We start from the raw sequence: 115343 nt of genomic DNA, 5'->3' as shown, positions 1-115343 counted from the left end.
GCCTGATCGGTCATCAGGCGTGCCGCCTGACGAAGGATCTCCACCCGCTTCGCCGGCTGCAACCAAGCGCTCCGGTCCCGGAACAGACGGTAGGCGGTTTCCAGCGCCGCTTCGACAGCTTCGGCGCCGCTGGTCTCGACGGTGTCGATCAGCCGGCTGTCGAAAGGGGCACGCACTTCGATGGTCATGTCGGTCAGCCTTCCGGTTCGGATCAGCCTTGCGCTGACGGCGCCTGATCCCGGTTGCGCAGTTCGTCTACCAGGACGCGGGTGTTCTCGGAGTAGTCCACCGGAACGGTGACGAGATGGACGCCGCCGGCGCTGAAGGCCTTTTCCAGCGTCGGGGCGAGCCCGTCGGCCGTTTCGACCCGCCATCCTGTCGCGCCATAGGCGTCGGCGTATTTCACGAAATCGGGATTCCCGAAGGTCAGGCCCCAGTCGGCGAAGTCGTCCACCGCCTGCTTCCAGCGGATCATGCCGTAAGCCTTGTCCTCCAGGATCAGCACGACGAGGTTCTGCTTGAGCCGGACGGCGGTTTCCATTTCCTGCGAGTTCATCATGAAGCCGCCATCGCCGCACACCGCCAGGACGCGCCGCTCGGGGTGCAGCAGGGCCGCCATCATGGCCGAGGGCAATCCGGCGCCCATGGTCGCCAGCGCGTTGTCGAGCAGCAGCGTATTGGCGACATGGGTGCGGTAGTTGCGGGCGAACCAGATCTTGTACATGCCGTTGTCGAGCGCCACGATGCCGTCCTCGGGGATGACCTGCCGGACGTCGTGGACGATGCGCTGCGGCGTCAGCGGGAAGCGGCTTTCGGTCGCCCGGTCGAGGATGCGGTCGAGGATCTGCTTCCGCAACGGCGCCAGCGCCGACGCCGTCTTGAGCTTGCCCTCGAGCCGGTCGGCCAGCAAGGCGAGGCTGGGACCGACGTCGCCGACGACCTCGGCGTGGGGGAAGAATACCTGCTCGACATTGGCGGGCGTATAGCCGACATGGATCACCTTCGGTCCGCGCTCGCCCATGATGAAGGGCGGCTTCTCGACCGTGTCGTGACCGATGGCGAGGATCAGGTCTGCCCTGTCGATCGCGTCGTGGACGTAGTCGCGTTCGGAGAGCGCCGCCGTGCCCATGTAGAGGTTGGAGCCGGCCCCGACCGATCCCTTGCCGGTCTGGGTCGTGAAGAACGGGATCTGGGTGCGGCGGACGAAGTCCGACAATCCGGCGGCGAGACGCGGGCGGCTGGCAACCGCCCCCATCATGACCAGCGGACGTTCGGCCGACAGGATCATGGCAGCCGCGCGGTCGAGCGCCGCCGATGGTGCCACCGGAAGTTCGATCGGGTGCGGCGGCACCATCGCGAGATCGGGCACCTCTTCTCCGGCGATATCCTCGGGCAGTTCCAGATGGACGGGACCGGGACGTTCCTCCATCGCGACGCGGAAGGCATCGCGCACCAGCGTCGGGATGACGGAACCGCTGACGATCTGGCGCGACATCTTGGTCAGCGGCTTCATGGCGGCGACCACGTCCACGACCTGGAAACGCGCCTGCCGGCTGGACAGGATCGGCTTCTGGCCGGTGATCAGGATCATCGGCATGGCGCCCAGATGGGCATAGGCGGCGCCGGTCGCGAGGTTGAGCGCTCCCGGACCGAGCGTGCTGATACAGACGCCGGGGCGGCCGGTCAGCCGTCCGTGGGTGGCGGCCATGAAGGCGGCGGACTGTTCGTGCCGGGTCAGCACAAGCTCGATGGAGGAGCGGCGGAGAGCTTCGACGACATCGAGGTTCTCCTCACCGGGGATGCCGAATATCCGGTCTACCCCTTCGTTTTCGAGACAGCGTACCAGCAGCTCTGCGGCGTTCATGGCCGGGACTCCCTTGGAAAGATCGCTGAGGGTCACGCCGCCCTGGAAAGGCCGGCGGTGACGTCGGCAGGCAGGTCGAGCGGCGCATTGGCGCTGTCCAGGAACTCGACCGTCGTGAACACCATGTCAGTATCGCCGATATTTTCAAGGTCGTGGATCATGAACTCGCCGGCGGCATAGGTATGGTGCCGGGTGTCGCCGGGTTGGTAGGTCATCTCCGAGACGCGACCGTCTGCGAAGTGGGAGCGGCCCCGACCCGCTGTCACCGCCGTCCAGAAGTAGTCGAGCACATGGGTATGGAAGGCGATGCGCTCGCCGGGCTTGAGGCTGAGGGACCAGACGCGGACCCGGTCGGATTGGGAAACCAGTCGGTTGCCGACTTGACCATTGCCGGCCCTGGCCGCGAATTCCTCGCGGCGCTGGGCGGACCAGTCGGCGGGGGCGCTCGGCCATTGGGTGATGACGGGCTTTTCCATGATGTGGCTCCTTGGATAAGGCTTGGGCTCAGGTGAGGCTGAGGCCGGTCTGGGCCTTGACGTGCTGGGCGGCGAAAGCCTGTTTGACGATAGTGGCGGCTTCGGTCCGGTCGAGCCTGGAGACGATCCATGAGGTCAGGAACGCCAGCGGCACGGAGAAGAGCGCCGGGTTGTCGTAGGGGAAGGGTGCTGCGCCGAGCTTGAGGGTGACGGTCCAGACGCTGGGGCCGAGAGCCACCAGGATCAGGGCGCTCGACAACCCGATCAGGGAGCCGGCGACGGCGCCCCGCGTCGTCAATCCTTTCCATGCGACCGACAGGAAGATGATCGGGAAGTTGGCGCTGGCCGCGATGGCGAAGACCAGACCGACCATGACGGCGATGTTCTGGTTCTCGAACAGGATGCCGAGGCCCATGGCGACGACGCTGATCGCGATGGCGGCAAGCTTGGAAACGCGGACTTCCTGAGTTTCGCTGACGCGGCCCCGGCGGAGGACGCGGGCATAGAGGTCGTGGCTGGCGGCCGAGGCTCCGGCGATGGTCAGGCCCGACACGACGGCCAGGATGGTGGCGAAGGCTACCGCCGAGATGAAGCCGAGCAGGACCGAGCCGCCGAGCGCATTGGCCAGATGAAGGGCCACCATGTTCGTCCCGCCGACAAGGTTCCCGGCGGCATCCTTGAAGGACGGATCCCCCAGCACGAGGGCAATGGCGCCGAAGCCGATCACGAAGAGCAGCGTATAGAAGACGGTGATGAAGCCGGTCGCGACCAGGACGGACATGCGGGCCTGCCGGGCGTCGGCGACGGTGAAGAAGCGCATCAGGATATGCGGCAGACCGGCGGTGCCGAAGATCAGGGCGACACCCAGCGACATGGCGGAAATGGGGTCCTTGACCAGCCCGCCCGGCGCCATGATCGCGACGCTCTTGGGATGCAGGGTAATGGCCTGGGTGAACAGCGCCTCCAGGCTGAAGCCGAAGCGGCTGAGGATCAGCACAGACATCAGTGCGGCACCGGAGAGCAGCAGAACCGCCTTGATGATCTGGACCCAGGTGGTGGCCAGCATGCCGCCGAAGGTCACGTATAGCATCATCAGGACCCCGACCATCCCGACCGCCATGTAATAGGGCAGCCCGAACAGCAGCTCGATTAGCTTGCCGGCGCCGACCAATTGGGCGATCAGGTAGAACAGGACGATGACCAGCGTATTGATGCCGGCGACCGTCCGGATCGGAACCTCCGACAGGCGATAGGCCGCGACGTCGGCGAAGGTGTAGCGGCCGAGGTTGCGGAGCGGTTCGGCGATCAGGAACAGGATCATCGGGAACCCGACCAGGAAGCCGATCGCGTAGATCATGCCGTCGTAGCCCGACGTGTAGACCAGCGCGGTGACGCCGAGGAAGGTCGCCGCCGAGGTATAGTCGCCGGCAATCGCCAGCCCGTTCTTGAAGCCGCTCAGGCCCCCGCCGGCGGCGTAGTAGTCGCTGGCCGTCCGGGTGCCGCGCCGGGCCGCCCAGAAGGTGATCCCGAGCGTGACCACCACGAAGGCGAGGAACATGGAGATGGCGATCGGATTGAGGCTCTGGCGCGTCGTCGATCCGGTCAGGCCGTCGGCCCAGGCGGGACCGGCGGCCATGATGGCTCCCAGACCTGCGAGAAGCGCTGCGGGGAAACGGGAGGAAACGGGAAACGCAACGGTCATCGCAGGTCCTCCTGAAGGCGCCGGCTCAGCTCGTCGAGGCGGCTGTTGGCGAAAGCGACATAGATGGCGGTGAGGACGAAGCCCAAGCCGAGCAGGCCGACGCCCAGCACCAGCCCCCAGGTGATGACGGTTCCGTCATGGAGCGGAACCCCGAGCGTCGATGGCCTGAACGCGACCGTGAGGATGTAGCTGAAGTAGGTTACGGCCAGGATCGTGGCGAGCGCCGTTCCGAGACGGGACCTCTCCTGCGCCAGCTGCCGAAAGATGGGATGCGAGACCACTTGATCGAGCTTTGACATGCTCTTTCCTCCCTTGTTTCCGATGTTTCGTATTGTTCGATCAGGCCATGATTCCGGTGGCACAGGCGGTTTCCGCCATCACCGCTTCCGGACGGCGGTGACGCTCCGCCATCGCGCGTTCCTCAGCGTCGAGGATCTGGGCCTGCATGTAGGCGCCGAGCTGACGGGCGCGGCGGATCACGGCGGAGCCGAAAGCCAGCCGTTTCGCTTCGAAAGCGGCGAGAGCGCTTGAGAGATCGCCGGGATGGTCGATGATCGCCCGGACCAGTGCGTCGGCGTCGCCGGCGGCCTTGGTGACGCCCATGCCGACATGGGGCCGTGCGACGAAGGCGGCGTCGCCGATGATTACGGACCGCCGGCCCAGCACCATTCGCGGGGATTCGAGATCCTGGATCGCCTGGATGAAGGGCTGTGCCGTCCTGTCCACCACTTCGGCGAACTGGGGCGACAGCAGGTTCCGCGCATCGCGGCGGAGTGCCGCGGTGACCTCGGGCCGTATCCTGTTGGGCGGGATCGACAAGGGTTGCGATACGCCGTCGACGTCGGTCAGCAGGTCGCGCAGGACACCGCCGGCCTCGGCCGGACGGTACCAGACGAAGTTGAACCGGCGGCGGCCGCGCTCCATCGCCTCGTCCAGGCCGGCCACGGGGTAGCCCAGCATCTGCTCGCCGTGCGGCAGCGAAAAGGCGAAATGGTCGCCGAGCGCATCCTGCGTATCAGGCGACAGCTCGGACTCGTCCACCAGTCCCCGCCACGCGATATAGCCGACATAGGACGGCTGCACGTCGGGAGCGAACCGGGAGCGGACGGTCGAGAAGATGCCGTCGGCGCCGATCAGCAGGTCGCCCTCTTCCGACGTGCCGTCGCTGAAATGGGCCGTGACCGAGGTGTCGGTTTCCTCGATGCGGTCGAGGTTCCGGCCCTGATGGTAGCAGGCATCCGGCAATCCTGCGCGGAGCAGGCCGTAGAGGTGACCCCAGGAAGTTAGGATCTGCCGGAACGGCAGTTCGCCGACGATCGAGCCGTCGCGGCCGAAGACGCGCCGGCCCGAAACCGAAACGCCGACCTGCGCCGCCTGACTGTCGATACCGGCGCGCTTCAGCACGTCGAACAGTTCCGAATGGGTCACGATGCCGGCGCCCCGGCCGGACAGCTCGGCCCCTACCCGCTCGAAGACGTCGGCCTGCCAGCCGGCGCGGCGGAGCAGGAGTGCGGCGAAGAGGCCGGCCATGGAGCCGCCGACGATGATGGCTCTCGGTTTGTGGCCGGGTCGTGACTCGGGAGTGCTCGAGCGGGTCGTCGACATGGTGCGTCCTCCGTTTGGGTCCGCCGCCGGTGGTCGGCGGGCGGACCGATCCTGCGCATTCCGGAGGGGGAAGAACGGCGTCCGCTTCGACGCATCCCAGCCAACCCACGATCCCCGGCGCAATGTTTATCGTTCGATAAACAAACAATGCGCCCAGCCAACTGATCGTGTCAACAACTATTTATCAGGTGATAAATTCAGCCGGCCCGACGCGCTTGGCCGGCGCCTTCCTGGTGGATCAGGTCTCCGACCGCCGCAGGCATGCCGCGCAGAAACGCTCGAACACGGAGCGCCAGATCGGCGTCGAGATCGTCCGGAACCGGCATGCCGTAGATGAACTGGCGGACCCCCAGATAGAAGATCGCCGCATGAAGGCCCCAGATCAGTTCGGCCTCCTCGTTCAGGATCGGGCCGTCGGTCGGCATGCCGTGTTCCAGACGGATTTCACGGGCGATCAGGTCGAAGGCGGAGGACCTAAGAAACGCCAGATAGCGGGCATTGAAATCCAGCCCCTTCAGTCCGGCGAACATGAACAGCCGGACCCATTCGTAATTGAGGATGACCTTGGCGTAGCCCCGGTAGAAGCGGACCAACCGGTCCTCCAGCGGGACCGCCCGGTCCCGGAGCTGGGTTTCCCACTCCTTGTTCCAGCGGTTGACGTAGACTTCCTCGTAGACCCGGTCGAGCAGGGCCTCCTTGCTTGGAAAGTACCGGTAGAGCAGCGGCTGGGTGATGCCGAGGCGTGCCGCCAACTCCCTGGTGGAGCCGTCGAAGCCGAATTCGGCGAAGAAGGCCACGGCGCCCCGGACGATTTCCAGCTCCCGTTCCTTGGGTTCCAGCCGGCGCTTGTCGGCTGTTTTGACTGTCGGGATGCGAGACATGGACCGGACCTCCTTTATCATTCGATAAACAGATTAGCATGCGCAACGCCGAAAAGGCAGCGATTGACGCATGCGCACCTGCGGAGGCAACCTGGGACGCCGCGACGCCGGATCCACATTCAGATCAGGATGCTGCTAAGCGGCATGTGGTAGTCGACGCCGGCTAGCGTCACCGACGCCGTTCCATGCTGGATCACCATGTCATCCGTCGCCGTCCTGGCGACCGTGACGCCGGCCGCGTCCATGTCGATGAAGTCGACGCCGACCTTGAACCCCCGGATCAGGTCGTGACCGGATTTGGAGATGAACGTGTCGGCTCCGGCGCCAGCCGTGAAGACGTTGTCCAGGGCGTTGTCGGTCACCGTAGCACCACCCGACGTCACGATGACGAGGTTCTCGACGTTGTTGGCAAGTGTATATTCATTGGTCCACAGCAGGACGGTGTCGCGTCCGCCTCCCGCCGCTTCGACGACGATGTCGTATTTGGAACCGACCACATAGTAGTCGTCGCCGCCGAGGCCGGTCATCCGGTCGATGCCGCTGCCGCCGTCGATGTGGTCGTTGCCCGAGGTGCCGGTCAGCGTGTCGGCGGCACCGGTGCCGCCGATGCTCCTGGTCGCCTGCGCGCCGTCTTTCCAGTCATGGACGGCAGTGTCGGTCTTGACGCCGGTCGTGGGCGTCGATCCCGATGCCGCCGCATACATCTTCAATGCGTTGGGTCCGAGAGTCGAAGCGTCGAAGGGCGCGGTCATGCTGTTTCCGCTGTTGACGCTGACCGATCCCGATGCCGCATACAGCCATTTGACCTGGGAAACGTCGTTGTTCACGATCTGGAAGTTCTTGGACGCGTAGCCGAGGTTGTCGGTTCCGACATGCACGTTCCAGAGCGTGCCCGTGCCGCTCAGCGCGTTCTCCTTGACCATGCTGTCGACCGCGCCATAGGCATTGATCGCCTGCTTGGCGGCGGAAACCTTGTTGTCCTGGACGGTCACGCCCTTAGCCTGGTAGTTGAGGCCGATCGGAAAGATCGAGCCCGGCCTGTCGCTGAAACCGCCGACCAGGATGCCGTCGGGCACGTGATGGACGAAGTTGTTCAGGATCTTGACGTTCTGGGTCCCGGCCTTGACGACGATGCCCGACAGGCCGCGCACGTCGTAGACCTCGTTGTTGGCGATGACGCCGGTCCGCATGTAGACGTTGTCGATGCCTTCCTGGGTGGCGATGTTATGGATCGTGTTGCCGGTGATCGCGATGCCGACCGTCTGCGCCGTCTTGATACCGTCGTATTTCTGGCCATAGACGTGATTTTCCTCGATGACGATGTTGGTCGCCATGTTGGTCAGGTTGGTGCCGCCCTGGGTGAACTTGATGCCCTCGGTGCCGCCCGAAAGCTGGAAACCCTTGACCACCACATTGTCCATGCCATAGCCGTAGACCACCGCGAGCCCGGCATTCGCCGCCTTTATCGTGGCGGAGCCTTCGCCGTCCGCCGACACCAGCCAGATCGGCTTGTCGGTCGTGCCGCTTTTCGTGATCTTGACGTTCTCAGTGTAGGTGCCGGCCTTGACCATGATGGCGGTGCCCGGCGCCGACGCGTTCACGGCCGCCTGGATGGTCTTGTAGGGAGAGGATGCCGAACCGGTCGCCGTCGCATTGTTGCCGGTCGGAGAAACCCACTTGATGGCGATTGGCTTGGCGTTTTCGTAGGGAACTACAGTTGCCGCCAAAGCAGAAATGCCGAGTGGTAGATATGCCATTTCACAAGCCCTATAACTCCAATTTGGAGGTAAAGGCTCGCAAAATTTATTACCTAATTAGTTTATGTGCAAAAGTGGTAGGCAGGAAAGCTCAAAATTAACACAGTTACATGGCATCTTCTTCTACCGGTTCACCATGCGGTAGGGCCGGTCACTGTCCGGCGCTTTCCTTCAACGCCAGGGTGCGGATGTCGGCCAGCACCAGCCGGGGATCGAGGAAGTCCAGGCTGTAGATGTTGCGGATCTTGCCGCTCCGGTCGATCAGGTAGACCCGGAGCTGATGGGCCAGGGGACCGCCGGTATCGTCGGGCGCCGGGTTGGCGAGCACCCGCTGGCCGTAGGCGGCCAGGATTTCCCCTAGCGAACCCTTGTCGCGGGCGGTCAGGAACGACCAGTCCGCCTCGTCGCCGGTCCTCAGCGACTGCGCCTGGAGCGCCATGACCTCGGGGGTGTCGTGGTCCGGATCGAAGCTCATGGTGATGAGGCGCAGGATCGGGGTGAGCGCCGGGTCGGCGGCGGCCGCCTCGTGCAGGTCGCGCATCAGCGCGGTGCCGAGCGGGCAAATGTCGGTGCAGCGTGTGTAGATGAAGCTGAGGACGGCGATCCTTCCCGCCATCAACCCGTGAAGCCGGCGCTCCGCGCCGGTTTCATCCAATGCTTCGCCGTCCGCCGCCTCACCGAGCGGCGGCAAACGGTAGCTTCCCGGTTCGGGCGGATCGTAGTCGAAGCCGGGGGGCCGCGCCGATTGTGCGGGCGGACTGCCATGGCCGTGGTCGTGCGCTGGGCCGGCGACGGCGCCCTGCCCGCCCGCCAGGAACGCCATCGCCGCGCCGAACAGCAGCGGCAGCACCACGTCAGGATGCCTCGGCACGGCCGGCCCTCCCGATTCAGTTGGTGTAGAGGCTGTCGGCGCCCAGACGCATGATATGCGCCCGGCCCAATTGCCGTTCCTTGAAGTCGATGGTGAAGCGGTGGTGAAGCTCCCGCCCGTCCCAGTCGTAGCCCTTGATGAACTGCTCGTCGTCGGCGCCCTTCTTGTCCCAGTTAGCCAGCAGCGACGTGGTGAAGTAGACGCGTTTGCCGTCCCAGCTTTGGGAGACCATGTTGACCTGGGCGCCGATCTTCTGTTCATGGATCTGCTTCGGCGCATGGGGGTCGGCGACGTCGAAGACCCTGACCTTGCCGTCCATGAAGGTATCGACGAACAGGGTCTTGTCGTCGGCGCTGAGGCTGATGTCGACCGGCAACGGGATGTCCGCCGGGTTGCCGATATCGGCGACCGGATCGGCGTGCCACTCGCCGCCGGCATCCTCATGGATCAGCCAGATCTTCGAGGTCAGCGCCGTCGTCGTGAAGGCGTAGTTGTGGTCCGGACCCCAGGCCCATCGGATCTCCAGGGGCGCTCCCGGAACATGGAACACCTTGCGCGGCTGGCGTTCGTGGAAGTTCCACAGTACGACGGTCTGACCGAAGCGCTTCATCGCTTCCGGGTCCTGCACCAGCTTGCCGAAATCCATCATGTAGTTGGCCTTGCCGGTAAAGGACGAGGTCAGCATGACGTTCTTGCGCGGCAAGACTCGCTGGTCATAGCCATAGCCATCGGCGACCTGTTCGATCTGCGCGCCGCGCGGGTCCTCGGCGGTCGGCATCCAGTGGGTCGCGAGGAACTTGCCGTCGTTGGTGTATTCCACCAGGGCTGTGCGCCCGCCTTCGTCCTTGACGTTTGACAGGCCGGACATCAGCATTCGGCCCGGCAGGGCATAGGCTCCGTGGGGACCGACGACACCACCGGTCGCCTGGACGAAGTCGTCGATCGTCCGCTCCAGCCTCGGTTTGCCCGGATCGGTGTGGATGTCGAAGATGAAGATCCTGCTGGTATCCAGGCCGCTGGCCCAGAAATAGCGCCGGTCGTCGGTGAACCCGCCATGGTGCGCCTCGTTGCGGCCGCCGACCGATACGCTGGAAATCACCTGGCCGTAGGTCGGGGAACCCGGCCGGACATCGACCGTCACCAGCTTGTCGAAGCCGTCGCCCAGGCCCTCGACGCCGAGGGTCCAGACATAGACGTAGTCTTCCTGGCCGGTGATCTTGGGCATGAAGGGCGACATGCAGGTCTCGTCCGCTCGGACGGGTACCGGGGACAGGACGGAGGCGGCGGCCAGAAGAACGCCGGCCGGAATGACCGTCGTGGCCAGACGGCCCGCGCCAGCCATCCGACGCCGGATGAGATCGGCAAGAGATCGTATCGAGGAGTCCATGGTTCCCGTCCCCGGATCTTGTTTCATCGCTGCCGCGACCGAAAAGGTGAATTTTAATATGATGTGAGTTGCGCGTCGATTTATCTTAAGGTTCCTGCCGGGATACGCCGCGCTGCTAATACTTCATTTCCCGAAAGGCCGGAGCGAACGGAGTGGCATGCGCATGGCTGGCATTGCGCAGATAAGTATCGCTTCGGCGGCGTCGGCACGGCATTTATTGCGGTGATGACATCGCCCGGCATATTGAAAGCATTGGAGACAGGCCCGCGAAAGCCTACAAGGACGTGGACATGTTCGCTTTGAAGCCAGATCGCGATAGTGGTTCAAGAGGAGAGGATTTTGGATAACAAACCGGAGTTTCGTGTCGTCCCCAGCCCGAACAGCGTGCCGGGAGCCGAACGCGCGCGGATTCTGGAAAATCCGGGGTTTGGCAAGGTCTTTACCGACCATATGGTCACGGTATCCTGGGATCTCGACAAGGGCTGGCATGACGCCTCCGTGCGGCAGCGCGCGCCTTTCCAGCTCGATCCCGCCAGTGCCGTCCTGCATTACGCCCAGGAAATTTTCGAAGGGATGAAGGCCTACCGGACCGGCCACGGGACGATCACCCTGTTCAGGCCCGAGGAAAACGCCCGCCGGTTCCAGGCCTCGGCCAAGCGCATGGCGATGCCGGAAATCCCGGAAGAGCTGTTCCTGGAGTCGATCGAACAGCTGGTCCGCATCGACCGCGACTGGGTGCCGTCCGGCGACGGCAGCAGCCTCTACATCCGCCCTTTCATGTTCGCGAGCGAAGCCTTCCTTGGCGTGCGCCCGGCGCACAGCTACATCTACTGCGTCATCGCAAGCCCGGTCGGCGCCTATTTCAAGGGCGGCGAAAAGCCGATCTCGGTCTGGATCTCCGACGCCTTCAGCCGGGCGGCCCATGGCGGCACCGGTGCCGCGAAATGCGGCGGCAACTATGCCGGCAGCCTGCTGGCCCAGGCCGAAGCGGCGCAGCACGGCTGCGATCAGGTCGTGTTCCTGGACGCGGCGGAGCACCGCTGGGTCGAGGAACTCGGCGGCATGAACATCTTCTTCGTGATGGACGACGGCAGCATCGTGACGCCGCCACTCGGAACGATCCTGCCGGGCATCACCCGCGCCTCGCTGATCCGCATCGCGCGCGACTCCGGCATCACCGTCGAGGAGAAGGCCTACTCGTTCGACCAGTGGCAGCAGGACGCCGCCAGCGGCCGCCTGAAGGAGGCCTTCGCCTGCGGCACCGCCGCGGTCGTCGCCCCGATCGGCAGCGTCCGCCATGCCGGAGGAGAGTTCTCCATCGGCGGCGGCGGGGTCGGCACGGTGACCCACGACCTGCGCCAGAGGCTGGTCGGGATGCAGCGGGGATCGCGCGAGGACGTCTACGGCTGGCTGCACTCGATCTCCTAAGCAGGAGCGGGCATCGGCAGTCGACAGTCGGAATGGAAACGGCCGCGTCATGGCATGACGCGGCCGTTTTCGTTTCCGAGGTTTCGGTATGTGCGGCGGCGTTATAACAAGGGCCGAAGACATCGACCTGTGTGGACAGTGTTTGTTGGGCCACGGCCCAACCTACAGGCTCCTGCTTCGTAAGTTGGGCCGTGGCCCAACATTTGCCGACCGCCGGTCGAACTCTTCGGCTCGTGGCGTTACTTCGCCGCGCGCACCTTCTGGATTTCGGCGTTCAGCTCTTCCACCAGCGCCGTGTTGATCGTCTTCTCGTGCTTCTCGATGACGGGCTTCAGCTTGTCGCGCATGCGCGACCGTTCTTCCGGCGAGACGTCCGTGATCGTCATGCCGTGGGTCTTCAAGGTCTCCGCCGCCTCGGCGTCCATCTTGCGCGACACGTCGCGCTGGTATGGCTTCGCTTCGTTGGCAGCGTCCATCAGGATGGCGCGCTCGTCGTTGGAGAGCTGGTCCCAGAACTTCTTACCGGCCAGCACCAGCAGCGGCGAATAGGCGTGGCGGGTGTTGGATGCGTATTTCTGGACGTCGTAGAACTTGTTGGTATCGACCGAGATGAACGGGTTCTCCTGACCGTCCACAGCGCCAGTCTCGAGTGCCGTATAAAGCTCCGGGAACGGCATCGGGATCGGATTGGCGCCGAAGGCCGAGAAGGCGTCGATGAAGACCGGGATCTGCTGTACGCGGATCTTCAATCCTTGGATGTCGTCTCCCTTGGAGATCGGCCGCTTGCTGTTGGTGAGGATGCGGAAGCCGTGGTCCCAATAGGACAGGCCGATCAGTCCCTTGCCCGGAAGCTTCTCGATCAGCTTCGTCCCAACGGGACCGTCGAGCACGACGTCCACTTCCCTGGCGTCGTCGAACAGGAACGGCGTGTCGAAGATGCCGAAGTCCTTGTCCATGCCGGTCAGTAAGCCGGTTCCCATCATCGACATCTCGATGGTGCCGCCTTGCAGCGACGAGGCCACGGCCGCCTCGCCGCCCAGCACGCCGCCCGGATAGAGCTTGACGTTCAGCTTGCCGCCGCTCTTCTGGCTGGCGAGTTCGGAGAACCGCTTAGCGCCCAGGTCATGGGCTGACCCCGCCGGATTGACGAAGGCGAGCTTGATGGTGCGGCTCTTGATCTCCTGCGCCGATGCCACCGAGGCCGGCAGGACCGAACAGGCTACCAGGGCAGCCACGAGGCCCGATTTCAATAAGCTTTTCATACTTTCCCCCCTTGTACCGGTGCTTCCCGAATGGAGCCGGCCGGTCATTCGTTTCGTTGGTTTTGACGGCGTTTCCCAGCGCTGGTCAGAACGCCAGTTGCACCTTCATCGCGCGCGACCGGTCGGACGCCAGTTCGAAGGCTTCGACCGCCTGCTGAAACGGCACCGTCTGGCTTACCAGCGGCTTCACGTCGATCAAGCCGCTGCCCATCAGGTCGACCGCAAGCTGGAACTCCTCGTCGAAGCGGAAGGTCCCGCGCAACTGGATCTCCTTGGCCACGATCAGGTTGATCGGCAGCTTCATGTCGCCGCCGAGGCCAAGCTGGACGACGATCCCGCCGGGGCGCACCGCGTCGAGCGCGCCGCGCAGGGCCGCCTCGTTGCCGGAAGCCTCGAACAGCACGTCGAAGCTCCCCTTGTCCTGCGCGTAGGGAGCGAGGGCGTCAGGGTCCGCCGCGATGTCGATCGCGCGGGTCGCACCGACCTTTTCGACCAGCGACAGCGGGAAGGCGCTGACGTCGGTCGCGACGATCTCCGCCGCACCGGCGAAGCGCGCCGCCACGACCGAAAGCGCGCCGATCGGGCCGCAGCCCGTCACCAGCACCCGCTTGCCCATCAGCGAACCTGCCCGACTGGCGGCGTGCAGGCAGACGGCCAGCGGCTCCGCCATCGCCGCTTCGGCCATGGTCATGCCGGATGCGATCGGGATCGCCTGCTTCTCATCGACCGTCAGGTTCTGGCGGAAACCGCCCTGGACATGGGGAAAGCGCATGGCGCTGCCGATGAAGCGCATGTCCAGGCACTGGTTATGCTGGCCGGCGCGGCAGTAGCGGCACTGGTCGCAAGGCCGGCTGGGGTTGACGGCGACCCGCACGCCCGGCGCGACGCGCGAGACTTCGTCCCCGACCTTCTCGACCGTGCCGGCGATCTCGTGGCCCAGCGCCATCGGTTCCCGTATCCGCACCGTGCCGAAGCCGCCGTGGTGGTAGTAATGCAGGTCGGAGCCGCAGATGCCGCCGGACTCGATCCGGACCTGGACGTCGCGCGGACCCAGTTCGGTTGCCGCGATTTCCTCGACCCGAAGGTCCTTGGGAGCATGGATGACAACGCCGAGCATGGAAATTTCCTCCGGTAGCCGGGCTTCAGAGCACCGCCAGCATGCCGCCGTCGACATAGACGATCTGGCCGTTGACGTAGTTGGACGCGGGTGACGCCAGATAGACGACGGTGCCGATCAGTTCGTCCGGCTTGCCCCAGCGCCTGGACGGCGTCCGGCCCTTGACCCAGGCGTCGAAAGTCGGATTGTCGACCAGCGCCTGGTTCATGTCGGTCAGCATGTAGCCCGGCCCGATGGCGTTGGCCTGGATGCCGTGCCCCGCCCATTCCGCCGTCATGGCGCGCGTCAGCATCTTGATGCCGCCCTTGGCGACGGTATAGGGCGCGACCGTGGCGCGGGCGAGTTCGCTGGTCAGGGAGCCGATGTTGACGATCTTGCCGCGACCGCGCGGGATCATCCGCTTTGCCGCTTCGCGTCCGATCACGAAGGCGCTGGTCAGGTTCGCCTCGATCACCTTGCGCCACTCGTCGGTGGCAAGCTCGACCATCGGCTTCCGCAACTGGATGCCGGCGTTGTTGACAAGGATGTCGATCTCGATGCCTTCGGCGTCGAACCGCTCGAAGGCGGCGACCACCGCCGTCTCGTCGGTCACGTCGAAGCGGGCTTCATGGACCGAGTACCCGGCCGCCCGCATCTCCGCGACGGCGGCCGACAGGCGGCCCTGGTCGGAGCCGTTGAGCACGACGGCGGCACCGGCGGCGGCCAGCCCTTCGGCCATCGCGCGGCCCAATCCGCGCGACGAGCCGGTGACGAGGGCCGTGCGGCCCTCTAATGAAAACAGGTTGGTGGACATCGTATATTCCTCAGGCTGCCGCCGAACGGCGCACGGTGAGATCGGAACGCTCGAACACGGCCGGCAGCAGTTCGGTGCCGAGGCCGGGGCCTTCCATCGGGTAGACGTAGCCGTTCTCGATGGCCGGCACTTCGGTAACGAGTTCCTTATACCAGCCGGTATAGAAGGCGCGGACCGATTCCTGGATCAGCGTGTTCGGCTGGCTGAACGAGGCATGGACGGCGGCGGCGAAGCCGACCGGTCCGATGCAGTCATGCGGCGCGAAAGGGCGGTGGTAGGTTTCGGCCATGGCCGCGATCTTGCGCCCTTCGGTCAGGCCGCCGGTCCAGCATAGATCGACCATGACGACATGCGCGGCATCCCGGTCAAGCATTTCCTTATAGGGGTAGCGCGAGCCTAGCGTCTCGCTGGCGCAGACCCAGACATCGGTCGAGCGGGCGTATTCCGCCAGCGCCTGCGGCGAGTTCATCCGGATCGGGTCTTCGAACCATGTGGGCGAATAGGGTTCCAGCGCCTTGGCGATCTTCTTGGCGGTCGGCAGGTTCCACAGCGAGTGGAACTCGACCATGATCTCCATCTTGTCGCCGACCGCCTTGCGGATCTTCTCGAACGGTTCGACCGCCTTCTTCATCTGCTCGGCGGTGATGAAAAGCCCGTGGTTCTCGATGGCGGCGGGATCGAACGGCCAGATCTTCATCGCCGTGATGCCGCTCTCCAGCAGGTTTTCCGCCAGGGCGTCGGCCCGGTTCATGAAGCCGTCAAGATCCTCGAACGGGCCGCCGGCCTCGCCCAGGTTCCAGTTCGACACCGGCTTGATGTTGGTGGAGCGCACGTATTTGTAGCCGGCGCAGGTGTTGTAGATTCGCGTCCGGTCGCGGCACAGGCCGCCCAGCATCTGGTGGACCGGCTGGCCGCAGACCTTGCCGAAGACGTCCCACAGCGCGATGTCCACGGCGGAGGCCGCCCGGTACTCGGCACCGGTGGACGACTGCGCCATCGGCAGGTTGACCATGTCGCGGTGGATGGCCTCGATATGCAGCGGGTTGCGGCCCAGCAGGCGCCCGGCCAGCGTATCGTGGATATGCGCCTCGACCGCGCCAGCGCCGTAGAACGTCTCGCCAAGTCCGATGATGCCGCTGTCGGTATGGACCCGGACCCAGAGGACGTTGGAGAACTCCTCGGTCCTGAGAGTCTCGATGGACGTGATCTTCATCGTTGTTTTCCTCCCCACACGATCCGGTGGAGCCTTGCAGCAGCGGTTACCACCGTATGGCGCGGGACTATATGCGCGCTGGTAAAATATCACAACATGTTTTAAAAGGTCTGCCAGACTGGTGTCGTGGTCCCGATGCGGGGATCAGGGTCCCGCTTCGCAGGCATTTCAAAGGAGGCATGCATGGCCGGACGTAAACGGGCGCTGCCGAAACTGGTCGCGGCCGGTCAGGACGAAGCGGCGGCACCGCGCCGCCAGAACCGCGTGAACCTGGTCGAACTTGCCTATGAGCGCATCGAGGATCTTATCGTCAATTGCGAGCTGAAGCCCGGCCGGTTCCTGGCGATCCAGGACCTCCAGGAGATGACGGGGTTCAGCCGGACTCCTGTCCATCAGGCCGTGACCCGGCTGGCCAACGATACGCTTATCCTGGTCCGGCCCCGCCACGGCGTCCAGATCGCCCCGATCGACCTTGCCCGCGAACGGATGCTGTTGCAGTTGCGGCGCGACCTGGAGCGCTTCGTCATCCGTCTCGCCGCGGAAAAGTCGAGCCCGACCTATCGCAACCAGCTTCTCCACGTGGCGCGCGTCCTGCGGGAGCGACGCGACGGCATGACCGCCGGCGAGTTCAACGTGCTGGACCGCAGGATCGACCGGCTGATACTGACGGCGGCCGCCGAGCCGTTCCTCGAACACACCATGCGCCCCCTACACACGATCTTTCGCCGGATCGGCTGGATCCACCACACCCACATCAAGGGCGACGCCAACGTCCACACGACGATCGACTGTCACCTCGCCATATTGGACGCCGTCGCCAACCGCCACGTCGCCCAGGCGATGACCGCGTCGGATGCGCTGATCGACTTCGTGGACAGCATGTTCGACACGATGGAGCGCGAGGTCGATCCCTCGCTGCTCGATTGCAGCCTCGAACCCCTTATTCCCAATCCCCGCAAGGACACATGATGCTGATCGTCTTCCACGGTGAAAACGCCTCCTCGTTCAGCCCGGGCTTCGCCGGCCTTCTCGATGTCGATGCCAAGATCGCCGTGCTGCCGGACGAGCTTTCGAGCGAAGCCGACCGGCGGACCTATGCCGCCGCCGACGTGATCGTCGGGACGAAGTACAGCGGCACGCTGCCCACGCCGGCCAAGCTGAGCCTGTTCCACGTTCCCGGCGCCGGTTACGACGCCGTCGATCTGGAGGCGCTTCCGGCCTCCGCCGCTGTCTGCAACTGCTTCGGACACGAGCAGGCCATCGCCGAATACGTCATGGCGGCGCTACTGGCGCGGCACGTCCCACTCGCCGATGCCGACAGCCGCCTGCGCCAGGGCGACTGGCGATACTGGGCGGGTGCAGCTGAGCGCGTTCATGACGAGCTGGCGGGGAGGACCATCGGCCTGCTGGGGTTCGGGCATATCGGCAAGGCCATCGCCACCCGCGCCAAGGCGTTCGAAATGACGGTCCACGTCGCCAACCGCAGTCCGGTGGTGGCATCCCCCCTGCTCGACCGGTCCTTCCTGCTGAACGACCTCGGCGGTTTCTGGGAGAGCGCCGACTTCATCGTCGTTTCGGTTCCGCTGACGGACGGCACCGCCGGCATCGTCGGGGCTGAGGCCTTCAAGGCGATGAAGCCGTCCGCCGTCGTGTTCAACGTCGGGCGCGGGCCGACGATCGACGAAGCGGCGCTTTACGAAGCGCTGACGGCAGGACGGATCGCGGGTGCCGTGATCGACACCTGGTACCAGTACCCGAAACCGGGCGAGAACGGCGTCTTGCCGTCAAGACTGCCGTTTCACGAGCTTACCAACGTGGTCATGACCCCGCACATGTCGGGTTGGACCCATGGCACGATCCGCCGCCGCCAGAAGACGATCGCGGACAACATCCTGCGCGGCGTCCGAGGGGAACCCCTCGTCAACGTCGTCAGGCAGCGGGCCTGATATCAAGGGCCGAAGAGTTTGACCGGTCTGGAGCATTAGATGTCGGGCTGAAGAGGCCCGACCTACGCCAGCGTGCTTTTGCCCGCGCTTGGTTTTGTAGGTCGGGCCTCTTCAGCCCGACATCTTTGCCGGAACTCACCGGTCAATCTTAAGTTTCGAGGTCTCAGGATGCGAGGCGTAGCGGATAGCCCGGGAACATCCCCTCGAACGCGGCGGCGCGCACCAGCAGGGTGATTTCGCGGATGGAGTCGACCATCTGCCGGGCCTCCGGGTTGGTGGCAATGAGGCGCTCGACCGCAGCGGCTTGCTCGGCGCTCAGTTCGCCATCCACATAGGCACCCAGGACGGCGTCGTCGAACAGATCGGACATGGCGGCTCTCCCTCGTTGTTCTCGCGGGCCGCGGGTCCGCCGCGGTTCGGATGATTCGCCGGGCGGCATTTTGCCGTCCAGCGAATCATCCTGGCGGATTTATGGTTAACAAAAAGTTAACCATAAATTATCTTTGCAACCCCTGAACGACGGAACTCAGGGCAGGTGACCGGTCAACTCTCCGCCAGCCAGACGCCCTGATCGATGAAGGGCGCGCGGATGCCGATATACTCCAGGGATTCCGAGAACCCGGTGACGACTTCGGACCTCGTCATGCCGGCCGCCAGTGCGTTGGTCCAGGCGCTCAGCCCCTCCGGATCGGGAGCGCGGTCCAGGACGTTGTCATAGAGCAAGTCGACGAAGGCCGCATCACCCAGGTTGCCGTAGCGGGCCTGGAACTCGGCCGAGCCGACGAAGCCGTCGGCGACCTGCTGGAGCGGCGTGCCGGTCCTGATCGCGTCGGTCCAGTTCGCCAGCCCATCCTGATCTGGGAGCCGGTCCAGCGTCGCGCTGTAGAGCCGTGCGACCGACGCGGCATCGTCGTCGCGCAGCCACAGGCCTTCCTCCACGGCCGGGCGGGTATTCTCGACGTATTCGGTGGATTCCGAGAACCCCAGCACCACCTGGGCACGGGTCGTCCCGGTCCCGATCGCATCGACCCAGCCCTGCACCTCGGCGCCGCCCGGTTCCCGGTCCAGGACGTTGCGGTAAAGCTGCGACACGAAGTCGGAATCGTTCAGGTTGCCGTAGCGCGACTGGAACTCGGGCGATCCGATGAAGCCTTCGACCGCTTGCTCCAGGGTCACGCCATTATCGCGCAGTGCGGAGGTCCAGCCCTTCAGGCCGCCCGGATCGGGCTCGCGGTCAAGCGTGGCGCCGTAGAGGCGATAGGCCTGCGCCGCTTCGTCGCCGGTCCCCGTCACGAATTCGCCGTCGGTGAACACGAGGCGTTCGGTCCGCTCGATCCGGTCGACGCCAAAGGAGCCGGAGACGGTGTCGGCGCCGTCGGCGACCAGCGTGATCGTATTGGCCAGACGGGCAGACGCCCAGATGGCGGTATCGCCACCGCCTCCGCCGTCGAACATGTCGTTGCCGGCGCCGCCGATCATCAGGTCGTCGTCCAAGCCGCCGAACAGCCAGTCGGCGCCGTCGTTGCCGGACAGCGTGTCGTTCTCGACGCCGCCGGCCAGGATATCGTCACCGGCGCCGCCGCCGAGGTCATCGGCGCCGTTGTAGCCGAAGACCAGATCGTTCCGCGCCGTCCCGCTATGGGCGTTGGCAAAACTGAAGTCTTCGTAGACTGCCTGTGCGGTCGGCATGATGCGGTCGTGGACCGGCCAGAAGTTCGGCTCCAGCACGATGTAGAAGTCGCCGCCCTGTATGGCGCCGCCGCCGACATCGATCTCGTGGTACTGGTGGATCCCGATGTTCTGCCAGTTCTGGGTCGCCCCGTCATCGACCGAGCCGCTATAGGTCCACAGCTCGTCGGCGCCGTTGATGCCGCCGAAGGACGTATTGTTGGTCAGGGACGCCTTGCCGGTGTTCATGCCCAGGAAGGTTGTGAAGTTCATGCCGCTGGGGCTGGTCCAGCCCGGAATGTTCGCGTCATGGAAATGCGAGAAGACCGGGTGTACCTGCAAGTCCCCGGCCTGCGCCGCCGGATAGTTCTCGGATACCAGGCTGGTCCTGAAGGTGTTCCAGTCGATGCCGGAGTTGTTGGTGATCGTCGGGTCCAGGTAGAATTTCAGCTCCGACGTCGCCGACCCCATGTCGACCTTGATCGCGACCGGCGACAAGTCGTCGAAGGTGGCGGTATACGCCACCTTCTTCCTGCCATCCAGTGTCCCGCCTTCAAGTGCGAGACCGGTAACTTCCGGCGAATTGTCGAGGAACTCCCAGCCGTCGATGGTCGCCGCAGTCGCCCCCGTAAGATCATGAGACATCGCACTCTCCCGCCGGAACATTTTCCAAGCTATTTTAAGCGAAATCCATGCGACCTCTCATAGGCTCCATAGGCAGTGGGCGGATGGCTACGGCGCCCTGAACCCGATGAGCCGGCTTTGCCGGCACCCGGCCGCTGCCGATTGTCGGTTCTGGGACACGACATACCTGCATATGGCTGATAGGTTGTCGGGCACAAACAAAACGAGCTGGGATGGAATGCCATGACACATACTGGAAGCTGCTTCTGCGGCGCGGTCGAACTGGAAGTCACCGGATCGCCGGAAGCCATGGGATATTGTCACTGCCGGTCCTGCCGGTCCTGGTCGGCCGGACCGGTCAATGCGTTCAGCCTTTGGAGACCGGAAGCCGTCCGGGTGACGTCGGGGGCCGAGCATGTCGCGACGTTCCAGAAGACGGAACTCAGCCAGCGCCAGTATTGCTCCAAGTGCGGCGGCCACCTGATGACCAACCACCCGCCGCTGGGTCTGGTGGACGTCTACGCCGCGACGATCCCGACCCTGGCCTTCGCCCCCGCGGTCCACGTCAACTATGCGGAAACCGTGCTCCCGATGAAGGACGGGCTGCCCAAGCTCAAGGACTTTCCGGCCGAGTTCGGCGGATCGGGAGAGATGGTGCCGGAGTAAACAGACATGTCGGGCTGAAGCGGCCCGACATCTGATTTCAGGGGCCGAAGAGATTGACCTGTTAGGACAGTGTTTGTTGGGCCACGGCCCAACCTACAGGCTCCTGCTTCGTAGGTTGGGCCGTGGCCCAACACTTGCCGACCGCCGGTCAGCCTCTTGGGCTCTTGGTATAACGTTCCAGACCCAACGCGATCCGCTCCCTGAGCGCACCGCGATCGGCTTTTCCGGTGCGGCCCGCCGGAAGCTCGGCGGCGAAGTGGATGACGTCGGGCAGCTTGAACTTCTCGATCTTGTCGGACGCCCAGGCCAGCAGCGCCGGTTGATCGAGGAGGGCGCCCGGCTGCGGCACGATCAGGAGATGGATGCGCTCGCCGAGCAGCGGGTCCGGAACGCCCGTCGTCAAGGCGGCGGCCACGTCGGGATGCGACGCGAAGAGACGGTCGATCTCCAGCGGGACGATCTTGTTGCCGCCGCGCGAGATGACGTCCTTGGAGCGTCCGGCCAGTTCCACGAACCCATCGGCGCGCCGACGCGCGAGGTCGCCGGTCCGGAAGAAGCCGTCCTGGAAGGATGCCTGCGTCAGGTCCTCCTGGTCCAGGTATCCAACCATGCCGAACGGCGTCCGTATGCGGAGTTCGCCGACGCTGTCCGCCGAGGGATCGGCGATGCGGAACTCGACGCCCGGCGTCGGGCGGCCGATGGAACCGATGCCGCGCTCCAGGTCCTCCGGGCGAAGACAGAAGTCGCACGATCCCGTTTCGGTCAGTCCGTAAAGATCGTAGATGCCGGCACCGGGCCAAGCCGTCGCGATCCGCTGGCCCAGACCACTGCCGAGCGGTTCGCCGCCGGTAAGGACCTGCGCCAGCGCCGGAGCGCTGCCGGCGCCCTGGGCGTCCGCGAACAGCGCCCTCAGCATCGTCGGGACGAGGGCGGCACTGGTGATGCCGTCGTCGAGGGCGGCACGCGCGGCACCCGGCGTGAAGCGCGACATCAGCCGAAGATGCGCGCCGCTGAGGATGGACAGCAACCCGACCCAGATGCCGAAGATGAAGGTCACCTGCAAGGGCAGCAGGGTCCGCGTGTCCGGCGAGAACCGCAGGATTTCCTGCAAGGCGCGCATCTTGCCGGCGAAGCGCTCATGCTCCAGGACGACGCCCTTGGGCGTGCCGGTCGAGCCCGAGGTGAAGATGACCAGGGCGGCGCCGCGCAGCAGCGGGCGGTCCGGCGGGGTCAGGCCGGTCTCGCCGATGACGCCGCTCTCCCCCTCGACCACGATGCGGGCGGCCGTCCTCTCGACGAGCCCGCGCAGGACGGCATCGGGGACTCCGGCATGGACGGGGACGACGACCCCTCCGGCCATCCAGACCGCCAGGAACGTGGCGAAATCGGCCGGATGGTTCCGCACGCGGACCACGACCGGTTCATCCTGACGCAGCCCATGCCGGAGGAGGCCGTCGTGGACGGCGCTCGCATGATCCAGCAGGCCTGACGCGTCGAACGACGTTTCTCCCTCCTGGACGACAGGCGCACGCCCGTCCCGCAGGGCATCCAGCATGAGCGAGGCCAGCGCCGAGGTCATGCGCCCTGTTCCTTCGGAAAGCGCGCGTCGCGCCATGCCAGCGCCGCCCTCAACCCGTCGCGGCGGGCGATCTCCATGAACTGGATCTTGTCCGGAGACCCCTCCCCCTCGATCTGGAGGTCGATGTCCAATGCTGCTTCCAGCGCTTCGCCCATGCCCATGATCTCGAAGCTGCGGTTGAGCGCCCGCTTGGTCTGCCGCATCAGGCTGGGATCGACGGCGGCCAGATGCAGCGCCAGGGTCGTCGCGGCGGCTTCCAGATCGGCGGCGGGGACGATCCGGTTGACGACGCCGATCCGGTGAGCCTCGGCGGCCGATATCCGGTCGGCGCCTGTCATGATGATCTCCTTGGCGATCTTCGGCCCGACGATCCAGGGCAGCAGCATCACGACGATTCCGGCGCCGAACTTCAGTTCGGGTTCGCCGAACACCGCCGTATCCGCCGCCAGGGTCATGTCGCAGGCAAGCGCCAGTTCGAAGGCTCCGGCCAGGCAGTGGCCGTTGACGGCGGCGATGGTCGGTTTCGGAAAGTGCCAGAAGCGCAGGACGGTGTCGAAGTCCTTACGCAGGATGCCGCGCCACTGGCCGATGCCCTGGGGCCGCTTCTCCATCTGCTCCTTGAGGTCGAAGCCGGAGGAGAACGCGGTGCCGGCGCCGGTCACGACCACCGCCCTGATCGCCTCATCGGCCTCGGCGTCGTCGAGCGCCGCGTTTATCTCGCCGAGCATCGTTTGGTTGAGGGCATTCAGCCGTTCGGGCCGGTTGAGGACCAGCCACGCCACGCCGCCGCGTTTCTCGAGCTTGATCGTCGTGTAATCCATGGGTGGACTGCCTTTCCAGCTATGATATTGGCGTCGGCGATATCGGCGTCAGCGGCATCCGGCCGCGATCCGGTATGCCGCCGGGTCCCCGCGGAGACGGAGCATGGCGACGATGCCCAGGAACGGACCGACCGCGAGGATCGCGAAAGCATAGCGCCAACCGACGAGATCGACGACGAAGGGAATGAGGTGGATGCTGACCAGCGTCAGCAGGAAGCCGACGCAGGTCTGGATCGTGAGCATGGTGCCGATCAGGGATCGGTCGCTCAGCTCGGTCACGGTGGCGGAAAACTGGGCGGAGTCCGCGATGATGCTGATGCCCCAGACCAGGCCGACGGCGACGATCAGGGCCGGGGGGCCGCCGAAGAAAAAGCCGATGACCAGGGCACAGCTTCCGCTGACCGCCATCGACAGCGACGTCACCAGCGTCCGACCCCAACGGTCGGCAAGCCACCCTCCGCCCAGCGCACCGACTGCGCCCGCCCCGACGATGGCGAAGGTCGCCAGCTTGGCATAGAAGCCGGCATCCTCCCCCAGGGTGAGCGTAAAGCTCTCGTTGATGAACAGGGCGATCCAGGCCCACATGGCGTAGAGTTCCCACATGTGGCCCAGATAGCCGAGATTGGCCAGCCGCAGCGGGTAGTTGCGCCACGCCTCCAGAGCGTTCGCCAGCTTCAGCGGCGGCGCCTTGGCGACGTTGGGTCCGATGGCGACGAGCAGCACCAGCCCCCCTGCCAGCAGCGCGCCGGCGGATGCCGTCAGATAAGGGATGCGCCAGTCCACCCCGCCGAAAGCCGACAGGAGATGGGGCGACGCGGAGCCGAGCGTCAGCGCCGCGATCAGCAGGCCGATCAGCAATCCCATATCGCCCTTGACCCCGGCTTTGGTCCCGTTCCTGGCCCAGGTGGAGGCGATCTTCATGCCGACCGGATAGACGCCGGCCATGCACATCCCGGTGACGAAACGCAGGACCGGGATCATGACGCTGGTCGGTTCGAACGCCAGAACCGTCAGGTTGGCCGCCGCCGCGATAAGGGCGGAAACGCTGAACAGCCGGCGCAGATCCTTCCGGTCCGACAGGCTGAGCAGCGCGCTCAGCAGTGTCCCCGCGACGAAGCCCGCCTGGACGCTGCTGGTCAGCAAGGCTTCATGGAAGGCTCCCAGCTGCCAGTGGGCCTTGATGTCGGCCAGCGACGCCGTGGTCGCGAACCACACCGACATTGCGGCCACTTCGCTGATCAGCAGAAGGATCAGCGAAGCGGCTTTGCCGGTGCCGGGCGCCGCTGTAGTCACTTCGCCGCGGTCGCTTTGATCAGCGGGCATTCCGACGACGCCAGCGGGCGGAAGGCTTCGTCACCTGGAATGGTGTTGACCAGCTTGTAGTAGTCGTACGGCCCCTTGGACTCCGACGGCTTCTTGACTTCGAACAGGTACATGTCGTGGAGGGTACGGCCATCGGCGCGGATCGTGCTCTTGCCGAACAGCGGATCTTCGGCGGGCATGGTCTTCATCCGCTCGACCACCGCCTTGCCGCTGCGCGCTGCATCCTTGTCCGGCATCGCCGCCACCGCCTTCATCCAGTGGAGGATGGACGCGTAGGTCCCGGCCTGGTTCATGGTCGGATACTTGCCGCCGTTCCGCTGGACGAACCGCTTGGTCCAGGCCCGCGTACCGTCGTTGAGGTCCCAGTAGAAGGCCTCCGTCAGCAGCAGTCCCTGCGCGGTTTCCAGGCCGATCGAGTGGACGTCGGTCAGGAAGACCAGCAGGCCGGCCAGCTTCTGGCCGCCGCTGGTGATGCCGAACTCGGACGCCTGCTTGACCGTGGTGATGGTATCGCCGCCGGAACTGGCGAGCGCGACGATCTTTGCCCCGCTGCCCTGCGCCTGGAGCAGGAAGGAGGAGAAATCGTTGGTCTGGAACGGCGTCCGGACCCCGCCCAGGACCTTGCCGCCATTGGCGTCGATGATGCCGGTCGCATCGCGCTCCAGGGAATGGCCGAAGGCGTAGTCGGCCGTCAGGAAGTACCACGTGTCGCCGCCGGTCCCGATCACGGCCTTGGCCGTGCCGTTGGCGAGCGACCAGGTGTCGTAAGTCCAGTGGACGGTGTTTGGCGTGCAGCTCTTGCCCGTCAGGTCGGACGTGCCGGCGCTGGCGACCAGGAACACCTTGTCCATGTTCTTCGCGATCTCGGCGACGGCCAGCGCTATCGAGGAAGTCGGAACGTCGGCCACGACATCGACCTTTTCGCGGTCGAACCACTGCCGGGTGACGTTGGAGCCGATATCGGTCTTGTTCTGGTGGTCGGCGGCGATGATCTCGACCCGGAAGCCCTTTTCCTCGGGCTTGAAGTCCTCGACCGCCATCCTGGCCGCCTCGACCGAACCCAGCCCGGCGATGTCCGAATAGAGTCCGGACTGATCGTTGAGAACCCCGACCTTGAATACAGGAAGCTCCTGACCGGCGCTTGGAAGAGCCAGACATGTCAGGATCGCCGCCACGGCGGTAGCTGCCGGAAAACGCATCTCATTCCTCCCCGATTTATCGGGACCTGCGCCGTGGAACTCTGCGCAAGTGGAGCAGGCCCGCTATTCTTTCATGCGGTTCGTCGTCCGCGCGGAGCGCATCTGGAGCCCCGTGGCCCTGGTTCGTTTCGACACCGGACCAGTTCAGTTCACCGGACATACCGCTATTTGTCAAACAAATAATGGCATAACCTGAAATGGCCGGTTTCATGGGCCGGGCGCCAAGAACCGGCGGCTTGCGCCGCCCGGTCTTTGTGTCATTCGGGGAATGAACGGAGGGAAAAGCCGATGCTTAGGCGACGACCGGAGGACCATGACCAACCGGCCGGACGCCTGGTCGATCCAGCGGTCCGCTACGACCATAATGGCGTCGGTCGCAGGCTGGAAGGTGCCGGCCTTCACCAGAGGGCGACCGACCCGCCAGACGCAACGAACAGCTTCCGGTATCGCCAGCGAGCGCCGGGACGCCGGTCCCGCGTCGACCGCTTCAACCCGGTGCGTACCGGCTCAAAGCCTTCGGTTGCTTGCAGCGGGCTATCCCTTCGATCCGGAAGACCGTGCCCTTGCCGGGCGAGGACGAGATTTCGATCCGGTGGCCGAGAAGGGCCGTCAGGCGGTCGACGATCGCCAGTCCGATGCCGAAGCCCTCGATGGCCCTGTGGGACTTCTTATGGCTCCGATGAAACTCCCGGAATATCTCACCGAACTGATCGGCCGGTATGCCGATCCCGGTGTCCCACACCTCGATACTCATCTCCTCTCCCTGCCTGCGGCATCCGATCAGGACCCGCCCTCGCTCCGTATAGCGGATGGCATTGGAGATGAGGTTACGCAGGATCCGCTCCAGGAGAAGCGGATCGCTGCGCACTTCCAAGCCGGACCGGACGACGATGATTCCCAGATTCTTCTCGGCAGCCTGGGGAGAGAACTCGTCGCCGAGCCTTTCGAGCAGTTCGCCCACCGCTGTCCGGCGGATGTCCGGTTCGATCACCCCGGCATCCAGCTTCGAGAGGTGGATGACCGCTTCCAGGAGATTTGCCAGCGACAGAACAGATTGCTGGATCAGCTTGACCAGGTTCTTCGCTCCGGGATCGTCCACGCGGTTGCCCAGGAGCTTGGCGAACAGTGCCAGCGCCTGAACGGGCTGGCGAAGATCGTGGCTGGCGGCGGCAAAGAGGCTGGTCTTCGCCCGGCTTGCCTGCTCGGCCGCCAACTTGTCCGAAAGCAGTCGTGCTTCGGCCCGTTTCTGTTCGGTGACGTCCCTGGCAACGCACAGAATACCGATCGTTTCGCCGCTCTCCGAGCACAGCGGAACCTTGAGCTTCTCGATGACCGCTCCACCGTTTGCCAGCCTGAGCGGTTGCTCGACGCTGAGCAGTACCTTGCCGGTCGTCATGACATGCTCGTCCTCGCGGCGGACGGCCTCGGCATCCGACTTCTCCATGATATCGTAGTCGGTGATGCCCGGGACCGCTTGAAACGACGCAAGTCCGACAACCTCGGCGAAAATCCTGTTTCCACCCAGGTATCGGGAGTGCCGGTCCTTCCAGTAGACGGCGTGAGGGAGTTGATTGAGGATCAGCCAGAGACGGTCGCCGGCCGGCCCGAATGCCGATCCTTCGAGTGGCAGCATGGACCTTTGGGTGACGTGGATCACGGCTCCGGTCGCCTCATCCACATCGCTCGTCCTTACCGGTTCGATCATGACGTCGAACGAACGGCCGCGGATATGGAGCTCGGTGGTATGCGGCGCACCGGAGGCTAACGCCGAGGTCACCGCGTCGTGCAGCAAGGTGCCGTGAGATCCGGCGACTTCACCGATGCTCATGCCGCGGATGGCCCCGGGCAAGACGTCAAGAAGGTCGGCGGCGGCATGACTGGCCATTTCGACCCTGCCCTTTCCGTCGACCAGAACCAGAGGGTATCGAACCGTCTTCAGTACGCCGCCAAGGAATGACCCGTTTCGCTTCATCTTCAACCTTCAAGCGACCTTCGGGCAACAAGCGGGAGAGACCGGGGAATTGACGTGGCCGTCGAACAGGTTCTTAGGATTCTTCCTGTTCAAAACTGATTTTGGGCATCTTCTGACGAGTTTCCGGATCATGCCTGCCATTATCCTCATCTATGGGATCGCCTGAACCAGTTGCCGTCGATGGGGAGGCAAGACCGCAAGGTCCGCCGGGCCGTCACAACCCGGCACCCCGACTAGGTCTTCCACAGTCGAGAACTTGGTATTCAAGATATCGAACGCGATGGTTTTGCGGCGCGGCAGCGTCCGGCAAGGCAAAATGGAATAGGTCAAGGACTGTGGTCGATACGGACGCAACGTTTCCTCCGCAAGAAACTCGGCAATCTCCAGGTCGAATCTTCTGGTCTCGCCCTAATTTTTAAACAATCCGCATATCATATACCAACGGCAAACCCCCATCCCGCAAGAATCTTTAGGCAGGGGGAATAGGACCTTGTGGAATTCGCAATCCTTGCGCCTGTGCTGTCGGGATATGCACAGTCGAGACGGCTATAAATTCTCTCTGCTTATATGTTACGAGTAACCCCTACGGCTTTATTTCAACGTTTGAATAAGCCGATAAGGGATCAGAAGTATCGATAGGGCAGCTTCTGCGGCCCTATCGCCTCACGGCCACCTAGAGAACGAGTGAATTTCACCAGGCACCGTACCCCAGACAACCCACCAGGGCATGAATGACGTCAAGGACCTTACGCCACGTGATCAGGGAGCTGAAAGCGGACGAAAATGGGTAATCGTCAGCTACAATCCCCCGATTGCGTACCCGAAGGTTTCACCGGACCGCCGTGCCCGGTCGATGAGCCGCAGCGACTGATCGCCCTGAAGCGTTATGCCTTGCTCGACACGCCGCCCGAAGATGCATTCGACCGCATCACCCGGCTGGCGGCAAGGGTCTTCGGGATGCCGATCTCGCTGATCTCGCTGATCGACGAGACCCGCCAATGGTTCAAGTCCCGCCATGGATTCGAAGATCCCTGGACTCGGCGCGAGGTTGCATTCTGCTCCTACACGATCCTCGACACCAAAACCCTGGTGGTTGGCGATGCGTCGAAGGACGATCGGTTCAGCACCAATCCGCTCGTGACCGGCGATCCGAACATCAGGTTCTATGCCGGGGCCCCGCTGGTGACACCGGAGGGGCATGTCCTCGGCACCCTATGCGTGATCGACAGTCAGCCGCACACTGATTTCAGCGCAGAGCAGCAGCAGCTTCTTCAGGACCTCGCCGATCTCGTGATGACCGAACTCGAGGGCCGCTCGAGCCTACTGGCGCTGAGGCAGGAAATCCGCGAGCACAAGAAAACGGAAAGGCGGCTGCACAAGTCCCTGGCCGAGACGGAAAGCTTGCTGCGGGAAGTACACCATCGGGTCCGAAACAATCTTCAGGTCGTGGACACCTTGCTGGCGCTTCAAATCCGGCAAACTCCCGCCTTGACCGAAGATTTGAAGGAACTGCGGCACAGGCTTCATTGCCTGGGCATGATCCACCATAAGCTCATGCGATCGCCTGACTTGCAGACGATCAATCTAAACGAACTCATCCAGGACCTTTGTCAATCCCTGGCGCACCTGTACCGTTCGCGGCAAGGTGAAATAACTTTGAATGTCGCCGTCGAACCCCGCGACGCCGCGGTCAGGATAGACTTCGCGATATCGCTTGGATTGCTGACGACGGAGCTGGTAACCAACGCCTACAAACATGCCTTCCCGCCGCAACGGCACGGCACCATCGATGTGGCGCTGATCGTCATGGCCGATTGTCAGGCCCGTCTTACCGTGACCGACGACGGTATCGGCAAGGCCGCCGGCTCCCCGCCCGCCAGGATAGGGCAGCAGATCATCTCCGAACTGGTTGATCAGCTGGGTGGCGTGATGACCTTGGACCGGACCCGCGGCACCGAAGTTTCCGTGACGTTTCCCTGCCCGACAGAACTGCCATGCTGACCGGCGATACACCCATCCTGGTCGTGGACGATGACAACCTCGTTCGTCTCGGGATCCGGATGACCTTGGAGGATGCGGGATTCAGGAACATCCAGGTCGCCAAGACGGGTGCTGCGGCTGTCGAGATGGCGGTCCGGCACCAGCCCCGGCTGATCCTGATGGATGTCCGCCTGGGAACCGGCATCGACGGGGTGGAGGCCGTTCGGCAGATCCGGAAGGTCCATACCTGCGACGTCATCTTCCTGACCGGATCGAACGAAACCGCCACGCGCATCCGGGTCGATGCCACGGTACCCAGCGGCGTGCTGGTCAAGCCGATCCTGCCCGAGCACCTGATCGAAGCCCTCGAAGCCTTGTAGGCTGTTCGCGGCCGGAGGATTGCCGGCGGCGCATGCACATCAGCCGCCCCGCACCCGGGCCGGATTGCCGACCACCGTGGCGCCGGGCGGGACGTTGCGGGTGACGACGCTGCCCGCGCCGATGATCGCGTCGTCACCGACATCGACGCCGGGCAGGATGATGGCGCCGCCGCCGATCCACACGTTGCGGCCGATCCGGATCGGGCGGCCGAACTCCAGTCCCGATTCCCGTTCGGCGCCGCCGCGCGGGTGGTCGGCGGTCAGTATCTGCACGCCCGGCCCGATCTGCGTCTTGTCGCCGATGGTGACCGCGACGACGTCCAGGATCACGCAGTTGAAGTTCAGGAAGACGCCGGTGCCTAAGCTGATGTTGTAGCCGTAGTCGCAGTGGAACGGCGGACGTATGGTGGAACCGTCTCCGACGGCGGCGAACCGCTCCCGCAGCAGTTCCCTCCGTTCCGTGACCGGCATGGCGAGCGCCGCGTTGTACCGGACCATCCAGTCCTTGGCAGCGGCGAGATCGGCCTGAAGTTCGGGGTCGCCCGCATCGTACAGGTCGCCGGCCAGCATCTTTTCCTTTTCGCTGCGCCCATCGGTTTGCCCCATAGGTCGTCCCCCCTTCATTTTGCCTGATCCTTGAACAACCGGCCCCGCCGAACGGCCTCAAACCCGACTTCGTTCTTGACGCCGCCCGGCAGCGTGTCAGCCTGTCGTCCACGGCCCCGTCCGACACTCAATCCCGCCAGCCCATCCCGCCAGTTGAACAGTGATCCCGATGAAGTCAAACTCCGAAATCACGCGTCTCGGCGCAACCGAACTTCAGCACAGGCTGCACCGCGGCGACCTGCTGGCAGCCGATGTCGCGGCGGCGCACCTCGAGGCCATTGCGGAACGGGACGGCGATGTCCTGGCCTGGACCTTTCTCGACCCGGACCACGTCATGCGCCAGGCCCGGACGCTCGACGAACTCCGCGCCGGCGGGAAGCCGGTCGGGCCGCTCCACGGCATTCCCGTCGGGCTGAAGGACATCATAGACACCGGCGATATGCCGACCTGCAACGGCACGCCGCTGGACGCCGGCCGGCGGCCTAGGGACGACGCCTTCGTCGCGGCGCTGCTGCGGGAGGCGGGTGCCATCGTCATGGGCAAGACGGCGACGACCGAACTCGCCGTCATGAACCCCTGCGCCACCCGCAATCCCCACGATTTGGGACGAACGCCGGGCGGCTCGTCTTCCGGCTCGGCGGCGGCTGTCGCGTCTTTCATGATACCGCTGGCGCTCGGCACCCAGACCAACGGCTCAGTGATCCGCCCGGCATCGTTCTGCGGCGTCGTGGGCTACAAGCCAAGCCGCGGCATGGTCTCGCGGCGCGGCGTGCTCACCCAGTCGCCGACGCTCGACTCCGTCGGCGTCTTCGCCCGCAGCGTCGACGACGCGGCCCTTATTGCCGATGTGCTGGCCGTCTACGACGGCGGGGACAAGGCGATGCGGTTGCAGGCCAAGCCCCGCCTGCTCGACGCCGCGACATCCGCGCCACCCCGCAAGCCGGCACTGGCGTTCGTCCGGACGCCGGTCTGGGACCGGGCGGAACCGGCGGCTCAGGCGGCATTCGCCCGCCTCGGCGAATTGCTCGGCGCCGTCGTCGAGGAGGTGGAGCTCCCCCGCGATTTCGACGATGCGCACCGGCTGCACCGCACGATCATGCTTGCCGACATCGCCCGCAACTTCGGCCGCTACGAGGTAAAGGGCCGCGACCGGCTGAGTGCTGTGCTCAGCGGCATGATCGACGAAGGCCGCACGGTGCCGGCGATCGATTACATCCTGGCCCAGGACCGCGTCGAAGTCCTGAACGACGCGCTGGACAGCATATTCGACCGGTACGACGCGATCCTGACGCCCGCCACGACCGGCGAAGCGCCGCTCGGCCTGACCGCGACGGGCGATCCTACTTTCTGCACCATCTGGACCTATTGCGGTGTTCCTGCGGTCACCCTGCCCCTGCTGCGGGGAGAGAACGGGATGCCGGTCGGCGTCCAGCTGGTCGGCCGCCGGGGCGACGACGCCCGGCTGCTGCGGACCGCGAACTGGCTGACGCGGCACTTGACGCAAAGCGGGACGGCGCCGGCAAGGTGATGCGGCTGACAAACCTCATGGTTTTACTAAAAATCCCCCGGAACACAGGAGGGCACCGGGAGCACGTAGTTTATGGAAATTCCTGACGGTATGACATTCGTAACCGTCAGGCCGGTCTCGATACCTTCACTTGCATAACTACATATGACGGCTACACTTTCCCGCACGGCCTTACAGCAGAGAGGCGGCCATCCGGCCGAACAGATATGCGTCGTTACCGCCGAGCCAAGATCGTCGCCACCGTAGGTCCCGCAAGCTCTTCGCCCGAGATGCTGAAGAAGCTCAACGAGGCAGGTGTCGACACATTCCGGCTTAACTTCAGCCATGGCACCCACGACGACCACGCCAGGGTCCATGCCGCCATCCGGGCGCTGGAACGGGAGGTCGGGCGTCCCATCGGCATTCTCCAAGACCTTCAGGGTCCCAAGATCCGCGTCGGCACCATCCGCGACGGCAGGATCGAGGTCGAAACCGGCGAGACGATCCGCTTCGTGCGCTCCGGCAACGACGGCGACCGGAACTCCATCCCGCTTCCCCATCCCGAAATCTTCGCCGCCGTAATGCCCGGGCACGACCTGCTGATCGACGACGGCCGCGTGCGCGTCCGCGTCTCTGGCCTCGGCGACGACTGGATCGAGGCGCGCGTCGTCGTCGGCGGCGCCATCTCCAACCGCAAGGGCATCAACCTGCCCAGTACGGTGCTGGACCTGTCGCCACTTACCGCCAAGGACCGCGCCGACCTCGCCTTCGGCCTGGATCTCGGCGTCGACTGGGTGGCATTGTCCTTCGTGCAGAAGCCTGGCGACCTTCTGGAGGCACGCGGCTTGGTCGGCGACCGCGCCGGACTGATGTCGAAGATCGAGAAGCCGTCCGCCCTCGACCATATCGAGGACATCATCCGCCTGTCCGACGCCGTGATGGTCGCGCGCGGCGACCTTGGCGTCGAGATCCCGCACGAGGAAGTCCCCGGCCGCCAGAAGGAACTGGTCCGCGCCTGCCGCCTTGCGGTCAAGCCGGTGATCGTCGCGACCCAGATGCTCGACAGCATGGTCGCGGCGCCGACGCCGACACGGGCCGAAGCGTCCGACGTGGCGACCGCGATCTACGACGGCGCCGACGCCGTCATGCTGTCGGCCGAATCCGCGACCGGACGCTACCCGATCGAAGCCGTTGGCATGATGGACCGGATCATCCGCAGCACCGAACAGCACAAGCTCTACCGCTCGATCATCGACGCCACCAAGCCCGGCGAGGAACAGACCGCCCCCCATGCGGTCGCCGCCGCCGCCGCCGATCTGGCTGAGGCGATCCACGCCCCCGCCATCGTCGCCTTCACGTCCAGCGGCACGACTGCCGCCCGCATCGCGCGCAAGCGCCCGGCCGTGCCGATCGTGGCCCTGACCCCCGATGAGAGGGTATCCCGGCAGCTCTGCCTGCTGTGGGGCGCCCACAGCATCCTGTCGGAAGACATCAAGACCTACGAGGAGATGGTCCAGCGCGCAGCGGCGACCGCCCACTCGGAAGGCTTCGCCAAGCCGACCGACAACATCGTCGTCGTCGCCGGCATCCCGTTCGCCCAGGCCGGCACCACCAACAACCTCCGGGTGGTGCAGGTGGACAGGGGTTCTTGAACTCCGCTCTCCCCGTGCGGCCATGACGCAGGATAAAACCAATCGCATATGTCTAAAATTGCTTCCTTCCGGTGACGCGTACCACCATACAGGGTCCGCGTTACCGGAAGTGGGGAAACGACATGCGCGAGAACGACAGGATGACGGATGCGACGGCGGACGCTGAATTCTTCAGCATCGACGGGGATGTAACGCAACGTCTGAAGGTCATGGCTCCCGCCATCATGGCGGCACTGGACCGCGCCCTGGACGGTTTCTACGACAAGCTTGAACAGGACCCTGCCATGTCGGCGCTGGTCTCCGAAGCGGGCGGACACCAGCGGCTGAAGAAGGCGCAGGCCGAACATTGGCGCGGCCTCCTGACGGCCGGGTTCGGTGAAGCCTACCGCGAGCGGACCGTCCGGATCGGAGCGGCGCACGAGCGCATCGGGCTCGATCCCACACGCTATCTGGGCGGCTACCTGTTCCTGGCGGAACGCATGCTCGACGCCGTGCTGGCGCGCCATCCCTTCGCCTCACGCGCCTCCGCCGACGCCAAGGCGGTGCTGCGGGCGCTTCTCTACGATGTCAGCCTGTCGATCTCGGCCTATGTCCAACGGGGAGCGGCGGAAGCCTTCAAGAGCGAGATCCTGACGCTCTCCGACATGGTGGAGCGCGAGGCGATGCACACGATAGGCGAAGTCGCCCACAAGGCCGCACGCTTCTCGCAGGTCGCCCGGCTGGTCGCGTCCAACAGCCGGGTGCTGGAAGAGGCCGTGACCGAAATGGCGAACGCCGCCGAATCCGTCTCGGCCGAAGTGTCTTCGGCAGCCAAGGCGGCCCATCGGCTGCTCACCCTGGGCGACACGATCGGCAGCCGGGCGGTCGAGGCGTCGGGCGTCACGGGGGATGCCGCCGTGCGCACGCGCGAGGCGACCGTTTCCGTCGAGTCCCTGACCCAGTCCGCCGACAAGATCAACGAAGTCGTCGTACTGATCCGCAACATCGCCAGCCAGACCAGGCTGCTGGCGCTCAACGCCACCATCGAGGCGGCACGGGCCGGCGAGGCTGGCAGAGGTTTCGCCATCGTCGCCGACGAGGTGAAGAGCCTTGCCGGCCAGACGGAGTCCAGTCTGGCCGGCGTCGCCGCCCAGGCCGACGGCATCCGCGACGGCACCGCCGCGACCGCAGCCACCATGGCGGGCGTGGCCGCGGCCATCGGCCGGGCGAACGAGGCGGCGCAGGCGGTTTCGGCATCGACCCACGAACAGCGCGACGCGGCCGCCGTGATCGAGGAACGCATGTCGTCGGTAGCAGGCGCCGCGACGCAGGTCGCCGGTCGGCTCCAGGACGTCGCTCGCAACGCCGAGAGCAACCGCCAGTCGGCCCTGGCCCTGGCCTCGATGTCCAGCCTGCTGAACACCGACATGACTGCGATGAGGGAGCGCATCGTGCGGATCGTCGCGACCTCGACCGTCAAGGACGACCATGTCCGCGTCCCGGTCGCCCTGCCGGCCATGATGACTCCGGAGAACGCCGTCGCCATCCCGTCCGTCGTCGTCGACCTATCGACGGTCGGAGCGCTGGTCCGCCCGCGCAACGGCGCGCCCCCGCCCGACCTGACGCTCGGCAGCATCATCTCGGTCGCCATCGACGGCGTGGGCGTCTTCCAGGCACGCGCCCTGATGCCCGCCGCCGGCGCCCTGCACGTCCAGTTCGTCAAGCTGACCGACGCGCTGAGGACGGCGATAGTCGCCGTGGTCGAGCGCACGGCCGAACGCGACCGCCGCATGGTGGCCATCTGCTCGGCCGCCGCCGCCAAGGCGTCCCATGCCTTCGACGAGGCGTTCCGCTCCGGCCGCATCGACGAAGATTCCCTGTTCGACGAGGACTACCGGGAAATTCCCGGCACGGATCCGGTCCAGCACTCCTCCCGCTTCCTGGCCCTGGCGGACGAGATCCTGCCGGGCTTGCAGGAACCGGTCCTGGCGCAGGCGCCCGGCATCGTCTTCTGCGCAGCGGTCGACCGGAACGGCTACATCCCGACGCACAACAAGTCCTGCTCCCTGCCGCAGCGTCCCGGCGACGCCGACTGGAATACCGCCAACTCCCGCAACCGCCGCATTTTCGATGACCGCGCCGGCCTGCTCGCCGCCCACAACCGCTCGCCCAGCTTCTGCCAGACCTACGACCGCGACATGGGCGGCGGGCAGGTGGTCTTCCTCAAGGAAGCCGACTGCCCGATCATGGTGGACGATATGCACTGGGGGAACATGAGGCTGGCCTACGAGGCTTGAGCCTTCAACTCATATGATGACTGCTTGCACCAATCTCATCATAGGAGTAGTGGTTTACCAAAGGACCGCGCGACAGCGGCCGATAAGGACATGTGCGGGGAGCCTGGGGAATGGCGATCGTAGAACGGAGCGGAGCGCGCAGGACCCTTAGCTCCAAGGTGGTCGAGATACTTCGGCGCGAGATCGAGGACGGCGATTACGCGGTAGGCGACAAGCTGCCGGCGGAGCCGGTGCTGGTGGAGCGGTTCGGCTTCAGCCGCACGGTGATCCGGGAAGCGATCGCGGCGCTTCGGGCCGACGGGCTGGTCGAATCCCGGCACGGCGTCGGCGTTTTCGTGCTGGGACCACGACAGGTCCCGGAAAGCCTGGAGCTGTTCACCCAGGCGACGGACAAGATATCGGACATCATCGAGGAACTGGAACTCCGGATCGGCATCGAGGTCGAGGCCGCAGGGCTGGCCGCACTCCGCAGTTCACCGGCCCAGGAGGCGGAGATCCAGTCCCGGCTCGAAGCCTTCGGCGAGTTGGTGGCCAAGGGCCTGCCGACCGATCAGGCCGATTTCGACTTCCACATGGCGATAGCGCAGGCCACCAACAACGGCCGGTTCAAGTCCTTCCTGGAGCAGATCGGCCGCCGGATCATCCCGCGCGTAAAGTTCCGCACCGCCATGGGCGGCGTCGATCCGCTGCCGAACCGCGACAAGATCCTGCTGGCGGAGCACAGCGACATCGCCGAGGCGATCTGGGCGCGCGACCCGGAGCACGCGCGCGAAGCGATGCGCCGCCATTTGCTGGGCGGCATCAAGCGCTACCGGGCGCTGACCCGTCCGAAACGGCCGGAAGCCGCGACCGATAATGATTGACAGACCTTCCTTTCTCATCATATGAGTCTAATAACAGTCATATGATGAGAAGGACGAAGCATGTCCCCCGATGAAATCAAAACAGCGCTGTCTTCCGGCCTGCTGTCGTTCCCGGTCACACATTTCGATGCCGATCTGCGGCTCAACCTGGAAAGCTACCGCAGCCATGTCGAATGGCTGTCGGGCTTCGGCGCCGCGGCGCTGTTCGCCGCCGGCGGGACGGGCGAGTTCTTCTCACTGACCCCGCGCGAGATCGGGCAGGTCACAAAGGCCGCCAAGGAATCCTCCGGCAACGTGCCGATCATCGCCGGCTGCGGCTATGGCACCGCCTTGGCGCAGGAGATCGCGGCCGAGGCCGAGCAGGCTCATGCCGACGGCCTGCTGCTGCTGCCCCACTACCTGATCGGAGCGCCGCAGGAAGGCATCTACCAGCACGTCAAGGCGGTCTGCCAGTCCACCGGCCTCGGCGTCATCATCTATAATCGGGCCAATTCCGTCGTAAAAGCCGACACCCTGTCCCGGCTGGCGGACGAGTGCCCCAATCTCATCGGCTTCAAGGACGGCACTGGCCAGATCGACGTGGTCCGCGAGATTACCGCCAAGCTCGGTGACCGCCTCTGCTATATCGGCGGCATGCCCACGCATGAACTCTATGCGGAAGCATTCAACGCGGTCGGCGTCACGACCTACTCGTCGGCGGTGTTCAATTTCGTACCGGAACTCGCCCAGCGGTTCTACCGCGCCATGCGCGCTGGCGACAGCGCCACGATGACCGAGATCCTGACAAACTTCTTCTTCCCGTTCGCGAAGCTCCGCGACCGTCAGGTCGGCTATCCCGTTTCGATCATCAAGGCCGGCGTCGAGCTTATCGGCCGCAATCCGGGACCGGTCCGTCCGCCGCTCACCAACCTGACGGGCGAGGAAAAGGAAATGCTCCGGGGCCTGCTCGCCCAGGCTGGTTGAGTCACCCTGTCCGGCCCCATCGGCGCTAACTTAGGTCGTCCACTCCCTTTCCGTCATACCAAGACTTGATCTTGGTACCTCCTTTCAGGAACGGAGCGGGTGACATCCGGACTTCAAATTGAAGTCCTCACGTCAGCTTCTGCCGGGAGATGCCAAGATCAAGTCTTGGCATGACGATAAGGTGGAGCGTAATGCCCGCTTGACGCGCAGGAACGTATCGCGTCAGCGCCTATTTGGCCCGCGCAGAGCGGGATTTAATAAGATAAAGCGGAGGAAACCATGAGAAACAAAGGTGCGCTTTCCAAGATCGCCCTCGCAGTTCTGCTTGCGTCGACCGCATCGCCGGCGCTGGCCCAGGGCGGAGCCAACAACATCACCATCGTCCTGCCGGAGCAGCCCAGCAACCTTGAGCCGTGCGGCAGCATCCTGACCGATGTCGGGCAGGTCCTCAGCCAGAACATCACGGAGCCGCTGACCGTCATCGACCCGAAGGACGGCACGCCGCAGCCCAAGCTGGCGACCAAGTGGGAGCGGGTCAACGACACGACATGGCGCTTCCATCTGCGCGACGGCGTCAAGTTCCAGGACGGCAAGGAGTTCAACGCCGAGGCCGTGGCCTTCACGCTCAAGCGGATGACCGGCGGCGCCTTCACCTGCAACAACCTCGCGAAGTTCGGCAGCGCCAAGCTTTCAGTGACGCCGGTCGATAAACTGACCGTCGATATCAAGACCGAGAAGCCGGAACCGATCCTGCCGGCGCTGCTGAGCGTCGCCATGATGGTCTCGCCCGCCACTCCCGCCGACAAGGCGGTCAACGATCCCGTCGGCACCGGCCCCTACAAGCTCAACACCTTCACTCCGCAGACCGTGGTGCTCGACCGGTTCGACGGCTATTGGGGCAAGACGCCGGATATCGCCAAAGCAACCTATGTCTGGCGCGGCGAATCCTCCCTGCGCGCGGCGATGGTCCAGACCGGCGAGGCCCAGTTGACCCCCACCATCGCAATCCAGGATGCGACCAATCCGAAAACCGACTTTTCCTACCTGAACTCGGAAACCACGGCGATCCGCATCGATACGGAGCAGCCTCCGCTCAACGACGTCCGCGTCCGCAAGGCCCTCAACCTCGCCATCGACTGGCAGGGCATGGCCGAACTGTTCGGCACCGACGTGCTGCGCGCCTCGCAGATGGTGGTGCCGGGCATCAACGGCCACAACCCCGACCTCAAGCCCTGGGGCTACGATCCGGATCAGGCCGCCAAGCTGCTGGCCGAGGCCAAGGCAGACGGCGTTCCGGTCGGGACGACGATCAAGCTGATCGGCCGCAACGGCATCTACCCGAACGGCAACGAAGGGCTGGAAGCGATGATGACGATGTGGGAAGCAGTCGGCTTCGACATCGACCTGACGATGCTGGACGTTGCGGACTGGACGCGGTACCTGCAAAAGCCCTTTCCGCAGGAGCGCGGCCCCAACCTGCTCCAGATCATGCACGACAACAACAAGGGCGACGCCGCCTTCACCGTGCCGATCTTCTACCACTCCAGCGGCCAGTACGCGACGTTCTCCGACCCCAAGGTCGACACCCTGATCGGCGAGGCGCTGAACGCCACCGACACCGGACGGACCAAAGCGTTTCAGGAGATCTTCTCCGAGGTGCATGACAGGATCGCGGTCGATATCCCGATGTTCCACATGATCGGCTACACCCGCGTCGGCGAGAGCCTGGACTGGCGTCCGAACCTGACGACCAACAGCGAAATCCCGCTTGCCGAGATCCGTCTGAAGAAGTGAGCCCCGGCACTGACAACGCCCATTTCCGAGCTTGTTTCTGAAAGGGAAAACGGATGTTCGGCTATCTGGGAAAACGCGCCCTCCACAGCGTCGTTTCCGTCCTGGGATTGCTGGTCCTCGTCTTCTTCCTGACGCGGCTGACCGGCGACCCCTCGTATCTCTTCCTGCCTCTCGACGCCACACCCCAGGCGCGGGAGGCCTTCTCGGCACTTCACGGCTTCGACCAGCCTCTCTACATCCAGTTCTTCAACTATCTGGGCGATCTCCTGCACCTGGATTTCGGGGAGTCGCTGCGCCAGAACCGCTCGGCGATGGAAGTGGCGCTGGAAGCGTTTCCACAGACGCTGAAGCTTGCCGTGATGGCGATCTTCCTGGCGGGAGCGCTGGCGCTGGTGGTCGGATCGCTGGCAGCCGCCAAGCCGGGCAGCCTGTTCGACCGCTTCGCCAGCCTCGTGTCGCTGGCGGGCGCCAGCGCCCCGGATTTCTGGGTCGCCATCGTCGGCATCCTCGTCTTCGCGGTCAGCCTGGACCTGCTGCCGACATCGGGCACCGGCTCCGCCGCCCACTGGATCATGCCGATCGGCGTCCTGATGCTGCGGCCGTTCGGGCTGCTGGTCCAGGTGGTGCGCGGCACGATGATCGGCGCGCTGTCGTCGCCCTACGTCAAGACGGCGCGAGCCAAGGGCGTACGGCGGCAGAAGATCATCTTCAGCCACGCGCTCCGCAACTCGCTGCTGCCGGTCATCACGGTCGCGGGCGACCTTGCCACCAGCCTGGTCAACGGCGCCGTGGTGGTCGAATCCGTCTTCGGCTGGCCCGGCATCGGCAAGCTGATGATAGACGCCATCATCCAGCGCGATTTCGCGGTGGTGCAATCGACCGTGCTGGTCACGGCCTGCGCCATCTTCATCCTGAACATCGCGATCGACATCCTCTATGCCGTGCTCGATCCGCGCATTCGGTATCAGACGTCATGACAGTGATCCCGACAGACCTGAAGGCGGCCCAGAAGCCATCCGGGCGTGAGCCCGGCAAAGCCCGCGTGCTGCTCGGCTACCTCGTCCACGACAAGCTGGCGCTGATTTCCGCCATCTACCTGCTGATCCTGATCTTCGCCGCGATCTTCGGCCCGATGCTGGTCGGCGACATGGCGACCAAGCTGGGCTTGCGCCAGCGCAACATGGCGCCGTTCTCGCTCGAACAGGGCTGGCTCTATGTGCTGGGGGCCGACACGCTCGGCCGCAGCATCCTGGCCCGCCTGGTGGTCGGCGCGCAGAACACGCTGGGCATCGCGGCGGCGGCCGTCGTCACGTCGATGCTGATCGGCGGCGCGCTGGGACTGATCGCCGGCTACTCCAACCGCTGGTACTCCCAGGTGATCCTGCGGCTGGCTGACATCATCATGAGCTTCCCGTCGCTGCTGCTGGCGCTGATCGTCCTCTACACGCTGGGTCCCAGCATCCCCAACCTGATCATCGTGCTGGCGATCACCCGCATCCCCATATATCTGCGCACCACCCGCGCCGAGGTGCTGGAACTGCGCGAGCGGATGTTCGTCAGCGCCGCCAAGGCGATGGGCGCCGGGTCGCTCCGCATCGTGCTCAGCCATATCGCACCGCTGGTGGCGCCGACTCTGATCACCATCGCGGCCATCGACTTCGCCTCGGTCATCCTCGCCGAATCGGCGCTCAGCTTCCTCGGCCTCGGCATCCAGCCGCCGCAGTTCACCTGGGGCGCCATGGTCGCGACCGGCCGCGGGTATCTGGCGAACGCGTGGTGGGTCGCTTTCTGGCCCGGACTTGCTATCCTGCTGACGACGCTTTCCCTGAACCTCTTGTCGAGCTGGGCAAGGACGGTTGCCGATCCGCAGCAGCGGTGGCGCCTCCAGACCCTGCGGAGGGCTCCGCGATGACCGGCCCCATCCTGGAAGTACGCGGCCTGACGGTGGACTTCCTGTCCGACCGCGATCCGGTCCGCGCCGTCAGCGCCGTCGATTTCCACGTCTCCCATGCGGAAACCCTCTGCATCCTGGGCGAAAGCGGCTCGGGCAAGAGCGTCAGCACCAGCGCCATCATGGGGCTGATCGACACCCCGCCGGGCGATATCGTCGCCGGCCGCATGTTCTTTGAGGGCCGCGACCTTGCGACCATGACGGAGGAGGAACGGCGCGACATCAACGGCCGGAAGATCGCGATGATCTTCCAGGACCCGCTCGCCTACCTGAACCCGGTCCACTCGATCGGCCGTCAGATCGCGGAAGTGTTCGAGACCCACGGCGTCGCGTCAGGCGCCGACGCCAAGCGCCGCGTCGTCGATCTGCTCCGCCGGGTCGGCATTCCTGATCCGGAGAACAGGGTGGACCAGTATCCGCACCAGTTCTCCGGCGGCCAGCGGCAGCGCGTGATGATCGCGATGGCAATCGCCTTGCAGCCTTCGGTCATCATCGCCGACGAACCGACGACCGCCCTGGACGTCAGCGTCCAGGCTCAGATCCTCGACTTGCTGCGCGACCTCCAGGCCGAATACGGCATGGCGCTGATCCTGATCACCCACGACCTGGAAGTCGCGGCCTCCATGGCCGATCGCGTCATGGTGATGAAGGGCGGCCAGATCGTGGAGGAGGGGGAGGCCAGGACCGTCTTCACCCGCCCGCAGCACGAATACACCCAAAAGCTTCTGTCGGCCCTGCCCCACGCCGACGACACCGACCGGCACAGGCGCTCCGCCACCGTGGCCGGCGAACCGATCCTGAAGGTCGAGAACATCGTCAAGCGCTACACGATGAGCACCGGCCTGTTCGGCGCCGCCAAGCACGTCCACGCCGTCAACGACATCAGCTTCCAGGTCAACCGGGGGGAAACCGTCGGCATCGTCGGCGAGTCCGGTTCCGGCAAGTCCAGCGTCGCCCGCATCCTGCTCCGCCTGAACGAGCCGACATCGGGCCGGGCGCTCTACAAGGGCGACGACATCTTCCGCATGAACGAGCGGGAATTGCTGAAGCTCCGCCGCAAGATGCAGATGGTGTTCCAGGATCCCTACGGGTCGATGAACCCCCGGATGGACGTCCGCTCGATCATCTCGGAACCGCTCCGCATCCACCGCGACATCCTGCCGAAAGCGCAATGGAACGACCGTGTGGTCGAACTACTCGAACTGGTAGGGTTGAAAGCCGAGCATGCCAACCGCCATATACACCAATTCTCCGGCGGTCAGCGCCAGAGGATCGCCATAGCGCGGGCGCTTGCCAGCGATCCGGAACTGATCGTCTGCGACGAAGCGGTGTCGGCGCTAGATGTTTCCATCCAGGCGCAGGTAATCGACCTGCTCGCCGATCTCAGGACCCGATTGGGATTGTCTTATATCTTCATCACCCACGACCTGCCGATCGTCCGTCATTTCGCCGACCGGATAATTGTGATGAAGCAGGGCGAGATCGTAGAACAGGGCACGACCCAGGCACTCTTCGCCAACCCGCAGCACAGTTACACGCGTTCGCTGTTGAATGCGACACCGCATCCCAAATGGGAGACGGGCGCCGCGAGCCAGTTGAGCGTTCGCGTTTCATGAAACAGATTCAGGGAGATCCCCCATGCCGCTCACCGGTGAACTTCTGATCGGCCATTCGACCCGCCGCGGTACCAACGGTGAAGTCTTCGGTCTCGACGCCGCGACCGGCGAAAAGCTGCAACCCGGTTTCGGCGGCGCCACGCTCGACGACCTCGAACAAGCAGCATCCCTTGCGGCCGCCGCCTTCCGCCCCTATCGGGAAACCAGCCTTGAAGCCCGCGCGAAGTTCCTCGAGGCCATTGCCCAGAACATCCTCGACATCGGCGACGAGCTGATCGAGCGCTGCGTCAAGGAAAGCGGCCTGCCGCGCGGCCGGATCGAGGGCGAGCGCGGCCGCACCGTCGGCCAGCTGCGGCTGTTCGCCAATGTCGTTCGCGACGGCGGCTTCATCGGCGCCCGGATCGACCCGGCGATGCCGGACCGCACGCCCCTGCCACGCCCCGACCTCCGTCTCCGCCAGATCGGCGTCGGCCCGGTCGCGGTGTTTGGTGCTTCCAACTTCCCGCTGGCCTTCTCGGTCGCCGGCGGCGACACCGCCTCCGCTTTGGCTGCCGGCTGCCCGGTGATCGTCAAGGCGCACTCGGCCCATCCCGGCACGTCCGAACTGGTCGGCCGCGCTGTCCAGCGCGCCGTCAAGGAAAGCGAGATGCCCGAGGGCACCTTCTCGCTGCTGTTCGACAGCGGGCGGTCGATCGGTCAGGGCCTCGTCGCCGACCACCGCATCAAGGCGGCCGGCTTCACCGGCTCGCGGGCCGGCGGCACTGCGCTGATGAAGATCGCGGCGTCCCGTCCGGAACCGATCCCGGTCTATGCCGAGATGAGCTCGATCAACCCTGTCCTGCTGTTCCCCGGTGCGCTGGCCGCCCGTGGCGAAGCCATCGGCAAGGCCTTTGTCGGTGCTCTGACGATGGGCGCTGGGCAGTTCTGCACCAATCCGGGCCTGATCCTGGCGGTGGACGGCGACAGCCTCAACGGCTTCGTAGAGGGCGCCAAGGCGGCCTTGGCCTCGGCTCCCGCCGCGACCATGCTGACCCCCGGCATCCACAAGGCCTATTGTGAGGGCGTTTCCCGCCTGAAGTCGCACTCGCAGGTGAAGATGCTTGGAGAAGGCACCGTCGGCGAGCGGTTCCAGGGGCAGGCAGCCCTGTTCAGCACGACCTCGGAAGACTTCCTGAAGCACCCCGAACTCCAGGAAGAGGTCTTCGGTTCGTCCTCCCTGATCGTGCGCTGCAAGGACAACGACGACCTGGGACGGGTGCTCGACAAGCTGGAAGGCCAGCTGACCATCGCCCTTCATCTGGAAGCTTCGGACCATGACGCCGCCCGCCGGTTCATGCCGGTGCTTGAGGAAAAGGCAGGCCGCGTCCTGGTCAACGGCTTCGGCACCGGCGTCGAGGTCGGTCACGCCATGGTCCATGGTGGTCCTTATCCGGCGACCTCCGACGGCCGCACGACCTCGGTCGGCAGTCTGGCGATCGCCCGCTTCCTGCGTCCGGTCTCGTACCAGGACGTACCGGGCGATCTGCTGCCGCCGGCTCTTTCGGATGAGAACCCGTTCGGCATCCAGCGGAAGACGGACGGCAAGTGAGCCTGCGCAAGCATGACCTGAAGCAGGCGCTGACGGGGATCTCCGGGATCCTCGTCACGCCGTTCGACCGCGACGACGAGCTGGCGCCTGGGCTTCAAGCGCCGATCGTCGACCGCGCCATCGAGGCCGGCGTCCAGATCCTGGTCGCCAACGGCAATACCGGCGAGTTCTACGCCCTGACCTCGGACGAGGCGGAGACGATGGTGCATGCCAGCGCCCGCCACATCGACGGGCGCGTGCCGCTGATCGCGGGCGTCGGCCGGGGCATCCGGGACGCCTGCCGTCTCGCCAAGGCGTCGGCGGAAGCCGGCGCCGACGCGCTGATGATCCACCAGCCGCCCGATCCCTTCGTGGCTCCGCGCGGCGTGGTCGAATACGTCAGGCGCGTCTCGGATGCGTCCGGCGGCCTGCCGCTGGTGATCTACCTGCGGAATGACGCCATCGGCGTCAAGAGCATCGCGGATCTCTGCGCGGTCGACGGCGTCGTCGGCGTCAAATGGGCGACGCCGAACCCGCTGAAGCTGGCCGAGGCAATGGCGGCCTGCGACCCGGATATCGTCTGGGTCGGCGGTCTGGCGGAGGTCTGGGCGCCGCCGCTCTACGCCGTCGGCGCAAGAGGCTTCACGTCGGGCCTGATCAACGTCTGGCCCGAACGGTCGGTGGCGATCCACGCGGCGCTTGAACGCGGCGACTATGCCGAGGCACGGCGCCTGATCGCCGGCATGCGGGCGTTCGAGGACATCCGCGCGCAGGAGATGAACGGGACCAACGTGACGGGCGTCAAGGCCGCCCTGCGTCTGCTCGGCCACGACTGCGGCCAGACCCGTCCGCCGTCGGCTTGGCCGCTGACGGACACCCAGTCGAAGATGCTGGCCGAGTTCGTCGAGGCGAACGGGCTGAAGCGGCTCGGGTCCTCCGGGGCTCGTTGAACTCTCTCCCCTGCCGTCCCATCGGGACGGCAGGGGAAACGGCAAAAAAGAAAGGGAGGAAAAATGACCAACAAGGCACTTACCGGCATCACCGGATTGGTAGCGCTGTCACTTATGGCGACCGTCTCCGGCACGGCGCTTGCCGCCAACAAGGGCGAGATTACCGTCGTCCTGCCGGAGCAGCCGGCGAACCTTGAGCCCTGCCGGTCGATCCGCAACGACATCGGCCGCATCATCAACATGAACATCACCGAGACGCTGACCGACATCCAGGCGGAGGAAGGCACCGTAACACCCTATCTGGCGACGAGCTGGGAGCAGGTGGACGACCTGACATGGCGGTTCAAGCTGCGCGACGGCGTCAAGTTCCAGGACGGCTCAGACTTCAACGCCGACGCCGTGGTCCACACGGTCAACCGGCTGATGAACAGGAACATGACCTGCGACAGCCGATCCAAGTTCGGCGACATCAAGCTGACGCCGAAAACCGTCGATGCACACACGGTCGAGATCAAGTCCGACATCCCGATCCCGATCCTGCCGACCTTGATGGGCACCGTCCAGATCGTCTCGCCCAAGCTGCCGCTGGACAAGGAGACCAATACGCCCGTCGGCACCGGCCCCTATAAGCTCGGCAGCGCCTCGCCGGAACGGGTGGTCCTTACGTGGTTCGACGGCTACTGGGGCAAGCCGGCCGAGGTGAAGAAGACGACCTTCGTCTGGCGGCCGGAATCCGCGATCCGCGCCGCCATGGTTTCGACCGGGGAGGCCGACCTGACGCCGACCATTGCCGTTCAGGATGCGACCAACCCCGCCACCGATTTCGCCTACCTCAACTCCGAGACGACCCGGATGCGGATCGATGCGCAGATGCCGCCGCTGGACGACAAACGGGTCCGCGAAGCGCTCAACCGCGCGATCGACTGGGACGCTCTTGGCAGCGCCCTGTTCGGCGACGACGTGATCCGGGCGTCGCAGATGGTCGCTCCCGGCGTGCGCGGGCACAACCCCGACATCAAGCCCTGGACCTACGACCCGCAGCGCGCCAAGCAGCTTCTTGCCGATGCCCGCAAGGACGGGGTGCCGGTTGACAAGGAGATCAAGCTGATCGCCCGCAACGGTTTCTTCCCCAACTCCGCCGAATCGCTGGAAGCGATGATGGGCATGTGGGAGGAAGCCGGCTTCAACATGACCATGGTCCAACTGGAAGCCGCCGACTGGGTGCGCTACCTGGACAAGCCGTTCCCGGCGGAGCGCGGGCCGACGCTGTTCCAGCAGCAGCACGACAACAACACCGGCGATGCCGGATTTACGGCACCGGTGATGTACTCCAGCAACGGCCAGTACTCGACCATCGCCGACGCCGAGGTCGACAAGGTCATGAGGCAGGCGATGAGCGCCACCGGCGACGAACGGGCCAAGCTGTTTCAAACAGTCTTCGCCAAGGTCCACGACGACGTCATCGCGGATGTGCCGATGTATCACATGATCGGCTACACCCGCGTCGGCAAGCGCGTCGAAGGCTGGCGCCCGACCTTGAAGACCAACAGCGAGATCAGGCTGTCGGAAATCAACCTGACGGACTGACCCGTCAGGCCCGGAGCCTGATTCCGGCCGCCGCCGCCGTGTCGCAGACGATCGTCACGGCGGGATGGCGGCGGAGGACGGAGGCGGGGCATCGCAGTGTTTCCGGCCCGGTCAAGGCGGCGGCCAGCGCTTCCGCCTTGATGGGACCGGTCGCGACCAGCAGGATCTCGCGGGCCTCGAGGATGGTGGCGATGCCCATGGTGATCGCAAACTCCGGTACCGTCTCGCCCTCCGGAAAACTGCGCCTGTTCGCTTCTCGCGTCGCTTCCGTCAGCCGGACGGCGCGGGTGCGGGAGTCGAACGGCGAGCCCGGCTCGTTGAAGCCGATATGGCCGTTGCCGCCGATCCCCAGCACCATCAGGCCTATGCCGCCGGCCTCCGCGATGGCTTTCTCGTAGCGCCGCCCTTCCGCCGTCGCGTCGCTGGCCAGCCCGTCGGGGAGATGGGTCCGCGCCGGGTCGATATCGACGTACCGGAACAGCATCTCGCGCATATAGGCGTGGTAGGACGCCGGATGGTCGGGCGGCAGACCCTGGTATTCATCCAGGTTGAAGCTGGACGCCCGCGCGAACGAAACCTCGCCCGTGCGGTATGCTCCCGCCAGCCGAGCATAGATGCCGCGTGGCGTCTCACCCGTCGGCAGGCCCAGGACGAGGTCCGGCTTGGGCGCCAGCTTGCCCACGATATGCGCCGCCGCATGGTCCGCTACGGCATCGGCTTCGTCGAGGACGACGAGCCGGGGACCGGGGCTCATGCCTGTTCTCCGAGCCGGCGCAACGCCACGCCCAGCGCACCGACGACGGCGGCGCGGTCGCCGAGCGCGCTGATCTCGACCGGCGGCGGCATCGGCATGCAGCGCGCCAGATGCACGCGCACCCGCGCGATCAGTTCGCGCCGCGCCCCGATGCTGCCGCCGGTTATGACGACTTCGGGATCGAGCACCGATGCGACCGCCGCAACGGCTTGGGCAAGGATGGCGGCCGTCTCGTCCAAGGCGAGATCGGCGGCAGCATCGCCGTCGCGCAGGGCATCAAAGATGTTGCGCACGGTTGCGTCGGCCCTGCCGCCATGCGCGGTGAAGCGATGCACGATGGCGGCGCTGCCGATCGCGGTTTCCAGGGTGCCGAGACGGAATCCCTTCGGATCAAAGGGATCGCCGCCCAGCGGCAGATAGGCGATCTCGCCTGCCGCCCCCTTGTGGCCCCGCACGAGAGCGCCGTTGGCGACGATGCCCATGCCGATGCCGGTACCATGCGCCACGAAAACGAAGTTAGCGGATCGGCGGCCCCGCCAAAGCTCTCCCTCCGCCGCGAGGTTGACGTCGTTCTCGACGGTCATCGGCAGGCGCAGGCAGGCTTCAAGCTCGCGCAGCACGTCCATCCGGTCGAAGCCGGGGATGTTCGGCGCGACCGCGACGCTGCCGGTCTGCGGTTGCAGCACACCGGGGCAGCCCATGACGCCAAGGCGGACGGACTGAGGGGCGATGCCGGCCTCTTCCGCCAGATGCTTCAGCGCCGCATCGATCTGGGCTATGACGTCCAGCCCGCCCCTGCGGTCGGTCGGCTCGACCCTTTCCGCCAGGATGGCGCCGTCGCGGTCAGCCAGCGCGGTATGGAGCTTGGTACCGCCGAGATCGATGCCGAAGACGGCTTCGGCCTTGGGACCCGTCATCGCGAGACCAGCGCCCGTTCGGTGGCGGTGTCGAACAGGTAGAGGCTTTGCAGCGGCGCCCGCACGGAGATCCTCTCCCCTACTTTGGGGATCGCCTTGCCGCCGGTGCTGGCGACGATCTGGCTGCCGCCGGCATCGATATGGACAAGCGTTTCCGAACCGAGCGGCTCGACCACGGAGACCTCTCCGGTAAGCCGGACGGCTTCCGCCGCCGCTGCCGCCCCATCGTCCACGACAAGGTCGTGGGGCCGCCAGCCGACCATGACGGGAGCGTCCTTGGCCGTTCCCTGGACCGCTTGCAGGACCGGCACGCGCGGCCCGCCGCCGTCCAGCTCGACCGCCAGTCCGTCGCCATGGTGCGACAGCCGGCCCGGCAGCAGGTTGATCGTCGGGCTACCGATGAAGCGGGCGGTGAAGATATCCACCGGACGCTCGTAGAGGTCGAGCGGCGTGCCGACCTGGAGGATGCGGCCGTCGCGCATGACGACGATGCGGTCGGCCATGGTCATGGCTTCGATCTGATCGTGGGTCACGAACACCGTTGTCGTCCCCAGCCGCTGGTGCAGCCGTTTGATCTCCAGCCGCATCTGGGCGCGCAACTGGGCGTCCAGGTTGGACAGTGGCTCGTCGAACAGGAAGGCCGCCGGGTCGCGGACCATCGCGCGGCCGATCGCGACGCGCTGGCGCTGACCGCCGGAAAGCTGGGCCGGGCGGCGGTCCAGCAGCGGCTCCAAGCCCAGGAGGGCAGCCGTCTCGCGGATGCGCTTCTGCTTGGCCTCCTTGTCAAGGCCGGAGGCATGGAGGCCGAAGCCGATATTCTGCCCGACATTCATATGCGGGTAGATCGCGTAGTTCTGGAACACCATGGCGATGTTCCGTTCCTTCGGTTCCAACTCGTTGACGATCCGGCCGCCGATCCTGAGCGTGCCGGAGGTGATGTCCTCCAGCCCGGCGATCATCCGGAGCGTCGTCGATTTGCCGCAGCCGCTCGGGCCGACCAGCACGACGAACTCGCCGTCCGCCACCGACAGGTCGATGCCCTGGACCGTGGTCGCCGCCTTGCCGTAGCGCTTGACGATGTTCTGAAGCTCGATCGTCGCCATCACGCGTCTCCCATCAGGGACCGGAACGACCGGTCGAGTTCGGCGGCGGCGGCGACTTCGCGCGCCGCGATCCGGTAGGCTTCGGCATCGAACGCATCGAGCTGTCCGCGATAATCGGATATCGCGGCATCCATCGACGCCGGCGCGGGTCCGCCGAACCGGTTGCGGACGGCGACGAAATGCTCGGGAGACACCAGCTTGGCGAAGGTCGCGGCGTCGACCGCCGGGCTGCGGCCGACCGACCTCTGGAACGCCTCGACGAAGGGACCGTAGCCGTCGGTGCCAAGGTCGCCCTGGACTGCTACCACGCGCTTCGCCACTTCAGCCGCGATCTCGTGCGCCTGGCGGAACGACAGTCCTTCGCGCCGGACGAGGCTGTCGGCCAGTTCGGTGATCGTGATGCAGCTTCGCCGCGTATTTCGCGCCACATTGGCGGCATCGATCCGGATGCCTCCGACCAGAGAGGTTAGCAGATCGATCACGCGCAGGGCAGAATTGAAGGCTTCGTAGCCGATCTGCTGGGTTTCGCCTTCGCTGTCGTTCATGTCGGTAAAGGGAGTGTTGTGCATTACGTCCAGCATGGTTCTCGCACGGCCCACGGTCTGCGAAGCCAGATGGCGAAGATGTTCTATGGGAACGGGGTTGCGTTTCTGCGGCATGATCGAGGATATCTGCACGAAGGCGTTGGGCACATAGAGCTGGCCGACCTCGAAGCTCGACCAGACCTGGAAGTCCTGGATCGGCCGCCCGAGATGCAGGAACATCAGCTCCATGGCGCCATAGAGGCCGGTGATGTAATCGACCGAGGCGATGCAGCCGTAGGAATTGCGCAAGGGACCGGCGAACCCCAGCAGCGCCGCGACCCGTGCCCGGTCGATCGGGAAGCCCGATGTCGTGATCGCGGCGGCCCCCATCGGCGACTTGTCGATCAAGGTGCGCGCCGCCGCGATCCGCTCGATATCGCGCAGCAGCACTTCGGCCACCGCGCAGAGGTAGTGGCCGAAGGTCGTCGGCTGGGCCGGCTGGCCATGGGTATAGGCAACGATCAGCGTCGATTTTTCGCGCTCCGCCACGTCGAGCAGGGTCGCCGCCAGCTTCCGTGCACGGCTCAGCAGCACGTCGGTCCGCTGCTTCAGGGCCAGCTTGAACAGCGTGTGGTCGATGTCGTTGCGCGACCGGGCGGTGTGCAGCTTGCCCGCCAGATCGGGACCCAGCCGCCGCTTCAGCTCCGCCTCGATCAGGAAGAAGAAGTCCTCGACCTCGCCGGTATAGGTGAGCTGGGCCGGATCGATCTCGCGGTCGATCGCTTCCAGTGCCTGGGCGATCCGGGCGGCATCGTCGCGCGGCAGGATTCCGGTCTCCACCAGCATGACCAGATGGGCACGGTCGATCCGGCGGAAGCCATCGACGTGATGGGTCTTGGCGCCGTCGAACAAGGGCCGCAGCACGGTTTCTTTATAGGTCGGATCGGGGAAAACTGAACCGTCTGAAGTCACTTCGGTCATCCCTTAAGCCCTGCCTTGACAACGCCGCGCACAATGAAGCGTTGCAGTACTATGAAGATTACTAGAGTAGGAAGGGTGGCAATGCTGGCGCCGGTCATAATCAGTTCCCAGCGGATAGCCTGTTCGACCGAGAAGCTGGAGAGCCCGACCGGCAGCGTGTAAAGCTCGGCGCTGGTCGTGACGATCAGCGGCCAGATGAACGCCGTCCAGTTGCCCAGGAACGTGAAGATCGCAAGTGCCGACAGGGCCGGCGTCACCAGCGGCATCGCGATCCGCCACCAGATCTGGAACTCGTTCAATCCGTCGATCCGCGCCGCCTCCAGGAAGTCGTCGGGCACCGTCTCGAAGAACTGCTTCATCAGAAAAGTGCCGAAGGCCGTCATCATGCCGGGGAACATGATGCCCCAGTAGCTGTCCAGCCAGCCGAAGTCGCGGGCCATGATGTACCAGGGGATCACCAGCATCTCGGTCGGGATCATCAGCGTGGACAGGATCGCGATGAAGACCAGATAGCGGCCCCGGAACTTGAACTTGGCCAGCGTGTAGCCGACCAGACTGTCGAAGAACACGTTGGACAGCGTCACCACGGTCGCGATGAACAGCGAGTTCAGGATCCAGCCGGGGAAGCGTCCGTCCTCGAACACCGCCAGATAGTTTTCCAGCGTCGGACGGGCCGGGATCAGGCGCAAGTCGTAGACGTCGGATGCTGGCTTCAGCGAGGTCGAGAGCATGAACAGCAGCGGCGTCACCATCACGACGCCGCCCAGGAACAGCAGCGTCCAGGCGATCACCTTGCCGGGGCGGACATCGTTGAACCGGGCATCCTTGAAACTGGCGGCCATGTCAGCGGTCCCTCAGCACGGTAAGCTGGACCAGCGAGATCACCAGCAGCACCAGGAACAGGACGACGGTCTGGGCCGCCGCGTATCCCATGTCGAAGGAGTTGAAGGCGCTCTGGTAGATCATCAGCACCAGCGGCTTGGTCGAGTTGAGCGGCCCGCCGGGATCGTTCGTGGTCATGTTGTAGACCTGATCGAAGATCCGCAGGAAGGCGATGGAGGCGAAGACGACCAGGAAGACGAAGGTCGGCTTCAGCAGCGGCAGGGTAATGCGGGTCAGGATCGTCCAGTTGGAAACGCCGTCGATCCGCGCCGCCTCGTAATAGCTGGTCGGGATCGCCCGCAGCCCCGCCATGAAGATGACGATCTGGAAGCCCAATCCCGCCCAGACGGCGGGAGCGAGCACGGCCGGCAGCGCCTGGACGGTGGAGCGCAGGAAGGGCTGCTGCGGCAGGCCCACCATGGACAGCATGTCGTTGATCAGCCCGACCGGAGCCGGCTGGTAGAACCAGCGCCACACCCAGGCCATCACGGCGGCCGTCGTCAGATAGGGCAGGAAGTAGAGCGCCCGGATCAAGCCGTGCATGAACCGCACGCGATCCAGGTGATAGGCGATCGTGAACGACAGCAGCAGGCTGACCGGCGTGCCGATGATCAGGTAGAGGAAGGTATTGCGGAAGACCTGCCAGAACTGCGGGTCCGCGAACATCCGCCGGTAGTTGTCCAAGCCGATGAAATCGGGCGGTTGCAGCAGGTTCCACTTGGTGAAGGACAGGTAGAAGGCGTCGATGGTAGGCCAGAACCGGACCACGCTGTAGAAGACGATCGGGATTGCCAGGAACCCCCACGCCCAGATCACCTGTTTCTGGCGGAGCGTCAGCCGGCCCCACAGGCCGCGCCGGCGCGGTTCCGCCCCGATCGTCTCGTCCATGGCTCGCGGTCCTTTCTTACTTCGTTACCCGGCCTTACTTCGCTACCCGGTCGATCAGCGCCTGTTCTTCCTTGGCGGCCTGATCGACCGCTGCCTGCGGCTCCTGGCCCTGGATCAGGACGCGGTTGGTCATGTCCATGGTGATCTGGCGCTGGGCCTGCTCGTCCACGAACAGCGTGACCTTGGAATAGTCGAGCGCCTTGAGGAACGGGCCGTAGACCGGGTCATTCATGTATTGCGGCTTCTGAGCCACCTCGCGCCGGGCCGGCAACTCGCCGACCGCGTCGAGCCATAGTTCCATCGCCTTGGGGGAGCTGACGAAGGCCAGGAACTTCTTGGCCGCTTCCAGCTTCTCGCCCTTGGCCTTGGCCGTGATGGCGTTAGTCCAGTAGCTGGCATAGTTGGAACGCATGCCTTCGGCGTTGGCCGGCAGTTCGGCGACGCCCCATTCGAAGTCCTTGATGGTCTTGAACGAGCCGATGCGGAAGGTGCCGTCGATGGTCATGGCGGCCCGGCCGGCGCGGAACGCCGCCTGCCCTTCGTCCATGAAGCCCATCTGCCCGACCTTTTCGCTGGTTTGCAGGTCGGTGTAGAACTTCAGCGCGTCGGCGCCGGCCTTGTCGTTGTAGGTGACCTTGCGGTAGTCGTCGCTGTAGGGCACGCCGCCGTACTGACGCACCAGCACCTCGCGCCACCACTGATGGTCCTGGCCCGCCATGTCCATCGTGATGCCGGCGGAAACCATGTTGCCGCTTTCCATCTTCACCGTCTTCTTCGCGGCATCGAGCAACTCGGTGAGCGTCTGCGGCGGCTTGGCCGGGTCGAGGCCCGCTTCCTGGAACAGCTTCTTGTTGTAGAACAGCGCCAGCGAGCGGACGGCGGTCGGCAGGGCATAGTATTCGCCATTGCGCTTCATCGCCTGGACGATCGGGAAGAAGTCCTTCTCGATCGCTTCCGTCGGGAAGGTGTCCTTGGGCAGCGGCTGCACCAGCTTGGCGTTCACGAACAGGTCGAGCCAGCCGTAGAAAAGCTGCACGACATCAGGCCCGATCCCGGCGGAAGCCGATGCGATCACCTTGGTCTGGTAGTCGGCATATGGGAAGGTCGTGTGCTTGACGGTGATGCCCGGATTGGCCGCCTGGAACTCCTCGATCAGGCGGTTCATCGCCTTGACGCGGGTGTCGAAGACGTACTGCCAGTACTCGATCTCGACGGCCTGGGCGCTGCCCGCGCCGGAGACTGCAATTCCCAAAGCGATCAGCGAACCGCCGATGATGTCGCGCAGACGGCGCATGCTCATTGTCTCCCTGTTGGTGGGTCGTTATAGGCAGATCCACGTATGCAAGCCTGCGTTGGACCGCCCGTTCCGTCAATAACTAAATTCACTTGAGTTATTATAGGGAGGGTGAGACTGTTGAGCAGCCCTGTCGATCAAGCTTTCCGAGGGACAATGCGGATTCCAAAGGTGCGCTCGGCCTCTTCCCAGGCGACCGGCAACGCCGCGATCGGGAGCAACCCAGAACGCAACCGGACCCACAACCGACGTGTCGTGCTGGAGACGGTCTGGTTGCATGGACCCATCGGCAGGGCCGAGATCGCGCGCATGGCCCATCTGACCGCCCAGGCCGTATCCAACATCGTCGACGAATTGGCGGCCGATGGGCTGCTGATCCGCCAGGGCCGACGGCGGGCCGGACGCGGACAGCCGCCGGTCCAGTTCGCCGTCAATCCGGACGGCGGCGCCACCGTCGGGGTCGAACTGGCCGCCGACGGCCTCGTCACGGTGCTGGTCGATCTGGCCGGCCAGTTGCGGGCGCAGCGCCGGATCAAGCTGACCGACACCGCGCCCGACAGCCTCGTTCCCCTGGTCGCGGCGGAGGTCGCGCGCATCCGGGAGATGCCGGACGGCGGCGTCGCCCCGGTGCTCGGCGTCGGCGTGGTCATGCCGGGTCCGTTCGAGATCGAAGGCCTGTCATCGGTCGGCCCGACCACCCTGCCCGGCTGGAGCGGCATCGACGCGGCTACCGTGCTGACCGCCGCGACCGGCTTGCCGGTCGTGGTCGAGAACGACGCGACCGCCGCCGCCGTGGGCGAGCGGCTGCATGGCGCCGGCAAGTCGCTGCGCGACTTCTGCCTGGTTTATTTCGGCGTCGGCCTCGGCCTCGGCATCGTCAGCGAGGGCCGGCCGTTTCGAGGAGCCTTCGGCAATGCCGGGGAGGTCGGCCATGTCATGGTCGTTCCCGACGGCCTGCCGTGCCCCTGCGGCAACCGGGGCTGCCTGGAGCGCTACGCCTCCCTCCATGCGCTTGACGAAAGGCTGGCGGCGTCCGGCCTCGATGCCGGCCGGCGCGCCGACCTGGACGCACTGGTCAGGTCCGGCCATCCGGAACTGACGGCCTGGACTCGCGACGCCGCCGCGAAGCTGGCGCCGATGATCGCGATGCTGGAGAACCTGTTCGACCCGGAAAGCATCATCCTCGGCGGCTCCCTGCCGGTGGCGCTGCTCGACGCACTGATCGAGGCGATGCACCCGTTGCCGATCTCCGTCGCCAGCCGCCGCCAGCGCAGCCTGCCGCGCGTCCTGGCCGGAGCGACGGGGCGGTTGACGGCAGCCCTGGGTGCCGCCGCCCTGCCCCTGCTGGAAACCCTTGCGCCGCGCCTGGACCGCGCGCGGTTATCCGAAACCGAAGTTCCGCCTGCAATCGCGGAGAAGGAAGACACGCTTGCCGACTGATCTGGCACCGGCTGATCTTGAGAATCTGCACCGGGCACTGGAGCGGCTGGGCTCCGTCCTGACCGTGATGAATACCGGCGCCCATCCCGACGACGAGGCCAGCGGCCTTCTCGCGGCACTGCGCTTCGGCTACGGCATGCGGGTCGTGGTCGCCTGCTCGACGCGCGGCGAGGGCGGACAAAACGGCTTGGGACCCGAACGCGGCGCCGCCCTGGCCGTGCTCCGAACGCGGGAGATGGAAGCGGCGGCACGGGTGCTGGATGCCGGTATCGCTTGGCTCGGCATGGGACCGGGCGATCCCGTCCATGATTTCGGCTTCTCCAAGAACGCGGAGGACACCCTGGCGCGTTGGGGCGACGACCGGATCGTCGACCGTCTGGTCCGGGCCTATCGCCGTGAGCGCCCGGATATCGTGATCACGACGTTCCTGGACGTACCCGGCCAGCACGGCCATCACCGGGCGATGACGCGGGCGGCGGAAACCGCCGTCGCCCTTGCCGCCGATCCCACGTACCGAACGGAGGGATTGGAGCCGTGGCAGGTCGCCCGGCTCTATGTCCCGGCATGGTCGGGCGCCAGCTACGCCTATGACGACGAGGCTCCGCCACCGTCCGCCAGCGTGGTGGTCAGAGCGCCGGGAGTCGATACCGTCACGGGAGCGGCGTTCGACCAGATCGGCGAGTGGTCGCGCGCCTGTCATCGCTCCCAGGGCATGGGCGTCTGCCTGGACCGGCCCGAGACGGCTTGGCCCCTGCACTGCCGTATCGGCGGGATGCCTGAAATGACCGACATCCGCGACGGACTGCCGGCTGATCTGAGCGCGCTTGTGGGTCTGGAAGCGGCGCAGGAAGCAGTAAATCGCTGCCGTGCCGCTTTCCCCGACGTGGCCGCGATCCGTTCTTCCGCAATCGAAGCCGCCGGTCATGTGGAAGCCGCGCTGCTGACTTGTCAGCCAGAACTGCGCGGGCAAACCGCGCATCGGCTGGAGCGCAAGCTTCGCGAGCTGGATGCCGTCATTGCCATTTCCTCCGGTCTGATCATCCGCGCATGGGCCGAGCCTGCGATGCTGGCTCCCGGCGCTACCGGGAAGCTGCACATCGCAGTCAACGACCCCACCGTTTCCGTTAAGCCGGTTGCCGGAACCGGAATTTCCACCGTGCCGGACGGCGACGGCTGCTGGAACCTTACCGTGGACGCTCAGGCTCCCGTGGGCATCCCGTTTGCCGAGCACTTCGACGCGCTGGGCGGCAACGGACTCTTGTGGATCGAGGCTACGGCAGAAATTGCGGGCCGGAAAATCTCGCTGGCGGTCGATCTGGAGGAGCCGCTGACCATCGCTCCGAAAGCGACGGTTTTGCTAGAACCAGACGCCGCCATCCTCAACCTGACGCTTCCGCGCAAAGCCATTCCGTTGCGCATCACGGCGAGCGGTGAAGCCTTGCCGACACTCCCCGCCGGATGGACGGCGGAAGCCGGGGAAGGCCGCTTCAACCTGCTGCCGCCAGCGGACCTGTCGGCCGGGGTCCATGACATCGGTATCGCCGTAGATGGCGAGCCCGCCTACGTCGAGACTATTATCGGCTACCCGCATATCGGCGAAACCTTGCATGCCGAACCTGCGCTTGTCCAAGTGCTCGCCGTTTCCCTGGCCCTGCCATCGAACACGCGCATCGGTTACGTCGGCGGCGGTAGCGACCGCGTCGGCTTGTGGCTTGCCCAGATGGGCTTGGATGTCGAGGAACTGGATGCGGAGACGTTGCCCCAGGCAGACCTCTCGCGTTTCACCACCATAGTAGTCGGCATCTTCGCCTTCGGCAATCGGCCGGACCTTGCTGCGGCAACGGGGCGCATCCATTGCTGGATAGAAGCCGGCGGGCATCTCGTCACCCTTTATCATCGCCCGACCGACGGCTGGGACGACGCCGCCACTCCGCCCCTGCCGCTGAAAATCGGCAAGCCTTCGCTGCGCTGGCGCGTCACCGACCCGGCGGCGGAGGTCACGGTGCTGATCCCGGACCATCCGCTGCTGACCACGCCCAACTGGATCGGCGCTGCCGACTGGGCTGGCTGGGACAAGGAGCGCGGCCTCTACTTCGCGGCGGACCGCGATCCGGCTTACCAAGCGCTGCTGTCAATGTCCGACCCTGGGGAAGACCCGCTCGACGGTGCGCTGGTGTCAGCGGTGGTCGGCAAGGGCCGGCACACCCACACCGGGCTGGTGATCCACCATCAGCTCGACCGGCTGGTACCGGGGGCTTTCCGTCTGCTCGCCAATCTCATCCAGCCCGCAAAGGCCTGAAGAACTCCCGGACCTCATGGGCGAGTTCGTCGGGATGCTCCATCGCGGCGAAATGGCCGCCATGGTCCATCACGCTCCAGCGCCGGATGTCCTTGTAGGTGCGCTCCGCCAGGGAGCGCGGCGGTCGGAGGATCTCGCGCGGGAACTCGCAGTAGCCCATCGGCACGTCCACGGTGCCGCCCGGCGGGATCGGCCAGGGCCGGTGCATGCGCGAATAGTACGGCCAGAACGACGATCCGATGGCGCCGGTGAACCAATACAGGCCGATATTGGCCAGCAGCTCGTCCTTGGTGAAGACGGACTCGACGTCGCCGCCGCAGTCCGACCAGATCCGGAACTTCTCGGCTATCCAGGCAGCGAGGCCAGCCGGGGAGTCGGTCAGCCCATAGGCCAGCGTCTGCGGGCGCGTACCCTGGATCGACTGGTAGCCGGTCTCCTCCTTCATGAAGACGGCCATCTCTTCGAAATAGCGCTTCTCCTCGGCGTTGGGATCGGCGAAGGCCGCCGGATCGCGCGGCAACGGCATCAGGTTGAGATGAATACCGGCGACGTGTTCGGGGTGCGCATAGGCCAGCCTGGAGGATATGAACGACCCCCAGTCGCCGCCCTGTGCGCCGAAGCGGTCGTAGCCGAGCACGCCGGTCATCAGTTCGGCGAAGCAATCCGCGATTTCCTCGGCGCCGAAGCGGGCTTGACCGGGCTTGAACGACAGGCCGAACCCGGGAAGCGACGGGGCTACCACTGTGAAGGCATCGGCCGGATCGCCGCCGAAGCGTGCCGGATCGGTCAGGCGCGGGATGATGTCCAGGAATTCGAACACCGAACCCGGCCAGCCATGCGACAGCAGCAGCGGAAGCGGCTTGTCGCCTTTGCCGGGAACGTGGAGGAAGTGGACGTCGATCCCGCTGAGGGGAGCCGTGAACTGCGGAAACGCATTCAGCCGCGCCTCCTGCGCCCGCCAGTCAAAGCCGTCCCGCCAATAGGCGACCAAGTCCCGCATCCAGCCGAGATCGGTCCCATAGGCCCAGGGCTCGCCGGGCGCCTGATCCGGAAAGCGGGTCAGGCGGAGCCGGTCGCGCAGGTCGGCGATCTCCTGGTCGGGGACGGCAAGGGCGAAGGGCTTTGGCGTGATGCTCATGTCAGCGAGACCTTGAAGCGAGTGCGGTTCCTGCCAGCATGCCAAGTCCGACGGCAAGCGCCGATCCGACTGCGACGGTAGCGAGCCGCGCGGTCGGGCCGCTGGAGGTCAGGCGAAGATGGTAGCGCGGCAGGCCGAAGCGGCCGCGCATCCTGTGGCGGCCCTCGACCGGTTCGAACAGGTTGTCGGGCCGGTTCGGGTCGTCCCGTTCCGGCGTCTGCTGGCCTTCCACGGCGGTCCGGCCCAGGTAATAGTCGGCGAACTGGGGAACCAGGAAGTTGCCGAGGATCGCCTCCATCGCCGGGCCGCCCAGCCAGTATTCCCGTTTCGGGTTTTCCGCGATGTGGACGATGGCGCGGCCGATGTCTTCCGGCTGGAAGATCTTGCCCATCGGCTGGGCGCGGTACGGCATGTGGCTGCGTGCCCAGTCGAACTGCGGCGTGTTGACCGCCGGAAGTTGAGCCATGCTCAGCCGAACATTGGAGCGGTCATGGATCAGTTCGGACCGCACGCTGTCCAGGAAACCCATGATCGCATGCTTCGCCCCGCAATAGGCGGACTGGAGCGGGATCGAGCGATAGGCCAGCGCCGAGCCAATCTGGATGATCGTGCCATGGTCGCGCGGCTTCATGTGGCGGAGCGCCGCCTGGATGCCGAAGACGGAGCCGTGATACGTCACGTCGGTAACCCTCCGCAGTTCCTCCGGCGTGAGGCTTTCGGCGGGGCCGAAGACGGTGACCATCGCGTTGTTGACCCAGACGTCGATGGGGCCGAGTTCGCGTTCGATCCTATCGGCGGCTGCTGTGACGGCCGCATCGTCCGCGACGTCGAGCGGCAGCGCGAGGCCATGGCCGCCGAGCCGATCCACTTCGCGCCGGACTTCGTCGAGGGCATCGGCGGAGCGGGCGATCAGGGCGACCGCAGCCCCCCATTTTGCGGCAAAGGCCAGCGCTATGGCGCGGCCGACACCGGCTGAGGCGCCGGTCACACAAACTACGGGGCGCGATGCCATGGCTGTGAACCTCGTTCCTAGCTTGATCCTGAAGCGGATCGTTCCGGTTCAGGGGGCAACCCGATGTGGCGTCGGAAGTTCCGCCTTCGAAACGGCGTCAGAGCCTTGCAACCAGGGCCGCCAACTGGTCGGCGCAGGTTCCCCAGCCTTCGTGGAAACCCATCTTCTCGTGCATCTCCCTGTCTTCGACGGTCCAGTGACGGACGCGCGCGGTATAGCGCGTCCTGCCGCCGCCGATGTCCTCGAAGGTCAGGATCAGGGTCATGAACGGCTTTTCCGAAGGCTGCCATGCGCTGGTGAAGGCATCGGTGGTGACGAGACGCTCGTTCTCGACGACCTCCAGGTAGACGCCCCGGTTCGGGTAGTCGGTCCCGTCGGGACCCCGCATGACGATCACGCTGGAGCCGCCCGGTCGGACGTCCAGTTCCGCGTGCGGCGTCGTGAAGGGCAGCGGGGCGAACCATTGCTTCAGGAGTTCGGGCTGGGTCCATGCCCTGAACAGCTTCTCGCGCGGCGCGTCGATGTCCCGCGTCAGGACAAGCTCGCGGTCCGTTTCGGGTACACTTGTCATTCGATCTCTCCTTCTCGGCTCATCGGCACTTCAAAGACGGACATGGATGGTCGAGTAGGGGCCTAGCGTCAATGTGGATGAGTCCTCGGACGTCATGCGGTCGAGCAGATCGGCGGTGCGGCTCGCCTGGCCGAACGATGCCGCATCGAGCACGGCGGTTTGCAGAGCCGGTCGCGGCAGGGAGACGGTCTGCTCCCGGCCTGTCAGGTTCGCCAGCCACAGTTCCGTGCTGGCATCCGCTTCGACCGCGATACCCTGAACGGCGCTGGGGTCGGAGATCTCCAGCGCCTTCATGGTCCGGCCTGACAAGGCCGAAAGGCCGCGCAGGACGTGGAAGACCGGGAACAGGCCGCCGTTGTCGTCGTACCAAGGCTGCGGCCAGCCTTGGCGTGCGTGGACGATGCCGTGCGGTCCCGTCAACCCGCCGAAGGCTACCGCCGAGGCGCCGCCGCGTGCCATGTGACTGTAGTAGCCCAGTGTCCAGGCGGCGCCGAGCAGACCGCGCTGGCGCGGGTCGTTGCGGTTCATCGCTTGACGGATGTTGCGCGGGTTCTCCATCGGCGCGTCGCCGTAGGGGTTCATCCGCATGCCCATGGCGCTCGGCCCTACCGCCAGCGGATGGCCGCCTGCAATCTCGCGGGCGCTGGCGGTGATCGCGGGCAAGGATTCCAGCCCTTCCATCACCGATATGTCGTCGCCGGCATGGACCAAGGCCGAGGTGGTGAAGCCGACGAGGTCGAGGTAGCGGAGCGGCGGGCGCTTGCGGTTCAGCTCCGTGAAGTAGCTGAACATGCCGCCGCCTAATCTGGCGTCCGGGAAAGCTTTGCGCGCCGCTCGGAACAGCGCGTCTGCCGGCGCTGCCGGCGGCCAGACGCTGCCGGGCAGCGTGCATTTCAGGTCGGATGCGGGAGACAGCATCACGACTTCGAACGGCGAGCCGAGTTCTGCGGCGGTGTCGCCGAGTGCTGCTACTTCCGCCTCGAAGTTCTCGACTTCGACGATGACAGCTTCCAGCCACGGCACGGCACCGAGCGTCCGGGCGAGAGTGGCTGCCGCTTCAAGCGTGCTCCGGTCGTGGCCCCGGCGCGGGTCGTGGTGGCAGATCAGGTGGTGCGGCTTGACTTGGGCCAGCGTCTCCGCCGCTGCTTTCGCGGCCTCCGCTTCGTCGGGATCGTAGCCGAGGCCCAGTTGCGGCGCCGGTCCATGCGTGTCACCGAACGTCACTGTCACGCCGCCAGCCGATGACCCGGATTGGGCGGAGGCGGAGCCGGTGACGGTCAGCGTGACCGCCTGCTCAAGCCTGGAGCCTGCTTCGAGCATATACGGCCAGGGGAGAGCCAGCGGGCGGACATAGGTCTTGTAGGACGCGTCGGTCCAGTTGCGCTGGTCCTCCATCTCGAAGGTGTCGCCCTCCATCCGGCAGGTGACGCGGAGGCCGGGGGCGGCCTCGTGGGTCAGGGCCCGCAGGTCCATCATGGGCTGGACCGGGTCGATCAGTTCGGGGAACTGGCCCGATACCTTCTCGCCGCCGGTATGCTCGATCTCGACCGGCAGGCCGGCGACGCCGGCCGAGTGCAGGACGACGAAGCCGGTGCGGTTGGTCAGGAAGTCGGTGACGGCTTCGCCTTCGCAGCGGAAGGTGAGATGGCCATCCGCACTGCCTTCGATGACGGCACGGTAGCGGAAGCTTTGGCTGTCGTCGCCGGTGGTCGCTTCGTAGCGCACCGTGAAACCGTCGGTGGTTTCATCCGTCGTCAGGCCGGAGATGACGGGGTTGTAGGTGCCCCAGTTGCGGTCGCGGACGATGAAGGAGACTGCGCGGATAACCTCCACCCCGCCGACGCGGATGTGGCGGAGGTTGCCGGCGTCGAACTCCGCCGTCAGGCTGCCCGCCCGCAGGATCGGAGCGGGAGGGGACGGTTCTTCGGTCCCGAAGAGCTTGATGGCTTCCACCGGTTCTGCGGTCATGGTTTTTCCTCCCCTGAATCCTTGTTATCTGCCGACCCGGCGGCTGACGATGCTTTCGATCAGCAGGGCGGCGATGATGATCGAGCCGATCGCCGAGCCCTGCCAGAAGGGCGACACGCCGATCAGGTTCAGGCCGTTCCGGATCATGACCATGATCAGCACGCCGATCAGCGTGCCGATGATCGAGCCGCGCCCGCCGAACAGGCTGGCCCCGCCGATCACGACGGCGGCGATGGCGTCCAGTTCCAGCGCGTTGCCCATCAGCGGGTCGGCCGAGAGAAGCTGGGCGATCGAGATCGTGACGGCGACCGCCGCGAGCGCCCCGGACACGACATAGGGCAGCACGGAGTAGAAGAAGACCGGCAGGCCCGCCGCGCGCGCCGCTTCCTTGTTGGAGCCGACCGCGTAGATCGTCCGGCCGCCCTTGGTGTAGGTCAGGTAGCCCCAGGCCGCGAGGTAGAGGACGCAGAGCAGCAGGACGTTGGCCGGCAAGCCCAGGATGTCGGTATAGACGAGGTCCGACATGCCCGACGGGATGTTGGAAATGGCGGTCTGGCCGGACAGGATGTAGGCGAGGCTGCGCCCGATCGCCATCATGCCCAGCGTCACCACGAAGGGCGCCAGACTGAAATACGCGATCAGCAGGCCGGAGATCAGCCCGATCCCCGCCCCCGACGCCACGGCGAGCGTGATCGCGACCGGCAGCGGATAGTTCTGCACCGCCAGCCCCAGGATGATGCCGGTCAGCCCGGCGATGGAGCCGACCGACAGGTCGATGCCGCCGGTCAGGATCACGAAGGTCATGCCGACGGCGACGATCCCGACTACCACCGACTGGTCGAGGATGTTGAAGATGTTGGATCGCGTCAGGAAATAGGGTGACAGCAGCGACAGGACGCAGGCCAGGACGATAGCCAGCACGAGCATGCGAATTTCAAGCCGTCCGGTCAGCTTGCGGAAGGCGCCGGCGGTGCGTTCTCCGGCGGTCTGGGTCATCAGCGTCATGGTCTCCGGTCCAGTGGGCAGGTCACAGTGAGGCAGCGAGCGCTTCGACGCGCCCACGGATGGTTTCGGGTGACGGTGTGCGTGCGTTTGCGGGCAGTGTCAGGCCGACCCAGCCCATGTCGTGGCCGCGCGCGGTGCGGAGCGGCAGCAGCATGGTGGAGCGCTGGCCGTCCGCCTCGGGGACGAAGATCGGTTCGCGACTCTTCAGGGCGGTTGGAATCCGGGTCTCGGCGAAGGGTTTGGCGTCGCCGGTGGCGAACCCCGGATCGGCGGAGGCGGCATTGCCCACGAGGTTCAGGCAGATCATCCGGTCTTGATCGAGCAGCGCCCAGAACCCTGCCCCGCCGGTCTCGGTGCTGAGGTTCCTCAGCATTTCCGTATTGCGCGCCATCGAGGTGCGAGGCGCCGCGAGCAGCGTCAGTTTTTCCTCGTCCAGCAGGTCCGCCGACAAGTCGGCGATGCTGGCGCCGTCGCTGATGACGACGATGCGGTCGGACAGTCCGATCAGTTCCTCGAAGTCGGAGGACACCACAACGACCGCGACGCCTTTGGCTGCAACATCGCGCAGCAACTGGTAGATCGACTGGCGCGTCCCGATATCGACGCCCTTGGTCGGCTCGTCCAGGATCAGCACCTTGGGATTGAGCAGCAGCCAACGGGCGATGATGATCTTCTGCTGCATCCCGCCGGAGAAGTTCAGCATGTTGGCGTCGAGCAGCCGGTCTGCCGGCAGGCCCAGGCTTGCCAGCAGGCGGTCGATGTCCTTCTCCCGGCTGCGGTAGCCGAGGCCGAAGCCGCGATGCGCGCCGAGATGGGCCAGCAGCAGGTTCTCCTTGACCGACAGGTCGGGCACGATGTTCTGGCTGCGCCGGTCCTCCGCGACGAAGCCGATGCCGGCCCGCACCGCCTGCGCCGGCTTCCTCGGGTTGACGATCTTGCCGCCGACCGTGATGGTGCCGGCGCTGCGCGGGCGGAGGCCGAAGATCGCTTCCACCGTTTCCGAACGCCCGGCGCCGACCAGACCGCCGAGGCCGAGGATTTCGCCTTCATGGACCGCGAAGGACACGTCGCGCACCAGGGGCGGCGATTTCAGGCCGGTTACTTCCAGGGCGACCGGGGCGGCTAGTTTACCCGCCGTCGTCGGCGCGCGGTTATAGATGCCGCCGAGGTCGCGGCCGACCATGTGGCGGATCAGTTCCGCCTGAGTCAGCGATCCGGTCGGATGGGAGGCCAGCACCGTGCGGCCTTCCCGCATGATCGTGACGCGGTCGGTGATCTCGAACACTTCCTCCAGCCGGTGGGAGACGAAGATCAGGCCGGTCCCACCGCTTCGGAGACGGGTCATGATGTCGAACAGGCGGTCGACCTCGATCGGGCTGAGCGATGCGGTCGGCTCGTCGAAGATGATCAGTTCGGCCCCGACGCCGAGCGCCTTGGCGATCTCGACAAGCTGGCGCTGGGCGGCGGAGAGATGCCGGACCTTGATGTCGAGCGGCAGGACGTCTTCCTGGCCGAGGGTGGCCAGCAGTTCGGCGCCCCTGCGGTTGAGGCCGGCATAGGAGATGCCGGCACCCTTGCGGCCGAGTTCCGGCAGGAAGATGTTCTCGGCCACCGACAGGTCGGGGACGAGGCTGGTTTCCTGCATCACGATGGCGATGCCGTGGTCGAGCGCGTCGCGGGTCGAGCGCAGCCGGAGCGGCTGGCCGCGATAGACCAACTGGCCCTCGTCCGGGATGACGTGGCCGGTGATCACCTTGGACAGCGTCGATTTGCCGGCGCCGTTGGCGCCGAGCAGGCCGTGGACCTCCCCCGGCAACAATTCTAAATGCGCGCCGGCCAGCGCCCGCGTGCGGTCGAAGGTCTTGGCGATGCCGGTGGCGGTCAGCAGCGGATCGCGGATGGTCATGGAATTCCGTCTCCAGAGAGGACGCCCCGGATTGGGGTGGCCGGGGCGTCGGTCGGCGAAGTGCTACTTCACCTCGTTGGCGAAGACGGTCTCTCTCACCGTGGGAAGCACCTTGTCGATGTTCTCGCTGGTGACGGTCAGGATCGGGACGGAGATTTCCTTTTCGACGCTTTGGCCGGCGATGTGGCTCATCATCGCTTCGCCCGACTTCTGGCCCATCAGGTAGGGCTGCTGCATGCCGGAGGCGACGATCTGGCCGGACTTCAGCAGATCGACGAATTCCGGAATGCCGTCGAACGCCGCGACCAGGATCTGGCCATCGCGCCGGGCCGCCTTGATCGCGCGGAGTGCTCCGATCGCCGGTTGGTCGGTCTGGATGAACAACCCGCGCATGTCGGGGTTGGCGGTCAGCATGTCCTGGGTGAACTTGAACGTCTCGTCGGCGGTGTAGGACTGCATCTGCTGCAAGCCCGCTTCCTTGGTCTTGACGCCGCCTTCGACCAGTCCGTCGCGGAAGCCCTGGGTGCGGGCCTGACCGTTCTTCCGCGCCTGGGAGATCGTGATCAGCCCGACCGAACCGCTTTCCCAGCCCTTCTTCTTCAACGCCTGGGCGAGCGCGACGCCGACGCCCTTGGCGCCTTCGTAGTTGTTGGAGATGATGAAGGAGACGTAGTCGCCGCTGTTTGTGCCGATATCGGCGACCACCACCGGGATGTTGGCCCGTTTCGCCAGTTCCAGCACGCTGGGAGCGGTGGACGAGTCGGTCGGCGAGATGACGATGCCGGCGACGCCTTTGGCGATGGAGTCCTGGGCGTTCTGAAGCTGGGTCTGCGGGTTGTTGCGGGAATCCAGCGCCAGGAACTCGTAGCCCTTGGCTTTAGCCGCCGATTCCACGCCCTTGGACAGGTAGCGCCAGAACGGCAGGTCGAGACCGGGCGTCAGGTAGACGATCGTCTTGGATGCCGCCCGTGCCGGATACGCCAGCGGTGCAACGCCGGTCACAAGCGCGGCGCCCGCCGCAAGCTGTATGAAGCTGCGTCTTTTCATTGCTTTCCTCCCCGAGGTTATTCTTGTTTGACACTTGTTAGTTGCGGTAGCGGTGCGCGCTTTGCCGGGACTTTTTCTTGCTTTTTGTGTTGGTCCTCATTGCTGAAGTTATCAGCATACCAGTTTATGGTCACAACTTTGGGGGAGGCTGTCAAGCCACCCTTCGGCGAAGTGTGAGGCGGGATGTTGACTCCCCGATCAGGGCCGCAGGAGTCATGAATTGTCATCATTTCCGGTTGCTCCGCCGCATGGCTGGCCGGTGCCGCCGCATAGGCGCTGACTTAGGCTCCCTACGCCCTTTTCGTTATACCAAGACTTGATCTTGGTATCTCCTTTCAGGAACTGAGCGGTTGACACCCAGACTTGAGGTTGATTTCCTCGCGTCAGCTTTCGCCGGGAGATGCCAAGATCAAGTCTTGGCATGACGGAAAGGTGGAAGGGAAGGCCAGCATGACGCGCTGGGACGTTTCAAGTCAGCGCCTATCAGCACCGCCGGGCCAAAGCTCCGGCGGGAGCAGGGTGTCGCCGTCGTCGAAATAGGCTAGCGCGTCGCTGAGGTCGTGAATTTGGCTGGAGAGTTCGGGATGACGGGTGAGCAGATGCTCGTAGCAGAAGAGTTTGCGGCGAACCGCGGCGCGGGTGGCTTCGTTGGCGGTGGCGCGAGCCTGGGCGGATGCCTGAGCCGGTGAGGCAGGTTCCGGTTCGGGAGCGGGCATGGGTTCGACCAGTCGCGGGTGCTCGGGCGGCATCGGCGGATCGAAGACCGTTTCCGGAGTGAAATCCACGTCGGCTGCCTCGGCTTCCGTGTCGTCCTCCTGGCACTGGCGCATTTCCTCCAGTGCTGCGGCGATGCCGCTGGAGCGCTTTGCCGTGGTAGGGACGATTCCGCGCAGGCGGGCGATCATGTCGATGGCGCGGAGTGCCGCAAAATCGTTCTTCCGCGCCATGGCGTCGATCATCACGCGCTTGAGGCCGCCGACGAGTTCGTCAAGCTCGCCCTGGCGCTGGTCCTCCTTGGCGTGGGTCAGGTCGGCGACGCGGGCTGCAACGTGCGGTTCCTTCATCAGCCGCGACCCCGTCTGACGCGCGCTGTCCCAGGCATAGCCCGCCAGCCGGGCCGCATCGGTCAGGGTGGTGCCGGATGCTACGTGCCGGGCGAAGGCTTCCTGGCGGTGCGAGAGAGTTGGGGGCGGGCATGACGAGAGCGTTTCGGCTGAGGCTTCAGCAGATTGGGACATGGCGGGCGCTTTCCGGGAAATTAATAAAGGATATTTATCCTAGATTCGAAAGGAAGTCAATCCTGATGTCGCCGCTCGTCAAGTTGGGTTGTGGTCCTCGGTACCATTCAGCCGTGGGTCACAAGGTCACCGAACTGCCTGCCTCACGCGTAGGCTCCGCTTTGCAGCTTCGCCAGCGTCGCGGACACGAAAGCCCGCCCTTCCACAGTGTCGATAAGCTCGATGGGACGCATGCCGCCCAAAGCAGGGACGGGATCATTGAGCTAGCAGGACATCCGGCAGGCGCCAGGTCTTGTCGAAAAGCGGTTTCTGCGGCCCGTAGAAGCGCATCATCACCTCCCAACCGCGGCCGGCCTGGGTGGGAATCCAGTTCGATTCCTTGCCGGAGGGTGGATTGGGGCCAAAGAATAGATCGACCGATCCATCGCCGTTCACTTGAAGTCCGGGCGTCGTCGAGCCACGGGAGGGCCACTTCTGATTCCGGATCAAGGCGTGGGTGGTGCGATCATAGACTGTAGCCGACCAATAGAGCTGAGCCGGCACATCCGCCGGCACCGTCAGCCGATAGGTTTGGCCGCCGTCGAACGGCTGGCCCGTCCTGTCATGGAGCGCCACCATATAGAACTGGCCTGTTCCCAGGTGCTTGACGCTGGAGAACGCCATGGAGAAGAAGATGCCTCGGGTATCCGTGGGATACACGCCGGACTTGGCGAAGTTGTTCGACAAGCCCTCCGTCAACTCATGGGCAAGTGGGAGCGCCCACTGTCCATCTGGGTAATAGGGTGAGAACAGCGCCTCATAGCCGCGATCCAGCAGGGCATGGGCCTCGGCGGCGGCCTGATTCAGAAGCTCTCGCGTCTCGTCGCCGGGCTGGAACGGCTTGCCCTGTTCGATGCCGACCGACCTGAGCGGGTCGATCATGACCCTGTCCCGCTCCAGCCACGGCTCCCTTTGAACGAAACGGCCAAGGGACTCGAAGAAACGGATGTCGTAGGGGATCGTGCTGTCGAACTCGACGCTGATCGCATCGACGAAAGCTGTCGGTGGAGGATTAGCTGCGCTGGACAGCGGATAGAGCTTGATCTGCTTACTGTAGGCCACCGCCTTGGCGATGTCGGCGGCGGAGCCGCTGCTGACGTTGGAGCGCAGCAGCGCGCCGGCCATGTTGGTACCGGACTGGAGCACGATGTAACCGTCGGGCACCCTGCCGCCATAGCCTGGGGGAAGTATAAGGTACTTGCCGCCGTTGCCCTTGTCGGCACCAGCGGGACCGACATCCTCCAGGGCCACTTGCCAGGCATCGAAAATGGTCCCGGTGATCGAGCCTCCGTCGGCGATTGGAACCTCCACCACCACCGGGCCGACATCCTTCATGTCGATGAAGGGCATGAGGTAGATCGTGGTGGGATTCGGGGTGAGCGTCTGGTTTTTCCAATCGAGGAAGTTCGACCAGTAGACGATCTGGTTCTCCTTTGCGCCTGCCTTCAGAGCGGCCTGGAGCATCAAGTCGTAGTTGACCGCGGGCATACCCCAGATCACGGCCTCGACCGCCCGGCGGTGGATCTGGCGCTTATCAAGATCCTCGCCGGACGAGACCTGTGCATGCGCGGGTGCCGCCAAGACGATGAAGGCGAGGGTGGCGAGAACACATCTCCTCATGCTTTCCTCCGGTTTCCGCGATCTCGGTCAGAATGGGTTCAGGTAGTTCAGGATCGCCGTCTGCCGCAGCAAGACCTGACGGATGACGTGGGCCGCTCGTATATGATCGGTGAAAATCGCAGCGGCCCCGGCGCTGCCGGCCGGCAGGCGGCGTGCCGCTTCGTGATCGTCGAGGCGGACCCGAACGACGAAGGGCGTCGCCTGGATCTCGGACGGCGCAGCAGCGAGGCCGCCCGGCTGGATCTGCCCGGTCGCGAGCGCCTGCAATACGGCCTCGACGCGCCCGGTGAAGATCTCACCCGGCAAGGGCTTGAACGTCAATTCCACAGGTTGGCCAGCCTCGACATAGCGCGCATAGATCTGTGGGACTTCCATGCCGAGGATAGTCTCCGACGTGTCGATAAAGGCCATTACCGGGGTCTGGGCGGTGACGCGAGCCCCTTTGCGCAGGGCCAGATTGGTCACATAGCCATCGGCCGGCGCCCGCACGCTGGTCCGGTCGAGGTTCCATTTGGCGCCGTCGAGCCGGGCCCGCAGTTGCTCGACCTCGGATTCCCGCTGCTGCACGTCGAAGGACCGCCCGGTGTCCCGGTTCCTGAGTTCCGCAAACTGGGACAGGCGCAACTCGGCGAAACGCAACTGCGCCTCGATGGTATCGACTTCCGCCTTGTAGGTGGTTGGGTCGATGCGGAACAGCACATCCCCTTCCTTCAAAGGGGTATTCGCTGCGACCGGCACATCGGTCACCTCCCCGGACACGGAGGGAATGACCTGCACCGCGTTGCGGATCACCGCCACCGGTCCCGAGGGCGCACCCCAGCCCATGGGGATGAACAGGCCGACGAGGAGAGCGAACAGCACGAGGACCGGCGACAGCTTCCAGAACGTGTTGAGGGGAATGAACCGGAGCCAGACGAACAGGGCCAGCAGTGCGATATAGGAATTGAGCAGAACAACGATCATTGCGGCGGCTCCCGCCGGGCCGGCACATCGACGTAGGCCCAGATCAATACCAGAGGCCAGAATACGAACCCGAAAACCAGGGTGGCCCAACTCCCGACCGTCACCGCCTCCGCCCAGGGATGGCCGCGCCTGCGGGCGATGCGACCCGGCATCATTCCGAGCGCCGCGACGACGGCTACGATTGTCACGACGAGAACGATCAGGACAATCCAGGCGAAAATGTCGATGAAGGGCATGATGACCGTGTCAATCCTGTGCCGGGAACCGAAGCTTGATCATGGAAGCCGCCCTTGGGCGGGCATGCCGGCGCGATCAGCGCGTTTCGCCACCAGCGAAGCGGCCGGCAGGATGACAGCGTCCGCCGGCAACCCTGATCCACATGGGGTGTCTCCTGGGTTCAGGGCGTGACGATGGCAAACCAGAACGGGGGCTTCTCGAACAAACCGGCGAATTCCGACACCGCTTCCCGGCGGCCGTCGATCCTGATGTCGCCGGACGTGAGTGCTTGCTCGACCGACATCTGACCCGATTGCAGCCGATCCAACGTCGCCTTGGTAAGCGTCAGCCTGGCGTCCGTCGTGGCCGGTTTTCTGGAGTAGTTGAGCACGCAGTTCTCGACAAACAGCGCATACGACTCCCCGAGGTCGCTGAAAGCCATCGTCAGCGACAGCTTCTTGCCTGCCGCCTTGTCGGCATTGAGCTGCACCGCAAGATAATCGAACGTCATCTCCGGCGGCATCGCCCTGACCGTGTCCGGCCCCGCCGTTTCGATCTCGCCTGCGTTTGGAACACCGCGCCGCAGCTCAAGCGCGCCTTGCAGATAAATCGAGCGCCACGGACCGGATTCGGCCTGGTAGCCCATCTGCTCGTAAGTGTCCGCGAGCAGTTCCTTGGCGACTTTGTTCTCCGGATCGGCGAAGACGACATGCTTTAAAGCCTCCGCGACCCAGCGGTACTCACCCTTGCCAAAGTCCGCTTTTGCCTTTTGCAGAATCGCTCCAGCTCCACCCATGTATTCGACGTATTTCCGCGCGGCATCTTCAGGCGGCAACTGGTCGAGCGTCGAAGGATTGGCATCGTAGAAGCCCATGTAGCGCTGGTAGACCGCGCGCGCGTTGTGCTTCAAGGAGCCATAGTAGCCACGATTGTACCAGGCCTTGTCCAGCTCCGGCGGCAGCTTGATCGTGTTGGCGATCTCGACGCCGGTGTAGCCCTTGTTCATCAGGTTCACCGACTGGTCATGGATGTATTTGTACAGGTCGCGCTGGTTCTTCCAGTATTCGATAATCCTGGCGTTGCCCCATATCGGCCAGTGGTGTGCCTGGAACTTGACGTCCGTCGCGTCACCGTAGAGGTCGATCGTCTCGTTGATGAACTTCGACCATGCCAAGGCATCGCGCACCTGCGCGCCGCGGAGCGTGAGGATGTTATGCATCGTGCTGGTCGTGTTTTCCGCCATCCACATGGCGCGGAACTGCGGGAGATAAGTGTTCATCTCCGCGGGCGCCTCGGTGCCCGGCGTCACTTGGAACACCATGCGCACGCCGTCGATGACGACTTCCTCGCCAGTCTGCTTGATCTCCCTCGTCGGGAGAATCAGGCCGCCGGTGCCGTGGCTCACCGTCTGGCCGAGTCCGGCCGTGACACCCCCCTGCGCGTTGCGTGGCAGGAGTGGTCCGTACATGTAAATGCCACGCCGGCCCATGGCGTTGCCGGCGATCACGAACTCGCTGATCGCGTGTTCGGTGAAGTGCTCCGGGGCGAGGATCTGTACTTTACCCGCGTGAACGTCTGCCTCGTCAACGAGCGCACGCACACCGCCGTAGTGGTCGCCGTGGCTGTGGCTGTAGACGACCGCCAGCACGGGCCGTTGACCAAGATGCTGATTGACAAGGTCATAGGCTGCCCTGGTGCTCTCGAAGTCACTGCCGGCATCAAGGATGATCCAGCCGGCATCGCCCTGGACGAAGGTAATGTTGGCGAGGTTGTAGGCCCGCACCTGGAAGATGCGGTCATGTACGCGAAAAAGCCCGTATTGCATGTTGAGCTGCGCATTGCGCCACAGGCTCGGATTGACGGTGTCCGGCGGCGGTTTGTCGAGGTCGATGAACTGTTTGTACGCTTCGAGGTCCCAGACGACCTGGCCATTGGCACCGCGGATCGTCAGCGTGTCCGGCCTTGCGATCAAATCACGCGTGGCGTTCTCGAAATCCTCGCGATCCTTGAAGTTCAGGTACTCCTGCACGGCACGGTTGGCCGCCTTGGTTGCCTCGGTCGCGGGCTTGGGCGATGCACCGCCCGACGTGACGGCTCCCGCATCAGCCGGGGTGGCGGTCTGTGCCTGGGCGAGTTGCATCGTCAACGGCACGACGGCCGCGGACGCAAACAAACCAATGGTATCCCTGCGGCTGAACTTCATGACGGCCTCCCGAGAAGAGGTTCAAAGTGTGAACCGTCCGTTTTGCCCTGAACTTATTGCTTGGCTCTTTGCAGGAAGTCCTGCACAACGTTGGTCATGTCGATGGACGACCCGCGCTGCACAGGCGGATACTCGTCAAGTGTCCTGAGATGCTCGCCAATGATGCCGTTACCTTGGCTGGAGATGCCGTTGCCCGCCGGCCGCTATTCCGTGACGGCAACGGCAATGGCCTCGGTATGACGGACCCGCACCTGGTCACCTCGCCTGACGGCTTCCAGGTTCGTGACATCCGGTCCGACTTTGACCTTGCGGACTTGGCCTGTCGGTCCGCGAAGGGTGACCAGGCGGTTGTCGTAGTCGATGCCTGCGACCGTTGCAGTGATCTCCCGGATACGCAGGCTGCTGGCTCCCGGCTTCTCGCCTAGGGGGGCTCGCTGGACGGTGCTCGTATCCTGAACATCGGGCGCTCTTCCCGCAGCCGGCTGCACGTCAATGGCCACTGCCTCGTAGTACTGGGCCGTCACCACGTCGCCGACCTCGATCTGGTCGAATTTGCGAACGCGATCGTCCAGGATATACCCCATCGTCGTACCATCCTCGCCGCGTAGGATGACCTCACGCTCGGGGCGGTTGATCGCGATGACTGTAGCCTGGGTTTGAACGGTGTCGGTGGCTGCAACAGCAGGCTTGGCCATGTTCTCCGTCTGTGAACAGGCCGATGCCAGCAGCGCGGAGATACCGACGAGACAGGCCGTGTGACTCCTGAATTTCATGGAAGCTACTCCCTGCAATGCCGCACAGTCGCTGCGAAGTATCATAGGCCAAAAGATTGGCAGAAATCCGGAAAATGAGATTAGAATGAGCTTTTTATATTTTTACATCAATGGATTTATTTTGACACTTTCCGTTATCAGTCTAGTCTTTAAGGTAGTATATCATATTGACATGGATTTTTTCTCTCACAGTTAATGCGCAGCTACTTTCCAAGAACCATCTTTTACTTGACATAAAGGAATAGTGTATACGACCTTCTTGTCGCCTAGTATGCCAACCACTCTGGTGTCGCGGCACGGCAGGCTTTTCATATTGTAGGTGCGAATGACCGTAATGTCGCCGTGATGGCCGGTTTGGGGATTTGACCATGAACGAGTCTCCCCGTCCGGAGCGCTGCGCAGCATGTCTGTGCTGACTTGCATAATGATCTTCGTATCGTCGCCTTGATAATGAGCCTCACCCAGGCGGTCGCCAAACAATAACTGCGCTTCGGCAGCCTGGATCGAAAAGACGAACCCTACAATGGAAACAAGAGTGCAGATGATCTTCACGGCATCTTCTCCGGGCAAACCTGAAACTTCCTCCGCGAACCGTCACATTGACGCTGGACACGAGTAGTTCGCAACGCGGTTTGTTCGACCATGTCCAAGTATTGTTCATATATGATCATATATCCCTATGTTTGAGAAAGGAAATTTCAGGTAGCACATCAACTGAAGTTGATAACTATATATTTATAGTTATGACCATCGGCAGAGTCTTGGATAATCTTGATAGATCCATGCAGCATAAAGAGCAAAGGATACGGAGTTCAAATCCTGGCTGACAACGCTTCATGAATTAGCGAAAAAAGTACTTTTAATATTTTTTATCATAGTGAAGGAAGTTGAAAGAACGAGATGAACACGCAGAATCTTACCTCTGCGTGTAGATGTTCGTGGACAACCCGTCAGCGCGGGCACCATTATGCCTGTGCGCTCAAATCGATAACGCCGCCCAGATGTTCGCTGAGATTGGTGGCAATCATGGAAGGGTCGGCGATTGGCAAGGTGCCAAGGCGCTTCGCGCCGGGCACATCGATGACGGTAACTTTGCCCGTTCGTACCACGGACGCAGCCGGAAGTCCTGCTGTCGCTAGGTCGCTCACGGCTACGTCGGAGGGCCAGCGGCGATTGTCAGCGCGAGTGATCATCAGCACCCAGACGAGTCCGTAATGTGCCTGGATGTCATCCTCTGCCACGACGAGCGCTGGACGCCACTGGCGTACCAGACGGTCGACGTAGGGGAAAGGGACCTTGACGATATCCCACGGTTCAAAGGTCGGCATAGGCCCGTCGATCCGCCTCGAAGCTCCATTCGGTGAAGGTATGGAACGGGTCATCGGCCGGTTCGGCGGTTGCACGCGTCAGGACTATGTGTCCCTCTTCGCTGCTGTAGGCAATCTTATCCCCCTCGCGCAAACCGAGAGCAGTGCACACCGCTTGCGGAACGGTGGTCTGCGCCTTCTTGGTGAGTTTGCTCGTAATCATTGAGCTTCCGACAGTCAGGAATTCCTTGGCGGTTAAGGATGATCCTTATATCTGTCAAGGCGGCTCCGACAATACCGTCAGATTACCGCCACCGTGCGCCGTTCCGCCGCACTCCGGATCGCCGCTTCCAGCACGAGCATGACGTTGCGGGCTTCGGTGCCCGTCACCGGCGGCGGGGTGCCGTTGCGGATGCTGGCGGCGATCGCGGCGTAGTAGGCTTCGTAGCGGCCGGGTAGTGTTTCGAGGGGCATTTCGGTGCCGTCGGCGCGAGTCAGGGTGCCGTGCTGGGTGGTGCGGCCCCAGCTGGGCGATCCGAAGCGCTGGCCAGCTTTCAGGGCGGTTTCCTGCTGGTCTAGGCCGTGTTTGGAGTAGCTGCCGGCGTCGCCGTGCAGGATGATGTGCGGGCCGGGACGGCAGACCAGGGTGGCGGCGTGCAGGATGGCGCGCAGGCGGCCGTAGTCGAGGATCAGGTGGAAGTAGTCGTCCATGACGGCTTGCGGACGCTGGGTGATGATGTCGGCGGTGATCGTCCTGGGCAGGCCGAACAGGACGAGGGCCTGGTCGATCAGGTGGGAGCCCAGGTCGTAGAGCAGGCCGGAGGCTGCGAGAGGCTGCTCGCGCCAGCCTTGTTTGATCGCAGGGCGGAAGCGGTCGAAATGGACTTCGTAATGGGCCAGGGTGCCGACAAGTCCCTGGTCGATGCAGTGGCGGGCGGTGAGGAAGCCGTCGTCCCAGCGGCGGTTGTGGAAGACGCTGAGCAGGCGGCTTTTGTCCTCGGCCAATGCTATTAGGGCGTCGGCTTCTCCCAGGGTGGGGGCGAAGGGTTTGTCGATGACGACGTGCTTGCCGGCGTGGAGTGCCGCCTTGGCGAAGGGGACGTGGGTGGTGTTGGGGGAGGCGACGATCACAAGGTCGATTTCGGGGTCGGCGAACAGGTCTTCGGCAGTCTCCACCACGCCGACGCCGGGCAGGTCGACTGCCACCTGCTCCCTGCGGCTGGTGACCACCTTGGCGAGCCGCATCTGCGGCTCGGCCATGACCAGCGGCGCGTGGAAGATGGAGCCGGCGAGCCCGTAGCCGATCAATCCGACGGTTATCCGGTCCATTCCACGCCCCTCCATGGCTTGGTTATTCAGCGGCTCTGGCGGCAGGCGATCCCAGAGCATCGGCGAGTTCGGCGGCGTCGAACCCGACGATCAGGTGGAAGACATCGGCGGCCAGCGGCATGACGGCCACGACGCCGGCTTGGCGAAGGGCTGCCGCATCGAGCCGCTGGCCGTCTTTGAGTTCCACCCGCCAGCGGGTGGTGGCGAGGGCTTCCAGCGTCTTGATGTTGCCGGCGCCGCCCAGTGCCTGCCGGATGCTCTCGGCGCGCTTCGCATCACCGGCAGGGCGCGTCGGGGTGTCCACCGGGATTGCGGGAGAGGGAGTGGCGGCAGCGGTGGCGGCGGGGGTTTCGAGGTCGGCATCCGCTCCGGTGCTGCGCAGGTATTCCTGCATGCCGGTCTTCATGTTCTCCGACAGCGGGCCGAAGATGGCCTGGACTCCGCCGCCGACCACCATGACTCCGGCGGCGCCCATCGACTTCAGCCGGGCCTGATCGACCTTGCTCGGGTCCTTGACCGCGATGCGCAGGCGGGTGATGCAGGCGTCCAGGCTGGTGATGTTGTTGCGTCCGCCGAACGCCACGACGAGGTCGCGCGAGCGTCCGCCTTCGCCGGCGGAACTGGCGGCGCGGGCGTCTTCGGTCTCGATCTCGCGGCCGGGAGTCTTCAGGTTGAACATGCGGATCGAGGTGCGGAACACGACGTAGTAGATCACGGCGTAGACCGGTCCCAGGATCAGCACCAGCCACCACTTCTGGGCGTTGCCGCCGAAGACGTTGAAGACGACGAAGTCGATGCCGCCCTGCGAGAAGGTGAAGCCCATATGGGCTCCCAGCGAGTTCATGACGAACTGCGTGGAGGCCGCCAGGACGGCGTGGAAGAAGTAGAGGACCGGGGCCACGAACAGGAAGGCGAACTCGATCGGTTCGGTGATGCCGGTCAGGAAGGAGGTCAGCGCCGCCGAGATCAGGATGCCGCCTGCCTTGGCCTTGTTCTCGGGCCGCGCCTCGTGCCACATCGCGATGGCGGCGGCGGGGAGGCCGAACATCTTGAACAGGAAGGCGCCGGCCAGAATGCCGGCGGTCGGATCGCCCGCGAAGAAGCGGTTGATGTCGCCGTGGACGACCTGCCCGTTGGGTCCGGTGAAGGTGCCGATCTCGAAGAAGAACGGGACGTTCCATATGTGGTGCAGGCCGAACGGGATCAGCAGGCGCTCGACGAAGCCGTAGACGGTGGCGGCGGTGCGCGGATCGCTGACGGCGGCCCAGTGGGAGAACACGTCGATGCCGTGCTGCACGGGCGGCCAGACGACGGACAGCAGCGCTCCGAGCACGATGGCCGACAGGGCCGTCACGATCGGGACGAACCGCTTGCCGGCGAAGAAGCCCAGATAGGTCGGCAGCGTTATCTTATAGTATTTATTGAACATGTAAGCGGCTAAGCCACCTGCGAGGATGCCGCCGAAGACGCCGGTTTCCATCGCCGGGATGCCCATGATGACCTTGGGCTCGACGCCCCAGACCCCCGCCATGACGCCCATGGTGGCGAGCATGACCATGTAGCCGATGGCAGCTGCTATGGCGGAGACGCCGTCGTTCTCGGTGAAGCCCAGCGCCACGCCGATCGCGAAGATCAGGGGCAGGTTGGCGAAGATCACGTCGCCGGAGTTCTTCATCAGGAGCGACAGGATTTCCGGCATCCAGCCGAAATCTGCGGCGCCGATACCCAGCAGCAGGCCTGCTACCGGCAACACGGCGACCGGTAGCATCAGGGACTTGCCGATCTTCTGAAGGAAGGCGAATGGACTCTGGGCCATTGATTTCCCCAATTTTTCTTTGTTTGGTCTTTGTCGGTCGATCGACCGTCATTCCGCGAAGGGGGCCAGCCGCGCCCGGACCTGCTCCGCCGTTCCCAGCGCCAGCACTTCGTCCGCCAAGGCTTGGCATTCGGACAGGGAGAGCCTGCCGATGGCGGCCTTGATCGCCGGGATCGTCGGCACGGTGACGGAAAGCTCCTTGACGCCAAGCCCGATCAGGACCGGGATCGCGATCAGGTCGGACGCGATGCCGCCGCAGACGCCGACCCATTTGCCGTGCTTCCGGGCGCCATCAGTCGTCAGCTTGATCATGCGGAGAACAGCCGGGTGCAACCCGTCGGCTTGGCGGGCCAGTTTGGGGTGGCCCCGGTCCATCGCCAGCGTGTACTGGGTCAGGTCGTTGGTGCCGATCGAGAAGAAGTCGCATTCGGCGGCCAGGATGTCGGCCTGGACGGCGGCGGACGGTACTTCGACCATGATGCCGACCTTGACGCTGGCGGCGGCGCTGGTCTCGCTGGCGCCGGCGGCCTGTTCCTCCGCCAGGATGCGCTTGGCGGCGCGCAGTTCCTCCAGCGTCGCGATCATCGGGAACATGATGTGCAGGTCGGATAGGGGAGCCGCCCGCAGGATGGCGCGAAGCTGAGTGCGGAACATCTCCGGCTGGTCCAGGCTGACCCGGATGCCGCGTAATCCCAGGAAGGGGTTTTCCTCCTTGGGAAGCGGCAGATACGAGAGCGGCTTGTCGCCGCCGACATCCAGGGTGCGGATGATCAGGGGGCGGCCACGGCCAAGCACTTCGGCGACGGCGCCGTAGGATCGGGCTTGCTCGTCCTCGCTGGGGGCCTGATCGCGTTCGTCGAACAGGAACTCGGAGCGCAACAGGCCGACGCCTTCGCCCCCGGCGGCGACCGCCGCAAGGGCGTCGTCGGCGTTGCGGATATTGGCGACGACTTCGATCCGGTGGCCGTCGCGGGTCTGCGCCGGCTGCATCGCGGTCGCCAGTTCTTCCCGGCGGCGCTCGGCTAACTTGGCGATCTGCTCGCGGGCACGGGCGACTTCCGCTTCGTTCGGGTTGCGGCGGAGCATGCCGCGTCCGCCGTCGAGCAGGACCTGGGCGCCGTTGTCGAGATGCAGGGCCGATTCGTCGATGCCGCAGATCGCGGGGATGCCGAACGAGCGGGCGATGATCGCGACGTGGCTGGTGGCGCCGCCGCTGGTGGTGCAGAAGCCCAGGACGCGGGTGCGGTCGATCGACGCGATGTCGGAGGGCGCCAGGTCTTCGGCGACCAGGATGGCGTCCTGCGGGACTTCGATCTTCTCTTGGCGGATCCCGGCCAGCAGGCCGAGAACCCGCCTGCCGACATCGCGGATGTCGGTGGCGCGCTCGCGCAGCAGGGGATTGTCGAGGCCTTCCAACTGCTTGGCGTAGCGGGTGAAGGCTTCGCGCCAGGAATAGGCGGCGCTGGAGCCGCCTGCTATGCCGTCGAGCGCCAGATTGACGAGGTCGGGGTCTTCGAGCAGTTCTTTGTGGGCGTCCAGGATCTTCGCCTTGGAGGGGTCGCGCATGTGCCCCTTCAGCTCTTCGATCTGGCTGCCGGCTTCGGCCAGGGCGGTGTCGAGCTTGCGGCGCTCGTCGGCGGAGGCGCCGCCCTTCTGCTCCACTTCGACCACGTCGTGGCGGTACTGGAAGATCTGGCCGATGGCGAGACCTGGGGAGGCCGGGACGCCGGCGATCTCGTTGGCGTCGGTCGGGAAGGCGCGGGCTGTTGTGGCTGCCGTTTCGGCGGCGGGCTGCGGTGCCTCGCCGGGCTTCTCGCCGCAGCCGTCCGCTATCAGGGTCGCCAGGGCGGCGATTGCTTTGTCGGCATCGGGGCCGGTCGCCTTGATCGTGACGACATCGCCCTGCTTGGTGGACAGGCCCATGATCGCGACCAGCGACTTGGCGTTGACCTTGTCGTCACCCCGGATCAGGTGAATTTGGGAACTGAAGGTCTTGGCGGCGCCGGCCAGCACGGCGGCGGGCCTTGCGTGCAGCCCAGCGTGGTTCGGCAGGGGGATGCCTTCGGACTGGGCTTCGGCTCCGGGTGCTGCGGTATCGGCGACGCCCGTACCGTTCGCGGCACCGTCCTTGAGCGTCAGTTCCAGGATGACGCTGCGGCCGGCTTCGACCATCCCGGTTGCGGGGGTCATGTGGGCGACGCGCTCGAAGTTGGCGACGACGATCTCGGTCAGCAGGCTGCGGGCGTTGCGGCCGACGCGGTCGGCGTCGAAGCCGATGACGGGCTGGCCGACCTTGACCGTGTCGCCCATCTTGACGCGCGGCGAGAAGCCGTCGCCGCGCAGCATCACGGTGTCCAACCCGATATGGACCAGGACCTCGATACCTTCCGGTGTCGTGATCGTGAGGGCGTGGTGGGCGTTGTGGAGCTGGGTCACGGTGCCGGAGACCGGCGCCAGCAGTTCGTTTGAGATAGGGTCCAGGGAGATCCCGTCTCCCACCATCTTCTGGGCGAAAACGGGATCGGGCACCTGATCCAGGGGCACGAGGATGCCCCCGAGTGGTGCGACGATCTTCAGGCTATCAGGCTTCAGGCTGGACTGGGAAGTCGTCTGCATGGTGCCTCCCCGATGTTCACCGGTGCGCGGTGGCCCCTGCCCCCGCGGGTCCGGTTGTTTTGGTTATACGGCTGCTTCCCCGAACGCTCAGTCCCCCTTCGGTGTTCAAAGACCTGCTCTTCTGCTCCAATCTACACCTTGAGGATGTTCGCTACCTCCGCCCCGATGTCGGAGATGGGCGGAATTTCCGGCGGGAACTCAAGTTCCACGTCCTCCGGCCACGCGATGACGCGGGTGCCGGCGGCATGGGCCGCGCGGGCACCGGTCGGGCTGTCCTCGACGGCGATGCATTGGTGCGGCTCGACCCCGAGCAATGCTGCGCCGCGATGGTAGGGTTCCGGGTGCGGCTTACCGTTGACCACGTCGTTGATCGAGACGGAGATAAAGCCCGGCTGCTCCAGCCCCAGCACGCGGATATTGGCGTTAACGACGATCCGGTCGGAGTTGGAGACAAGGGCTTGGCGGAGGCCGTGTTCCTCGAAGGTGCGCCACGCTTCGAGGGCGCCGGGCCGGACTTGGATCTCGTGAGCGTGTTCGGTGTAGTAGCCGTATTTCAGGCGGCGGAACTGGTCGAAGCTCATCTCGAGGTCGAAGCGCTCGCGGACCGTCTGGTAGACGACGCGGGCGGCGCGTCCGACGATCTCGTGGTGGAAGTCGTCGGGGACGTGCTTGCCCTCAGTCCCTACCGTGTGGCGCAAGGCCCGGAAATGCATGGACTCGCTGAGCAGCAGGGTGCCGTCGATATCCCACATAACGGCGCGGAATTGCTGATTATCGTTCATCGTTCGACCGTCCCCGGCAGTTATTCATTGATCGTTGTCAGGTGGAAAAGCCGTTTTGTGCTGCTATGTCCCGGTACCAGTATGCGCTTTTCTTCGGATAGCGCTGCATGGTGTCGCGATCGACGAAGAAGAAACCGTAGCGCTTCTTATAGCCGTTCAGCCAGCTGAAGTTGTCCAGCAGCGCCCACATGTAATAGCCCCGCACGTTCATCCCCTCGCCGATCGCGCGGTGGATCACCTCCAGGTGCTCGCGGACGAAATCGATCCGGTACTGGTCGTCCACGGTGTCTTCGGCATTCAGGGTTTCCTGCGCGCCGATGCCGTTCTCGGTCACGTAGATCGGCATGCCGGGGCGGTACTGGTGGGCGCGGGCGAGCAGGTCGTAAAGGCCGGGAGGATAGATTTCCCAGGCCCAGTCGGTATAGCGGCCCGCAGGGTTCTTGACGAACTTGAACTGCCCCTTGATCGAGAAGTGGCAGTCCTCGTCCTTGTTGCCGGAGGTGTTGAGGCCGAAGATCGTCTCATCAGCATCCGCCGAGGCGTAGTGAGGGAAGTAGTAATTGACGCCGATGAAGTCGACGGTGTCGCCGGCGATGAAGTCGAGGTCCTTGCGCTTCATCTCCGGCAGGATGTTATGCTCGCGGTAGAGGTCTACTGCTTCGCGCGGGAATTCGCCCAGCAATGCTGGGTCGATGAACCAGCGGTTATAGACCGCGTCGGCGATGCTGGCGGCCTTGGCGTCGGCGGCGTTGTCGGTTGCGGGGTAGACCGGGCACATGTTCTGCACAATGCCGATCATGCCCCGGCCACTCCCGCTGTCGAGCGAGTGGAACAGCTTGACGGTGCGGGCGTGGGCGACCATCAGGTTGTAGGCGACCTGGACGGCGGCTTTGTAGTCGTGCTTGAGCGGCGGATGCAAAGCAGTGACGTAGCCGTTGAGCGTGGACCATGACGGCTCGTTGAAGGTGGACCACAGCTTGACCTTATCGCCGAATTCCTCGAAGCAGACGCGGGCGTAGCGGAGGAAGGCGTCCAGGGTGGCGGGGTTTTCCCAGCCGCCGCTTGCTGCCAGCGGTTGCGGCAGGTCCCAGTGGTAGAGAGTGACGTTGGGCTCGATCCCGGCTTCGATCAGGGCCGCGAAAAGCTTGCGGTAGAAGGCGACGCCGGCGGGGTTTATGGCACCGGTGCCATCGGGGATGATGCGGGGCCACGCGATCGACAGGCGGTAGCCGTTCTGGCCGAACTGCTTGATCAGGCCGACATCTTCCGGCCAGCGGTGGTAGTGGTCGCAGGCGAGATCGGGCGTCGCTTCCTGCCAGATCCGCTCCGGGTGCTCGCGGCAGAAGACATCCCATTGGGACGGGCCGCGCCCGTCTTCCCGCGTCGCGCCCTCGATCTGCAAGGCGGCGGTGGCGGCGCCCCAGATGAACCCGTCCGGAAACCGGAACTCCATTTTCCCTGCCCCCCTCGCCTGTCTTTCATCAGAGTTGGGAACGGCGGACGGCGGAGCTTTGATCCGGGAAGTTTCAAAGAAACTGAGAGTTGAGGATACGTCAGTTTCTCGGTTTCATGAAAGTGCGGCGGCTTGTGCCCATAGGCAAAAAACCGCATCCCCGTCCCTGATGAAGGAACGGGGACGCAGTCGATCAATGCGCCGCCGAAACCGCGACGGCGGGCTTACCGCTTGGCGAGTTGCGCATCGCCAGGAGGCAGGCGATCGGCCAGACGACGGCGCCGATCCACCAGAGGTTCAGGCCGCCGGCGATCAGGGCCATGCCGATCAGGCCGGCCTGGACCACGTAGTAGATCATCGGCAGCAGGGCCATGCGGATCAGGTCGCCCTCGCGGTTGACCAGACCGACGGTGGCGGAGGCGGCCACGACGTTGTGGACGCAGATCATGTTGCCGGCAGCACCACCTACCGCCTGCAAGGTCACCACCAGGGCGGCGCCGGCGGAAGCGAGACCGATATTGATCGCCGTCGAGAACTGGAACAGCGAGAACATCATGTTGCTCACCGTGTTCGACCCGGCGATAAAGGCGCCGAGCGCTCCGACGATGGGCGAAACGAGGGGCCAGAACTCGCCCGAGACGGCGGAAACGCCGCCGGCGAGCACGAGCGGCATGCTGAGGTAGTCGGTGGACGCGGAGTTGATGAAGACCTGGACCATCGGCACGGCCAGAAGCAGTGCCGGCGCCGCCTTGATCATCGTGCTGCCCGAGAGCGACCAGACCCTGCGGTAGCTGCCGCCCTTGCCCATGCCCTGGAAGAAGAACGCGAACAGCGACACCAGGACGAACACCGTGCCGGGCAGATAGAGCGGCTGAGAGGAGGCGGAGATGCCGGAACCGAACAGGTTGGTCAGGCTCAGCGTCATCTCGGGAGAGGTCAGGAAGCTCTTGAGCGGTGCGATCGTGCGGGTCGCGATCAGGAGCAGGGCGACCATCAGATAGGGCGTCCATGCCTTCAGGAGCGACATCGGCTGCTCGTGCTCAGCCGTTTGCTGGGACTGTTCCAGGGTTCCGACCCAGCGCTCCTCCCAGTTCTTGCGGGGACCGAAGTCGAAGACCTCGCGCGGCAGGAAGAGGCCGCGCCTTGCCGCCGGGATCACGATCGCGAGGCCGATCATGGCGCCGATCAGCGACGGAAATTCGGGCCCGAAGGCGGCAGCCACCAGATAGTAGGGCACGGTGAAGGCGATGCCGGCGAAAAGGGCGAACTTCCAGGCGGCGAAGCCCTCGGCGAAGCTGCGGTTCGGCCCGAAGAACCGGGTGATCATCGCGACCATGATCAGCGGGATCAGGAATCCGACCAGTGCGTGGACCATCGCGACGTTGACGGCGATGTGGACCAGATAATCGCTGAACGCCATCGGTGCGATCGTGCTGGTGACCACCTCCTGGTTCGCCAGACCCGTGTTGACGCCGAGCAGGATCGGCGTTCCGACGGCACCGAACGAAACCGGCGTGCTCTGGATGATGAGGGCCGCCAGCACCGCCGCCATGGCGGGAAACCCGATGGCGACCAGCAGCGGCGCCGCGATCGCAGCCGGGGTGCCGAATCCGGAGGCGCCTTCGACCAGGGAGCCGAACAGCCAAGCGATCAGGATGGCCTGGACGCGGCGGTCGGGCGAGATCGACGTGAAACCTTGCCGGATACGGCTGATCGCTCCGCTCTCTTCGAGCGTATAGAGCAGCAGGATGGCCCCGAACACGATGTAGAGGACATTGACCGCCGTCACCAGACCGTTGACCGAGGCTCCCATCACGGTCTCGATCGGGGTGCCCCACAGCGTCAGGGCAATCAGGGCGGTCGCAGCATAAGCGATGGCCATCGTCAGCTTGGCGGACCGGCGAAGCGCCACCAGCAGGACGAAGACAATGACAATCGGCATCAATGCCAGTAAGAACAGCAGACTTTGGGCCATAAGGCTTTCCCAGTGCTCCCCGTTATCTTGGTTTTTGTTTTGACCGGCGCCCTATATGGATCTCGAGGCGGCCAGTTCAGCACATGATGATCGATTTTTGCTCCTCCACGCACAAATAGGCCGGGTGCGGGAAACGACTCCCGCGCCTTTCGCCTTTCAAGAATGCTGGAGGAAACCGGAACAATGGCGACATCCGAAGGAAAGGCCGCAACCACGGCAGGCCCCGGTGACACCGCTCCCGGTGCGGCCGACGGGCAGATCGGGAAAGCACCGATCGGCCGTCCGTTCATGGGAATCGCGGCGGGGTTCCTGCTGTTCGTGGTCATGCTGATGCTTCCCGCTCCCGCCGGCATGTCCGACGAGGCCTGGACCGTGGCGGCGGTCGCCGTGCTGATGGCGGCCTGGTGGGTGACCGAAGCCCTGCCGTTGGCCGCCACCGCCGTGGTGCCGCTGGTCCTGTTCCCGCTGCTGGGGGTGGCGACGACGCGCGAAGCAGCGTCCCCCTATGCCGATCCGCTGATCTTCCTGTTTCTCGGCGGGTTCGTGCTGGGGCTTGGGCTGCAACGCTGGAACCTGCACCGGCGCATCGCGCTGACCATCATTTCGTGGGTCGGCACCGAGCCGGCGCGGCTGGTCGGCGGGTTCATGCTGGCGACCGCGTTCCTCAGCATGTGGGTCAGCAACACCGCGACGGCGGTGATGATGCTGCCGGTCGCGCTGTCGGTGATAGCGCTGGTCGAGCGCGACCGGAACCAGGACGGACAGGGTGCCGGGCGGCGGAACTTCGCCGTTTCGCTGCTGCTGGCGGTGGCCTACGGAGCCAGCATCGGCGGCTTGGCGACGCTGATCGGCACGCCTCCCAACGCGCTGCTGGCTGCCTATATGTCACGGACATATCAGGTGGAGATCGGATTCGCCCAGTGGATGGTGGTCGGCGTGCCGCTGGTCGTGGTCATGCTGGCTCTGACATGGCTGCTGCTGACCAAGATCGTGTTCCCGACGCCCGCCGGGGCGATCAAGGGCGCGATGAGCGCCGTCAGCGGTGAGATCGCCAATCTGGGGCCGATGACCAGGCCGGAGAAGCTGGTCGGGACCGTCTTCGTCGTCACGGCGGCGACCTGGATACTGCGGCCCCTGCTCTCGGACTTCGTTCCCGGCATCGACGACACGGTGGTCGCGATGGCGGCGGCGGTCGTGCTGTTCCTGATCCCGTCCGGATCGGATCGGGGCGGCTTCCTGATGGATTGGGACACCGCCCGCAAGCTGCCGTGGGGCGTGCTGCTGCTGTTCGGCGGTGGGCTGTCGCTAGCGTCGGCGATCTCGGACAGCGGCCTCGCCGAATGGCTGGGCGAGATGCTGAGCCTGCTCAGCACGTGGCCGGTCATCCTGGTAATGCTGGTCGCGACGCTGGCCGTCATCTTCCTGACCGAGCTGACCAGCAACACCGCGACGGCGGCGGCTTTCCTGCCGCTGGTCGGATCGGTTGCGGTCGGCATCGGCATGGACCCGTTCATGCTGACGGTCCCGGTGGCGCTGGCGGCGTCCTGCGCCTTCATGCTGCCGGTGGCGACTCCTCCCAATGCCATCGTCTACGGCAGCGGCAACCTGACCGTGGCCGACATGGCGAAGGCCGGCCTTTACCTGAACCTGATCAGCACGGTCCTGATCACCGGCCTGACGTATCTGGCGGTCGGCACGCTGTTCCGGGTCGGCTGAGCGGTCAGGCCAGCCGGTATTGGTCGTCGGATACCTGTTCCAGCCAGTCGACGGCCTTGCCGTCGAGCTTTTCCTGGATCGCGATGTGGGTCATGCCGGTGGTGGCGGTGGCTCCGTGCCAGTGCTTCTCTCCCGGTGGGAACCAGACGACGTCGCCGGGGCGGATCTCCTCGACAGGTCCGCCCTCGCGCTGCGTCCAGCCGCAGCCGGCGGTCACGACGAGGGTCTGGCCGAGTGGATGGGTATGCCAGGCGGTGCGGGCGCCGGGTTCGAACGTGACGCAGGCGCCTGCGACCCGGGCTGGATCGGGCGGGCTGAACAGCGGGTCGATCCGGACGGCGCCGGTGAACCAGTCCGCCGGTCCCTTGCCCGATGGCTGCGATCCGCTTCTCTTGATTTCCATCGTCGTCTTCCCTTGAGTCGTCTTCTGCGGGTCGGGATTGCGGTCACATGCTGCCGCCCGTCACCTCGAAGGTAATGGAAAACTTGCATGTCTCGTTGCGTCGCGCGGCGTTGCGCATCAGGTAGACCTGGATCCTGTAGTCGCCGCTGGCGGCAAGGTTGGCCGCATATTCGTTGCCGGCGGACGAGCCGATATGGACGGCCGAATCGGCCCCCGGTTCGGACACGTTCATGTAGCAACTGGTGTTCCCGGGCGAGAACAGGACCGACATGACCTGCCCGGCCCTGGCGTTCAGCATGTAGGCGATGGAGGTGTCGCCTTTTATCGAGTCCGTCATGGTTGCCGAGGACTTGCCCTTGGCGAATCGCACCGTCTTTTGCGTTTCCCCAGCCTCAACCGGGAAACTTGCTGCCAGCAGCACGCAGACGACGAACGAGACAGCCGCATTCGGCTTCATTGCCAATCTCCTTCATGGGACGCCGAGGCGTTTCCTGATTTCCCAAACTTGCCCAGAAAAATCAGATATTTACAAATCTAATAAAAAATTAATCTTTTTCGCTAAGAATTGGCGAACGACATAGTTACAAAGGCCGTTTCCTCGCAGCTCGGATGTTCGATCCCATGCCAGATAGTACTCGTCATCGTCAACCTGAACTCCAAGGCAGAATCGACCATCAGACCAAGTCTTTCCGGCGATGACACTCCGGGAATCGCACGAATGTCGAAGGCGCCGCCGAGATCGGCGCCTTCGACATTCGTGCGGCGAACTGCCTGCCGTCCGAATGCCGACCTCCTCCGGACCTGGAGTTTCATCCAGGTTAGGCGGAGAGGAGATGGCAATCCATCTCCGAATTGTTTCATTCAAACTTTATAATAACAAGTCCAAGAGGCGAAATCGTGTCAAATTTCACTGATATCAAATCGTGCTACTTGAATATCCTTCAGCGCGACGCTTCCGACGATGAAGTGCGCGGCTGGGAAGCGCCGGTGAATTCGGGCGCGCTGACGATGGAGCAGGTTCGCCAAGCCTTCATCAACTCGTCGGAAGGACAGAACGTCCACGCCGTGATCCGCATGTATCAGGCGGCCTTCGGCCGGGTGCCGGACCAAGGCGGTCTCAAGAACTGGGTCAATTCCGGCCTGTCGATGGAAGCGATCGCCGACGGTTTCGCCAACTCCCAGGAATTCCTCAACCGCTACGGCAGCAACTCGGTCAGCGAGGCTTTCGTCACCTCGCTCTATTATCAGGTCCTAGGCCGGGCACCGGATGCCGCCGGTCTGTCCAACTGGGTCAATTCCGGCCTGAGCGCCGCCAAGATCCTGGCGGGTTTCTCCGAGTCTCAGGAGTTTAAGAATTCCACCGCATCGTCGGTGTCCACATTCCTGGACAACGCCGGCAAGGGGACGGAGGATTACTCCGGTAGCCTGAACGACTACGTGCCGCAGCCTGCCGGCCAGACATTTACGCTGACCAGCGGGATCGACGACGTCGCGGGCACCGCAGGCAACGACACGATCAAGTCGATCGTCGCCGGCGGCCTGTCGGCCCTCGACAGCATCGACGGAGCCGGCGGCACCGACACCCTGAACGTTACCGATACCGATGCGATCGCTGTTTCCTCGACGACGACCGTCTCGAACGTGGAAACGGCCAAGCTTGCTTCCGCCCAGACCGTCAGCGCCGATGTCTCCGGCTGGACCGGCCTCAACAGCCTGACGGTCACCGAAGTCGGCGGCAATGCCTCGGGCAGCATCGTCGCTGCCGGAACCACCGCCGTGACGGTCACCGACAGCGCCCAGGCGGCAGGTGCCATTACCGTCAATGGGGGAGCCGCCGTTTCCGTGACGTCGACGGGTGCGACCACCGGCGCTATCACGGTCGGCACCACCACCGCGCCGACCGGCGCCGTCATGGTCAGCCGCGCCACCACCGGCGCCGCTAGCGCCGGTGCCATCACCGTCAAGGGCGGCACCACTGTCGATATCACACAGACCGCGTCCAACGCCGTCAACACGACACAGACGAACGGCGCGGTTGCCGTCACCGGCGGCGCCTCGACCACCGCCGTCACCGTCACCTCGACCGCCGCCGCCACCGCGTCGGCAACGGTCGCCGGGATCACCGCCAACTCGGTATCGATCACCGACGTCAATTCCGGCAGCACCACCGCGGCCGGTACGATCACATCCGTCAACGTCAACGGCTTCACGACCCTCTCGATCGCCGACAACGCCTTGACCGACCTGCATTTGGCCAACGGCTCCGGCAACATCATCATCGACAACAGCGGCCTGACCACCGCCACCAACAAGACCCTGGCCCTGACGCTCAACGGCCAGACCGGCGGCACCCTGGACGACGCCGACATCTACACGACCCTGAACGTCACCACGGCGACCAAGAACTCGACCCTCGCCAACATCACCACCGGCGCGATGTCCACCCTGACGGTCGCGGGCACGCATGGCCTGGCGCTGACCTCCACGGCCGGCATGACCGCCCTGTCCACGGTTGCGGTCAGCGGCGCCGCCGGCGTCACGGCCGACTTCTCCGGCGCCACCGTGACCGCCGTCGACACGTCGGCGACGACCGGCACGTCGACGGTTACGATCGACGCCTCCAAGGCGACCTTCACCGGCGGCGCCGGCATAGACAAGGTGACATTGTCGGCGGCGACCCCGGGCAAGGCGATTTCGCTGGGGGCCGGCGACGATACGCTCACATTGGGGAACAGCAGCACCCCGACCGCCGCCCTGGCCGGCGGCGAGGGTACCGATACCCTGACCATGACGGCGGCCCTTGCCGCGACAGCCTCGGGTTCCGGCACGTTCGCCGGCATCGTGACCGGGTTCGAACGCGTCATCCTGACCGGCGCCACCAACCAGACGATCGACCTGTCGGTTCTCGGCGACTTCAACCACGTCACCACGTCGGGCGGCAACGGCCTGACGCTGAGCAACCTGCCCAGCGACGGGACGCTGGTCCTGAACGGTGCCGGCACCGCCTACACGATCGGCAACTCCGCCTTCACCGCCGGCGCGTCCGATAAGGTCAACCTGCTCCTGACCGACGGTTCGGGCGCCGGCGTCGCCTTCGCCTCGACCGGGATCACCGCATCCGGCGTAGAGACCTTCGCGATCACGACCGCCGACACCCAGGCAACGCCGAGCGGCACCTTCAACGACTCCGTCACGCTCCTGGGCAACTCGGTCAAGACGATCACGGTCGGCGGCAATGCCGGGTTGACGCTGACGGCGACCAGCACGGCCGCGACCACGGTGGATGCCAGCGGCATCACGCTCGGCGGTTTCACCTACACCTCGGGCGCCCTGACTTCGGCCGCCACCATCAAGGGCAGCGCCACCGGCACCAACACGGTCAATTTCAGTGCCGCGACCGGCGGCGTCGTCACCTACACCGGCGGTTCGGGCAACGATGCGGTCACGGCCAGCAACGGCAAGGCCAACGTGATCGACCTTGGCAACGGCACCAACACGCTGACAAGCACCACCGGGAACCACACCGTCACGGGTGGAACCGGAGCAGACACGGTGACGTTGACGACCGGCAACAACACCGTGGACTTGGGCAACGGAGCCAATGCCTTCACGGCGACCACCGGCAACAATACCTATACCGGCGGCACCGGCGTTGACACCGTAACCGTAGGCAGCGGCGTCAACACCATCACCACCGGCACAGGCGCCGATGTGGTGACGTTCAGCAGCGTGGCGACCAACGGAAACTCCTACAGCGCGATCACCGATGCCCATGCCGGCCTCAGGCTGGTCTTCACCGACAGCGGTCAGACCAGCGGCACAAGCACTTTCACTTCGGCCAAGATCAGCCTGGCGGATACGGCGGTGTTTCAGGACTACCTGGATGCGGCGGTGAACGCCTCCGGCGACAACAGCACCAACTCCAACCTCGCCTGGTTCCAGTACAACAGCAACACCTTTATCGTGGAGGACAACAGCAACTCGGCCACGTATCAGAACGGCGTCGACTCCGTCGTGAAACTGGTCGGCGTGGTGGATCTGGCGTCGGCGACCTTCGCCGCCGTCGCAACCACTTCCGGCTCCCTGACGCTGGCTTAAGGTCGATCCCGGCCCGGTATCTTCCGGAAATCCAAATGACGAGGTGAGACAGGACCCCGCTGCCCTTTAGGGCGGCGGGGTTTTCTCCATGGGCTATCCACACCTTAGCCGCCGGGGTCGTCGATCGATGCGGTCGCGAGCATCCTTTTGCATGCGTGTTTGCCATAAAATTCTTCTTGCCGAGCAAACAAATATATTAGTATATTGAGGGCACGAAACGGGCCGTAGCGATAATGAGCCCGCCTATACGGGGAGGAAGACAGCGTTTCAGGCGCGCAGAAGGGCAATGACCCTCACGTCCCGGAAACATCACTTTTCCTCCCTGACGAGACTGCCGGCGCGGGATTTTCCCGACCCTCAAGACACGTCCGTATTCTCTGGAGGAATGACCCAATGAAGGTGAACAAGAAGTTCCTGGCCGGCCTGCTGATGGCGACCGCGCTGACGTTCGGTTCCGCAATTGGTAGCGCTGCCATCGCGCGCGACTTCCGCTCCGCCGACGTTCACCCCAAGGATTACCCGACCGTCAAGGCGGTCGTCTATGCCGGCGAGTTGGTCAAGAAGGCGACCGACGGCAAGTACGGCATCAAGGTGTTCGGCGACAGCGCGCTGGGGTCGGAGAAGGACACGGTCGAGCAGGTCAAGATCGGCGGGCTGGACATGGTCCGCGTCAACACCGCCGCTTTCCACAACATCGTGCCGGAAACGCTGGTGCCGTCGATGCCGTTCCTGTTCCGCGACGAAGCGCATATGCGCGCCGTGCTGGACGGTCCGATCGGCGACGAGATCCTGGCTTCGTTCGAGAAGGCCGGCTTCATCGGGCTGGCGTTCTACGACAGCGGTTCGCGCTCGATCTACGCGAAGAAGGCGGTTCATTCCCCGGCCGACGTCAAGGGCATGAAGATCCGCGTGCAGCAGTCCGACCTGTGGGTCGCGATCCTGGGCGCCATGGGCGCAAACGCGACGCCGATGCCGGCGGCGGAAGTCTACACCGCGTTGAAGACCGGTCTGGTCGATGCGGCGGAGAACAACTATTCCTCGTTCCAGTCGTTCCGCCACTTCGAAGCGGCGAAGTTCTACAGCGTGACCGAGCACTCGATGGCGCCGGAAGTGCTGGTGTTCTCCAAGAAGATCTGGGACGGGCTGTCGGCGGAAGAGCAGGCGACCATCCGCAAGGCGGCCAAGGAGTCCGTCCCCTACATGCGCCAGCTCTGGGACGAGCGTCAGGCGAAGGCCAAGGCCGACGTCGTCGCCGGCGGCGCCACCATCGTCACCGATGTCGACAAGGCTGCCTTCCAGGAGACCATGAAGCCGGTCTACGACAAGTTCCTGAGCGACGATAAACTGAAGGATCTGGCCAACCGCGCCATGGCCCAGAAGTAATGGCTCGGAACACGGTGGTCCCTGGAACGATGACCCCTCATACGGGGGTGATCGTTCCGAGCCGCCCCGACGGTGAACTCGAAGGCGTGCCGGGCACGCCTTCGACGATCCGGAAGGCGGCCATCCCGATCCTGACGCCCGTCAATGCCGTAATCAGCCGCTTGTGCATGAAGCTGGCGGTCGCCGGGCTGTTCGGCATCGTCGCCTCGGTGGTGTGGCAGGTGTTTGGCCGCTACGTGCTGAACGACACCCCGGTCTGGGCGGAAAGCACCGCCTTGCTGCTGGTCATCTGGGTCACGATGCTGGGGGCCGCGGCCGGCGTCCGCGACGCGGGGCACATCGGCATGGAATCGCTGGTGGTCCTGCTGCCCGAACGCGCGCAGCGCGTCTGCGAGATCATCATCCACTGCCTGACGATCGTCTTCGCGCTGACGATGGTCATCTACGGCTGGGAAATCATGATGTCGGTCTGGGAGTACAGCATGCCGACGCTGCATGGCCTGTCGCAGGGCGTCCAATACATCCCGGTCGTGCTGGCGGGCGTGCTGATCTGCATGTTCTCGACCGAGCACGTCATCGCGACCCTACAGCACAGGGAGGTCGAGCCGTCATGGCACTGATGATCCTGTCCGGCAGCTTCGGCTTCCTCCTGGTCCTGGGCGTCCCGGTGGCCTTCGCCATCGGTCTCGCCTGCGTCGCCGCCATCTCGTTCGAGGGCATCCCGGTCGCCGTGGTGTTCCAGCGGATGGTTTCCGGGATGAACATCTTCTCGTTCCTGGCCATCCCGTTCTTCATCTTCTCCGGCGAGTTGATGCTGCATGGCGGCATCGCGCAGAAGATCGTCGATCTGGCGAAGAGCGCCGTCGGCCATGTGCGCGGCGGCCTGGGCATGGCGAACGTGATCGCCTGCACGCTGTTCGGCGGAGTGTCAGGTTCGCCGGTTGCCGACGTCTCGGCGATGGGCGGCGTCATGATCCCCATGATGAAGAAGGAAGGCTACGACGCCGACTACGCCGTCAACGTCACGACCCACGCGTCCCTGGTCGGCGCCCTGATGCCGACCAGCCACAACATGATCATCTACGCCTTCGCCACCGGCGGCAAGGTGTCGATCACCAGCCTGATGCTGGCCGGCATCGTCCCGGCGCTGTTCCTGACGGTCTGCATGCTGGTCGCCGCCTACTTCGTGGCGGTCAAGCGCGGCTATCCCGCCGCGTCGTGGCACGGCTGGCACACGATCCTGGTCACCTTCGTAGCTGCCCTGCCGGGCCTGCTGGTGGTCGTCATCATCCTGGGCGGCATCACGACGGGCATCTTCACGCCGACGGAGTCCGCCGCAATCGCGGTCTGCTGGTCGCTGTTCCTGACCTTCGTCATCTACCGCACGATGACCTGGGAAAAGCTGATGGTCGCCGCCGCCAAGGCGGTCAAGACGACCGGCATCATCCTGCTGCTGATCGGGCTGTCCGCCACGTTGCAGCACCTGATGAGCCTGTACGAGCTGGCGGATTTGACGGGAGAGGCGCTGTCGGGGCTGACGACCAACCCGCTGTTCATCTTTCTGATGATCAACATCATCCTGTTCCTGCTCGGCACCTTCATGGACATGGCGTCCACGATCCTGATCTGCACCCCGATCTTCCTGCCGATCGCGATGGAGATGGGGATGGGTCCGGTACAGTTCGGCATGGTCATGCTGATCAACTGCGCGCTGGGCCTGAACACGCCGCCGGTCGGGACGACGCAGTTCGTCGGCTGCGCCATCGGCGGCATCACGGTCGGTCAGGTGATGCGAACCATCCTGCCGTTTTATGCCGCACTGACCATTGCCCTGCTGTTCGTGACCTATATACCGGGCTTCTCGACCTGGCTGCCCAGCTTCGTGCTCGGCCAGCCGGTACAATAACAAGCCGGTATAGTAAGGGGAGCGCTGGAACATGACGTCGACCGTGGACCACACAGACGGGGCAAAGCCTGCCCGGCGCGGCGGAGTGGTGCTGCGTTCCTCCCGGCGGGGCGCCACGATGGCGTCGGTGGTATTCCGCGAACTGCGTGACGAGATCGTCTCGATGCGGCGCAAGCCCGGCGAGGCGATCGCGGAGAAGCAGATCGCCGAAAGCTACGGTGTCAGCCGGACGCCGGTCCGCGAGGCCGTGTTGCGGCTGGCCGACGACGGGCTGGTCGAGGTGTTCCCCCAGTCGGGGACCTATGTTTCCCGCATTCCGCTTTACCGGCTGCCGGAAGCGATCGTGATCCGCAAGACGCTGGAGGAAGGCACGGTGCGCCATGCCGCCTCCCGCGCCACGGCGGCGGACATCCGGGCGTTACGCGCCAACCTGGAACTTCAGGAACGCATGCGGGTCTCGGGCGATCACGAAGGCTTCCACCAGTCGGACGAGGCGTTCCACGCGCTGCTGGCGGAGATATCCGGGTATCCGGGATTCTGGACGGTCATCCAGCAGGTCAAGGTTCAGGTGGACCGCTGCCGCCGCCTGACCCTGCCGGAACCGGGCCGGCTTCTGAAGGTGATTTCCGAACATACCGCCGTGGTGGAAGCGATCGCCGCCCACGATCCGGAGCGGGCGGTGAAGAGCATCGCCGCCCATCTGGACGGGCTTCGGACGGCGGTCGATGCGGTCAGCGCCAGTCACCACGAATACTTTACGCGTGAGCCGGAGTGAGTTTGTGCTTCTGGTCTCGTCCACCCACAAACCTACACTCACAAACCGTCATGCCAAGACTTGATCTTGGCATCTCCTGGCAAAAGCTGAACGAGTACCATCAGTTGTTTGCATTGATGTTACTCATGAAGTTTACGTTGGGAGATACCAAGATCAAGTCTTGGTATGACGGGCTTCTCAAGCCCTGATGAGACGGGCTTTTCAATCCCTGCCCTATTCACTTTCCCATGAGGCACCGACAATGAAGATGACCATCCGGCACGCGTCGCATCCGGACGCCGTCCGCGGCTTCGATACGGAAGAGCTTCGTGAGCACTTCCTTGTGCCGACGCTGTTCGAGGCCGACGAGACGGTCATGACCTACAGCCACGTGGACCGCTTCGTCGTCGGCGGCGCCATGCCGGTCGCAGGGCCGATCACGCTGGAGACGCACAAGGCGATCGGATCGGATACCTTCCTGAAGCGGCGCGAGCTGGGCGTCATCAATGTCGGCGGTCCCGGCCGGGTCACGGTCGATGGGGTCAAGTTCGACCTGGACCCGCGCGACGCGCTGTACGTGGCGATGGGAAGCGTCGATGTCCGGTTCGAGAGCCTGGACGCCGGTCAGCCCGCCAAGTTCTACCTGAACAGCGCCCCGGCCCATGCCCGGTTCGAGAGCATGAAGATCCCGCTGTCGGCGGCGCGGAAGGTCGAGCTTGGCGATCCGGCGCAGTCGAACGAGCGGACGATCTACCAGATGCTGCATCCGGAAGTCGTCCAGACGGCCCAGCTCGTGATGGGCATGACGGTGCTGAAGCCGAACAACATGTGGAACACGATGCCCTGCCACGTCCATGACCGGCGCTGCGAGGTCTATTTCTACTTCGATCTGGCCGAGACGGCGCGGGTGTTCCACTTCATGGGCGAGCCGAGCCAGACGCGCCATCTGGTCGTTTCCAACGAGCAGGCGCTGATCTCGCCGCCGTGGTCGATCCACAGCGGGGTTGGAACCAGCAACTACACCTTCATCTGGGCCATGGCAGGCGACAACCAGGACTTCACCGACATGGACATGGTCGGTATGGACGAGCTGCGTTGAGGGATCGACAGATGGATACGAGCTTCGACCTTCACGGCATGACGGCCATCGTGACCGGCGCCAACAGCGGCATCGGCCAGGGCATCGCGGTGGCGCTGGGGCGGGCGGGGGCCGGTGTCGCCGCCGTCGGCCGCTCGTCGATGGACGAGACGGCTGCGCTGGTGGCGGAAACGGGCGCTCCGTTCCTTGCGATCAAGGCGGAGCTTGCCACGCTGGCGGACATCCCGCGCATCGTCGAGGAAGCGACGGCCTGGGGCGGCCGGGCGGATATCCTGGTCAACAACGCCGGGACGATCCGCCGGGCCGACAGCATCGACTTCACGGAGGAGGACTGGGACGCGGTCATGGACATCAACCTGAAGTCCGTGTTCTTCCTGTCGCAGGCCTTCGCCCGGCATGTGCTGGCGGAGGGGCATTCCGGCAAGATCATCAACATCGCGTCGATGATGTCCTTCCAGGGCGGCATCCGGATTCCGTCGTACACGGCCTCCAAGAGCGGGCTTGCCGGGCTGACCCGGCTGCTGGCCTGCGAATGGGCCGGGCGCGGAATCAACGTCAACGCGATAGCACCCGGCTACTTCGCCACCGCCAACACCAAGGCGCTGCGGGAAGACGAGAAGCGCAGCACGGAGATCATGGGCCGCATCCCGGCGGGACGCTGGGGCAAGCCGGAAGATCTTGGCGGCGCTGCGGTGTTCCTGGCGTCGCGCGCTTCGGACTATGTGCATGGCGTGACGCTGCCGGTCGACGGCGGCTGGCTCGCGCGCTGATTTCTTATGGGAGGTAAGACTATGGCGGACCGACAGAGCGACGTCTTCATCCTGGACCGCAATTCCGACTGGCAGGACCTGGGCGGCGGCATCCGCCGCAAGCTGCTGGGCTATAATGGCGCCGTCATGATGGCGCGGATCGAGTTCCAGGCCGGTGCGGTCGGGACGGAGCACAGCCACCCGCATATCCAGTGCAGCATGGTGGAAAGCGGCGTCTTCGACATCACGATCAACGGAAAGACGGAACGGCTGCGGACGGGCGACGGCTTCCTGGTGCCTGCCGATGCGCTGCACAGCGCGGTCGCGGTCGAAGCCGGCGTCCTGCTGGACACCTTCGCGCCGATGCGCGAAGACTTCCTGGCATGAACAAACGCCGCGTCGGCGTGATCGGGCTGGGGATGGCGTCGCCCCCTCATATCCAGAGCCTGCTCGACCTGTCGGACCGGGTCGAGGTGGTGGGCGCTTTCAGCCCGACGCCGGAGCGGCGGGTCGCGTTCACCGCGCGCTATGGCTTGCCGGTGGTGGAGACGGCGGACGCCCTGTTCGACGATCCCGCCGTTTCGGCGCTGGTCGTGCTGGCGCCGCCGGACAGTCACTTGGACTTGGTGAAGCGGGCGGCTGAGGCCGGCAAGCATGTCCTGCTGGAGAAGCCGCTTGCGGAAACGCCTGCCGGTGCTGCCGAAGTGGTCGAGGTCATGGAACGGGCCGGGCTGACGCTCGGCGTGGTGTTCCAGCATCGGTTCCGTCGTGCGGCGGGGGAGTTGAGGGCGCTGCTGGATGCTGGCGTCCTGGGCGAACCGCTGACGGCTGCGGTATCGGTGCGCTGGTGGCGGGACGACGCGTATTACAGCCAACCCGGACGCGGGATGAAGGCGCGCGACGGCGGCGGCGTGCTGCTGACCCAGGCGATCCACACGCTGGACCTGTTCGTCAGCCTACTGGGGCTGCCGTCGGAGGTCGTTGGCTTTTCGGGAACGACGCCGCTGCGCCGGATCGATACCGAGGACGCGGTCTGCGCCGCCCTGCGCTGGCCGGGCGGGCTGATGGCGACTGTGAACGCCACGACGGCGGCCTATCCGGGATTTCCGGAGCGGATCGAGATAGCCGGCACCAAGGGGTCGGCAGTGCTGAGCGGCGACCGGCTGGAGGCTTTTCCGGTCGGTGGCGAAGCAATTCGGATCGGCGCCGACGGCGGCACGCTGGGAGGAGGCGCCGATCCGATGGCGTTCTCCCACGCACATCATCGGGCGGTGCTGGCGGACTTTCTTGATGCGCTTGACCAGGGGCGTACACCGCGCGCCGATGGCCGCGAGGCGCTGAAGGTCCACCGGCTGATCGAGATGCTGCTGGCGTCTTGATTTCAGCGGATTTTGAGCATGACCTGCCTGGAACGTCAGGTGTCGGGCTGAAGAGGCCCGACCTACAGTTGACGCTGGCTGAAGGCGTCGATGTCGACGTCGGGTCGGTACGGTTGGCGCTGGCTGAAGGCGTCGATGCCGGCGGGGGGTCGATTCGTAGGTCGGGCCTCTTCAGCCCGACATTTTTTCCGGAACGCACCGGTCAATCGGGAAATCCGATTGCATCGGTCGATACGCTTATAAGGTGCATCAGCTGTATTTATTGATCAATCGAGCCAAATATTTTACTCTTTTTAGGGGCAATTCTATAGTAATCCAGCCTTAAGTTCTACTAATAATTGAATTTCCTTATGGCTCTCGCCAAAAATGGCATGAGCCTGGGGAACTGGAGAAAGCTTGTTGATATCAACCGAATTCGACTTCGTCCTTCCTCGGGGTTATGTCGACGAAGAAGGCACGATCCATAGCGAAGGCAAGATGCGCCTCGCCAGCGCAGCCGATGAGATCCTACCGTCCAAGGATCCTCGGGTCCAAGCGAACGTTGATTATCTGGTCATCATCATCATGTCGCGGGTGGTGACCCGACTGGGGACAGTGCCTTTCATCAATACCAAAGTCATCGAGGGGCTTTTTTCGACTGATCTCGCTTATCTACAAGCACTTTATGACCGAATAAACGGCTATAGCGGGCAACAGAAGAAAGTCATCTGCCCGCACTGCAAGACTGGCTTCGATGCGGAAATCGGGCCGGACGAGGAGTGATCCGCCCCGCGTACAGTTCTCACCGATAGCAAGACCCAGCGCTGCTCAAGTCTGGTCGCGGCGTGGGGGCTCCTTGGCGTGGCCGTCGTCGGTGACGTGCTTGGTGTCGTCGGCGTTCTCGTCGTTCAGGTTGCGCTTGAAGCTTTTGATGCCCTTGGCGACATCGCCCATGACGTTTGGCAGCTTTCCGGCGCCGAAGATCAGCACGACCACCACGAGAACGACGATCCAATGCCAGATACTGAAAGAGCCCATGAGTGACCTGTAGTTTCCCGGATGCGTGACGGTTGTGCTGGCGGAGTTTGGCCTTAAAGGGGGATGGGCATCAAGGGTGAATTGCGTCGGATGGCTCGCTCGCACCACTGAAAAGGGATTTGAATTGATCCCATCATGGGAGCAAGGTAGCATATCAAGATGCGGATAATTTCACGGCGGGCGTTGAGGGAGCACTGGGAAAAACCGGATAGAGGTGACAGCGAAGCTCCACTTTCCGCGTGGTACAACATCGTACGCCGAGCCGAGTGGTCCGATACGGCGATGCTCAAGTCTCAGTTCCGCTCGGTTTCGTTCGTGGGTGATCGTATCGTCTTCAACATTGGCGGCAACAAGTACAGGCTCGTAGCCGGCGTAGATTATGTTTACCGAACCATCTACGTGAAGTGGGTCGGCACCCATAGCGAATATGACAAGATCGACGTGAGGACCGTATAGCCATGGACATTCTCCCAATCCGATCCGACGAAGACCATGCCGCGGCTTTGGAGCAGATCGACCATCTATGGGGCGCAAGTCCTGACACGGCTGAAGGCGTGAGGCTGGAGATTTTGCTGACGCTGGTGGATGCCTATGAAGAGGCGCATCACGCCATTCCGCCGAGTGATCCTGTTTCGGCCATCGAATTCATGATGGAGCAGCGCGGCCTCAGCCGGCGCGACCTGGAGCCTTTCATCGGCAGCAGGGCACGGGTGGCTGAGATTCTGAACCGGAAGCGTGCCTTGACGCTGCCGATGATCCGCCGCCTTTCCGAAGGCCTGCAAATTCCTGCCGAAATCCTCGTACGCGACTATCCGATAGAACGGGCGGCATAAGGAGCGGTTCGTCGCGGACCGGCATGTGCCGGAAAGAAGGCCGATCCGCGATCACGTCGTAGCCGCCGATCCTACTGCACCAGACCGATGTCCTTCAGGACGCCTTCGACCTGCTCCTTGTCCTTCTTCAGGAATGCGCCGAATTCCGCGGCGGGCTGGTACATGTCGGTCCACTCCTGGGTCGCGATGGTTTTTTTCCAGGCCGGGCTTTCGACCATCTGGGCGATCGCGGCGGAGAGGGCTTTGCGGTCGGAGTCCTTGATGTCGGGAGCGGCGACGATGCCGCGCCAGTTGGCGAGGCTGATGTCGACGCCTTGCTCCTTCAGCGTCGGCACGTCGATGCCGGGGAGGCGTTCGTCGGAGGAGATGGCGAGTGCCCGGAGTTTTCCGGCTGCCACCTGGGGCGCCAGTTCGGCGTAGCCGTTGACGCCGACGGTCGTGTGGCCGCCGAGCAGCGACTGCATCGCCTCGCCGCCGCCGGAATGGGCGATGTAGTTGATCTGCTTCGGGTCGATGCCGACCTTCTGGCCGATCAGGCCGGCGAGGATCTGGTCGGTGCCGCCGACCGAACCGCCGGCCCAGGAGACGGAACGCGGGTCGGCCTTCAGCTTCTCGATCAGGTCGGCCAGCGTCTTGATCGGCGAATCTGATGTCACCGCCAGCATTTCATACTCGCCGACGAGGCGCGCGATCGGGGTCACGGATTGCAGCGTCATCGGCGACTTGTTGGTCAGGATGGCGCCCTGCATGATCATGCCGGTAACCATCAGCGCGTTGCCCTTGCCCTTCTTGGACGAGACGAACTGGGCGAGACCGATGGTGCCGCCGGCTCCGGCGATGTTGACGACCTGGGTCGAGGTCGCGGCGCCGGAATCCTTCAGGGCCGCCTGGACCGCCCGCGCGGTCAGGTCCCAGCCGCCGCCGGGTGCGGCGGGGGCCATGATCTCCAGGCCCTTCAGCTCGGCTGAAGCGGGGTTGAACGGCAGCAGGGTCGCGGCAGCCATCAGGGTTGCGCCGAGGAAGAGGCGGCGGCGGTCGATCTTGAACATGGTGTCCTCCCAGGATCGGTTGTTTTTTGAGTGTCTCAGCCGGCGGTGGCGTGGGATTCCGCCAGGGTCCGGCGTTCCTTCGCGTAACGGACCAGAGCCGTGAAGCGGTAAAGGCCGTGGACCATCTTGCTGTAGGGCATCGTGATGAACAGGCTGAAGACGACGCCGAGGTGGACGGCCAACAGCATGCCCATCGCGGGGGTTTCCCGCAGGAAAAGCAGGAGCAGGCCCGTCAGGCTGGTCAGGAACAGCATGGCGATGAAGGCCACGTCCATGCCGAGCCGCACCTCGTCCTGAACAACGCTGTCGCGCTTGCGCTTGGCGACCAGCAGTCCGACCGGGCCGATCAGCAGGCCGATGCCGCCCAGCGTGCCCAGGATGACCGGCAGGTCGTACCAGTAATACGGCGCCTCGCGGCCGACGACGTAGTGATAGAGCGTCGCTACCGACGTCGCGGCGAAGCAGAGCATGAAGCCGTAGAAGGTCAGGTGATGGTAGAGCCTGCGGTTGTCGGTCGGGCGTTCGTCCTCGTTCATGCAGCCGACGCCGCCGCCGTCCAAGTAGCGCAGGCTGCCGGCATCCTTCATCGCCTGCCAGAGCGAGGGCGGTTCGCGCAGGGTTTCCGGCGGTTCCTTGATGTCGCGCCAGAACATCCGGAGGCCCATGCCCATCGCGACAAGGGCGTAGAGGAAAGCGAGGCCGAACAGCAGGGCCATGGCGTTATGCGGCATCAGGCGATAGAAGGCGCCCGGTCCCGTGTGGGTGGCGAACAGGACGGAGGGGTCGCGGAAGGCGACGAAACCCAGGATGAAGGCCGCGACGCTGAGAGCGGTGACGATGCTGATCGTCAGCCCGTTGCGCTCGAACGCGCCGGCGAAGGCCGGGGGCCAGGCGTAGGCCTGATAGGACTCGTTGCGGACTTCCGCCAGCACGCGCGGGACGTTGACGTCGAACTCATGCGGCGGAGAGAACTGGCAGTCGTAGTAGCAGGCGCTGCAGTTGTGGCACAGGTTGGCCAGATAGTTCAGGTCACCCGAGGTGAAGGTCCGGCGCATTTCCATCGCGGGAAACACGGCGCACAGGCCCTCGCAGTAGCGGCATGAGTTGCACACCGTCATCAGGCGGCCGGCCTCCTGGAGAGCCGTGGTTGGTAAAACGTCTTCGGGCAGCGCTTCATCCGGCGTCGTGTCAGTTGCGTGCATGTGCGGCGGCCTCCCGTCCCGCGACCCGGCCGAAAACGCTGCCGATGGTCATTCCGATGCCGGCGGCGTAGCCCTGACCCAGGACGTTGCCGGCCATGATCTCGCCCGCGGCGAACATGTTGGCGGAGGGCGTGCCGCCCTCCATCAGTATGCAGGCCCGTTTGTCGACGCGGGTGCCGAGGTAGGTGAAGGTGATGCCGGGACGGACCGGGTAGGCGTAGAACGGCGCCGTATCGAGCGCCCGCGCCCAGTGGGTCTTGGGGGGCGACAGGCCTTCGGTGCGGCAGTCGTCCAGCTTGGTGGTGTCGAAGGTTCCTGGCTGGACCGCGCCGTTGAAGCCGGTGACGGTAGCGTCCAGGGCTTCCGGGTCGAGGCCGAGCTTGCCGCCGAGTTCGCGGATGCTGTTCGCCCGGATCGGCGGGAACAGCGACGGCATGAACAGGTCGAGCGACTTGGCGTCGAACACGATATAGGCGATCTGGTCGGGCTGCGCCGCGACGAGCCGTCCCCAGATCGCGTAGCGCTTCGGCCAGATGTCCTCGCCCTCGTCGTAGAAGCGCTGGGCGTGCTTGTTGACGACGATCCCGAAGACGACGCAGTCCAGGCGCGTGATGATGCCGCCGTCGAACTTGGGCGCGCGGGCGTCGATGGCGACGGCGTGGCACTGAGTCGGGTCGCCGACGGATTCGACGCCGCTGTCGAGCAGCATGCGCAGCACGGTCCCGCGATTGTACGGCGTTCCCCGGATCAGGAAGTTGTCGGCGACGTCGCCCCAGGAAGCCTTGAGCCATTCGATGTTGGCTTCGAAGCCGCCGGATGCCGCCACCAGCGTGGCGGCGCGGACTTCGAGCTTCGCACCTTCGTGCTGGACGACGGCCGACACGAACATGCCGCCGTCGATGTTCAGGCCGACGACTTCGGCGTCGTAGGCGACTTCGACGCCCAGCTTTTCCGCCGTGAGATAGAGCGCGTTGAGCATCGACCGGCCGCCGCCGAGAAAGAACGAATTGGTCCGGCCGAGGCTGAGGGTGCCGCCGAGGGAAGGCTGGAAGCGGACGCCCTGCTCGGTGATCCAGGTCAGCATCTCCTTCGATTCATGGATCATGAACCGGGCCAGATCCTCGTCGGTGCGGCCCTTGGTGACGAGGAGGAGATCGTTCCAGAACTCGTCCTCGGTGTAGGGACCGGTGAGGATTTCGGTCGCGGCGTCGTGGGCGCAGCGCATGTTGCGGGTGTGGCGCGTGTTGCCGCCCCGGTAGAACTTGGGCGCACCTTCCAGCACCAGCACAGACGCGCCGGAGCGCCGGGCGCTGATCGCGGCGCAGAGCGCCGCATTGCCGCCGCCTATTACCAGGACGTCGTATCGACGTTTCGCATCGATCATCTCGGCACGCACCCTCCCCCCGCTTCGCAGAAAACCTTGGTTTTATGCGACGGATGCTGACGTATACAGCTGTATACGTCAAGCTGTTTCGGTGATGCGGCTGAGGCGGGATCAGTATTCGGCGGGAGCGGGGATCTCCGTATGGTCGGTGACGAGCCGGGCGCGCAGCAGTTTCAGCCGGGCGCGCTGGGCGTTGCGGATATGGGTCCGGGCGGCGGCCTCGGCGCGGTCGGGGTCGCGGTCGGCGATCGCCTTGACGATATCCTGATGCTCGGCATGGGCAGCGGGGAAGCGGTCCGGTACCGCCAGCGTCGTGCCGCCGAGCAGGATCATCGCGTCGTTGAGCGACAGCAGCGCCTTGAGGAGGTATCTGTTATGGCCGGCGCGGTAGAGGGCGGCGTGGAAGGCCTTGTTGAGCTGGGCCAGCGCGTTGTAGTCGCCGACGTTTTCCTGCTCGCTCTCGACCAGTTCACCGAGGTCCTGGATCTCGGCTTCGGAGGCGTGGCGGGCGGCGTAGCGTGCGGCGGTGCCTTCCAGCGTTTCGCGCATGTCGTAAAGCTCGATCACCGCCTGATGGTCCAGTTCGGCGACGATGGCGCCCTGATGGGGCGCGTGGACGATCAGCCCTTCCGCTTCCAGCCGGCGCAGGGCCTCGCGGACGGGAGTGCGGCTGATGCCGAGGCGTTCCGCGATCTCGTTCTCGCGGACGCGGCTGCCGGGACCCATGGCGCCGTTGGCGATTTCCTTCTTCAGGCGGCCATAGGCCCATTCGCCGCGCGAACTGTCCTGATCGGTCTCGGTCTTCTTCATGGGGTATACTCCGCCTCCGGCACGAAGCGCCTGGATACACGAGTATACCCGCGACCGTCCATGACCGATCGGGCCGGTCGATCAGCTACGCTGGAAGCCTCCGGTGCGGCTGCCGGCCTTGAGCAGGAACGGGATATCGGTGCGGTACAGGTCGGCGCCGGCCGACGAAGCCCTGATGACGGCGAACCGGGTGCCGGCGTTGCGGAGCGCCCACTTGGCCAGGGTGCTGGTCAGGGCTGAGAATGTAAGAGAAGCGGTCATCGTCTGACTCCATGATAGACGGAACGGCGCTTTCTCCCTCAGTATCGATCAGCCGCCTGGAGCGGCTGTTGGACAAACATATTGTGCAACGCACAACCGGATGCAACCGCATAGCGCGAAAGGCAGCCACGAGGATTCCGTAACCCTCGAATATTCGATTTGCGTATGGTACCAAGGCCGGAAAACCGTGGTATTGTATACGGAGAATTGATCTCAGGGGCATTTGGCATACCATGAACCTGCTCGGTCCGACGCCTGAAAGCGAAACCTCACCTGAAGACAAGGGCCTGCTGTCCGACCAGATCCGGCGGGCGCTGGCCGACGAAATCGCGACCGGGCGGCTGAAGCCGGGAACGGCGCTGGACGAGCAGCAGATCGCGACCCGGTTCGGAGCGTCGCGGACGCCGGTGCGGGAAGCGCTGCGGCAACTCGACGTCTCGGGATTGGTCGAGATCCGGCCCCGGCGCGGCGTGATCGTGGCGCTGATGACGCCGGAGCGTATCATGGACATGTTCGAGACGACAGCCGAGGTGGAGGCCATGTGCGTCCGGCTGGCGACGTACCGGATCACTCCGGCGGAACGCAGCCATCTTCAAGGCCTGCACGAGGAGTCGGCTGACATGGTCGCCGCGTCCGACCTCAACGCCTATGACGAATTCAACCGGGTCTTCCACGAAGCGATCTACCGCTGCACCCACAACCAGTTCATGGCTGAACAGGCGATCGGCATCCGCGCGAGGCTTGCGGTCTTCCGGCGCACCCAGTTGCGGCACGGCGACCGGATCGTCAAGTCGCATGAGGAACATGGGGAGATCCTGCGGCAGATGGCGCGGGGCGACGGCGGCGAGGCCGCCCGCTGCATGCGCGCCCATATGCTGAACGCCAGCGGCGCCTTGACCAGCTACATCCGGATGCTCAACGACAGCGATCCTCTGGCTTGAAAAAAGGGCGTGAGATGCTTGCCGTCAGAAGAAGATGTCTTCCAGGCAAGCATTCGCCGGCGCAATCTCCGCGGTGATCATGCCTCATGGTGTAGCGGGCATCGAGGCTCCGGACCGGTCAGGCGTCGATCCTCGCCATCAGCCCTCGCTATCGGCATCGCCGTCGTCGTCGATGTCGCCGAATACCTCGTCTTCGTGGATGTTCAGCAACTGGCAGAACTCACGGATCACCTGTTCCTCGTCGTCGTGCAGGACCGGATCGTCAGCCTTGGCCAGCACAAGGGCGAACTTCAGCAGCAGGACCTGCTGATCCTCGTCCTGGATCCGGAGCACGGCCCGCCGCACGCCCTCCGTCCCCTTGCCGCCATGCAGCTTGTACATCTCGCTGTAGTGCTGGAACGTGTTCAGCAGCCTGAAGGGCGTGAAGGGCTGGAGCAGCGGCGACGTGGTGATGAACTCCTCCAGTTTGGCCTGCTCGACTTCGTCCAGGCGTCCATCGGACCAGACGATAGCCGCCGCTATCGCCATGGCGGCTTCCGAGAAGTCGTGGTTTTGGAGCCGTCCCACGTAGTCGGTCAGGACCTTGGCGAAATTCTGGCTGATCGTAATCATGACATCGTCCATCGCATCGTGTCACACCAGCTAGCACGACGGGGAGGGGCTTGTCCCTGATAACTCCGGCATGTTCCTCAGCGGATCGGAGTGCCTCGGAGGATCGTCCGCTTCCCGGAGGGCTGGCCGAGCCGGCGCGGGGCCGCTCGGCTGTCAGCGGATCACCCGGTGAACGCGCCGGTGGCGGCCCGCGCAACATCCGCGTGGATCGCGTCGCCCTGCTTGAACCCTTCGGGCGTTTGCGTGATGTAGCTGGCGATCAGGATCGGCGGCCTGGCTCCGGGCCAGGCGATCCCGATGTCGTTTATCGATCCATTGCCGGTGCCTGTCTTGTCGCCGACACGCCAGTCCCGCGGCAACCCGGCACGCAGGCGTTTGTCGCCGGTCTTGTTGCCGACCATCCAGTCGATGAGCTGCTCGCGCGAGGATGGACGCAGCGCGTCGCCGACCATCAGCCGGTTCATGCTGTGGACCATCGCGTTCGGCGTCGTCGTGTCGCGCGGGTCGCCGGGGATAGAGGAGTTCAGCGTGGGTTCGTTGCGGTCGAGCCGCGTGCGCTCGTCGCCCAGGCTGCGCACGAAGGCGGTGAGGCCGGCCGGGTCGCCGACGGCGGGCAGCAGGAGATTCGCCGCGACGTTGTCGCTGAGCGTCATCGTGGCTTCGCAAAGCTCCGCCACCGTGGGCGGCGTGCCGTTCACCCGGGTTTCGGCGAAGGGCGCATAGGGGATCAGGTCGCCGGGCGACACGGGAATGCGGCGGGTCAGGCTTTCCCTGCCCTCGTCCACTCTCTTCAGGATGGCCGCGGCCAAAAGAAATTTGAAGGTGCTGCACATGGGGAACATCTCGTCCCCGCGCCAGTCGAAGCGCCGGCCGCTGCCGGTGTCGAGCATCGCCACACCCAGCCGCCCGCCACTGCGGCGCTCGAGCGCCGCCATGACGTCGCTCAGCCCTTTGCTGTCCGGAACATCGGCGTTCCCAGCGTTTGCGCGATTTACGGCCAGCAGCATCAAGCCGCCTGCCGCGCCCAAAAATCGCCGTCTTCCGATCATCTAAAACCTCCAGCTTCGTCGTGTTGGTGGCTGGACGTTACAAACACCGGGTTGCACGAACAAACGACGATACCTTTCGCAAACCAAAAAGAAATCTAATGGACCGTCCGCAGCTTCCCCTCAACGCCCTGCGCGCCTTCGAAGCCTCCGCACGGCACCTCAGCTTCACCCGCGCGGGGATGGAGCTGCGCGTCAGCCAGGCGGCGGTCAGCCACCACATCCGGACGCTGGAGGCGCGGCTGGGTGTGACCTTGTTCCGGCGCCTGCCCCGTGGCCTCACCCTGACCGACGAGGGTGCTGCACTCGTGCCGGTGCTGAACGACGCCTTCGAGAGTATCGGGGCCACTCTGGACCGGTTCACCGGGGGCCGCTACCACGAGGTCTTGACGGTCGGCGTGGTCGGCACCTTCGCCACGGGATGGCTGCTGTCGCGGGTTCCGGGCTTCACCAGCGCGTATCCGGGAATCGATCTTCGCATCCTGACCAACAACAACCGCGTGGACCTCGCCGGGGAGGGCCTGGATTTCGCGATCCGCTTCGGAGACGGCGCTTGGCACGGCATCGAGGCGACCCTGCTGCTGGACGCTCCCCTCACTCCGCTCTGCGCGCCCGGAGTGGCCCGGCGGCTGACCACGCCGGCCGACCTTGCCCGCGAAACACTTCTTCGCTCCTACCGGGGAGAGGAATGGCAGCGCTGGTTCGCGCTCGCCGGGGCACCCTGCCCGACGATCCGGGGTCCGGTTTTCGACTCCTCCCCTACCATGGCGGCGGCGGCGATAGCCGGGATCGGCGTCGCACTGCTGCCCGCCGGCATGTTCGAGCATGACCTGAGCACCGAACGGCTGGTTCGTCCCTTCGAGGCCGAGGCTCCGGCCGGGCGCTACTGGCTGACACGCTTGCGGTCGCGCTCGGAGACCTCGGCCATGCAGACCTTCCGCCGCTGGCTGATAGAGGCCATGCGGGACCGGGAGCCCTAGTGATGGCGGCAGGGCACCGCCTCACCAGAGCTTGGCGCGCCACCAGCCGGAATTGGCCTCCGTCCGTAGGATGCCGACCGCGATGCGTTCGACTTCGCGGGCGGCGCGGGTCAGGGGACGGCTGTTGGCGTGAGCGATGTGGACGGAGCGTTCGACCACCGGTTCGACGATGCGGGCGACCGAGAGGGCGGCGCCGGACTCGTCGCTTTCCAAGGCTGCGAGCGACAGGATGGTATGGCCGGCGCCGCGGCGGACGAGGCGCTTGATCTGGCTGAAGGCGTCGATCTCGATCGTCACGTTCAGGCTGATGCCGGCCCGCCTCGCCGATTGCTCGATCAGCGAGCGGAGACCATGCTCCCGCCCCGGCAGGACGAATTTCAGCGGTTCCAGCCGGTGGAACGGCGCGTCGCCGCCTTCCGCAATGCCGGCCAGCGAGGCCTCGTCGCGGCCGGCGAGGTAAAGCTCCTCGGTGAGGAGTTTCGTGCTTTCGATGCCGGAATTGGGATGCGCGCCGTAGAGCAAGCCGACATCGACCTGCCCCTCCAGCAACCAGTGCGCGATGTAGCCGCTCATGCTCTCGACGACGCGCAACGTGACATTAGGCAACGCCGCCTGGGTCTGCTCGATCAGCGGAACGGCCAGGATCGTCACGAGCGAGGTCGGGATCGCGAAGGTCACGCGACCGACCGGGCTGTCGGACCGTGACCGGAGGCTTTCCCGCGCGTCGTCGGCCGACTTGAGGATCAGCCGGGCGTGACGGATCAGTTCCTGCCCCTCGCTGGTCGCCACGACGCCGCGGGCCGAGCGCTCGAACAGGACGACGCCGAACTCCTCCTCAAGGTTGCGCAGATGGGTGCTGATCGAGGGCTGGGCCACGCGCAGCGCCTGCGATGCCTTGAGGATGGAGCCATGTTCCGCGACGGCGAGAAAGTACCTGAGCTGGCGAAGATCCATCTGCGGTGGCGGCGTCCCAATCGGTCGTGTCGGGCCTAACTTGACGAGCCGGCGGCCCCCCTGTCCACGGCTAATCCGGATATCGCCCGGTGCCGCGCCAGCACCGCCCGCGACTGGTCGACCACGGGAAGGTCGAGCATGCGGCCCTTATGTCGGACGGCGCCCCTGCCCTCGCGCAGGCCGGCCTCGAACGCCGCGACGACCTCCTCCGCGTCCTGGACCTCCTTGGCGGACGGGGCGAAGGCCTCGTTGAGGATCGCCACCTGATCGGGGTGGATGCAGAAGCCGCCCTCGAAGCCCAGCCGGCGCGCTTCCTGGATGACGCGACGGTACCGCTCCAGGTCGGTGTAGTCCGCCACCGAGCCGACATAGCCGATGGGCAGGCAGCCGGCGGCCCGCGCCGCCGCCACCGCCATGACGTTGGGAACGTAGAGGCTGCGGTCGTCGGGCACCATGCCCATCGACACCGCTAGGTCCTCGGCGCCGACCGTGATGCCGAGGACGCGCGGGGATGCTGCGATGGCGCGCATCTCGCCAAGGCCGTCGGCTGTTTCGATCATCGCGACGAGGCCGGTGTGGCCCCGGGGCAGGCCGCGTTCGAACTCCAGCTCGTCCAGGATCTCGCCGACGGCGCGGATGTGGCTGGCGTCCGGCACCTTGGGCAGCGTCAGCGCCATGACCTCGGCGCAGACGCTGGACTCGATGTCGGCGACGGCCTGCCGCCACGGCCGGTTGATCCGGACGACGACCTGAACGCCTTCGCGCGCCAGCCGGGCGGCGGCGGTGCGGACCATACCGCGCGCCTCGACCTTCTGGTCGGGCGGAATGCTGTCCTCCAGGTCGAGCTGGATGACGTCGGCTCCCCGCTTGGGAGCGCTGGCGAGGAAGCGTTCGTTGTTGACGGGAACGAACAGCATCGACCGCCAGATCGGCAGCGTCTTGTTGGCAAAAGTCTGGGTCATGCCGGCATCTCCTGTTCGCGTTCCGCCATCGTGATGCCGAGTTCCGCCAGGATCTCGGCGTTGTGCTGGCCGATGCGCGGCGCCGGGCGGCGCATGCCGCCGGGCGTGCCGGACATCCGGGGAATGACATTGTGCATGGGGAGCGTTCCCATGTCATCGTCCGGCAGCTCGACGATGACCTCGCGGCCACGGACGAAGGGGTGATCGACCAGATCGGCTATCGAGCAGACGGGACCGACGGTGACGCCGGCCGCCTCGAACAGGTCCAGGTTCTGCTGCTGGGTGCGGGTGGCGATGACGGCGCCGATGATCAGGTCCAGCTCGTCCCGGTGGCGGACGCGATCGTCGTTGGTCCGGAATCGGGGATCGGCGATCAGCTCAGGGTGGCCGATGGTGGTGAAGATCCGCTCGGCCATCGACTGCATGGAGCCGGACATCGCCACGTATTTGCCGTCGGAGCAGACATAGACGTTGCGCGGCGCCGTATGGGTCGACTGGTTGCCGGCCCGGTTGGACGGCACGCCGGTCAATTGGTATTGCGCCGCCTCGGCCCCGATCATGGAGAAGATCGGTTCGAACAGTGACAGGTCGATCACCTGCCCGCCCCGCTCGCCCCTGACCGCGTGGCGGAGGGCGGCCAGCACCGCCGACGAGCCGTAGAGCCCGGCGACCATGTCGGCCATCGCCAGCGGCGGCAGGACCGGCGGGCGGTCGGGATAGCCGTTGAGGTGGGCGTAGCCCGACATCGCCTCGACCAGCGTCCCGAAGCCCGGCCGCTTGGCGTAGGGGCCGGTCTGGCCCCAGCCGGAGATGCGGAGGATGACCAGGCCGGGGTTGCGGCCCTGCAGCACGTCCGGCCCCAGGCCCCAGCGCTCCAGCGTACCGGGAACGAAGTTCTCCACGACGACGTCGGCGGTCTCGGCCAGCCGCAGCAGGATGTCCTTGCCTTCGTCGGTCTTGATGTCGAGCGCCATGCTGCGCTTGTTGCGGGAATAGACCTTCCAATAGATCTCGACGCCCTCGACCCGCCAGCTGCGCAGGTCGTCGCCCTTCTGCGGGTGTTCCACCTTGATCACGTCGGCGCCGTGGTCGGCCAGCACGTGGGTGACCATGTTGCCGGCGACCAATCGGGACAGGTCGAGTATCCGCACCCCATCCAAGGGGCCGCGGCTGTTCTCGTCGTAGTGCGGCATCTGTCGCGTTCCAGTCGGATGGTTTGTCAGATCTCGATAACGGGCTTGATTTCCTCGAACTTCCGCATCCGTTCCAGTGCTGTGTTGACCTCGTCCAGGCGGAAGCGGCCGGTGATCATGCGGTCGAACGGGATCGTCTTCTGGTGGCGCTGGACGAACTGCAAGGCCTTCCAATAGCTGGCGGCATCGCCGGAGAACGAACCGATGACCTGGAGGTTCTTCTTGACGATCATCGACGGCTTGATCTCGGTGCCAGCATCGCCGAGCTGGCCGACGACCAGATAGCGGCCGCCCTTGCGGGCGATCTCCAGCCCCTCGGAGAACGCGCCGGGATGGCCGGTGAACTCCATGACGATGTCGGCGCCGCGTCCGTTGGACAGCTCGCGCACCTTGTCGGCCCGCTCCGCCGGAGAGGTCGTCTCGACCGGGATGACCTCATCAGCGCCGAAGGCCAGCGCCATGTCGAGCCGGGCCGAGGGACCGCCGATCACGATGACCCGCCTGGCGCCGCCGACCTTGGCGACCGCCGCCGCGAGCAGGCCCAGCGGGCCGGCGCCCTGGATCGCCACCGTGTCGGTCGGCGCTATCGTCCCAAGCTGCGACGTGGCGTTCATGACGGAGCGGAAGGCGCAGCTGCACAGGCTGGCGAGGTCGTTGGGAACGTCGTCCGGCACGCGGATGCGGCCCGATTCCGGCAGGACGTAGCCGTATTCCGAGAAGCCGCCCATCAGGAACGGCGGCTTCTCCATCGACTCGTACATATAGGCCTTGCGGTTGTCGCACAGCGTCGGCTGGCGCGCGACGGTGCAGTAGAAGCACGAGCCGCAGGCGGTGTGGGTGTAGACGATGCGGTCGCCGACCCGGAGCGGATTGCCGATGCTGTCGCGGTCGGAGCCGGAGCCGAGCGCTATGATCCGGCCGACCATCTCGTGGCCGATGATGATCGGCAGGTCGACCTTAAGCGACAGCGTGCCACGCGACAGGTGGACGTCGGTGCCGCAGACGGAGCAGGTCTCGATCCGGGCCAGGATGGCGCCGGGCTCGATCTCGCGCGGGACAGGCACGTCCTCGATCCGGAGCGGCTCGCCGAACTGGCGCAGGACAGCGGCGCGGGAACTGGTGGGAAGGGCTGTCATGGGGTGTCTCCAGATCAGAAGAATACGCGGTACCAGAGGGGCAGCGCGGGAATGTAGGTGATGGCGGCCAGTGTCAGCAGCGTCGCCAGCAGGAACCAGCCGAAATACGGCGCCATCTCGAGCAGGCTGGCCCCGGTCGTCCGCGCCGCCACGTAAAGGTTGGCGGCGAGCGGCGGCGTCAGCAGGCCGATCTCGATGTTGGTCACCAGGACGATGCCGAAGTGGACCGGGTCAATGCCGAACTGGTCGGCGGCGGGCGCCAGCAGTGGCCCCATCAGCAGCACGGCGGCGTTGGTCTCCATGAACATGCCGACCAGCAGCAGGACTAGGTTGACCATCGCCAGGAAGACCAGCGGGCTGTCGGTCACGCTCACGGCGAAGCTGGCGATGTCCTGCGGGATCTGCGCCAGGACCAGCGCCCGGTTGAAGATCGCGGTGAAGGCGATGATCGTCAGGATCGCGGCGGCGGTCCGCGCCGTCGTGCTGAACACGCCCGGCAGCTCGTTCGTCCGCAACGTCCGCTGGAGCAGGGTCACGACTAATGTGTAGAGCGCCGCGACCGCCGCCGCTTCCGTCGGGGTGAACAGGCCGCTGTAGATGCCGCCCAGCACGAGGAACGGCAGGAGCAGCGCCGAGGCGGTGCGCAGGTTATGGCGGCCGCGCGACAGCGTGCGGCTGGTCTCGGGAGCCGCACTTTCCCGGCCGTTAGCCAAGGCGCGCTTGGCCAACATCGCGTGGGTCGCGAAGAAGACGCAGGCCATCACGAGACCCGGCAGGAGCGTCGCCAGGAACAGCTCCGTAATCGAGACGCCGACGATCGAGCCGTAGAGGATCAGCGGGATCGACGGCGGGATCAGCACGCCGAGCAGGCCGGCCGCCGCGACCAGCGAGGCGATGTAGCCGCGCCGATAGCCGCGCCGCTCCATCTCCGGTCCGACCGTGCCGCCGATGGCGGCGACCGTCGCGACCGACGACCCGGTGATGGCGCCCATCAGCGCGCTGGCCCCTATCGCGATATGGCCGAGCCGGGCCGGCAGGCGCCGCAGCAGCAGGTCGCAGAAGGCCGTCAGGCTTTCAGCCAATCCCCCCCGGTTCATGACCTCGCCGACCAGCAGGAACAGCGGGATCGCCAGCAGCGGGAAGCTCATGACGCTGTCGTACGGGACCGAGCCCAGGCTATCCAGCCAGAGGTCGAAGGTCTCGACGTTCAGCAGAACGACCAGGGCGAAGGCTATGCCGATCGGCGTGCCGATCAGCAGCAGCATCGCCAAACCGAAGACGATCGGCGTCATGACACTCCTCCGGAATTCGGCAGTCCTGGATGAGGCTGGCCGGTGACGAGACGATAGAGGTCGGCCAGCGCGTGGACGATCATCAGGGCGCTGCCCGCCACCATGAACCCGGCCGGCACCGCGACGGGCGTGCCCAGGTCGATCAGGTTCTCGTTGGATTCATACGCGTAGGCGAAGAACTCCCACGCGACGTAGAGGAAGATGCCGGCGAACAGAAGTTGCGACAGCATGGCGCCGGCATGGGCGATCGACCGCAGCAGCCTGGAAGGAAGCTGCTGG

The 115343-nt window shown here is 64.9% G+C and carries 103 protein-coding genes (2 of these 103 running past the window's edge); 35 read left to right on the top strand and 68 right to left on the bottom strand.

Features of this window, described 5'->3' with window-relative positions:
* The 10 genes from N826_RS06530 to mtoX all read right to left on the bottom strand — a co-directional run.
* Positions 1-188, bottom strand: partial view of an aldehyde dehydrogenase family protein gene (locus tag N826_RS06530; protein WP_044426813.1) — the beginning only. The gene continues 1198 nt to the left of window position 1, outside the view; 188 of the gene's 1386 nt are visible here — the first part of the coding sequence; it begins with the start codon at positions 186-188; its stop codon lies off the left edge, out of view.
* A 23-nt stretch (positions 189-211) separates the two neighbouring features.
* Positions 212-1864: an acetolactate synthase large subunit gene (locus N826_RS06525; protein ID WP_044426810.1), complete on the bottom strand. Its 1653-nt coding sequence runs from the start codon at positions 1862-1864 to the stop codon at positions 212-214.
* Positions 1865-1896: 32 nt separating this feature from the next.
* Positions 1897-2340 (bottom strand): cupin domain-containing protein, encoded by a 444-nt coding sequence (locus N826_RS06520; RefSeq protein ID WP_044426809.1) that lies wholly within the window; start codon positions 2338-2340, stop codon positions 1897-1899.
* Positions 2341-2368: 28 nt separating this feature from the next.
* Positions 2369-4042 carry a cation/acetate symporter ActP gene (gene actP, locus N826_RS06515; RefSeq protein WP_169789294.1) on the bottom strand — a complete coding sequence of 558 codons (1674 nt, stop codon included), beginning with the start codon at positions 4040-4042 and terminating at the stop codon, positions 2369-2371.
* Positions 4039-4341 (bottom strand): DUF485 domain-containing protein, encoded by a 303-nt coding sequence (locus N826_RS06510; RefSeq protein WP_044426807.1) that lies wholly within the window; start codon positions 4339-4341, stop codon positions 4039-4041. Before N826_RS06510 ends, actP begins: the two co-directional genes overlap by 4 nt.
* A 40-nt stretch (positions 4342-4381) precedes the next feature.
* The gene (locus N826_RS06505; protein ID WP_044426805.1) at positions 4382-5647 is read right to left on the bottom strand and encodes an FAD binding domain-containing protein; all 1266 of its coding nucleotides are present in this window, start codon (positions 5645-5647) and stop codon (positions 4382-4384) included.
* Positions 5648-5844: 197 nt separating this feature from the next.
* A complete protein-coding gene (locus tag N826_RS06500; RefSeq protein ID WP_063772210.1) occupies positions 5845-6528 on the bottom strand; it encodes a TetR/AcrR family transcriptional regulator in 684 nt (227 codons plus the stop codon).
* Positions 6529-6647: 119 nt separating this feature from the next.
* Entirely contained in the window at positions 6648-8255 is a 1608-nt protein-coding gene (locus N826_RS39725; protein WP_052830881.1) for a right-handed parallel beta-helix repeat-containing protein, read from the bottom strand.
* A gap of 181 nt (positions 8256-8436) precedes the next feature.
* Positions 8437-9156 (bottom strand): SCO family protein, encoded by a 720-nt coding sequence (locus N826_RS06490; RefSeq protein ID WP_211099224.1) that lies wholly within the window; start codon positions 9154-9156, stop codon positions 8437-8439.
* A 16-nt stretch (positions 9157-9172) separates the two neighbouring features.
* Positions 9173-10543 carry a methanethiol oxidase gene (gene mtoX / locus N826_RS06485; protein ID WP_280178440.1) on the bottom strand — a complete coding sequence of 457 codons (1371 nt, stop codon included), beginning with the start codon at positions 10541-10543 and terminating at the stop codon, positions 9173-9175.
* 339 nt (positions 10544-10882) lie between these two features.
* Between mtoX and N826_RS06480 the strand changes: the two genes are divergently transcribed.
* Positions 10883-11971 (top strand): branched-chain amino acid aminotransferase, encoded by a 1089-nt coding sequence (locus N826_RS06480; protein WP_044426799.1) that lies wholly within the window; start codon positions 10883-10885, stop codon positions 11969-11971.
* A gap of 239 nt (positions 11972-12210) precedes the next feature.
* On the opposite strand, the gene N826_RS06475 is transcribed toward N826_RS06480, so the two are convergent.
* The 4 genes from N826_RS06475 to N826_RS06460 all read right to left on the bottom strand — a co-directional run bounded on the left by N826_RS06475 (position 12211) and on the right by N826_RS06460 (position 16356).
* Positions 12211-13233: a TRAP transporter substrate-binding protein gene (locus tag N826_RS06475; RefSeq protein WP_044426798.1), complete on the bottom strand. Its 1023-nt coding sequence runs from the start codon at positions 13231-13233 to the stop codon at positions 12211-12213.
* A gap of 85 nt (positions 13234-13318) precedes the next feature.
* Complete coding sequence (locus tag N826_RS06470; RefSeq protein WP_044426795.1) at positions 13319-14350, bottom strand: L-idonate 5-dehydrogenase; 1032 nt, start codon at positions 14348-14350, stop codon at positions 13319-13321.
* A 25-nt stretch (positions 14351-14375) separates the two neighbouring features.
* Positions 14376-15143 (bottom strand): SDR family oxidoreductase, encoded by a 768-nt coding sequence (locus N826_RS06465; protein ID WP_044426792.1) that lies wholly within the window; start codon positions 15141-15143, stop codon positions 14376-14378.
* 10 nt (positions 15144-15153) lie between these two features.
* The gene (locus N826_RS06460) at positions 15154-16356 is read right to left on the bottom strand and encodes a mandelate racemase/muconate lactonizing enzyme family protein (RefSeq protein WP_044426789.1); all 1203 of its coding nucleotides are present in this window, start codon (positions 16354-16356) and stop codon (positions 15154-15156) included.
* 183 nt (positions 16357-16539) lie between these two features.
* Here N826_RS06460 and N826_RS06455 point away from each other — a divergent pair, with 183 nt between their 5' ends.
* Positions 16540-17325 carry a GntR family transcriptional regulator gene (locus N826_RS06455; RefSeq protein ID WP_044426786.1) on the top strand — a complete coding sequence of 262 codons (786 nt, stop codon included), beginning with the start codon at positions 16540-16542 and terminating at the stop codon, positions 17323-17325.
* Entirely contained in the window at positions 17322-18302 is a 981-nt protein-coding gene (locus N826_RS06450; RefSeq protein WP_211099223.1) for a 2-hydroxyacid dehydrogenase, read from the top strand. The genes N826_RS06455 and N826_RS06450 overlap by 4 nt, the downstream gene beginning before the upstream one ends.
* A 163-nt stretch (positions 18303-18465) precedes the next feature.
* Here N826_RS06450 and N826_RS06445 read toward each other — a convergent pair whose 3' ends face one another.
* Positions 18466-18672, bottom strand: coding sequence for an anti-sigma factor family protein (locus N826_RS06445; RefSeq protein WP_044426785.1), 207 nt, complete (start codon positions 18670-18672; stop codon positions 18466-18468).
* Positions 18673-18845: 173 nt separating this feature from the next.
* The gene (locus tag N826_RS39720) at positions 18846-20615 is read right to left on the bottom strand and encodes a DUF4214 domain-containing protein (RefSeq protein ID WP_052830880.1); all 1770 of its coding nucleotides are present in this window, start codon (positions 20613-20615) and stop codon (positions 18846-18848) included.
* A gap of 222 nt (positions 20616-20837) precedes the next feature.
* On the opposite strand from N826_RS39720, the gene N826_RS06430 reads away from it, so the two are divergent.
* A complete protein-coding gene (locus N826_RS06430) occupies positions 20838-21260 on the top strand; it encodes a GFA family protein (RefSeq protein WP_044426782.1) in 423 nt (140 codons plus the stop codon).
* 148 nt (positions 21261-21408) lie between these two features.
* Here the strand turns inward: N826_RS06430 and N826_RS06425 are convergent, their stop codons facing one another.
* The 5 genes from N826_RS06425 to N826_RS06405 all read right to left on the bottom strand — a co-directional run bounded on the left by N826_RS06425 (position 21409) and on the right by N826_RS06405 (position 28154).
* Positions 21409-22839 carry a class I adenylate-forming enzyme family protein gene (locus tag N826_RS06425; RefSeq protein ID WP_044426779.1) on the bottom strand — a complete coding sequence of 477 codons (1431 nt, stop codon included), beginning with the start codon at positions 22837-22839 and terminating at the stop codon, positions 21409-21411.
* Positions 22836-23660, bottom strand: coding sequence for an enoyl-CoA hydratase/isomerase family protein (locus N826_RS06420; RefSeq protein ID WP_044426776.1), 825 nt, complete (start codon positions 23658-23660; stop codon positions 22836-22838). Before N826_RS06420 ends, N826_RS06425 begins: the two co-directional genes overlap by 4 nt.
* A 48-nt stretch (positions 23661-23708) precedes the next feature.
* Entirely contained in the window at positions 23709-24983 is a 1275-nt protein-coding gene (locus N826_RS06415; protein WP_044426912.1) for an MFS transporter, read from the bottom strand.
* On the bottom strand, positions 24950-26182 hold the full coding sequence (locus N826_RS06410; RefSeq protein WP_044426773.1) for an ABC transporter substrate-binding protein: 1233 nt from the start codon (positions 26180-26182) through the stop codon (positions 24950-24952). The genes N826_RS06415 and N826_RS06410 overlap by 34 nt, the downstream gene beginning before the upstream one ends.
* A 487-nt stretch (positions 26183-26669) precedes the next feature.
* Positions 26670-28154, bottom strand: coding sequence for an ATP-binding protein (locus N826_RS06405; protein ID WP_052830879.1), 1485 nt, complete (start codon positions 28152-28154; stop codon positions 26670-26672).
* A 783-nt stretch (positions 28155-28937) separates the two neighbouring features.
* On the opposite strand from N826_RS06405, the gene N826_RS39715 reads away from it, so the two are divergent.
* Both N826_RS39715 and N826_RS06395 read left to right on the top strand, forming a co-directional pair.
* Entirely contained in the window at positions 28938-30155 is a 1218-nt protein-coding gene (locus tag N826_RS39715; RefSeq protein WP_052830878.1) for a GAF domain-containing protein, read from the top strand.
* Positions 30149-30514: a response regulator gene (locus N826_RS06395; protein ID WP_044426771.1), complete on the top strand. Its 366-nt coding sequence runs from the start codon at positions 30149-30151 to the stop codon at positions 30512-30514. The genes N826_RS39715 and N826_RS06395 overlap by 7 nt, the downstream gene beginning before the upstream one ends.
* 39 nt (positions 30515-30553) lie before the next feature.
* Here N826_RS06395 and N826_RS06390 read toward each other — a convergent pair whose 3' ends face one another.
* Positions 30554-31120 carry a sugar O-acetyltransferase gene (locus tag N826_RS06390; RefSeq protein ID WP_044426768.1) on the bottom strand — a complete coding sequence of 189 codons (567 nt, stop codon included), beginning with the start codon at positions 31118-31120 and terminating at the stop codon, positions 30554-30556.
* A gap of 169 nt (positions 31121-31289) precedes the next feature.
* Between N826_RS06390 and N826_RS06385 the strand changes: the two genes are divergently transcribed.
* The 12 genes from N826_RS06385 (at position 31290) to N826_RS06330 (ending at position 47846) form a co-directional block, all read left to right on the top strand.
* The gene (locus N826_RS06385) at positions 31290-32648 is read left to right on the top strand and encodes an amidase (protein WP_044426765.1); all 1359 of its coding nucleotides are present in this window, start codon (positions 31290-31292) and stop codon (positions 32646-32648) included.
* 206 nt (positions 32649-32854) lie between these two features.
* Entirely contained in the window at positions 32855-34279 is a 1425-nt protein-coding gene (pyk, locus tag N826_RS06380) for a pyruvate kinase (protein ID WP_044426763.1), read from the top strand.
* Positions 34280-34401: 122 nt separating this feature from the next.
* Positions 34402-36555, top strand: coding sequence for a globin-coupled sensor protein (locus tag N826_RS39710; protein WP_052830877.1), 2154 nt, complete (start codon positions 34402-34404; stop codon positions 36553-36555).
* A gap of 110 nt (positions 36556-36665) precedes the next feature.
* Positions 36666-37418, top strand: a complete 753-nt coding sequence (locus N826_RS06370) for a FadR/GntR family transcriptional regulator (protein ID WP_044426761.1) — start codon at positions 36666-36668, stop codon at positions 37416-37418.
* A 60-nt stretch (positions 37419-37478) separates the two neighbouring features.
* Positions 37479-38381 carry a 5-dehydro-4-deoxyglucarate dehydratase gene (gene kdgD, locus N826_RS06365; RefSeq protein ID WP_044426758.1) on the top strand — a complete coding sequence of 301 codons (903 nt, stop codon included), beginning with the start codon at positions 37479-37481 and terminating at the stop codon, positions 38379-38381.
* A 279-nt stretch (positions 38382-38660) separates the two neighbouring features.
* A complete protein-coding gene (locus tag N826_RS06360; protein ID WP_052830876.1) occupies positions 38661-40175 on the top strand; it encodes an ABC transporter substrate-binding protein in 1515 nt (504 codons plus the stop codon).
* 53 nt (positions 40176-40228) lie between these two features.
* The gene (locus tag N826_RS06355; RefSeq protein WP_044426755.1) at positions 40229-41152 is read left to right on the top strand and encodes an ABC transporter permease; all 924 of its coding nucleotides are present in this window, start codon (positions 40229-40231) and stop codon (positions 41150-41152) included.
* On the top strand, positions 41149-42087 hold the full coding sequence (locus N826_RS06350; protein ID WP_044426753.1) for an ABC transporter permease: 939 nt from the start codon (positions 41149-41151) through the stop codon (positions 42085-42087). Before N826_RS06355 ends, N826_RS06350 begins: the two co-directional genes overlap by 4 nt.
* Positions 42084-43742 (top strand): ABC transporter ATP-binding protein, encoded by a 1659-nt coding sequence (locus tag N826_RS06345; RefSeq protein WP_044426750.1) that lies wholly within the window; start codon positions 42084-42086, stop codon positions 43740-43742. Before N826_RS06350 ends, N826_RS06345 begins: the two co-directional genes overlap by 4 nt.
* A gap of 22 nt (positions 43743-43764) precedes the next feature.
* Entirely contained in the window at positions 43765-45330 is a 1566-nt protein-coding gene (locus tag N826_RS06340; RefSeq protein ID WP_044426748.1) for an aldehyde dehydrogenase (NADP(+)), read from the top strand.
* Positions 45327-46259: a dihydrodipicolinate synthase family protein gene (locus tag N826_RS06335; protein WP_044426746.1), complete on the top strand. Its 933-nt coding sequence runs from the start codon at positions 45327-45329 to the stop codon at positions 46257-46259. Before N826_RS06340 ends, N826_RS06335 begins: the two co-directional genes overlap by 4 nt.
* Before the next feature lie 63 nt (positions 46260-46322).
* Positions 46323-47846, top strand: a complete 1524-nt coding sequence (locus N826_RS06330; RefSeq protein WP_084720531.1) for an ABC transporter substrate-binding protein — start codon at positions 46323-46325, stop codon at positions 47844-47846.
* Between the two features lie 4 nt (positions 47847-47850).
* Here the strand turns inward: N826_RS06330 and nagB are convergent, their stop codons facing one another.
* Genes nagB through N826_RS06295 form a run of 7 tightly spaced genes read right to left on the bottom strand, consistent with a single transcriptional unit; the run spans position 47851 to position 55195 of the window.
* Positions 47851-48600, bottom strand: a complete 750-nt coding sequence (nagB, locus tag N826_RS06325; RefSeq protein ID WP_044426744.1) for a glucosamine-6-phosphate deaminase — start codon at positions 48598-48600, stop codon at positions 47851-47853.
* Entirely contained in the window at positions 48597-49517 is a 921-nt protein-coding gene (locus N826_RS06320) for an ROK family protein (protein WP_052830875.1), read from the bottom strand. The genes nagB and N826_RS06320 overlap by 4 nt, the downstream gene beginning before the upstream one ends.
* The gene (locus N826_RS06315) at positions 49514-50620 is read right to left on the bottom strand and encodes an ABC transporter ATP-binding protein (protein WP_044426742.1); all 1107 of its coding nucleotides are present in this window, start codon (positions 50618-50620) and stop codon (positions 49514-49516) included. Before N826_RS06315 ends, N826_RS06320 begins: the two co-directional genes overlap by 4 nt.
* Complete coding sequence (argH, locus tag N826_RS06310; protein ID WP_044426740.1) at positions 50620-52125, bottom strand: argininosuccinate lyase; 1506 nt, start codon at positions 52123-52125, stop codon at positions 50620-50622. Before argH ends, N826_RS06315 begins: the two co-directional genes overlap by 1 nt.
* Positions 52122-52967 carry a carbohydrate ABC transporter permease gene (locus N826_RS06305; RefSeq protein ID WP_044426738.1) on the bottom strand — a complete coding sequence of 282 codons (846 nt, stop codon included), beginning with the start codon at positions 52965-52967 and terminating at the stop codon, positions 52122-52124. Before N826_RS06305 ends, argH begins: the two co-directional genes overlap by 4 nt.
* Before the next feature lies 1 nt (position 52968).
* Positions 52969-53895 (bottom strand): carbohydrate ABC transporter permease, encoded by a 927-nt coding sequence (locus N826_RS06300; protein ID WP_044426736.1) that lies wholly within the window; start codon positions 53893-53895, stop codon positions 52969-52971.
* 34 nt (positions 53896-53929) lie between these two features.
* On the bottom strand, positions 53930-55195 hold the full coding sequence (locus N826_RS06295) for a sugar ABC transporter substrate-binding protein (protein WP_211099222.1): 1266 nt from the start codon (positions 55193-55195) through the stop codon (positions 53930-53932).
* Positions 55196-55345: 150 nt separating this feature from the next.
* On the opposite strand from N826_RS06295, the gene N826_RS06290 reads away from it, so the two are divergent.
* Together N826_RS06290 and N826_RS06285 are read left to right on the top strand one after the other, a co-directional pair.
* Positions 55346-56629 carry an ROK family transcriptional regulator gene (locus N826_RS06290; RefSeq protein WP_044426734.1) on the top strand — a complete coding sequence of 428 codons (1284 nt, stop codon included), beginning with the start codon at positions 55346-55348 and terminating at the stop codon, positions 56627-56629.
* On the top strand, positions 56619-58928 hold the full coding sequence (locus N826_RS06285; protein WP_211099221.1) for a PIG-L family deacetylase: 2310 nt from the start codon (positions 56619-56621) through the stop codon (positions 58926-58928). Before N826_RS06290 ends, N826_RS06285 begins: the two co-directional genes overlap by 11 nt.
* Here the strand turns inward: N826_RS06285 and N826_RS06280 are convergent.
* From N826_RS06280 to N826_RS06175, 23 genes are all read right to left on the bottom strand, one after another.
* Entirely contained in the window at positions 58906-60066 is a 1161-nt protein-coding gene (locus N826_RS06280) for an epoxide hydrolase family protein (RefSeq protein ID WP_044426732.1), read from the bottom strand. The two genes, N826_RS06285 and N826_RS06280, sit on opposite strands and share 23 nt — an antisense overlap.
* A gap of 1 nt (position 60067) precedes the next feature.
* The gene (locus N826_RS06275) at positions 60068-61078 is read right to left on the bottom strand and encodes an SDR family oxidoreductase (protein WP_044426730.1); all 1011 of its coding nucleotides are present in this window, start codon (positions 61076-61078) and stop codon (positions 60068-60070) included.
* A gap of 97 nt (positions 61079-61175) precedes the next feature.
* Positions 61176-61649: an SRPBCC family protein gene (locus tag N826_RS06270; RefSeq protein WP_044426727.1), complete on the bottom strand. Its 474-nt coding sequence runs from the start codon at positions 61647-61649 to the stop codon at positions 61176-61178.
* A gap of 30 nt (positions 61650-61679) precedes the next feature.
* Positions 61680-63617: a D-apionate lactonase family protein gene (locus tag N826_RS06265; protein WP_052830874.1), complete on the bottom strand. Its 1938-nt coding sequence runs from the start codon at positions 63615-63617 to the stop codon at positions 61680-61682.
* Between the two features lie 24 nt (positions 63618-63641).
* Positions 63642-64622, bottom strand: coding sequence for an ABC transporter permease (locus tag N826_RS06260; RefSeq protein ID WP_052830873.1), 981 nt, complete (start codon positions 64620-64622; stop codon positions 63642-63644).
* A 22-nt stretch (positions 64623-64644) separates the two neighbouring features.
* Positions 64645-66528, bottom strand: a complete 1884-nt coding sequence (locus N826_RS06255; RefSeq protein WP_044426724.1) for a sugar ABC transporter ATP-binding protein — start codon at positions 66526-66528, stop codon at positions 64645-64647.
* Between the two features lie 63 nt (positions 66529-66591).
* A complete protein-coding gene (locus N826_RS06250; protein WP_052830872.1) occupies positions 66592-67575 on the bottom strand; it encodes a substrate-binding domain-containing protein in 984 nt (327 codons plus the stop codon).
* A 473-nt stretch (positions 67576-68048) separates the two neighbouring features.
* The gene (locus tag N826_RS06245; RefSeq protein WP_044426722.1) at positions 68049-68813 is read right to left on the bottom strand and encodes a terminase small subunit; all 765 of its coding nucleotides are present in this window, start codon (positions 68811-68813) and stop codon (positions 68049-68051) included.
* A 143-nt stretch (positions 68814-68956) separates the two neighbouring features.
* Complete coding sequence (locus N826_RS45915) at positions 68957-69046, bottom strand: DUF2384 domain-containing protein (RefSeq protein WP_084720547.1); 90 nt, start codon at positions 69044-69046, stop codon at positions 68957-68959.
* Positions 69047-69068: 22 nt separating this feature from the next.
* Positions 69069-70472 (bottom strand): DUF1254 domain-containing protein, encoded by a 1404-nt coding sequence (locus N826_RS06240; RefSeq protein ID WP_044426720.1) that lies wholly within the window; start codon positions 70470-70472, stop codon positions 69069-69071.
* Between the two features lie 27 nt (positions 70473-70499).
* Entirely contained in the window at positions 70500-71435 is a 936-nt protein-coding gene (locus N826_RS06235; protein WP_044426719.1) for an HlyD family secretion protein, read from the bottom strand.
* The gene (locus N826_RS06230) at positions 71432-71671 is read right to left on the bottom strand and encodes a DUF3302 domain-containing protein (protein ID WP_044426717.1); all 240 of its coding nucleotides are present in this window, start codon (positions 71669-71671) and stop codon (positions 71432-71434) included. The genes N826_RS06235 and N826_RS06230 overlap by 4 nt, the downstream gene beginning before the upstream one ends.
* A 161-nt stretch (positions 71672-71832) precedes the next feature.
* Positions 71833-73854 (bottom strand): alkyl/aryl-sulfatase, encoded by a 2022-nt coding sequence (locus N826_RS06225; protein WP_044426716.1) that lies wholly within the window; start codon positions 73852-73854, stop codon positions 71833-71835.
* A gap of 203 nt (positions 73855-74057) precedes the next feature.
* A complete protein-coding gene (locus tag N826_RS06220) occupies positions 74058-74627 on the bottom strand; it encodes a hypothetical protein (protein ID WP_044426715.1) in 570 nt (189 codons plus the stop codon).
* A 192-nt stretch (positions 74628-74819) separates the two neighbouring features.
* Complete coding sequence (locus N826_RS06215; protein ID WP_147040293.1) at positions 74820-75179, bottom strand: RT0821/Lpp0805 family surface protein; 360 nt, start codon at positions 75177-75179, stop codon at positions 74820-74822.
* A gap of 413 nt (positions 75180-75592) precedes the next feature.
* On the bottom strand, positions 75593-75955 hold the full coding sequence (locus tag N826_RS06210) for a type II toxin-antitoxin system PemK/MazF family toxin (protein ID WP_044426713.1): 363 nt from the start codon (positions 75953-75955) through the stop codon (positions 75593-75595).
* Positions 75942-76157 (bottom strand): AbrB/MazE/SpoVT family DNA-binding domain-containing protein, encoded by a 216-nt coding sequence (locus N826_RS06205; protein WP_044426712.1) that lies wholly within the window; start codon positions 76155-76157, stop codon positions 75942-75944. The genes N826_RS06210 and N826_RS06205 overlap by 14 nt, the downstream gene beginning before the upstream one ends.
* Positions 76158-76234: 77 nt before the next feature.
* Positions 76235-77263: an oxidoreductase gene (locus tag N826_RS06200; RefSeq protein ID WP_044426710.1), complete on the bottom strand. Its 1029-nt coding sequence runs from the start codon at positions 77261-77263 to the stop codon at positions 76235-76237.
* 22 nt (positions 77264-77285) lie between these two features.
* Positions 77286-79079, bottom strand: a complete 1794-nt coding sequence (ptsG, locus tag N826_RS06195) for a PTS glucose transporter subunit IIBC (RefSeq protein ID WP_044426708.1) — start codon at positions 79077-79079, stop codon at positions 77286-77288.
* A gap of 48 nt (positions 79080-79127) precedes the next feature.
* A complete protein-coding gene (gene ptsP / locus N826_RS06190; RefSeq protein WP_044426707.1) occupies positions 79128-81695 on the bottom strand; it encodes a phosphoenolpyruvate--protein phosphotransferase in 2568 nt (855 codons plus the stop codon).
* Between the two features lie 131 nt (positions 81696-81826).
* The gene (locus N826_RS06185; protein WP_044426706.1) at positions 81827-82477 is read right to left on the bottom strand and encodes an HAD family hydrolase; all 651 of its coding nucleotides are present in this window, start codon (positions 82475-82477) and stop codon (positions 81827-81829) included.
* Positions 82478-82514: 37 nt separating this feature from the next.
* On the bottom strand, positions 82515-83930 hold the full coding sequence (locus N826_RS06180; protein ID WP_044426704.1) for a GH1 family beta-glucosidase: 1416 nt from the start codon (positions 83928-83930) through the stop codon (positions 82515-82517).
* A gap of 193 nt (positions 83931-84123) precedes the next feature.
* Entirely contained in the window at positions 84124-85905 is a 1782-nt protein-coding gene (locus N826_RS06175; RefSeq protein WP_044426702.1) for an L-lactate permease, read from the bottom strand.
* A 183-nt stretch (positions 85906-86088) separates the two neighbouring features.
* On the opposite strand from N826_RS06175, the gene N826_RS06170 reads away from it, so the two are divergent.
* Complete coding sequence (locus N826_RS06170; protein ID WP_084720545.1) at positions 86089-87621, top strand: SLC13 family permease; 1533 nt, start codon at positions 86089-86091, stop codon at positions 87619-87621.
* A 4-nt stretch (positions 87622-87625) separates the two neighbouring features.
* Here N826_RS06170 and N826_RS06165 read toward each other — a convergent pair whose 3' ends face one another.
* Positions 87626-88024, bottom strand: coding sequence for a (R)-mandelonitrile lyase (locus tag N826_RS06165; protein ID WP_044426699.1), 399 nt, complete (start codon positions 88022-88024; stop codon positions 87626-87628).
* A gap of 43 nt (positions 88025-88067) precedes the next feature.
* Positions 88068-88481: a hypothetical protein gene (locus tag N826_RS06160; protein WP_044426696.1), complete on the bottom strand. Its 414-nt coding sequence runs from the start codon at positions 88479-88481 to the stop codon at positions 88068-88070.
* Between the two features lie 440 nt (positions 88482-88921).
* On the opposite strand from N826_RS06160, the gene N826_RS06150 reads away from it, so the two are divergent.
* The 10 genes from N826_RS06150 to N826_RS06105 all read left to right on the top strand — a co-directional run bounded on the left by N826_RS06150 (position 88922) and on the right by N826_RS06105 (position 100154).
* The gene (locus N826_RS06150; protein WP_147040291.1) at positions 88922-92122 is read left to right on the top strand and encodes a DUF4214 domain-containing protein; all 3201 of its coding nucleotides are present in this window, start codon (positions 88922-88924) and stop codon (positions 92120-92122) included.
* A gap of 393 nt (positions 92123-92515) precedes the next feature.
* Positions 92516-93505 carry a TRAP transporter substrate-binding protein gene (locus tag N826_RS06145; RefSeq protein ID WP_044426688.1) on the top strand — a complete coding sequence of 330 codons (990 nt, stop codon included), beginning with the start codon at positions 92516-92518 and terminating at the stop codon, positions 93503-93505.
* A 29-nt stretch (positions 93506-93534) separates the two neighbouring features.
* On the top strand, positions 93535-94125 hold the full coding sequence (locus tag N826_RS06140; protein WP_084720528.1) for a TRAP transporter small permease: 591 nt from the start codon (positions 93535-93537) through the stop codon (positions 94123-94125).
* Positions 94116-95411, top strand: coding sequence for a TRAP transporter large permease (locus tag N826_RS06135; protein WP_044426687.1), 1296 nt, complete (start codon positions 94116-94118; stop codon positions 95409-95411). The genes N826_RS06140 and N826_RS06135 overlap by 10 nt, the downstream gene beginning before the upstream one ends.
* 31 nt (positions 95412-95442) lie before the next feature.
* Positions 95443-96186 (top strand): GntR family transcriptional regulator, encoded by a 744-nt coding sequence (locus N826_RS06130; protein WP_044426685.1) that lies wholly within the window; start codon positions 95443-95445, stop codon positions 96184-96186.
* Positions 96187-96427: 241 nt separating this feature from the next.
* Positions 96428-97264 carry a 5-dehydro-4-deoxy-D-glucuronate isomerase gene (gene kduI, locus N826_RS06125; RefSeq protein WP_186818071.1) on the top strand — a complete coding sequence of 279 codons (837 nt, stop codon included), beginning with the start codon at positions 96428-96430 and terminating at the stop codon, positions 97262-97264.
* 11 nt (positions 97265-97275) lie between these two features.
* Positions 97276-98034: a 2-dehydro-3-deoxy-D-gluconate 5-dehydrogenase KduD gene (kduD, locus tag N826_RS06120; protein ID WP_044426682.1), complete on the top strand. Its 759-nt coding sequence runs from the start codon at positions 97276-97278 to the stop codon at positions 98032-98034.
* A gap of 21 nt (positions 98035-98055) precedes the next feature.
* Complete coding sequence (locus N826_RS06115; protein ID WP_044426680.1) at positions 98056-98400, top strand: cupin domain-containing protein; 345 nt, start codon at positions 98056-98058, stop codon at positions 98398-98400.
* Positions 98397-99392, top strand: a complete 996-nt coding sequence (locus N826_RS06110; RefSeq protein ID WP_044426678.1) for a Gfo/Idh/MocA family protein — start codon at positions 98397-98399, stop codon at positions 99390-99392. The genes N826_RS06115 and N826_RS06110 overlap by 4 nt, the downstream gene beginning before the upstream one ends.
* Before the next feature lie 399 nt (positions 99393-99791).
* Positions 99792-100154 carry a hypothetical protein gene (locus N826_RS06105; RefSeq protein ID WP_044426677.1) on the top strand — a complete coding sequence of 121 codons (363 nt, stop codon included), beginning with the start codon at positions 99792-99794 and terminating at the stop codon, positions 100152-100154.
* 45 nt (positions 100155-100199) lie between these two features.
* Here N826_RS06105 and N826_RS06100 read toward each other — a convergent pair whose 3' ends face one another.
* A complete protein-coding gene (locus N826_RS06100) occupies positions 100200-100409 on the bottom strand; it encodes a twin-arginine translocase TatA/TatE family subunit (protein ID WP_044426675.1) in 210 nt (69 codons plus the stop codon).
* A 159-nt stretch (positions 100410-100568) separates the two neighbouring features.
* Between N826_RS06100 and N826_RS45680 the strand changes: the two genes are divergently transcribed.
* Together N826_RS45680 and N826_RS06090 are read left to right on the top strand one after the other, a co-directional pair.
* Positions 100569-100865, top strand: a complete 297-nt coding sequence (locus tag N826_RS45680) for a type II toxin-antitoxin system HigB family toxin (RefSeq protein WP_044426673.1) — start codon at positions 100569-100571, stop codon at positions 100863-100865.
* Positions 100866-100912: 47 nt separating this feature from the next.
* Positions 100913-101242: a helix-turn-helix domain-containing protein gene (locus N826_RS06090; RefSeq protein WP_247870463.1), complete on the top strand. Its 330-nt coding sequence runs from the start codon at positions 100913-100915 to the stop codon at positions 101240-101242.
* 71 nt (positions 101243-101313) lie between these two features.
* On the opposite strand, the gene N826_RS06085 is transcribed toward N826_RS06090, so the two are convergent.
* From N826_RS06085 to N826_RS06065, 5 genes are all read right to left on the bottom strand, one after another.
* Entirely contained in the window at positions 101314-102291 is a 978-nt protein-coding gene (locus N826_RS06085) for a Bug family tripartite tricarboxylate transporter substrate binding protein (protein ID WP_044426671.1), read from the bottom strand.
* A 35-nt stretch (positions 102292-102326) separates the two neighbouring features.
* Positions 102327-103493 (bottom strand): tricarballylate utilization 4Fe-4S protein TcuB, encoded by a 1167-nt coding sequence (gene tcuB / locus N826_RS06080; RefSeq protein ID WP_084720527.1) that lies wholly within the window; start codon positions 103491-103493, stop codon positions 102327-102329.
* The gene (gene tcuA, locus N826_RS06075) at positions 103480-104877 is read right to left on the bottom strand and encodes an FAD-dependent tricarballylate dehydrogenase TcuA (RefSeq protein ID WP_044426670.1); all 1398 of its coding nucleotides are present in this window, start codon (positions 104875-104877) and stop codon (positions 103480-103482) included. The genes tcuB and tcuA overlap by 14 nt, the downstream gene beginning before the upstream one ends.
* 111 nt (positions 104878-104988) lie before the next feature.
* Complete coding sequence (locus N826_RS06070; RefSeq protein ID WP_044426669.1) at positions 104989-105687, bottom strand: GntR family transcriptional regulator; 699 nt, start codon at positions 105685-105687, stop codon at positions 104989-104991.
* Positions 105688-105768: 81 nt separating this feature from the next.
* Positions 105769-105948 (bottom strand): hypothetical protein, encoded by a 180-nt coding sequence (locus N826_RS06065; protein ID WP_044426668.1) that lies wholly within the window; start codon positions 105946-105948, stop codon positions 105769-105771.
* 233 nt (positions 105949-106181) lie between these two features.
* Between N826_RS06065 and N826_RS06060 the strand changes: the two genes are divergently transcribed.
* A complete protein-coding gene (locus tag N826_RS06060) occupies positions 106182-106889 on the top strand; it encodes a GntR family transcriptional regulator (protein ID WP_044426667.1) in 708 nt (235 codons plus the stop codon).
* Between the two features lie 138 nt (positions 106890-107027).
* On the opposite strand, the gene N826_RS06055 is transcribed toward N826_RS06060, so the two are convergent.
* Both N826_RS06055 and bla read right to left on the bottom strand, forming a co-directional pair.
* Entirely contained in the window at positions 107028-107501 is a 474-nt protein-coding gene (locus N826_RS06055; protein ID WP_169789292.1) for a tellurite resistance TerB family protein, read from the bottom strand.
* 161 nt (positions 107502-107662) lie between these two features.
* Entirely contained in the window at positions 107663-108550 is an 888-nt protein-coding gene (bla, locus tag N826_RS06050; protein WP_044426665.1) for a class A beta-lactamase, read from the bottom strand.
* A gap of 98 nt (positions 108551-108648) precedes the next feature.
* Between bla and N826_RS06045 the strand changes: the two genes are divergently transcribed.
* Positions 108649-109527 (top strand): LysR family transcriptional regulator, encoded by an 879-nt coding sequence (locus N826_RS06045; RefSeq protein WP_044426664.1) that lies wholly within the window; start codon positions 108649-108651, stop codon positions 109525-109527.
* Positions 109528-109548: 21 nt separating this feature from the next.
* Here N826_RS06045 and N826_RS06040 read toward each other — a convergent pair whose 3' ends face one another.
* The 6 genes in view from N826_RS06040 to N826_RS06015 are tightly spaced (at most 35 nt apart) and all read right to left on the bottom strand, a layout consistent with a single transcriptional unit that may run on beyond the window.
* The gene (locus N826_RS06040) at positions 109549-110481 is read right to left on the bottom strand and encodes a LysR substrate-binding domain-containing protein (protein ID WP_044426663.1); all 933 of its coding nucleotides are present in this window, start codon (positions 110479-110481) and stop codon (positions 109549-109551) included.
* 35 nt (positions 110482-110516) lie between these two features.
* Positions 110517-111443 (bottom strand): HpcH/HpaI aldolase/citrate lyase family protein, encoded by a 927-nt coding sequence (locus N826_RS06035; RefSeq protein WP_044426662.1) that lies wholly within the window; start codon positions 111441-111443, stop codon positions 110517-110519.
* A complete protein-coding gene (locus N826_RS06030) occupies positions 111440-112636 on the bottom strand; it encodes a CaiB/BaiF CoA transferase family protein (protein WP_052830871.1) in 1197 nt (398 codons plus the stop codon). The genes N826_RS06035 and N826_RS06030 overlap by 4 nt, the downstream gene beginning before the upstream one ends.
* A gap of 26 nt (positions 112637-112662) precedes the next feature.
* Positions 112663-113772, bottom strand: coding sequence for a zinc-binding dehydrogenase (locus tag N826_RS06025; RefSeq protein ID WP_044426661.1), 1110 nt, complete (start codon positions 113770-113772; stop codon positions 112663-112665).
* A gap of 14 nt (positions 113773-113786) precedes the next feature.
* On the bottom strand, positions 113787-115064 hold the full coding sequence (locus tag N826_RS06020) for a TRAP transporter large permease (RefSeq protein WP_044426660.1): 1278 nt from the start codon (positions 115062-115064) through the stop codon (positions 113787-113789).
* Positions 115061-115343: the 3' portion of a TRAP transporter small permease gene (locus N826_RS06015; protein ID WP_211099220.1), read on the bottom strand. 299 nt of this gene lie beyond the right edge of the window; the window shows 283 of its 582 coding nt (coding positions 300-582); its start codon lies beyond the right edge, outside the window; the stop codon is at positions 115061-115063. Before N826_RS06015 ends, N826_RS06020 begins: the two co-directional genes overlap by 4 nt.

The organism is Skermanella aerolata KACC 11604 (assembly GCF_000936425.1).
Taxonomy (GTDB): domain Bacteria; phylum Pseudomonadota; class Alphaproteobacteria; order Azospirillales; family Azospirillaceae; genus Skermanella; species Skermanella aerolata.
This window is presented reverse-complemented; position numbering and strand designations above follow the sequence as displayed.

Coding starts and splice junctions, on each gene's coding strand:
- N826_RS06505 (WP_044426805.1), bottom strand. CDS start 5,647: ATGTCGACGACCCGCTCGAGCACTCCCGAGTCACGACCCGGCCACAAA.
- N826_RS06460 (WP_044426789.1), bottom strand. CDS start 16,356: ATGAAGATCACGTCCATCGAGACTCTCAGGACCGAGGAGTTCTCCAAC.
- N826_RS06225 (WP_044426716.1), bottom strand. CDS start 73,854: ATGAAGTTCAGCCGCAGGGATACCATTGGTTTGTTTGCGTCCGCGGCC.
- N826_RS06265 (WP_052830874.1), bottom strand. CDS start 63,617: ATGACCGCAGAACCGGTGGAAGCCATCAAGCTCTTCGGGACCGAAGAA.
- N826_RS06290 (WP_044426734.1), top strand. CDS start 55,346: ATGCGGATTCCAAAGGTGCGCTCGGCCTCTTCCCAGGCGACCGGCAAC.
- N826_RS06185 (WP_044426706.1), bottom strand. CDS start 82,477: ATGAACGATAATCAGCAATTCCGCGCCGTTATGTGGGATATCGACGGC.
- N826_RS06370 (WP_044426761.1), top strand. CDS start 36,666: ATGGCGATCGTAGAACGGAGCGGAGCGCGCAGGACCCTTAGCTCCAAG.
- N826_RS06210 (WP_044426713.1), bottom strand. CDS start 75,955: ATGCCGACCTTTGAACCGTGGGATATCGTCAAGGTCCCTTTCCCCTAC.
- N826_RS06085 (WP_044426671.1), bottom strand. CDS start 102,291: ATGTTCAAGATCGACCGCCGCCGCCTCTTCCTCGGCGCAACCCTGATG.
- N826_RS06345 (WP_044426750.1), top strand. CDS start 42,084: ATGACCGGCCCCATCCTGGAAGTACGCGGCCTGACGGTGGACTTCCTG.
- N826_RS06405 (WP_052830879.1), bottom strand. CDS start 28,154: ATGAAGCGAAACGGGTCATTCCTTGGCGGCGTACTGAAGACGGTTCGA.
- N826_RS39710 (WP_052830877.1), top strand. CDS start 34,402: ATGCGCGAGAACGACAGGATGACGGATGCGACGGCGGACGCTGAATTC.
- bla (WP_044426665.1), bottom strand. CDS start 108,550: ATGATCGGAAGACGGCGATTTTTGGGCGCGGCAGGCGGCTTGATGCTG.
- N826_RS06045 (WP_044426664.1), top strand. CDS start 108,649: ATGGACCGTCCGCAGCTTCCCCTCAACGCCCTGCGCGCCTTCGAAGCC.
- N826_RS06135 (WP_044426687.1), top strand. CDS start 94,116: ATGGCACTGATGATCCTGTCCGGCAGCTTCGGCTTCCTCCTGGTCCTG.
- N826_RS06025 (WP_044426661.1), bottom strand. CDS start 113,772: ATGACAGCCCTTCCCACCAGTTCCCGCGCCGCTGTCCTGCGCCAGTTC.
- ptsG (WP_044426708.1), bottom strand. CDS start 79,079: ATGGCCCAGAGTCCATTCGCCTTCCTTCAGAAGATCGGCAAGTCCCTG.
- mtoX (WP_280178440.1), bottom strand. CDS start 10,543: ATGGACTCCTCGATACGATCTCTTGCCGATCTCATCCGGCGTCGGATG.
- N826_RS39720 (WP_052830880.1), bottom strand. CDS start 20,615: ATGTCTCATGATCTTACGGGGGCGACTGCGGCGACCATCGACGGCTGG.
- N826_RS06205 (WP_044426712.1), bottom strand. CDS start 76,157: ATGATTACGAGCAAACTCACCAAGAAGGCGCAGACCACCGTTCCGCAA.
- kduI (WP_186818071.1), top strand. CDS start 96,428: ATGAAGATGACCATCCGGCACGCGTCGCATCCGGACGCCGTCCGCGGC.
- N826_RS06030 (WP_052830871.1), bottom strand. CDS start 112,636: ATGCCGCACTACGACGAGAACAGCCGCGGCCCCTTGGATGGGGTGCGG.
- N826_RS06240 (WP_044426720.1), bottom strand. CDS start 70,472: ATGAGGAGATGTGTTCTCGCCACCCTCGCCTTCATCGTCTTGGCGGCA.
- N826_RS06445 (WP_044426785.1), bottom strand. CDS start 18,672: ATGTCCGATCTGTTCGACGACGCCGTCCTGGGTGCCTATGTGGATGGC.
- N826_RS06410 (WP_044426773.1), bottom strand. CDS start 26,182: ATGCGTTTTCCGGCAGCTACCGCCGTGGCGGCGATCCTGACATGTCTG.
- N826_RS06110 (WP_044426678.1), top strand. CDS start 98,397: ATGAACAAACGCCGCGTCGGCGTGATCGGGCTGGGGATGGCGTCGCCC.
- N826_RS06235 (WP_044426719.1), bottom strand. CDS start 71,435: ATGATCGTTGTTCTGCTCAATTCCTATATCGCACTGCTGGCCCTGTTC.
- N826_RS06470 (WP_044426795.1), bottom strand. CDS start 14,350: ATGCTCGGCGTTGTCATCCATGCTCCCAAGGACCTTCGGGTCGAGGAA.
- N826_RS06305 (WP_044426738.1), bottom strand. CDS start 52,967: ATGGCCGCCAGTTTCAAGGATGCCCGGTTCAACGATGTCCGCCCCGGC.
- N826_RS06020 (WP_044426660.1), bottom strand. CDS start 115,064: ATGACGCCGATCGTCTTCGGTTTGGCGATGCTGCTGCTGATCGGCACG.
- N826_RS06175 (WP_044426702.1), bottom strand. CDS start 85,905: ATGGCCCAAAGTCTGCTGTTCTTACTGGCATTGATGCCGATTGTCATT.
- N826_RS06160 (WP_044426696.1), bottom strand. CDS start 88,481: ATGAAGCCGAATGCGGCTGTCTCGTTCGTCGTCTGCGTGCTGCTGGCA.
- N826_RS06425 (WP_044426779.1), bottom strand. CDS start 22,839: ATGACCTCGGCGCTGGCCTCGCTCATGCTGGATGCCCTGCGGGACGGG.
- N826_RS06295 (WP_211099222.1), bottom strand. CDS start 55,195: ATGAGCATGCGCCGTCTGCGCGACATCATCGGCGGTTCGCTGATCGCT.
- N826_RS06385 (WP_044426765.1), top strand. CDS start 31,290: ATGAAGTCAAACTCCGAAATCACGCGTCTCGGCGCAACCGAACTTCAG.
- N826_RS06275 (WP_044426730.1), bottom strand. CDS start 61,078: ATGGCATCGCGCCCCGTAGTTTGTGTGACCGGCGCCTCAGCCGGTGTC.
- tcuA (WP_044426670.1), bottom strand. CDS start 104,877: ATGATCGATGCGAAACGTCGATACGACGTCCTGGTAATAGGCGGCGGC.
- N826_RS06525 (WP_044426810.1), bottom strand. CDS start 1,864: ATGAACGCCGCAGAGCTGCTGGTACGCTGTCTCGAAAACGAAGGGGTA.
- N826_RS06320 (WP_052830875.1), bottom strand. CDS start 49,517: ATGACGGGTCCCAAGGCCGAAGCCGTCTTCGGCATCGATCTCGGCGGT.
- N826_RS06165 (WP_044426699.1), bottom strand. CDS start 88,024: ATGGAAATCAAGAGAAGCGGATCGCAGCCATCGGGCAAGGGACCGGCG.
- N826_RS06430 (WP_044426782.1), top strand. CDS start 20,838: ATGACACATACTGGAAGCTGCTTCTGCGGCGCGGTCGAACTGGAAGTC.
- N826_RS06250 (WP_052830872.1), bottom strand. CDS start 67,575: ATGAAAAGACGCAGCTTCATACAGCTTGCGGCGGGCGCCGCGCTTGTG.
- argH (WP_044426740.1), bottom strand. CDS start 52,125: ATGACCGAAGTGACTTCAGACGGTTCAGTTTTCCCCGATCCGACCTAT.
- N826_RS39715 (WP_052830878.1), top strand. CDS start 28,938: ATGGGTAATCGTCAGCTACAATCCCCCGATTGCGTACCCGAAGGTTTC.
- N826_RS06180 (WP_044426704.1), bottom strand. CDS start 83,930: ATGGAGTTCCGGTTTCCGGACGGGTTCATCTGGGGCGCCGCCACCGCC.
- N826_RS06455 (WP_044426786.1), top strand. CDS start 16,540: ATGGCCGGACGTAAACGGGCGCTGCCGAAACTGGTCGCGGCCGGTCAG.
- N826_RS06465 (WP_044426792.1), bottom strand. CDS start 15,143: ATGTCCACCAACCTGTTTTCATTAGAGGGCCGCACGGCCCTCGTCACC.
- N826_RS06040 (WP_044426663.1), bottom strand. CDS start 110,481: ATGGATCTTCGCCAGCTCAGGTACTTTCTCGCCGTCGCGGAACATGGC.
- N826_RS06475 (WP_044426798.1), bottom strand. CDS start 13,233: ATGAAAAGCTTATTGAAATCGGGCCTCGTGGCTGCCCTGGTAGCCTGT.
- N826_RS06280 (WP_044426732.1), bottom strand. CDS start 60,066: ATGAGCATCACGCCAAAGCCCTTCGCCCTTGCCGTCCCCGACCAGGAG.
- N826_RS06115 (WP_044426680.1), top strand. CDS start 98,056: ATGGCGGACCGACAGAGCGACGTCTTCATCCTGGACCGCAATTCCGAC.
- N826_RS06450 (WP_211099223.1), top strand. CDS start 17,322: ATGATGCTGATCGTCTTCCACGGTGAAAACGCCTCCTCGTTCAGCCCG.
- tcuB (WP_084720527.1), bottom strand. CDS start 103,493: ATGCACGCAACTGACACGACGCCGGATGAAGCGCTGCCCGAAGACGTT.
- N826_RS06060 (WP_044426667.1), top strand. CDS start 106,182: ATGAACCTGCTCGGTCCGACGCCTGAAAGCGAAACCTCACCTGAAGAC.
- N826_RS06200 (WP_044426710.1), bottom strand. CDS start 77,263: ATGGACCGGATAACCGTCGGATTGATCGGCTACGGGCTCGCCGGCTCC.
- N826_RS06395 (WP_044426771.1), top strand. CDS start 30,149: ATGCTGACCGGCGATACACCCATCCTGGTCGTGGACGATGACAACCTC.
- N826_RS06340 (WP_044426748.1), top strand. CDS start 43,765: ATGCCGCTCACCGGTGAACTTCTGATCGGCCATTCGACCCGCCGCGGT.
- pyk (WP_044426763.1), top strand. CDS start 32,855: ATGCGTCGTTACCGCCGAGCCAAGATCGTCGCCACCGTAGGTCCCGCA.
- kdgD (WP_044426758.1), top strand. CDS start 37,479: ATGTCCCCCGATGAAATCAAAACAGCGCTGTCTTCCGGCCTGCTGTCG.
- N826_RS06100 (WP_044426675.1), bottom strand. CDS start 100,409: ATGGGCTCTTTCAGTATCTGGCATTGGATCGTCGTTCTCGTGGTGGTC.
- nagB (WP_044426744.1), bottom strand. CDS start 48,600: ATGAGCCCCGGTCCCCGGCTCGTCGTCCTCGACGAAGCCGATGCCGTA.
- N826_RS06255 (WP_044426724.1), bottom strand. CDS start 66,528: ATGACCATCCGCGATCCGCTGCTGACCGCCACCGGCATCGCCAAGACC.
- N826_RS06500 (WP_063772210.1), bottom strand. CDS start 6,528: ATGTCTCGCATCCCGACAGTCAAAACAGCCGACAAGCGCCGGCTGGAA.
- N826_RS06145 (WP_044426688.1), top strand. CDS start 92,516: ATGAAGGTGAACAAGAAGTTCCTGGCCGGCCTGCTGATGGCGACCGCG.
- N826_RS06245 (WP_044426722.1), bottom strand. CDS start 68,813: ATGTCCCAATCTGCTGAAGCCTCAGCCGAAACGCTCTCGTCATGCCCG.
- N826_RS06140 (WP_084720528.1), top strand. CDS start 93,535: ATGACCCCTCATACGGGGGTGATCGTTCCGAGCCGCCCCGACGGTGAA.
- N826_RS06260 (WP_052830873.1), bottom strand. CDS start 64,622: ATGACGCTGATGACCCAGACCGCCGGAGAACGCACCGCCGGCGCCTTC.
- N826_RS45680 (WP_044426673.1), top strand. CDS start 100,569: ATGCGGATAATTTCACGGCGGGCGTTGAGGGAGCACTGGGAAAAACCG.
- N826_RS06230 (WP_044426717.1), bottom strand. CDS start 71,671: ATGCCCTTCATCGACATTTTCGCCTGGATTGTCCTGATCGTTCTCGTC.
- N826_RS06415 (WP_044426912.1), bottom strand. CDS start 24,983: ATGCCCGCTGATCAAAGCGACCGCGGCGAAGTGACTACAGCGGCGCCC.
- N826_RS06390 (WP_044426768.1), bottom strand. CDS start 31,120: ATGGGGCAAACCGATGGGCGCAGCGAAAAGGAAAAGATGCTGGCCGGC.
- N826_RS45915 (WP_084720547.1), bottom strand. CDS start 69,046: ATGCGTCCCATCGAGCTTATCGACACTGTGGAAGGGCGGGCTTTCGTG.
- N826_RS06130 (WP_044426685.1), top strand. CDS start 95,443: ATGACGTCGACCGTGGACCACACAGACGGGGCAAAGCCTGCCCGGCGC.
- N826_RS06070 (WP_044426669.1), bottom strand. CDS start 105,687: ATGAAGAAGACCGAGACCGATCAGGACAGTTCGCGCGGCGAATGGGCC.
- N826_RS06055 (WP_169789292.1), bottom strand. CDS start 107,501: ATGATTACGATCAGCCAGAATTTCGCCAAGGTCCTGACCGACTACGTG.
- N826_RS06220 (WP_044426715.1), bottom strand. CDS start 74,627: ATGAAATTCAGGAGTCACACGGCCTGTCTCGTCGGTATCTCCGCGCTG.
- actP (WP_169789294.1), bottom strand. CDS start 4,042: ATGACCGTTGCGTTTCCCGTTTCCTCCCGTTTCCCCGCAGCGCTTCTC.
- N826_RS06330 (WP_084720531.1), top strand. CDS start 46,323: ATGACCAACAAGGCACTTACCGGCATCACCGGATTGGTAGCGCTGTCA.
- ptsP (WP_044426707.1), bottom strand. CDS start 81,695: ATGCAGACGACTTCCCAGTCCAGCCTGAAGCCTGATAGCCTGAAGATC.
- N826_RS06270 (WP_044426727.1), bottom strand. CDS start 61,649: ATGACAAGTGTACCCGAAACGGACCGCGAGCTTGTCCTGACGCGGGAC.
- N826_RS06315 (WP_044426742.1), bottom strand. CDS start 50,620: ATGGCGACGATCGAGCTTCAGAACATCGTCAAGCGCTACGGCAAGGCG.
- N826_RS06520 (WP_044426809.1), bottom strand. CDS start 2,340: ATGGAAAAGCCCGTCATCACCCAATGGCCGAGCGCCCCCGCCGACTGG.
- N826_RS06170 (WP_084720545.1), top strand. CDS start 86,089: ATGGCGACATCCGAAGGAAAGGCCGCAACCACGGCAGGCCCCGGTGAC.
- N826_RS06420 (WP_044426776.1), bottom strand. CDS start 23,660: ATGGATTACACGACGATCAAGCTCGAGAAACGCGGCGGCGTGGCGTGG.
- N826_RS06065 (WP_044426668.1), bottom strand. CDS start 105,948: ATGACCGCTTCTCTTACATTCTCAGCCCTGACCAGCACCCTGGCCAAG.
- N826_RS06355 (WP_044426755.1), top strand. CDS start 40,229: ATGTTCGGCTATCTGGGAAAACGCGCCCTCCACAGCGTCGTTTCCGTC.
- kduD (WP_044426682.1), top strand. CDS start 97,276: ATGGATACGAGCTTCGACCTTCACGGCATGACGGCCATCGTGACCGGC.
- N826_RS06510 (WP_044426807.1), bottom strand. CDS start 4,341: ATGTCAAAGCTCGATCAAGTGGTCTCGCATCCCATCTTTCGGCAGCTG.
- N826_RS06300 (WP_044426736.1), bottom strand. CDS start 53,895: ATGGACGAGACGATCGGGGCGGAACCGCGCCGGCGCGGCCTGTGGGGC.
- N826_RS06035 (WP_044426662.1), bottom strand. CDS start 111,443: ATGACCCAGACTTTTGCCAACAAGACGCTGCCGATCTGGCGGTCGATG.
- N826_RS06360 (WP_052830876.1), top strand. CDS start 38,661: ATGAGAAACAAAGGTGCGCTTTCCAAGATCGCCCTCGCAGTTCTGCTT.
- N826_RS06350 (WP_044426753.1), top strand. CDS start 41,149: ATGACAGTGATCCCGACAGACCTGAAGGCGGCCCAGAAGCCATCCGGG.